Origin of the sequence: Enterobacter sp. I4, assembly GCF_022669095.1 — a bacterium.
In the GTDB taxonomy this organism is placed as follows: Bacteria; Pseudomonadota; Gammaproteobacteria; order Enterobacterales; family Enterobacteriaceae; genus Enterobacter; species Enterobacter pasteurii.
Genome location: NZ_JALBUO010000001.1, coordinates 1,148,004 through 1,261,214, shown reverse-complemented (window position 1 = coordinate 1,261,214; position 113,211 = coordinate 1,148,004). Strand labels below are relative to the sequence as shown.

110 protein-coding genes and 7 tRNA genes (2 of these 117 running past the window's edge) are annotated in these 113,211 nt (G+C 55.9%); 39 read left to right on the top strand and 78 right to left on the bottom strand.

What is annotated here, in order from left to right:
• From nuoL to lrhA, 12 genes are all read right to left on the bottom strand, one after another.
• Positions 1-1,406: the 5' portion of an NADH-quinone oxidoreductase subunit L gene (nuoL, locus tag MOQ06_RS05990; protein ID WP_148419918.1), read on the bottom strand. The gene continues 436 nt to the left of window position 1, outside the view; the window shows 1,406 of its 1,842 coding nt (coding positions 1-1,406); it begins with the start codon at positions 1,404-1,406; its stop codon lies off the left edge, out of view.
• Entirely contained in the window at positions 1,403-1,705 is a 303-nt protein-coding gene (gene nuoK, locus MOQ06_RS05985; protein WP_003861496.1) for an NADH-quinone oxidoreductase subunit NuoK, read from the bottom strand. Before nuoK ends, nuoL begins: the two co-directional genes overlap by 4 nt.
• Complete coding sequence (nuoJ, locus tag MOQ06_RS05980) at positions 1,702-2,256, bottom strand: NADH-quinone oxidoreductase subunit J (protein WP_148419920.1); 555 nt, start codon at positions 2,254-2,256, stop codon at positions 1,702-1,704. The genes nuoK and nuoJ overlap by 4 nt, the downstream gene beginning before the upstream one ends.
• A 10-nt stretch (positions 2,257-2,266) precedes the next feature.
• Complete coding sequence (gene nuoI, locus MOQ06_RS05975; RefSeq protein WP_003861491.1) at positions 2,267-2,809, bottom strand: NADH-quinone oxidoreductase subunit NuoI; 543 nt, start codon at positions 2,807-2,809, stop codon at positions 2,267-2,269.
• Positions 2,810-2,822: 13 nt separating this feature from the next.
• The gene (gene nuoH / locus MOQ06_RS05970; protein ID WP_003861490.1) at positions 2,823-3,800 is read right to left on the bottom strand and encodes an NADH-quinone oxidoreductase subunit NuoH; all 978 of its coding nucleotides are present in this window, start codon (positions 3,798-3,800) and stop codon (positions 2,823-2,825) included.
• A complete protein-coding gene (gene nuoG, locus MOQ06_RS05965) occupies positions 3,797-6,520 on the bottom strand; it encodes an NADH-quinone oxidoreductase subunit NuoG (protein WP_242171913.1) in 2,724 nt (907 codons plus the stop codon). Before nuoG ends, nuoH begins: the two co-directional genes overlap by 4 nt.
• Before the next feature lie 54 nt (positions 6,521-6,574).
• On the bottom strand, positions 6,575-7,912 hold the full coding sequence (gene nuoF, locus MOQ06_RS05960) for an NADH-quinone oxidoreductase subunit NuoF (RefSeq protein ID WP_242171909.1): 1,338 nt from the start codon (positions 7,910-7,912) through the stop codon (positions 6,575-6,577).
• A complete protein-coding gene (gene nuoE, locus MOQ06_RS05955) occupies positions 7,909-8,409 on the bottom strand; it encodes an NADH-quinone oxidoreductase subunit NuoE (RefSeq protein WP_006176513.1) in 501 nt (166 codons plus the stop codon). Before nuoE ends, nuoF begins: the two co-directional genes overlap by 4 nt.
• 2 nt (positions 8,410-8,411) lie before the next feature.
• A complete protein-coding gene (nuoC, locus tag MOQ06_RS05950; protein WP_148419923.1) occupies positions 8,412-10,214 on the bottom strand; it encodes an NADH-quinone oxidoreductase subunit C/D in 1,803 nt (600 codons plus the stop codon).
• 95 nt (positions 10,215-10,309) lie between these two features.
• The gene (nuoB, locus tag MOQ06_RS05945) at positions 10,310-10,978 is read right to left on the bottom strand and encodes an NADH-quinone oxidoreductase subunit NuoB (protein WP_242171907.1); all 669 of its coding nucleotides are present in this window, start codon (positions 10,976-10,978) and stop codon (positions 10,310-10,312) included.
• A gap of 15 nt (positions 10,979-10,993) precedes the next feature.
• Entirely contained in the window at positions 10,994-11,434 is a 441-nt protein-coding gene (gene nuoA / locus MOQ06_RS05940) for an NADH-quinone oxidoreductase subunit NuoA (protein ID WP_003861475.1), read from the bottom strand.
• Positions 11,435-12,064: 630 nt separating this feature from the next.
• Positions 12,065-13,003: a transcriptional regulator LrhA gene (gene lrhA, locus MOQ06_RS05935; protein ID WP_148419924.1), complete on the bottom strand. Its 939-nt coding sequence runs from the start codon at positions 13,001-13,003 to the stop codon at positions 12,065-12,067.
• Between the two features lie 938 nt (positions 13,004-13,941).
• Between lrhA and alaA the strand changes: the two genes are divergently transcribed.
• On the top strand, positions 13,942-15,156 hold the full coding sequence (gene alaA, locus MOQ06_RS05930; RefSeq protein ID WP_003861471.1) for an alanine transaminase AlaA: 1,215 nt from the start codon (positions 13,942-13,944) through the stop codon (positions 15,154-15,156).
• Positions 15,157-15,273: 117 nt separating this feature from the next.
• Positions 15,274-15,873 carry a 5'-deoxynucleotidase gene (gene yfbR / locus MOQ06_RS05925; protein WP_148419925.1) on the top strand — a complete coding sequence of 200 codons (600 nt, stop codon included), beginning with the start codon at positions 15,274-15,276 and terminating at the stop codon, positions 15,871-15,873.
• Positions 15,874-15,924: 51 nt separating this feature from the next.
• Here yfbR and MOQ06_RS05920 read toward each other — a convergent pair whose 3' ends face one another.
• The 4 genes from MOQ06_RS05920 to yfbV all read right to left on the bottom strand — a co-directional run bounded on the left by MOQ06_RS05920 (position 15,925) and on the right by yfbV (position 19,546).
• Positions 15,925-17,757, bottom strand: coding sequence for an SLC13 family permease (locus MOQ06_RS05920; protein ID WP_148419926.1), 1,833 nt, complete (start codon positions 17,755-17,757; stop codon positions 15,925-15,927).
• A gap of 75 nt (positions 17,758-17,832) precedes the next feature.
• Positions 17,833-18,492, bottom strand: a complete 660-nt coding sequence (locus MOQ06_RS05915) for a sugar phosphatase (protein WP_176609835.1) — start codon at positions 18,490-18,492, stop codon at positions 17,833-17,835.
• A gap of 11 nt (positions 18,493-18,503) precedes the next feature.
• Positions 18,504-18,998, bottom strand: coding sequence for a YfbU family protein (locus MOQ06_RS05910; RefSeq protein ID WP_148419928.1), 495 nt, complete (start codon positions 18,996-18,998; stop codon positions 18,504-18,506).
• Positions 18,999-19,090: 92 nt separating this feature from the next.
• Positions 19,091-19,546: a terminus macrodomain insulation protein YfbV gene (yfbV, locus tag MOQ06_RS05905; RefSeq protein ID WP_063853427.1), complete on the bottom strand. Its 456-nt coding sequence runs from the start codon at positions 19,544-19,546 to the stop codon at positions 19,091-19,093.
• A 337-nt stretch (positions 19,547-19,883) separates the two neighbouring features.
• On the opposite strand from yfbV, the gene ackA reads away from it, so the two are divergent.
• Entirely contained in the window at positions 19,884-21,086 is a 1,203-nt protein-coding gene (ackA, locus tag MOQ06_RS05900; protein ID WP_148419930.1) for an acetate kinase, read from the top strand.
• A gap of 75 nt (positions 21,087-21,161) precedes the next feature.
• A complete protein-coding gene (pta, locus tag MOQ06_RS05895) occupies positions 21,162-23,303 on the top strand; it encodes a phosphate acetyltransferase (protein WP_148419931.1) in 2,142 nt (713 codons plus the stop codon).
• Between the two features lie 43 nt (positions 23,304-23,346).
• Here pta and MOQ06_RS05890 read toward each other — a convergent pair whose 3' ends face one another.
• The 5 genes from MOQ06_RS05890 to MOQ06_RS05870 form a co-directional block, all read right to left on the bottom strand.
• Positions 23,347-24,300, bottom strand: a complete 954-nt coding sequence (locus MOQ06_RS05890; RefSeq protein ID WP_148419932.1) for a transketolase family protein — start codon at positions 24,298-24,300, stop codon at positions 23,347-23,349.
• Positions 24,293-25,123, bottom strand: coding sequence for a transketolase (locus MOQ06_RS05885; protein WP_176611188.1), 831 nt, complete (start codon positions 25,121-25,123; stop codon positions 24,293-24,295). Before MOQ06_RS05885 ends, MOQ06_RS05890 begins: the two co-directional genes overlap by 8 nt.
• Positions 25,123-26,511, bottom strand: a complete 1,389-nt coding sequence (locus MOQ06_RS05880) for a PTS ascorbate transporter subunit IIC (protein WP_242171902.1) — start codon at positions 26,509-26,511, stop codon at positions 25,123-25,125. Before MOQ06_RS05880 ends, MOQ06_RS05885 begins: the two co-directional genes overlap by 1 nt.
• Before the next feature lie 21 nt (positions 26,512-26,532).
• Complete coding sequence (locus MOQ06_RS05875) at positions 26,533-26,805, bottom strand: PTS sugar transporter subunit IIB (protein WP_003861447.1); 273 nt, start codon at positions 26,803-26,805, stop codon at positions 26,533-26,535.
• Positions 26,806-26,884: 79 nt separating this feature from the next.
• Positions 26,885-27,328, bottom strand: coding sequence for a PTS sugar transporter subunit IIA (locus MOQ06_RS05870; protein WP_242171895.1), 444 nt, complete (start codon positions 27,326-27,328; stop codon positions 26,885-26,887).
• Between the two features lie 236 nt (positions 27,329-27,564).
• Between MOQ06_RS05870 and MOQ06_RS05865 the strand changes: the two genes are divergently transcribed.
• The gene (locus MOQ06_RS05865) at positions 27,565-28,584 is read left to right on the top strand and encodes a LacI family DNA-binding transcriptional regulator (protein ID WP_148419935.1); all 1,020 of its coding nucleotides are present in this window, start codon (positions 27,565-27,567) and stop codon (positions 28,582-28,584) included.
• Between the two features lie 3 nt (positions 28,585-28,587).
• Here MOQ06_RS05865 and yfcD read toward each other — a convergent pair whose 3' ends face one another.
• From yfcD to yfcF, 3 genes are read right to left on the bottom strand one after another with little or no spacing between them, the layout of a single operon-like run.
• On the bottom strand, positions 28,588-29,154 hold the full coding sequence (gene yfcD / locus MOQ06_RS05860) for an NUDIX hydrolase YfcD (protein ID WP_003861439.1): 567 nt from the start codon (positions 29,152-29,154) through the stop codon (positions 28,588-28,590).
• Between the two features lie 55 nt (positions 29,155-29,209).
• Complete coding sequence (gene yfcE / locus MOQ06_RS05855) at positions 29,210-29,761, bottom strand: phosphodiesterase (RefSeq protein ID WP_242171894.1); 552 nt, start codon at positions 29,759-29,761, stop codon at positions 29,210-29,212.
• 56 nt (positions 29,762-29,817) lie between these two features.
• Complete coding sequence (gene yfcF / locus MOQ06_RS05850) at positions 29,818-30,462, bottom strand: glutathione transferase (RefSeq protein WP_148419938.1); 645 nt, start codon at positions 30,460-30,462, stop codon at positions 29,818-29,820.
• Positions 30,463-30,602: 140 nt separating this feature from the next.
• Here yfcF and yfcG point away from each other — a divergent pair, with 140 nt between their 5' ends.
• The 3 genes from yfcG (at position 30,603) to MOQ06_RS05835 (ending at position 32,583) form a co-directional block, all read left to right on the top strand.
• On the top strand, positions 30,603-31,232 hold the full coding sequence (yfcG, locus tag MOQ06_RS05845; protein WP_148419939.1) for a GSH-dependent disulfide bond oxidoreductase: 630 nt from the start codon (positions 30,603-30,605) through the stop codon (positions 31,230-31,232).
• 75 nt (positions 31,233-31,307) lie between these two features.
• Positions 31,308-31,676, top strand: coding sequence for a dihydroneopterin triphosphate 2'-epimerase (gene folX / locus MOQ06_RS05840; protein WP_148419940.1), 369 nt, complete (start codon positions 31,308-31,310; stop codon positions 31,674-31,676).
• Between the two features lie 13 nt (positions 31,677-31,689).
• Positions 31,690-32,583 (top strand): TIGR01777 family oxidoreductase, encoded by an 894-nt coding sequence (locus tag MOQ06_RS05835; protein ID WP_242171892.1) that lies wholly within the window; start codon positions 31,690-31,692, stop codon positions 32,581-32,583.
• Between the two features lie 38 nt (positions 32,584-32,621).
• Here MOQ06_RS05835 and MOQ06_RS05830 read toward each other — a convergent pair whose 3' ends face one another.
• Together MOQ06_RS05830 and MOQ06_RS05825 are read right to left on the bottom strand one after the other, a co-directional pair.
• Positions 32,622-34,148 carry a hypothetical protein gene (locus MOQ06_RS05830; RefSeq protein ID WP_242171888.1) on the bottom strand — a complete coding sequence of 509 codons (1,527 nt, stop codon included), beginning with the start codon at positions 34,146-34,148 and terminating at the stop codon, positions 32,622-32,624.
• 9 nt (positions 34,149-34,157) lie between these two features.
• A complete protein-coding gene (locus MOQ06_RS05825) occupies positions 34,158-34,406 on the bottom strand; it encodes a helix-turn-helix transcriptional regulator (RefSeq protein ID WP_063943396.1) in 249 nt (82 codons plus the stop codon).
• A 122-nt stretch (positions 34,407-34,528) separates the two neighbouring features.
• On the opposite strand from MOQ06_RS05825, the gene MOQ06_RS05820 reads away from it, so the two are divergent.
• On the top strand, positions 34,529-34,789 hold the full coding sequence (locus tag MOQ06_RS05820; protein ID WP_047363525.1) for a helix-turn-helix transcriptional regulator: 261 nt from the start codon (positions 34,529-34,531) through the stop codon (positions 34,787-34,789).
• A gap of 81 nt (positions 34,790-34,870) precedes the next feature.
• Positions 34,871-35,380, top strand: a complete 510-nt coding sequence (locus tag MOQ06_RS05815) for a GNAT family N-acetyltransferase (RefSeq protein ID WP_242171885.1) — start codon at positions 34,871-34,873, stop codon at positions 35,378-35,380.
• An 84-nt stretch (positions 35,381-35,464) separates the two neighbouring features.
• Here MOQ06_RS05815 and hisP read toward each other — a convergent pair whose 3' ends face one another.
• From hisP to pdxB, 15 genes are all read right to left on the bottom strand, one after another.
• Positions 35,465-36,238: a histidine ABC transporter ATP-binding protein HisP gene (gene hisP, locus MOQ06_RS05810; RefSeq protein ID WP_003861426.1), complete on the bottom strand. Its 774-nt coding sequence runs from the start codon at positions 36,236-36,238 to the stop codon at positions 35,465-35,467.
• Positions 36,239-36,247: 9 nt separating this feature from the next.
• Positions 36,248-36,961 (bottom strand): ABC transporter permease, encoded by a 714-nt coding sequence (locus tag MOQ06_RS05805; protein WP_003861424.1) that lies wholly within the window; start codon positions 36,959-36,961, stop codon positions 36,248-36,250.
• Positions 36,958-37,644 carry a histidine ABC transporter permease HisQ gene (locus tag MOQ06_RS05800; protein WP_148419944.1) on the bottom strand — a complete coding sequence of 229 codons (687 nt, stop codon included), beginning with the start codon at positions 37,642-37,644 and terminating at the stop codon, positions 36,958-36,960. Before MOQ06_RS05800 ends, MOQ06_RS05805 begins: the two co-directional genes overlap by 4 nt.
• A gap of 88 nt (positions 37,645-37,732) precedes the next feature.
• Complete coding sequence (gene hisJ / locus MOQ06_RS05795; protein WP_242171882.1) at positions 37,733-38,515, bottom strand: histidine ABC transporter substrate-binding protein HisJ; 783 nt, start codon at positions 38,513-38,515, stop codon at positions 37,733-37,735.
• A gap of 225 nt (positions 38,516-38,740) precedes the next feature.
• Positions 38,741-39,523 carry a lysine/arginine/ornithine ABC transporter substrate-binding protein ArgT gene (argT, locus tag MOQ06_RS05790; protein WP_148419946.1) on the bottom strand — a complete coding sequence of 261 codons (783 nt, stop codon included), beginning with the start codon at positions 39,521-39,523 and terminating at the stop codon, positions 38,741-38,743.
• Between the two features lie 290 nt (positions 39,524-39,813).
• The gene (locus MOQ06_RS05785; protein WP_148419947.1) at positions 39,814-40,383 is read right to left on the bottom strand and encodes a UbiX family flavin prenyltransferase; all 570 of its coding nucleotides are present in this window, start codon (positions 40,381-40,383) and stop codon (positions 39,814-39,816) included.
• Between the two features lie 89 nt (positions 40,384-40,472).
• Positions 40,473-41,990: an amidophosphoribosyltransferase gene (gene purF, locus MOQ06_RS05780; protein WP_148419948.1), complete on the bottom strand. Its 1,518-nt coding sequence runs from the start codon at positions 41,988-41,990 to the stop codon at positions 40,473-40,475.
• 33 nt (positions 41,991-42,023) lie between these two features.
• Positions 42,024-42,512, bottom strand: coding sequence for a colicin V production protein (gene cvpA / locus MOQ06_RS05775; RefSeq protein WP_045327894.1), 489 nt, complete (start codon positions 42,510-42,512; stop codon positions 42,024-42,026).
• Positions 42,513-42,765: 253 nt separating this feature from the next.
• The gene (dedD, locus tag MOQ06_RS05770; protein ID WP_148419949.1) at positions 42,766-43,461 is read right to left on the bottom strand and encodes a cell division protein DedD; all 696 of its coding nucleotides are present in this window, start codon (positions 43,459-43,461) and stop codon (positions 42,766-42,768) included.
• The gene (gene folC / locus MOQ06_RS05765; RefSeq protein ID WP_148419950.1) at positions 43,451-44,719 is read right to left on the bottom strand and encodes a bifunctional tetrahydrofolate synthase/dihydrofolate synthase; all 1,269 of its coding nucleotides are present in this window, start codon (positions 44,717-44,719) and stop codon (positions 43,451-43,453) included. The genes dedD and folC overlap by 11 nt, the downstream gene beginning before the upstream one ends.
• A 70-nt stretch (positions 44,720-44,789) precedes the next feature.
• A complete protein-coding gene (gene accD / locus MOQ06_RS05760; RefSeq protein WP_148419951.1) occupies positions 44,790-45,695 on the bottom strand; it encodes an acetyl-CoA carboxylase, carboxyltransferase subunit beta in 906 nt (301 codons plus the stop codon).
• Positions 45,696-45,849: 154 nt separating this feature from the next.
• On the bottom strand, positions 45,850-46,509 hold the full coding sequence (locus MOQ06_RS05755; RefSeq protein WP_148419952.1) for a DedA family protein: 660 nt from the start codon (positions 46,507-46,509) through the stop codon (positions 45,850-45,852).
• Between the two features lie 28 nt (positions 46,510-46,537).
• Positions 46,538-47,350: a tRNA pseudouridine(38-40) synthase TruA gene (gene truA / locus MOQ06_RS05750; protein WP_148419953.1), complete on the bottom strand. Its 813-nt coding sequence runs from the start codon at positions 47,348-47,350 to the stop codon at positions 46,538-46,540.
• Entirely contained in the window at positions 47,350-48,363 is a 1,014-nt protein-coding gene (locus MOQ06_RS05745; RefSeq protein WP_148419954.1) for an aspartate-semialdehyde dehydrogenase, read from the bottom strand. The genes truA and MOQ06_RS05745 overlap by 1 nt, the downstream gene beginning before the upstream one ends.
• 64 nt (positions 48,364-48,427) lie before the next feature.
• Positions 48,428-49,564, bottom strand: a complete 1,137-nt coding sequence (gene pdxB / locus MOQ06_RS05740) for a 4-phosphoerythronate dehydrogenase PdxB (RefSeq protein WP_242171880.1) — start codon at positions 49,562-49,564, stop codon at positions 48,428-48,430.
• Between the two features lie 111 nt (positions 49,565-49,675).
• Here pdxB and flk point away from each other — a divergent pair, with 111 nt between their 5' ends.
• Positions 49,676-50,680 carry a flagella biosynthesis regulator Flk gene (flk, locus tag MOQ06_RS05735; protein WP_148419956.1) on the top strand — a complete coding sequence of 335 codons (1,005 nt, stop codon included), beginning with the start codon at positions 49,676-49,678 and terminating at the stop codon, positions 50,678-50,680.
• A 40-nt stretch (positions 50,681-50,720) separates the two neighbouring features.
• Here flk and MOQ06_RS05730 read toward each other — a convergent pair whose 3' ends face one another.
• Both MOQ06_RS05730 and fabB read right to left on the bottom strand, forming a co-directional pair.
• Complete coding sequence (locus tag MOQ06_RS05730) at positions 50,721-51,899, bottom strand: MFS transporter (RefSeq protein WP_148419957.1); 1,179 nt, start codon at positions 51,897-51,899, stop codon at positions 50,721-50,723.
• Positions 51,900-51,966: 67 nt separating this feature from the next.
• Complete coding sequence (gene fabB / locus MOQ06_RS05725; RefSeq protein ID WP_176609827.1) at positions 51,967-53,184, bottom strand: beta-ketoacyl-ACP synthase I; 1,218 nt, start codon at positions 53,182-53,184, stop codon at positions 51,967-51,969.
• A gap of 158 nt (positions 53,185-53,342) precedes the next feature.
• Between fabB and mnmC the strand changes: the two genes are divergently transcribed.
• A complete protein-coding gene (mnmC, locus tag MOQ06_RS05720; RefSeq protein WP_242171876.1) occupies positions 53,343-55,340 on the top strand; it encodes a bifunctional tRNA (5-methylaminomethyl-2-thiouridine)(34)-methyltransferase MnmD/FAD-dependent 5-carboxymethylaminomethyl-2-thiouridine(34) oxidoreductase MnmC in 1,998 nt (665 codons plus the stop codon).
• Positions 55,341-55,823: 483 nt separating this feature from the next.
• On the opposite strand, the gene MOQ06_RS05715 is transcribed toward mnmC, so the two are convergent.
• From MOQ06_RS05715 to prmB, 6 genes are read right to left on the bottom strand one after another with little or no spacing between them, the layout of a single operon-like run.
• The gene (locus MOQ06_RS05715; protein WP_242171873.1) at positions 55,824-56,102 is read right to left on the bottom strand and encodes a YfcL family protein; all 279 of its coding nucleotides are present in this window, start codon (positions 56,100-56,102) and stop codon (positions 55,824-55,826) included.
• A 13-nt stretch (positions 56,103-56,115) separates the two neighbouring features.
• Positions 56,116-56,661 (bottom strand): elongation factor P hydroxylase, encoded by a 546-nt coding sequence (locus tag MOQ06_RS05710; RefSeq protein ID WP_148419961.1) that lies wholly within the window; start codon positions 56,659-56,661, stop codon positions 56,116-56,118.
• On the bottom strand, positions 56,661-57,470 hold the full coding sequence (locus MOQ06_RS05705) for a sulfite exporter TauE/SafE family protein (protein ID WP_148419962.1): 810 nt from the start codon (positions 57,468-57,470) through the stop codon (positions 56,661-56,663). Before MOQ06_RS05705 ends, MOQ06_RS05710 begins: the two co-directional genes overlap by 1 nt.
• Positions 57,470-58,294 carry a penicillin-insensitive murein endopeptidase gene (mepA, locus tag MOQ06_RS05700; RefSeq protein WP_176609823.1) on the bottom strand — a complete coding sequence of 275 codons (825 nt, stop codon included), beginning with the start codon at positions 58,292-58,294 and terminating at the stop codon, positions 57,470-57,472. Before mepA ends, MOQ06_RS05705 begins: the two co-directional genes overlap by 1 nt.
• A gap of 2 nt (positions 58,295-58,296) precedes the next feature.
• The gene (aroC, locus tag MOQ06_RS05695; protein ID WP_148419964.1) at positions 58,297-59,382 is read right to left on the bottom strand and encodes a chorismate synthase; all 1,086 of its coding nucleotides are present in this window, start codon (positions 59,380-59,382) and stop codon (positions 58,297-58,299) included.
• A 60-nt stretch (positions 59,383-59,442) separates the two neighbouring features.
• Entirely contained in the window at positions 59,443-60,375 is a 933-nt protein-coding gene (prmB, locus tag MOQ06_RS05690) for a 50S ribosomal protein L3 N(5)-glutamine methyltransferase (protein WP_148419965.1), read from the bottom strand.
• A gap of 145 nt (positions 60,376-60,520) precedes the next feature.
• On the opposite strand from prmB, the gene smrB reads away from it, so the two are divergent.
• Positions 60,521-61,072 (top strand): endonuclease SmrB, encoded by a 552-nt coding sequence (gene smrB / locus MOQ06_RS05685; RefSeq protein WP_148419966.1) that lies wholly within the window; start codon positions 60,521-60,523, stop codon positions 61,070-61,072.
• Positions 61,073-61,118: 46 nt separating this feature from the next.
• Here smrB and sixA read toward each other — a convergent pair whose 3' ends face one another.
• From sixA to MOQ06_RS05665, 4 genes are all read right to left on the bottom strand, one after another.
• Complete coding sequence (gene sixA, locus MOQ06_RS05680; RefSeq protein WP_148419967.1) at positions 61,119-61,604, bottom strand: phosphohistidine phosphatase SixA; 486 nt, start codon at positions 61,602-61,604, stop codon at positions 61,119-61,121.
• A gap of 209 nt (positions 61,605-61,813) precedes the next feature.
• Complete coding sequence (gene fadJ, locus MOQ06_RS05675; protein WP_242171870.1) at positions 61,814-63,961, bottom strand: fatty acid oxidation complex subunit alpha FadJ; 2,148 nt, start codon at positions 63,959-63,961, stop codon at positions 61,814-61,816.
• On the bottom strand, positions 63,961-65,271 hold the full coding sequence (gene fadI, locus MOQ06_RS05670) for an acetyl-CoA C-acyltransferase FadI (RefSeq protein WP_242171866.1): 1,311 nt from the start codon (positions 65,269-65,271) through the stop codon (positions 63,961-63,963). The genes fadJ and fadI overlap by 1 nt, the downstream gene beginning before the upstream one ends.
• 239 nt (positions 65,272-65,510) lie before the next feature.
• A complete protein-coding gene (locus MOQ06_RS05665) occupies positions 65,511-65,795 on the bottom strand; it encodes a YfcZ/YiiS family protein (RefSeq protein WP_028013973.1) in 285 nt (94 codons plus the stop codon).
• 372 nt (positions 65,796-66,167) lie between these two features.
• On the opposite strand from MOQ06_RS05665, the gene fadL reads away from it, so the two are divergent.
• Positions 66,168-67,451 carry a long-chain fatty acid transporter FadL gene (fadL, locus tag MOQ06_RS05660; protein WP_148419971.1) on the top strand — a complete coding sequence of 428 codons (1,284 nt, stop codon included), beginning with the start codon at positions 66,168-66,170 and terminating at the stop codon, positions 67,449-67,451.
• Positions 67,452-67,495: 44 nt separating this feature from the next.
• On the opposite strand, the gene mlaA is transcribed toward fadL, so the two are convergent.
• On the bottom strand, positions 67,496-68,248 hold the full coding sequence (mlaA, locus tag MOQ06_RS05655) for a phospholipid-binding lipoprotein MlaA (protein ID WP_242171864.1): 753 nt from the start codon (positions 68,246-68,248) through the stop codon (positions 67,496-67,498).
• A gap of 313 nt (positions 68,249-68,561) precedes the next feature.
• On the opposite strand from mlaA, the gene MOQ06_RS05650 reads away from it, so the two are divergent.
• Both MOQ06_RS05650 and MOQ06_RS05645 read left to right on the top strand, forming a co-directional pair.
• Positions 68,562-69,491: a formate/nitrite transporter family protein gene (locus MOQ06_RS05650; protein ID WP_242171861.1), complete on the top strand. Its 930-nt coding sequence runs from the start codon at positions 68,562-68,564 to the stop codon at positions 69,489-69,491.
• Positions 69,492-69,566: 75 nt separating this feature from the next.
• Positions 69,567-69,638 (top strand) — tRNA-Arg (locus tag MOQ06_RS05645).
• A gap of 13 nt (positions 69,639-69,651) precedes the next feature.
• Here MOQ06_RS05645 and MOQ06_RS05640 read toward each other — a convergent pair.
• Complete coding sequence (locus MOQ06_RS05640; protein ID WP_242171858.1) at positions 69,652-71,031, bottom strand: diguanylate cyclase; 1,380 nt, start codon at positions 71,029-71,031, stop codon at positions 69,652-69,654.
• 268 nt (positions 71,032-71,299) lie between these two features.
• Here MOQ06_RS05640 and lpxP point away from each other — a divergent pair, with 268 nt between their 5' ends.
• Positions 71,300-72,220 carry a kdo(2)-lipid IV(A) palmitoleoyltransferase gene (lpxP, locus tag MOQ06_RS05635; RefSeq protein ID WP_176611187.1) on the top strand — a complete coding sequence of 307 codons (921 nt, stop codon included), beginning with the start codon at positions 71,300-71,302 and terminating at the stop codon, positions 72,218-72,220.
• A gap of 359 nt (positions 72,221-72,579) precedes the next feature.
• Positions 72,580-72,651, top strand: coding sequence for a membrane protein YpdK (gene ypdK / locus MOQ06_RS22545; protein ID WP_099458937.1), 72 nt, complete (start codon positions 72,580-72,582; stop codon positions 72,649-72,651).
• A 55-nt stretch (positions 72,652-72,706) separates the two neighbouring features.
• Here the strand turns inward: ypdK and alaC are convergent, their stop codons facing one another.
• Entirely contained in the window at positions 72,707-73,942 is a 1,236-nt protein-coding gene (gene alaC / locus MOQ06_RS05625; RefSeq protein ID WP_148419977.1) for an alanine transaminase, read from the bottom strand.
• Between the two features lie 386 nt (positions 73,943-74,328).
• On the opposite strand from alaC, the gene MOQ06_RS05620 reads away from it, so the two are divergent.
• Positions 74,329-76,026, top strand: coding sequence for a sensor histidine kinase (locus tag MOQ06_RS05620; RefSeq protein WP_148419978.1), 1,698 nt, complete (start codon positions 74,329-74,331; stop codon positions 76,024-76,026).
• A gap of 13 nt (positions 76,027-76,039) precedes the next feature.
• A complete protein-coding gene (locus tag MOQ06_RS05615; protein WP_242171857.1) occupies positions 76,040-76,771 on the top strand; it encodes a LytTR family DNA-binding domain-containing protein in 732 nt (243 codons plus the stop codon).
• Positions 76,772-76,806: 35 nt separating this feature from the next.
• On the opposite strand, the gene glk is transcribed toward MOQ06_RS05615, so the two are convergent.
• Positions 76,807-77,772: a glucokinase gene (glk, locus tag MOQ06_RS05610; RefSeq protein ID WP_148419980.1), complete on the bottom strand. Its 966-nt coding sequence runs from the start codon at positions 77,770-77,772 to the stop codon at positions 76,807-76,809.
• A 205-nt stretch (positions 77,773-77,977) separates the two neighbouring features.
• Between glk and MOQ06_RS05605 the strand changes: the two genes are divergently transcribed.
• Entirely contained in the window at positions 77,978-79,213 is a 1,236-nt protein-coding gene (locus tag MOQ06_RS05605) for an ion channel protein (protein WP_193354524.1), read from the top strand.
• On the opposite strand, the gene ipdC is transcribed toward MOQ06_RS05605, so the two are convergent.
• A complete protein-coding gene (gene ipdC, locus MOQ06_RS05600) occupies positions 79,214-80,872 on the bottom strand; it encodes an indolepyruvate decarboxylase (protein WP_193354523.1) in 1,659 nt (552 codons plus the stop codon).
• Between the two features lie 185 nt (positions 80,873-81,057).
• Here ipdC and mgrA point away from each other — a divergent pair, with 185 nt between their 5' ends.
• On the top strand, positions 81,058-82,056 hold the full coding sequence (gene mgrA / locus MOQ06_RS05595; RefSeq protein ID WP_242171856.1) for an L-glyceraldehyde 3-phosphate reductase: 999 nt from the start codon (positions 81,058-81,060) through the stop codon (positions 82,054-82,056).
• 126 nt (positions 82,057-82,182) lie between these two features.
• Positions 82,183-82,524, top strand: a complete 342-nt coding sequence (locus MOQ06_RS05590) for a DUF2502 domain-containing protein (RefSeq protein WP_193354521.1) — start codon at positions 82,183-82,185, stop codon at positions 82,522-82,524.
• Between the two features lie 29 nt (positions 82,525-82,553).
• Here MOQ06_RS05590 and MOQ06_RS05585 read toward each other — a convergent pair whose 3' ends face one another.
• Positions 82,554-83,792 (bottom strand): Nramp family divalent metal transporter, encoded by a 1,239-nt coding sequence (locus tag MOQ06_RS05585; protein ID WP_148419985.1) that lies wholly within the window; start codon positions 83,790-83,792, stop codon positions 82,554-82,556.
• A 345-nt stretch (positions 83,793-84,137) separates the two neighbouring features.
• Between MOQ06_RS05585 and nupC the strand changes: the two genes are divergently transcribed.
• Entirely contained in the window at positions 84,138-85,325 is a 1,188-nt protein-coding gene (nupC, locus tag MOQ06_RS05580) for a nucleoside permease NupC (protein WP_148419986.1), read from the top strand.
• 45 nt (positions 85,326-85,370) lie between these two features.
• Here the strand turns inward: nupC and MOQ06_RS05575 are convergent, their stop codons facing one another.
• The 3 genes from MOQ06_RS05575 to MOQ06_RS05565 form a co-directional block, all read right to left on the bottom strand.
• Positions 85,371-87,560: an EAL domain-containing protein gene (locus MOQ06_RS05575; RefSeq protein WP_193354520.1), complete on the bottom strand. Its 2,190-nt coding sequence runs from the start codon at positions 87,558-87,560 to the stop codon at positions 85,371-85,373.
• Between the two features lie 211 nt (positions 87,561-87,771).
• Positions 87,772-87,847 (bottom strand) — tRNA-Ala (locus MOQ06_RS05570).
• A gap of 41 nt (positions 87,848-87,888) precedes the next feature.
• Positions 87,889-87,964 (bottom strand) — tRNA-Ala (locus tag MOQ06_RS05565).
• Positions 87,965-88,182: 218 nt separating this feature from the next.
• Between MOQ06_RS05565 and MOQ06_RS05560 the strand changes: the two genes are divergently transcribed.
• Entirely contained in the window at positions 88,183-88,545 is a 363-nt protein-coding gene (locus MOQ06_RS05560) for a YfeC-like transcriptional regulator (RefSeq protein WP_148419988.1), read from the top strand.
• A gap of 1 nt (position 88,546) precedes the next feature.
• On the top strand, positions 88,547-88,933 hold the full coding sequence (locus MOQ06_RS05555; RefSeq protein ID WP_242171853.1) for a YfeC-like transcriptional regulator: 387 nt from the start codon (positions 88,547-88,549) through the stop codon (positions 88,931-88,933).
• Between the two features lie 51 nt (positions 88,934-88,984).
• On the opposite strand, the gene gltX is transcribed toward MOQ06_RS05555, so the two are convergent.
• Entirely contained in the window at positions 88,985-90,400 is a 1,416-nt protein-coding gene (gltX, locus tag MOQ06_RS05550; protein WP_242171847.1) for a glutamate--tRNA ligase, read from the bottom strand.
• 258 nt (positions 90,401-90,658) lie between these two features.
• Here gltX and MOQ06_RS05545 point away from each other — a divergent pair.
• The 5 genes from MOQ06_RS05545 to MOQ06_RS05525 all read left to right on the top strand — a co-directional run bounded on the left by MOQ06_RS05545 (position 90,659) and on the right by MOQ06_RS05525 (position 91,503).
• Positions 90,659-90,734 (top strand) — tRNA-Val (locus MOQ06_RS05545).
• 41 nt (positions 90,735-90,775) lie between these two features.
• A tRNA-Val gene (locus MOQ06_RS05540) sits at positions 90,776-90,851 on the top strand.
• Positions 90,852-90,880: 29 nt separating this feature from the next.
• Positions 90,881-90,956 (top strand) — tRNA-Val (locus tag MOQ06_RS05535).
• A gap of 4 nt (positions 90,957-90,960) precedes the next feature.
• Positions 90,961-91,036 (top strand) — tRNA-Lys (locus tag MOQ06_RS05530).
• A gap of 122 nt (positions 91,037-91,158) precedes the next feature.
• Positions 91,159-91,503: a FlxA-like family protein gene (locus MOQ06_RS05525; RefSeq protein ID WP_176609810.1), complete on the top strand. Its 345-nt coding sequence runs from the start codon at positions 91,159-91,161 to the stop codon at positions 91,501-91,503.
• On the opposite strand, the gene MOQ06_RS05520 is transcribed toward MOQ06_RS05525, so the two are convergent.
• On the bottom strand, positions 91,494-92,435 hold the full coding sequence (locus tag MOQ06_RS05520; protein WP_148419991.1) for a LysR family transcriptional regulator: 942 nt from the start codon (positions 92,433-92,435) through the stop codon (positions 91,494-91,496). The genes MOQ06_RS05525 and MOQ06_RS05520 overlap by 10 nt on opposite strands.
• Before the next feature lie 89 nt (positions 92,436-92,524).
• Between MOQ06_RS05520 and MOQ06_RS05515 the strand changes: the two genes are divergently transcribed.
• On the top strand, positions 92,525-93,520 hold the full coding sequence (locus MOQ06_RS05515) for a bile acid:sodium symporter family protein (protein WP_193356696.1): 996 nt from the start codon (positions 92,525-92,527) through the stop codon (positions 93,518-93,520).
• On the opposite strand, the gene MOQ06_RS05510 is transcribed toward MOQ06_RS05515, so the two are convergent.
• From MOQ06_RS05510 to zipA, 3 genes are all read right to left on the bottom strand, one after another.
• Positions 93,517-93,732: a DUF3820 family protein gene (locus tag MOQ06_RS05510; RefSeq protein ID WP_242171842.1), complete on the bottom strand. Its 216-nt coding sequence runs from the start codon at positions 93,730-93,732 to the stop codon at positions 93,517-93,519. The genes MOQ06_RS05515 and MOQ06_RS05510 overlap by 4 nt on opposite strands.
• Before the next feature lies 1 nt (position 93,733).
• Entirely contained in the window at positions 93,734-95,749 is a 2,016-nt protein-coding gene (gene ligA, locus MOQ06_RS05505; RefSeq protein WP_242171839.1) for an NAD-dependent DNA ligase LigA, read from the bottom strand.
• Positions 95,750-95,817: 68 nt separating this feature from the next.
• Positions 95,818-96,771 carry a cell division protein ZipA gene (gene zipA, locus MOQ06_RS05500; protein WP_242171836.1) on the bottom strand — a complete coding sequence of 318 codons (954 nt, stop codon included), beginning with the start codon at positions 96,769-96,771 and terminating at the stop codon, positions 95,818-95,820.
• A gap of 229 nt (positions 96,772-97,000) precedes the next feature.
• On the opposite strand from zipA, the gene cysZ reads away from it, so the two are divergent.
• The 5 genes from cysZ to crr all read left to right on the top strand — a co-directional run bounded on the left by cysZ (position 97,001) and on the right by crr (position 101,792).
• On the top strand, positions 97,001-97,762 hold the full coding sequence (gene cysZ / locus MOQ06_RS05495) for a sulfate transporter CysZ (RefSeq protein ID WP_242171832.1): 762 nt from the start codon (positions 97,001-97,003) through the stop codon (positions 97,760-97,762).
• Positions 97,763-97,925: 163 nt separating this feature from the next.
• Positions 97,926-98,897 carry a cysteine synthase A gene (gene cysK, locus MOQ06_RS05490; RefSeq protein WP_006811453.1) on the top strand — a complete coding sequence of 324 codons (972 nt, stop codon included), beginning with the start codon at positions 97,926-97,928 and terminating at the stop codon, positions 98,895-98,897.
• 317 nt (positions 98,898-99,214) lie between these two features.
• Positions 99,215-99,472, top strand: a complete 258-nt coding sequence (gene ptsH, locus MOQ06_RS05485; protein ID WP_000487600.1) for a phosphocarrier protein Hpr — start codon at positions 99,215-99,217, stop codon at positions 99,470-99,472.
• 45 nt (positions 99,473-99,517) lie between these two features.
• Positions 99,518-101,245, top strand: a complete 1,728-nt coding sequence (gene ptsI / locus MOQ06_RS05480; protein WP_023314613.1) for a phosphoenolpyruvate-protein phosphotransferase PtsI — start codon at positions 99,518-99,520, stop codon at positions 101,243-101,245.
• A gap of 43 nt (positions 101,246-101,288) precedes the next feature.
• Complete coding sequence (gene crr, locus MOQ06_RS05475; protein WP_022648946.1) at positions 101,289-101,792, top strand: PTS glucose transporter subunit IIA; 504 nt, start codon at positions 101,289-101,291, stop codon at positions 101,790-101,792.
• 44 nt (positions 101,793-101,836) lie between these two features.
• Here the strand turns inward: crr and pdxK are convergent, their stop codons facing one another.
• The 10 genes from pdxK to MOQ06_RS05425 form a co-directional block, all read right to left on the bottom strand.
• The gene (gene pdxK / locus MOQ06_RS05470) at positions 101,837-102,673 is read right to left on the bottom strand and encodes a pyridoxine/pyridoxal/pyridoxamine kinase (protein ID WP_242171829.1); all 837 of its coding nucleotides are present in this window, start codon (positions 102,671-102,673) and stop codon (positions 101,837-101,839) included.
• Between the two features lie 5 nt (positions 102,674-102,678).
• Complete coding sequence (cysM, locus tag MOQ06_RS05465; protein WP_242171826.1) at positions 102,679-103,590, bottom strand: cysteine synthase CysM; 912 nt, start codon at positions 103,588-103,590, stop codon at positions 102,679-102,681.
• A 118-nt stretch (positions 103,591-103,708) separates the two neighbouring features.
• Positions 103,709-104,803, bottom strand: coding sequence for a sulfate/thiosulfate ABC transporter ATP-binding protein CysA (gene cysA / locus MOQ06_RS05460; RefSeq protein ID WP_193356700.1), 1,095 nt, complete (start codon positions 104,801-104,803; stop codon positions 103,709-103,711).
• Positions 104,793-105,668 (bottom strand): sulfate/thiosulfate ABC transporter permease CysW, encoded by an 876-nt coding sequence (gene cysW, locus MOQ06_RS05455; RefSeq protein WP_148419999.1) that lies wholly within the window; start codon positions 105,666-105,668, stop codon positions 104,793-104,795. The genes cysA and cysW overlap by 11 nt, the downstream gene beginning before the upstream one ends.
• Positions 105,668-106,501: a sulfate/thiosulfate ABC transporter permease CysT gene (gene cysT, locus MOQ06_RS05450; RefSeq protein WP_242171825.1), complete on the bottom strand. Its 834-nt coding sequence runs from the start codon at positions 106,499-106,501 to the stop codon at positions 105,668-105,670. The genes cysW and cysT overlap by 1 nt, the downstream gene beginning before the upstream one ends.
• Positions 106,501-107,514, bottom strand: a complete 1,014-nt coding sequence (locus MOQ06_RS05445; RefSeq protein WP_242171824.1) for a sulfate ABC transporter substrate-binding protein — start codon at positions 107,512-107,514, stop codon at positions 106,501-106,503. The genes cysT and MOQ06_RS05445 overlap by 1 nt, the downstream gene beginning before the upstream one ends.
• Before the next feature lie 161 nt (positions 107,515-107,675).
• A complete protein-coding gene (locus MOQ06_RS05440) occupies positions 107,676-108,575 on the bottom strand; it encodes a Dyp-type peroxidase (RefSeq protein WP_242171822.1) in 900 nt (299 codons plus the stop codon).
• 92 nt (positions 108,576-108,667) lie between these two features.
• Positions 108,668-109,243 (bottom strand): RpoE-regulated lipoprotein, encoded by a 576-nt coding sequence (locus tag MOQ06_RS05435; protein WP_148420002.1) that lies wholly within the window; start codon positions 109,241-109,243, stop codon positions 108,668-108,670.
• Positions 109,244-109,306: 63 nt separating this feature from the next.
• A complete protein-coding gene (locus MOQ06_RS05430; RefSeq protein WP_148420003.1) occupies positions 109,307-109,756 on the bottom strand; it encodes a DUF2919 domain-containing protein in 450 nt (149 codons plus the stop codon).
• On the bottom strand, positions 109,743-110,168 hold the full coding sequence (locus tag MOQ06_RS05425) for a GNAT family acetyltransferase (RefSeq protein ID WP_119937390.1): 426 nt from the start codon (positions 110,166-110,168) through the stop codon (positions 109,743-109,745). The genes MOQ06_RS05430 and MOQ06_RS05425 overlap by 14 nt, the downstream gene beginning before the upstream one ends.
• Before the next feature lie 211 nt (positions 110,169-110,379).
• Between MOQ06_RS05425 and amiA the strand changes: the two genes are divergently transcribed.
• Both amiA and hemF read left to right on the top strand, forming a co-directional pair.
• Complete coding sequence (gene amiA, locus MOQ06_RS05420) at positions 110,380-111,255, top strand: N-acetylmuramoyl-L-alanine amidase AmiA (RefSeq protein WP_242171819.1); 876 nt, start codon at positions 110,380-110,382, stop codon at positions 111,253-111,255.
• Entirely contained in the window at positions 111,255-112,154 is a 900-nt protein-coding gene (hemF, locus tag MOQ06_RS05415; RefSeq protein ID WP_242171816.1) for an oxygen-dependent coproporphyrinogen oxidase, read from the top strand. Before amiA ends, hemF begins: the two co-directional genes overlap by 1 nt.
• 114 nt (positions 112,155-112,268) lie before the next feature.
• Here the strand turns inward: hemF and maeB are convergent, their stop codons facing one another.
• Positions 112,269-113,211 carry the final stretch of an NADP-dependent oxaloacetate-decarboxylating malate dehydrogenase gene (gene maeB, locus MOQ06_RS05410; protein ID WP_242171813.1) on the bottom strand. 1,337 nt of this gene lie beyond the right edge of the window, so only the last 943 of its 2,280 coding nucleotides appear in the window; its start codon lies off the right edge, out of view; it ends in the stop codon at positions 112,269-112,271.

The window sequence follows — 113,211 nt, the reverse complement described above, 5'->3', positions numbered from 1 at the left end:
GCGCCAACGAAGGTGGACAGTACCAGCAGCACAATCAGCGGCAGGTGATGAGTAATCCCCTTCCCTGCGTGAGCGTGAATTTGTTCTTTACCGTGGAATACGATGAAAATCATACGGAAGGTATACAGGGAGGTCATGAACGCACCGACCAGACCCGCAACCATCAGATTGATATGACCATTCGCCATGGCACCCGCAAGGATTTCGTCCTTACTGAAGAAGCCCGCGGTAATCAGCGGCAGTGCCGCCAGCGCCGCGCCGCCCACCAGGAAGCAGACATAAACCAGCGGGATGGACTTACGCAGTCCGCCCATCCTGAAGATATTCTGCTCGTGGTGGCAGGCCAGGATCACCGAACCGGATGAGAGGAACAGCAGCGCTTTAAAGAACGCGTGCGTCATCAGGTGGAAAATGGCCGCGTCCCACGCCTGAACGCCCAGCGCCAGGAACATGTAGCCAATCTGGCTCATGGTGGAGTACGCGAGAACGCGCTTGATGTCGGTCTGGACCAGCGCGGCAAAGCCTGCCAGCACCAGCGTCACCGCACCAACGATACCCACCAGATGCAGAATCTCAGGCGTCATCAGGAACAGGCCATGGGTACGCGCAATCAGGTAAACACCGGCGGTCACCATGGTTGCGGCGTGGATCAGCGCAGAGACCGGGGTTGGACCCGCCATCGCGTCGGCCAGCCATGTCTGAAGCGGCAGCTGCGCGGATTTACCCACGGCACCACCCAGCAGCATCAGCGTCGCCCACCACAGCATGTTATTGCCTGCTTCGAAGTGCGCCGGCGCCAGTTCCACCATTTCGCGGAAGTTCAGCGTGCCCAGTTCGTTGTAGAGAATGAACAGCGCGAACGCGAGGAAGACGTCACCCACGCGGGTCACGACGAACGCTTTCATGGCCGCTGCGCCATTCTTCGGATCGGTGTAGTAGAAGCCGATCAGCAGGTAAGAGCACAGGCCCACGCCTTCCCAGCCCAGATACATCAGCAGCAGGTTATCGGCCAGGACCAGAACCACCATGCTGGCGATAAACAGGTTGGTGTAGGCGAAGAAGCGGGAGTATCCCTCTTCACCGCGCATATACCAGGAGGCGAACATGTGGATCAGGAAGCCCACGCCGGTGACCACGGAGAGCATGGTCAGAGACAGACCATCCAGCACCAGGTTAAAACCGATGTTAAAGTTACCGACCGACATCCAGTTCCACAGCGGCACGCTGAAGGCCTGACGCCCGTTGTTAAAGAAGTCGACACCCGCATATGCCGTCACCAGAGCAGCCAGGCCAACAGAGCCCATGCCGACGGTGGCAGACAGATTTTCAGACCAGCGGCCGCGCGAGAACGACAGCAGCAGGAAGCCAATTAGCGGAAAAATAATGGTTAAGGCAAGCATGTTCATCCACGCAACTCACTTACTGAATCGATGTTCAGGTTCTGGCGGCGACGATGGAGCTGCAGCAACAGCGCCAGGCCAATACTCGCTTCGGCAGCCGCGAGGCTGATGGCGAGAATGTACATCACCTGACCATCGGTCTGGCCCCAGTAGCTACCGGCGACCACAAAGGCCAGCGCGGAAGCGTTAATCATGATTTCCAGACCAATCAGCATAAACAGCAGATTGCGGCGGATAACCAGACCGGTTAAGCCCAGAACGAATAAAATCGCAGCGAGGATCAGTCCATGTGTTAAGGGGATCATGCGCGCTCCTCCGTTTTTCTTTTCGCGCGGTCGTCGGTGCGGTTGCTCAGCACCTCGCCAGAACGCTCTTCGCGTCCGACGTGGAAGGCGACAACCAGACCCGCCAGCAGCAGCATTGAAGCCAGTTCAACCGCCAGAACGTATGGGCCAAAGAGCGTGATACCGACCTCTTTAGCGCCGATCGGCGTACCGTCGATACCCTGGTCGTTGACGCCGAGAATGGCGTAAACAATCACCGCCAGCATGATGGCCGACAAAATTGCCGGGCCAATCCACACCTGCGGTTTTAACCACTGACGTTCCTGCTCAATTTCAGAGCCGCCCAGGTTCAGCATCATCACCACGAACACGAACAGCACCATAATGGCCCCGGCGTAGACGATGATTTCCAGCGCGCCCGCAAAGTGCGCGCCCAGCGCGAAGAACACCCCGGAAATGGCCAGCAGCGAGATGATTAAATACAGCAGCGCATGCACCGGATTGGTGTGCGTAATCACTCGTAGCGTAGCCAGGATGGCGATAAGGCCACAGATATAAAAAGCGAATTCCATTGCCCTCTCCTTACGGTAACAGGCTCTTGACGTCGATAGGCTTAGCTTCGTTCTCTGCTTCGCCCTTATCTTTGCCGTCGATTGCCATACCCGCCATCCGGTAGAAGTTATATTCCGGGTATTTGCCCGGACCGGAAATCAGCAGATCCTCTTTCTCGTACACCAGATCCTGACGCTTGTACTCACCCAGCTCGAAGTCTGGAGTCAGCTGAATCGCCGTGGTTGGGCACGCTTCTTCGCACAGGCCGCAGAAGATGCAGCGTGAGAAGTTGATGCGGAAGAACTCAGGATACCAGCGGCCGTCTACCGTCTCTGCTTTTTGCAGAGAGATACAGCCGACCGGGCACGCTACCGCACACAGGTTACAGGCAACGCAGCGCTCGGAACCGTCCGGGTCGCGCGTCAGCACGATACGGCCACGGTAGCGCGGCGGCAGATATACCGGCTCTTCCGGGTACATCCGGGTTTCGCGTTTGGCAAACGCGTGCAGGCCGATCATCCAGATACTGCGTACCTGGGTGCCGAAACCTACCAATAATTCTTTTAAGGTCATGGTCTATAGCCCCTTATGGCTGCTGCCAGAGAATGACAGCCGCCGTTACCAACAAGTTGACGAGCGTCAGCGGCAGGCACACTTTCCAGCCGAAGGACATTACCTGGTCATAACGCGGACGCGGTAACGCTGCGCGAATCAAAATGAACATCATCATGAAGAACGCGGTTTTCAGCGCGAACCAGATGAACGGCGGTAAGAACGGGCCATGCCAGCCACCAAAGAACAGCGTTACCATCAACGCGGAAATGGTGACGATACCGATGTACTCGCCCACGAAGAACAGACCGAACTTCATGCCGGAATATTCAATGTGGTAACCGTCGGCCAGTTCCTGTTCGGCTTCTGGCTGGTCAAACGGGTGACGGTGACACACCGCCACGCCCGCGATAGCAAAGGTAATAAACCCAAAGAACTGCGGGATAACGTTCCAGATGTCGGCCTGGTTGTTGACGATGTCGGTCATGTTAAATGAACCGGCCTGCGCCACCACGCCCATCAGGGAGAGCCCCAGGAACACCTCGTAGCTCAGGGTCTGCGCGGAAGCACGCATCGCACCCAGCAGCGAGTATTTGTTGTTACTGGACCAGCCTGCGAACAGCACCGCGTAAACCGCGAGGCCTGCCATCATCAGGAAGAACAGAATGCCGATGTTCAGGTCAGCCACCACCCAGGTCGGGCTGACCGGAACGATAGCAAACGCCAGCAGCAGCGAGGTGAAGGCGATCATCGGTGCCAGAGTAAAGATCACGCGATCCGAGAAGCGCGGAACCCAGTCCTCTTTAAAGAACATCTTGATCATGTCCGCGACCAGCTGGAGTGAACCACCCCAGCCCACGCGGTTCGGTCCGTAACGGTTCTGGAACAGACCGAGAAGACGACGTTCACCAAAGCTCATGAACGCACCGCAGGTGACCACCACCAGCAGAATCACAACCGCTTTCAGAATGCTCAGCAGGATGTCGATAAGATCCGGCGTTAACCAACTCATGCTTTTGCCTCCTGCAGGTTATCAAGGTGCGCACCCGCCAGGACCGGCGCGATGCCTGGCATACCCATCGGCAGACCAACCTGCCCTGCTGTCAGGCTTTCAGAGATAATCAGCGGCAGGCTGATTGTCTGGCCGTCATAGCTAAAGGCAACGTTCGCGCCCGCGTTAACGCCAAGCTTAGCGGCATCCGCCGGGTTGAGCTTGATGTACGGCTGCGGCATGCGCTGCTGGAATACCGGTGAACGCTGGGACATTTCGTCGCTACCAAACAGATGATAGTACGGCGCAATACGCCAGTGCCCTTCCTGCGCCTGGAAGCTCGCCGGAACGGTGGTGAAGAAGTCCAGACCGGTTTCGGAGGCTTCAATCAGACGCACGCCCGGATCGCCGTGGCGCAGGGAGCCGCCCACTTCAGCCTGGAACTTGTTCCATGCCTGCGGGGAGTTCCAGCCCGGCGCCCATGCAAACGGGATTTGCGAACGCGGCGCGGACGGCTGGTTGTTCCCTTCCATGGAGAAGGCGAACATGGTGTCTTTATCCTGCGGCTGGCGCGGTTCGTGCACGCTGATGTTGGCGCGCATTGCGGTACGGCCGCTGTAACGGTGCGGTTCACGCGCCAGCTTCTGGCCGCGAATGCGGAAGCTTGCTTCAGGCGCGGCATCTTTAATGCCCGCCAGCTGAGGCAGTTTTTCGACTACCGCATCGATAACGTGGTCGAGCTGCGTCCAGTCCACTTCACGGCTCTGCACGGTGCTGTGCAGGGAGTGCAGCCAGCGCCAGCTTTCCAGCATGATGGTGTTGCTGTCGTAGTACGCAGGGTCATAAACCTGGAAGAAACGCTGCGCGCGGCCTTCGTTGTTGATCACCGTACCGTCGCTTTCTGCGAAGCTTGCCGCAGAGAGCACCAGGTGCGCTTTGTCCATAATCGCCGTGCGCTGATGGTCAATTACCATCACCAGCGGCGCTTTGGAGAGCGCGGCGTCAACGCGTGCGGCAGACGCATGGCGATGCAGATCGTTTTCAAGCACCACAACGGCGTCAGCGGCACCGGATTCCAGTTCGCTTAACGCTTCTTCCAGCGAGCCGCCGCCAATCATGCCCAGACCGATGCTGTTCACGGCACGGGCAATCATGGTCACACCGACGTCCGCACCGCGGCCCTTCAGGGCTTTGGCAACGTTCGCTGCGGCCTGAATGATCTCGGCGCTTCCGGCGTTGGTCCCGGAGATAATCAGCGGCTTTTTCGCCCCCGCCAGCGCCTGAACAATCACGTCGACCTTGTTTTGCAGGTCGCGATCCAGCTCAACGGCCGGAGAGTTGCCGTCCAGCGCGTGGGCAATGGCAAAGCCAAGGCGCGCCTGATCTTCAACCGGCGCGCAGTAGGTCCACGCGGCGATGTCGTCCAGACGGGTGTTGTCGACGTTAGTCACAAACAGAGGATGCTTCGCGCGCTGGCCGATGTTCAGGATTGCCGCAATCTGCCAGTCAGCCACTTTCTGCGCCGCTGCCATTTCACGCGCTTTACCCTTCACCGCCTGGCGAACCGCCAGAGCCGCGCGAGCGCCGGTCTGAGTCAGGTCTTCACCCAGCACCAGAACCGCATCGTAGGATTCGATTTCGCGCAGCGCAGGAGTGTGAACGCCGCCTTCACGCAGCACCTTCAGCACCAGCTGGAGGCGCTCCTGTTCGCCCTGGGCTATACCGGTATAGAAGTTTTCCGCCCCAACCAGCTCGCGCAGCGCGAAGTTGCTTTCGATGCTGGCGCGCGGGGAGCCGATACCGATCACTTTCTTCGACTGGCGCAGAATATCCGCGGCGCCCTGCATCGCCTGCTCGGCGTTGAGGGTGATGACGTCGTCGCCACGGCGCTGAACCGGCTGACGCGGACGGTCCTTCAGGTTCACATAGCCATAGCCGAAACGACCGCGGTCGCACAGGAAGTAGTGGTTAACGGTACCGTTGTAGCGGTTTTCGATGCGACGCAGTTCGCCGTAGCGCTCGCCCGGGCTGGTGTTACAGCCCAGCGAACACTGCTGGCAGATGCTTGGCGCAAACTGCATGTCCCACTTACGGTTGTAGCGCTCGGAGTGCGTTTTATCCGTGAATACGCCGGTCGGACAGATTTCTACCAGGTTACCGGAGAATTCGCTCTCAAGCGTACCGTCTTCCGGACGGCCAAAGTAGACGTTGTCATGCGCGCCGTACACGCCCAGATCCTGACCGTCTGCGTAATCTTTGTAGTAACGCACGCAGCGGTAGCAGGCGATGCAGCGGTTCATTTCGTGAGAGATGAACGGCCCCAGATCCTGGTTACGGTGGGTACGCTTGGTAAAGCGATAGCGACGGAAGCTGTGACCGGTCATGACGGTCATATCCTGAAGGTGGCAGTTACCGCCCTCTTCGCAAACCGGACAGTCGTGCGGGTGGTTGGTCATCAGCCATTCCACCACGCTTTCGCGGAACTGTTTGGCTTCTTCGTCATCAATCGAAATAAAAGTGCCTTCGGCGGCTGGCGTCATACAGGACATCACCAGGCGACCACGCGTGTCTTCCGCGTTTTGATATTGCTTCACCGCACACTGGCGGCAAGCACCGACGCTGCCCAGCGCCGGATGCCAGCAAAAGTACGGAATATCGAGGCCAAGAGACAGACAAGCTTCCAGCAGGTTGTCCGCCCCGTTGACTTCGTATTCTTTGCCGTCTACATGAATCGTAGCCATTAGCATGCTTCCAGTTGTCTCGAATTGCTTCGAGCGTTAATCAAAATTCTGTTTTTACCAGCGCGCTTTCAGCAGGTTCGGCTGAATACCATTGATTGAATGGGTATTGCTGAACGGCTGCTTAATGCCTGCTTCGAATTCGTCGCGGAAATATTTAATCGCGCTCTGCAGCGGCTCGACGGCACCCGGTGCGTGGGCACAGAAGGTTTTGCCTGGGCCTAAGAATCGACACAGTTGCTCAAGCGTCTCGATATCGCCAGGCTGACCTTCGCCGCGTTCGATTGCACGTAGGATCTTCACGCTCCACGGCAGACCGTCACGGCACGGCGTACACCAGCCGCAGGACTCGCGGGCGAAGAACTCTTCCAGGTTACGCACCAGCGACACCATGCCGATCTCGTGGTCGACGGCCATCGCCAGCGCCGTACCCAGACGGCTGCCTGCTTTACCAATGCTTTCGAATTCCATCGGCAGGTCAAGGTGGGCTTCGGTCAGGAAGTCGGTCCCTGCCCCACCCGGCTGCCAGGCTTTGAATTTCAGACCATCGCGCATGCCGCCCGCGTAGTCTTCAAGAATTTCGCGTGCGGTGGTACCGAACGGCAGTTCCCAGACGCCAGGGTTTTTCACGCGACCAGAGAAGCCCATCAGCTTGGTGCCGGCATCTTTACTTGAAGAGATGCCCTGATACCACTCCACGCCGTTGGCGAGGATCGCCGGAACGTTGCACAGGGTTTCGACGTTGTTCACACAGGTCGGTTTACCCCACACGCCGGAGCTTGCCGGGAAAGGCGGCTTGGAGCGCGGGTTCGCACGACGGCCTTCCAGGGAGTTAATCAGCGCGGTTTCTTCACCGCAGATATAGCGCCCTGCGCCGGTGTGCACGAACAGCTCGAAGTCAAACCCGGTGCCCAGGATGTTTTTACCCAGCAGGCCGGCTTCGGTGGCTTCGGCAATCGCGCGACGCAGGTTTTCTGCCGCTTCGATGTACTCACCGCGCAGGAAGATGTAGCCACGGTACGCTTTCAGCGCGAACGCGGAGATCAGCATGCCTTCCACCAGCAGGTGCGGCAGCTGCTCCATCAGCAGACGGTCTTTATAGGTACCCGGCTCCATTTCATCGGCGTTACACAGCAGGTAACGGATGTTCATGGATTCATCTTTTGGCATCAGGCTCCACTTCAGACCGGTGGAGAAGCCCGCGCCGCCGCGGCCTTTCAGACCAGACTGTTTGACCGCGTTAACGATCTCGTCCGGCGCCATGCCGCCGAGGGCTTTACGCGCCCCGGCATAGCCGTTTTTGCTCTGGTATTCGTCGAGCCATACCGGCTGTTTGTCATCGCGCAGACGCCAGGTCAGCGGATGCGTCTCAGCAGTACGAATTACAGTTTTCATTTGTACTGCTCCAGCAGGTCAGGAATCGCTTCCGGCGTCAGATGGCTGTGAGTGTCCTCATCAATCATCATGGTCGGCCCCTTGTCGCAGTTACCCAGGCAGCAGGTTGGCAGCAGAGTAAAGCGACCATCGAACGTGGTCTGGCCCGGCTTGATATTGAGCTTCTTCTCAATCGCAGCCTGAATGCCCTGATAGCCGGTAATGTGGCAGACGACGCTGTCACAGTAGCGGATCACATGGCGGCCTACCGGCTGACGGAAGATCTGGCTGTAGAACGTGGCTACGCCTTCTACGTCACTCGCCGGAATACCCAGCACTTTTGCGATCTCGTAGATCGCCCCATCCGGCACCCAGCCACGCTGTTTCTGTACGATTTTCAGCGCTTCAATGGACGCCGCACGCGGGTCTTCGTAGTGGTGCATCTCGTGCTCAATGGCGGCACGCTCTGCTTCACTCAGCTCAAAAGCCTCGGTTTGTGGTTGTTGATTCTCGTGCATAATTAGCGGTCCACATCTGACATAACAAAATCGATACTACCCAGATACACAATCAGGTCAGAGACCAGGCTGCCGCGGATGGCAGACGGGATCTGCTGAAGGTGCGCAAAGCTCGGCGTACGCACGCGGGTACGGTAGCTCATGGTGCTGCCGTCGCTGGTCAGGTAGTAACTGTTAATACCCTTGGTCGCTTCAATCATCTGGAAGGATTCTTGCGCCGGCATGACCGGGCCCCAGGAAACCTGCAGGAAGTGGGTGATCAGGGTTTCGATATGTTGCAGCGTGCGCTCTTTCGGCGGCGGCGTCGTCAGCGGATGATCCGCCTTGAACGGGCCTTCCGGCATGTTGTTGAGGCACTGCTCGAGGATGCGCAGACTCTGGCGCAGCTCTTCCACTTTCAGCATCACGCGGGTGTAGCAGTCGGAAACGCCGCCGCCAACCGGGACTTCAAAGTCAAAGTTCTCGTAGCCAGAGTAAGGACGGGCTTTACGCACGTCGAAATCAATACCGGTCGCACGCAGGCCAGCACCTGTGGTCCCCCACTCCAGCGCCTCTTTCGCGCCGTAGGCAGCAACGCCCTGGGAACGGCCCTTCAGGATGGAGTTACGCAGCGCGGCTTTCTCGTAAGAGGCCAGACGCTTCGGCATCCAGTCGAGGAACTCACGCAGCAGACGGTCCCAGCCGCGCGGCAGGTCGTGTGCCACACCGCCGATACGGAACCAGGCCGGGTGCATACGGAAACCGGTAATCGCTTCCACCAGATCGTAAATTTTCTGACGATCGGTAAAGGCGAAGAAGACCGGGGTCATCGCGCCGACGTCCTGAATGAACGTGGAGATGTACAGCAGGTGGCTGTTAATACGGAACAGTTCAGACAGCATGACGCGAATCACGTTAACGCGATCCGGCACGGTGATGCCTGCGAGTTTCTCAACGGCCAGCACGTACGGCATTTCGTTTACGCAGCCGCCGAGGTACTCGATACGGTCGGTATACGGAATGTAGCTGTGCCAGGACTGACGCTCGCCCATCTTCTCGGCACCACGGTGGTGGTAGCCAATGTCAGGAACGCAGTCGACAATCTCTTCGCCGTCAAGCTGAAGAATAATACGGAACGCACCGTGCGCGGACGGGTGGTTTGGACCGAGGTTGAGGAACATGAAGTCCTCGTTTTCGGTACCGCGCTTCATGCCCCAGTCTTCCGGCTTGAAGGTCAGCGCTTCCATCTCCAGATCCTGCTTGGCTTTAGTCAGCTCAAACGGATCGAATTCGGTTGCACGTGCCGGATAGTCTTTACGCAGCGGGTGGCCGGTCCAGGTCTGCGGCATCATGATGCGCGTCAGATGGGGGTGGCCGTCAAAGGTCATGCCGAACATTTCCCAGGTTTCACGCTCGTACCAGTTGGCGTTCGGGAAAAGTTTGGTGATCGTCGGCAGATGCATGTCGTTTTCAGACAATGCCACCTTGAGCATGATATCCGTGTTGCGGTCTATTGAGATCAGGTGGTAGAAAACGGAAAAATCCGCAGCAGGGAGGCCCTGGCGGTGCGTTCTGAGACGTTCGTCCATGCCGTGTAAGTCAAACAGCATGACGTAAGGCTTTGGCAATTTCTTGAGGAAATCGACCACTTCCAGTAATTGCTCACGCTTCACCCAAACAACGGGTACCCCGGTGCGGGTGGCCTGAACAGTAAAGGCATCCGGCCCAAAACGGTTGCGCAGTTCGCCAATGACGGGGTCATCAAGATGATCCCGGGTCTGCCAGGCGGCTTCTTGCGCGGTTAAGTCGGTCATATTGTTCACCATTGCAAATGGTCCGTGGTGACTGTTAAGCCTGGCTTCGCGCTATTTGAGTAGTGATATGCGAAGGTGTTCTCCAGGCCCACAGGCGCAAATTAAATTTAGTCAGGCGTACGCAGGTTGGTGACGGCAATACGTTCACCACGTTTACGCTCGCGCTCAGACTGCATGTTCGCGCGATAGACACCCTGATCGCCAACAACCCATGAGAGCGGGCGGCGTTCTTTACCAATGGACTCCTGGAGCAGCATCAGCGCCTGCATATAGGCTTCCGGACGCGGCGGGCAGCCAGGAATGTAAACATCCACCGGAATGAACTTATCAACGCCCTGCACAACGGAATAAATGTCGTACATACCGCCCGAGTTTGCACATGCCCCCATGGAGATAACCCATTTTGGCTCCAGCATCTGGTCATACAGACGCTGAATAACAGGCGCCATCTTGGTAAAGCAGGTGCCGGCGACCACCATCAGGTCAGCCTGACGCGGGGAAGCACGCAGTACCTCGGCCCCAAAACGCGCAACGTCATGCACCGCAGTGAATGACGTCACCATTTCAACGTAGCAGCAAGAAAGGCCAAAGTTGTATGGCCAGATGGAGTTCTTACGACCCCAGTTGACCATGTCGTGCATGGCATGCTCGAGCTTGCCCATGTACACGCTTTTGTTGACTTCTTGCTCCAGGGGGTCGGTTACGATCTCCTGTTTTTGCAGTGGGTAACGGTCATTCTCACCGTTAGGATCTATGCGGGTGAGCGTATAATCCATCTTATTGCCTCGCTGTTACTGCTGACGATTAGAGATACTGTTTTCCGGGTTGATGTGTTCACGGCGTGAACGCACAGGTGTCCAGTCCAGCGCGCCAATACGCACCAGATAAACCAGACCGGCCAGTAACACTAAAATGAAAATTGCGGCCTCGACAAAGCCCACCCAACCACTTTCGCGAATCGAGGTAGACCACGCGAAGAGGTAAAGCGCTTCCACGTCGAAGATGACGAAGAACATGGCTACCAGGTAGAACTTGGCAGACAGGCGTAAGCGAGCGGTACCTACTGAATCAATACCTGATTCGAAAGGTGTGTTTTTGTGCCTTGCGCGGGCGCGACCGCCCAGGAACCAGCCGCCGACTAACATCAGGCAGCACAGGCCAATGGCTACAATAAGAAAGATTGCGAATGCCCAGTGATGAGCGATGACTTCTGTGGATGTTGACATACTCATTGCTTACTCATCAAAAGTGATACCGACGACACTGCTCTTGCTGGCAGATGGGCATCACATCGATTCATGGGGAGGAACAAATAACCTTACACTAACTGTCTGAAATGAGACATAGACAGCAAAATGATGGGGTTTTTTACTCCTTTCTATAACCTTTTGTCAACTTTAACAAAGGTTTCTTCACATTAAATTACATCGTGCGATTCTCATTAACAAAACATGCCCTTTAACCCTGGTGGCCAGGTGACTTTACGTCAAATGCATCTTGTTGAATCGTGTCCGTTTTGGAAGTAAAAAAAATAACCCTCCTATTTTGACAGGATTTGCCAACGATTCCTCCCCCCAAATAGGAGTATTTTCTTGATCTGAGACACGCTTTTGTTAATTCAATCAAAAAAACAGCAACATATTTCCTGTTTTTTTAACATCGGCGGGGGTTGAGGGAAGTTAGAACGGCCATCGTTTACATCTTAACCAAAAGCATATGCTGCGTTGATAAATAACGGGTATTTCACTTATCCACACTGCGCTAGCGGTTATGATTAGCAAAAAAAAACCACTCCATGAAAAAATCATGCGAGTGGCTCTTTTTTGCACTTACATTTTGTTACGAGAATTTTGAGGGAACGATCACTCAAAATCCCCTTCCACGATCAGGGGGTTCCCCCCTCCTTCGGGAGTAACATGCGCGTACTGCCACGGATTATGGTAGTTTTCCATCGCCTCGAACACCACTTTCGCCAGCTCGTTGTTGCTTGCGGCATTATGGCAAAGCAGGTACTCCGTATCCGGTAACGATGGCAGGCCATCGGATTTACCCAGAACGCGCAGATCCGGGCTCATCATCTCAACCGGACGGGCCGTTACGCCAAGTCCAGCCTTCACCGCGGCCCGCACGGCGGGAAGCGTGGATGCCACGTACGCCAGACGCCAGGGAATATTGGCTTCGTTAAGCGCGGCCAGCACCATATCGCGGAACGGGCTGGGATCGTCCAGCAGGACCAGGGGTATTGGCTCACCCTGTTGCAGTACATACTCCGCCGCACAGTACCAGTGCGTGGGAGAGGTACGCAGCGTCAGGCAGTCAAACTGACCGGGCCGATGCGTGGTGACCACCAGGTCAACCTCGTTCTCTTTCAGCATCTCAACGATAAAAGCATTACGTTTAACGCTAACGTCCAACGCAAGCTTCGGATAAACCGAGCTAATACGATTGAGAAGGAAAGGTAAAATGGTATCCGCTGATTCATCCGATGCCCCTAATGTTAACACTCCCTGAAGGTTGCTAAACATTAAAGACATACAAGCTTCATCATTAAAGCGCAGTATCTTTCTGGCATAACCCAGAAGCTGTATACCATGTTCCGTTAAAAGCTTATTACGCCCATGGCGCGCAAAAAGCTCTTTACCAACCAGTTGTTCCAGCCGCTGCATTTGCTGGCTCACGGCGGACTGGGTACGGCAAACTGCGGCAGCAGCTGCTGCAAAAGTGTTGAGATCGGCGACCGCAACAAACGTTCTCAGCAGATCGAGGTCGAGATTCATTATCGGACGATTTGCATTTATCATATCTTTTCACTTTCAGGTTGCTCGTACGGAGCTGCCCGGGTTTAAGCTGTGTGTAACAGTTAAGCAATTCCTTCTGAAGAGTTTCCCTCGCGTCCCGGCCCGGCAGACTGCCTGACAGATAGTTATTGTACTGCGGTATATCAACGGTCAGAAATCACGTTTCATGACGTTATTTTTATTCTCTTGCGCTCAGGATATTTCGCTGTCTGAAGGTAGATGTAAATTCCATATAGGGTAAGACAGGTTTTCTGCTATCTATATCGCAGCGTTGTCAGCGCAGCAAGATGTAACTCACCCAATTCAGCCAGAGATAACTTCAACAATAACAATCGATTAATATAGGAAAGCAGAATCCGATATACGTAACAGGCGTATCGCGCAACCGCTTTCCCGAAACACATCTTAACCCAAATCCACTATATTTATAAGTCTTATTGCAATATTACAGATTTACCGCCACCGATAAGCCGCTAAACTCTTTTTATTAAAATTAACGAAAGTTGCATTTTCGTCGTTAATAATAAATAAAGTTTAATTTAGATTCAGTTCAATCATTAATATCGCTTAACATTAATTTCACATGAGTAACTTCTAACCTGGCTTTGCTAATAAGGCAATGCGTATCTTAGCATTCAGGTTTTACGAAAGGTCACACCCGGCGACTAACGCCTCCTCGCCAATCGTCTTTTAATTTACGTCAGCACAATATTCACATTTATTTTAAATTTTCAGCATAAAAATCCTAACATTTGCCTGTATGGCGATAAATTCAGGAACCCGATCGGTCCGCATTCAGCTTAAGAGATCGCAACGGCTCCGTCCTGTCGTACAAAATCTTCTTCTGTGCGCCCTTCAAAACGAAGCGCGGTGGGAGTACATTGTTCCGTGCTAGCTTCCACGGCAGGAAGTAGCAACAATAGCGAAAAGGTTAAAGGTTCATGTCCCCTATCGAAAAATCCAGCAAGCTCGACAACGTCTGTTACGACATCCGTGGCCCGGTTCTTAAAGAGGCTAAACGTCTCGAAGAGGAAGGCAATAAGGTTCTGAAACTCAACATCGGCAACCCCGCGCCATTTGGTTTTGAAGCGCCGGATGAGATCCTGGTGGATGTGATCCGCAACCTGCCAACTGCCCAGGGTTACTGCGATTCAAAAGGGCTTTACTCCGCCCGTAAAGCCATCATGCAGCACTATCAGGCACGCGGTATGCGCGACGTTACCGTGGAAGATATCTACATTGGCAACGGCGTGTCGGAGCTGATCGTTCAGGCGATGCAGGCGCTGCTGAACAGCGGTGACGAAATGCTGGTTCCCGCGCCGGATTACCCGCTGTGGACGGCTGCGGTGTCGCTGTCCAGCGGTAAGGCGGTCCACTACCTGTGCGACGAATCCTCTGACTGGTTCCCGGATCTGGATGATATTCGCGCCAAAATTACGCCACGCACCCGCGGTATCGTCATCATTAACCCGAATAACCCGACGGGCGCCGTCTACTCAAAAGAGTTGCTGATGGAGATCGTGGAGATCGCCCGCCAGCACAACCTGATCATCTTTGCCGACGAGATTTACGACAAGATCCTGTACGACGCGGCGCAGCACCACTCTATCGCCGCGCTGGCCCCCGACCTGCTGACCGTCACCTTTAACGGCCTGTCGAAAACCTACCGCGTGGCCGGTTTCCGTCAGGGCTGGATGGTGCTGAACGGTCCGAAGAAACATGCGAAGGGCTATATAGAAGGGCTGGAGATGCTGGCATCCATGCGTCTTTGCGCCAACGTACCGGCGCAGCATGCGATCCAGACGGCGCTCGGTGGCTATCAGAGCATCAGCGAGTTCATCGTGCCTGGCGGCCGTCTGTATGAACAGCGCAACCGCGCGTGGGAACTAATCAACGATATCCCGGGCGTCTCCTGCGTGAAGCCAAACGGCGCGCTGTATATGTTCCCGAAAATTGACGCAAAGCGCTTCAACATTCACGACGATCAGAAAATGGTGCTCGACTTCCTGCTACAGGAAAAAGTGCTGCTGGTGCAGGGAACGGCGTTTAACTGGCCGTGGCCGGACCACGTGCGTATCGTGACGCTGCCGCGCGAAGACGATCTCGAAATGGCCATCAGCCGCTTCGGACGCTTCCTGTCCGGGTATCATCAGTAAACTTTCCCGCCTGCCGGGTGGCACTTCACCTGCCCGGCTTTCAGCATCCGCTAATTTGCATCTTCCCTCCCCTCCCCGCACAATGAAGTCTGTCGCTGTTAAGACGTAAGGTAACCTATGAGTCAGAGTCATTTTTTTGCCCACCTCTCCCGCCTGAAGCTCATCAACCGCTGGCCGCTGATGCGCAACGTGCGCACGGAAAACGTGTCAGAGCACAGTTTGCAGGTTGCCATGGTCGCTCACGCGCTGGCCGCCATTAAGAACCGCAAATTCAACGGGCAGGTGAATGCCGAGCGTATCGCCCTACTGGCGATGTATCACGATGCTTCGGAAGTGCTGACCGGGGATCTGCCAACGCCGGTGAAGTATTTCAACTCGCAGATTGCGCAGGAATATAAGGCCATCGAGAAGATTGCGCAGCAGAAGCTGATTGAAATGGTGCCCGAGGAGCTGCGTGATATCTTCGAGCCGCTTATCGACGAACATCAGTATACGGAAGAAGAAAAGTCCCTGGTGAAACAGGCCGATGCGCTGTGCGCGTACCTGAAATGTCTGGAAGAGCTATCCGCGGGGAATAACGAGTTCCTGCTGGCGAAAACGCGGCTGGAAAAAACCCTGGCATCCCGCCGCAGCGAGGAGATGGACTACTTTATGCAGGTATTTGTGCCGAGCTTCCATCTGTCGCTGGATGAGATTAGCCAGGACTCCCCGCTATGACGTTTGCCGGGTGGCAGAATCGCCAGCCCGGCCTGAAGCGCGTGCCCCTGCTTAAAACGGGAATAAGACCGGAATTAACACCACGCACACCAGCATCACCAGCACGGTGAACGGCACGCCAATTTTCACGAAGTCGCTGAATTTATAGTTCCCCGGCCCCAGCACCAGCGTATTGACCGGCGAAGAGACCGGCGTCATAAACGCCGCGGACGCCGCCATCGCAACCATCATCGCAAACGGATACGGCGAAACGCCCATCGATTTCGCCATCGCCAGCGCAATAGGTGCCATCAGCACGGCGGTGGCGGTGTTGGAGATAAACAGTCCGATGGAGGCGCACATGACAAACAGGCAGACCATCATCAGATAGGGGCCATAACCGCCGCCCGCGTCCATTAAGCCTTTAACGATCAAATCTACCCCGCCGGTTTTCTGTAGCGCCAGGGCAAAAGGCATCATCCCGACAATAAGAATGATGCTCGGCCAGTGAATCGCCTTGTAAGCGCTTTCGGCATCGATACAGCGAAATTTGCCCATTAGCAGGCAGGCAATTATCGCCGCTATGGGATTAGGTATCTCGTCCGTCAGCATCAGGGAGACCATCAGCACCAGGCAGAATATCGCGTGGGGTGCCTGGCTGTGCGCCGGGGACGCGTCGCTCTCCTCAATCGGCATATTCAGCACCACAAAATCGCGGCCTTTCTGCCCGAGCTGGCTAATCAGTTTCCAGTTGCCGACCACCAGGAAGATATCCCCCAGCAGGAGTGGCTCATCCACTACCGCTCCTTCAAGGGCCACGCCATCGCGCTTCAGGCCCACCACGTTCAGGCCATAGCGGGTGCGAAAGCCGATTTCGCGCACCGTTTTACCCAACAGCTCCGATTCCGGGATCAGTGACACCTCGGCCATGCCGACATCCAGCGCCTGGTCAGAAAAATATTCGCCGCGCAGCACCATCGGCTCCAGCAGCTGTTCGCTACAGAATTCACGCAGGTCCACGTCCGCCGTGGACATATCAATCAGCAGGACATCGCGCGCCCGGAATTCGGATACCCCGTTCACGTTGACAATCACCCGACGAAAGCGACGCCAGCGCTCCACGCCGATCACGTTTGCGCCGTAGCGTTCGCGCAGCCGGAGATCGTCCAGCCGCTGCCCCACCATGGGCGAACCCGGTCGGATGGCCAGACGCCGGGCGCGACCGGTCAGGCGGTACTCTTTAATCAAATCGCGAAAGGAGCGCCGCTTCCAGCCCTCTCTGGCGTTATCCTGCTTCTCCCCTTTCAGGGCAAAACGGGTGAGCAGCATATAGATAATGCCCATCACCAGCACGACCAGCCCGATCGGCGTAACGCTGAAAAAGCTAAACCCCTCAAGCCCCTCACGGATCAGTTCGCTGTTTACGACCAGGTTCGGCGGCGTCGCCACCAGCGTCATCATGCCGCTGATAAGCCCGGCAAAGCTTAGCGGCATCATCAGGCGCGACGGGGAGATCTGCATTCGCATGCAGACGCTCAGCACCACCGGAATAAAGATAGCGACGACGCCCGTTGAGCTCATAAACGCGCCCAGCCCGGCCACCGTCAGCATCAGGTAAATCAGCATTTTGGTTTCGCTGCTGCCCGCCACCTTGACCAGCCACGCGCCCATCATCGTCGCCACGCCGGTGCGTACCAGCCCGTCGCCGATGATAAACAAGGCGGCAATCAAAATAACGTTGGGATCGCTAAACCCGGAAAAGGCTTCCGGCAGCGAGAGCGTACCGCTCAGCACGAAGGCGACAATCACGAACAGGGCGATGGCATCCATGCGCACCTTGCCCGTGGCAAAAAGAATGATGGCGATTAACAGCAGGCTCAGGACCCAAATCAGTTCACCGTTCACAACATGTCCTTGTCAGTGGAGGAGAAGCAATTTTGCCATAAAAAAGCCCCAGCAGCGTGGGGCTATATCATGGGATTACATTTTTAGCGAGACGGTTACAATGCCGTCCGGCGTCTTCGAGACGTCGATGGCAGTCAGCGTGTTGAGCACAAAGTCTGCCTCATCCAGCCGGGGCGATCCCGCCGGAACGTTAACGGCGATGACGTGGCTTCCGGCGTTCAGCCCGGCCAGCACGCCAGCCGCCGCATCTTCCACAACCACGCACTCCGCAGGCGCAAGGCCAAGCAGCTCGGCGCCGAGCAGAAACGCATCCGGTTCCGGCTTGCCGCGCTTCACGCGTTCAGCGGTAATGAACACGTCCGGCGTCGGTAAACCTGCCGCCTTGTGGCGGGCGTGAGCGACGGGAACCGAGCCGGAGGTGACGATAGCCCAGGGGATCTGCGCTTCATTCAGATGCTCAAGCAATTCGCGCGCGCCGGGCAGCGCGGTGATGCCGTCGGTATCGGTGGCCTCAATCTGCTCAAGATAGGTAAACTCCGCCTGGATCTCTTCCTCAGAACGTCCCGCCAGGAAGTGCCGCAATGAGGTAATGGCCTGTTTGCCATGGATGAAATTCAGTACGTCCTGATGGTCGATGCCGTGCCGGTCGGCCCAGTGGCACCACGAGCGTTCAACCACCGGCAGCGAATCCACCAGCGTACCGTCCAGATCAAACAGAAAACCTTTACACTGCACACGCACCTCCGTCAGGCATTAATGATTTGTTGAATTTCGTTGCTGCTTAAGTGGTACTGACGCGGGCAGGCATGCCACGCGCTCAGCATACGCTGATATTTGTCCCACATTGGGGTCTGGGCGTTAAAGCCGTGCGTGCCCGCGTCAAAGTGGGTGTAGCGTCCTTCGGTGTTCACCATAAAGCGCACATAGCTCAGATAGCGCGCTTCCGTCGCCGCATCAAAGCCCAGGAACGTCACCCGGCGCTCGTCAATGGCCTGCTGGTCTTTAAGGTTGGTCCAGGACACATGCAGCGCATGGTACATCTCCATGATGTCGATAACGATGCGGCAGGTTTCCTCTTTCAGCTCGCCAAACTCGCGATCCAGTTCGCGCATCTGCAAACCAAAACCACGTTCGACGATGGTCTGCAGGCGGCTGTAGCGCGCAGCGTTATCGGGATCAAGCATAGTCATCATCTTGTACTGGTTAGACAAAATCAGACGTTGAGCATGGGTCATTTCCATCTTTCGACTCCTGTAGCGCATTGCACTGTAAAAAAAAGACACGGTAACGGTGTGTTACTGTGCCTTCTTTTGGTCGTCGTTTCGATGATCAATCACAAGTCATCGAGGAATGTTTTATCAAGTTGTTTAAACGCTCGCTTGAGCGTATCTGCCAGCGCCTGATAGTCCGGCTTGCCTTCCACCGGCGCCAGCGCCTGGCCGGCTTCCTCCAGTTTTCCACGCACTTCATAAAACCAGTGTAAAATAGAAGGCGGAAGCGGCGTAATGGAGCGTTTACCTAACCACCACAGCCCCTGCATCGGCAGGCTTAAGGCAAAGAGCGCAGTCGCAACGGCCGGGCCAAGCTGTCCACCCAGCGCAATTTGCCAGCACAGGGTAAAGACGGCGATCGGGGGCATAAAGCGGATCGCGTAGCGCGTGGCGCGAATGGTGCGGTTTTCAATGAACATGGGCGCGAGGCGCTTTTCCATCGGCCATGTCTTTGCATAATGCTGTCCCCGACGAAACAGGCTAAAAAAGTTAACGGACGGGATTTCAGGTGTCGACATGGCTGTACCTCAACTTCACATATAAAAATTAAAATTTTCGTGCAAAACCACAACAGGCTATGACAACGTTCAAAATATTTTGTCATCGCTACCCCGTATCGGGTATCCTGTGCCAGCCTGATAGGGCCGTAGACGAGAAGCGTTAACTCGTCAAATTATCGCATATTATGCCATTGTCTGAAAAATGTTCAAAATGGCTTAAAATCATAGGTATTTCTTCCATCCTGCCAGAATGTTCGTTTGGCATGATGTTAATCATAAATGTCTGGGTCAGCATGCGTTACGCTTTTAGACTCATTGACGTTTTTTTAGCCACGTATCAATTATAGGTACTTCCATGTCGAGTAAGTTAGTACTGGTTCTGAACTGCGGTAGCTCTTCACTGAAATTCGCCATCATCGATGCGCTCAACGGTGACGAGTACCTCTCTGGTTTGGCCGAATGTTTCCATCTGCCTGAAGCACGTATCAAGTGGAAAATGGACGGCAGCAAACAAGAAGCGGCTTTAGGTGCAGGCGCCGCTCACAGTGAAGCGCTGAACTTTATCGTTAACACTATTCTGGCACAAAAACCAGAACTGTCTGCTCAGCTGACTGCAATTGGTCACCGTATCGTCCACGGCGGCGAAAAATACACCAGTTCCGTGGTGATTGACGACTCTGTGATCCAGGGCATCAAAGACTCTGCGTCTTTCGCACCGCTGCATAACCCGGCTCACCTGATCGGTATCGCTGAAGCACTGAAATCCTTCCCGAATCTGAAAGACAAAAACGTGGCCGTGTTCGATACCGCGTTCCATCAGACCATGCCGGAAGAGTCTTACCTCTATGCCCTGCCATACAGCCTGTACAAAGAGCACGGCGTCCGTCGTTACGGCGCACACGGCACCAGCCACTTCTATGTGACTCAGGAAGCCGCAAAAGTGCTGAACAAGCCGGTTGAAGAAGTGAACATCATCACCTGCCACCTGGGCAACGGTGGTTCTGTTTCTGCTATCCGCAACGGTAAATGTGTTGATACCTCCATGGGTCTGACCCCGCTGGAAGGTCTGGTGATGGGTACCCGTTCCGGTGACATCGACCCGGCGATCATCTTCCACCTGCACGACACCCTGGGCATGAGCGTTGACGACATCAACAAAATGCTGACCAAAGAGTCTGGCCTGCTGGGTCTGACCGAAGTCACCAGCGACTGCCGTTACGTTGAAGATAACTACGAAACCAAAGCAGACGCTAAGCGTGCAATGGACGTTTACTGCCACCGTCTGGCGAAGTACATCGGTTCTTACACCGCGCTGATGGAAGGCCGCCTTGACGCAGTTATCTTCACCGGTGGTATCGGTGAGAACGCGGCAATGGTTCGCGAACTGTCCCTGGGCAAACTGGGCGTTCTGGGCTTCGAGGTTGATCACGAGCGTAACCTGGCTGCCCGCTTCGGCAAGTCTGGCTTCATCAACAAAGAAGGCACCCGCCCGGCTATCGTTATCCCAACTAACGAAGAGCTGGTCATCGCGCAAGACGCGTGCCGTCTGACCGCCTGATTCCACACCGCCAGCAATGCTGGCGGTGCTGTTTTGTAGCCCGCCCAACGCGGCGGTAACGAAAGAGGATAAACCGTGTCCCGTACAATTATGCTGATCCCTACCGGAACCAGCGTCGGCCTGACCAGCGTCAGCCTCGGCGTGATCCGTGCTATGGAACGCAAAGGCGTTCGTCTGAGCGTCTTTAAGCCAATCGCCCAGCCTCGCGCCGGTGGCGATGCGCCAGACCAGACCACCACCATCGTTCGCAAAAATTCCAATCTGCCGGCGGCTGAACCGCTGAAGATGAGCCACGTTGAGTCTCTGCTCTCCAGCAACCAGAAAGACGTGCTGATGGAAGAGATCATCGCCAACTATCACGCTAACGCGCAGGACGCTGAAGTGGTGCTGGTTGAAGGCCTGGTCCCGACCCGTAAACACCAGTTTGCCCAGTCCCTGAACTTTGAAATCGCGAAAACCCTGAACGCAGAGATCGTTTTCGTGATGTCTCAGGGCACCGATACCCCGGAGCAGCTGAAAGAGCGTATCGAACTGACGCGCAGCAGCTTTGGCGGTGCGAAAAACACCAGCATCACCGGCGTTATCGTTAACAAACTGAACGCACCGGTTGATGAACAGGGCCGTACGCGTCCTGACCTGTCCGAAATCTTCGATGACTCTTCTAAAGCGAAAGTCATCAAAGTGGACCCGGCTAAACTTCAGGATTCCAGCCCGCTGCCCGTTCTGGGCGCGGTGCCGTGGAGCTTCGATCTGATTGCCACCCGTGCAATCGATATGGCGCGCCACCTGAACGCTACCGTGATCAACGAAGGCGACATCAATACCCGCCGCGTGAAGTCCGTGACCTTCTGCGCGCGCAGCATTCCACACATGCTGGAGCACTTCCGCGCTGGTTCTCTGCTGGTGACCTCCGCAGACCGCCCGGACGTGCTGGTTGCAGCCTGCCTGGCCGCGATGAACGGCGTGGAAATCGGTGCAATCCTGCTGACCGGCGCGTATGAGATGGACCCACGCGTAAGCAAGCTGTGCGAACGCGCGTTCGCCACTGGCCTGCCGGTGTTCATGGTGAACACCAACACCTGGCAGACCTCCCTGAGCCTGCAGAGCTTCAACCTGGAAGTACCGGTTGATGACCACGAGCGTATCGAGAAGGTTCAGGAATACGTTGCTGGCTATATCAACGCAGACTGGATCGAATCCCTGACCGCGACCTCCGAGCGCAGCCGCCGTCTTTCTCCTCCAGCCTTCCGTTACCAGCTGACCGAGCTGGCGCGTAAAGCGGGCAAACGCGTTGTTCTGCCAGAAGGCGACGAACCACGCACCGTTAAGGCGGCCGCTATCTGTGCAGAGCGCGGCATCGCGACCTGCGTGCTGCTGGGTAACCCGGATGAGATTAACCGCGTTGCGGCGTCCCAGGGCGTTGAGCTGGGCGCAGGCATCGAAATCGTCGATCCAGAAGTGGTTCGCGAAAGCTACGTTGCCCGTCTGGTTGAGCTGCGTAAGAACAAAGGCATGACCGAAGCCGTTGCGCGCGAGCAGCTGGAAGACAACGTGGTGCTGGGTACGCTGATGCTGGAGCAGGATGAAGTTGACGGCCTGGTTTCCGGTGCGGTACACACCACCGCGAACACCATCCGTCCGCCGCTGCAGCTGATTAAAACGGCACCGGGCAGCTCTCTGGTTTCCTCCGTGTTCTTCATGCTGCTGCCTGAACAGGTTTACGTTTACGGCGACTGCGCGATCAACCCGGATCCAACCGCAGAGCAGCTGGCAGAAATCGCAATCCAGTCTGCGGACTCCGCAACGGCATTCGGTATCGAACCGCGCGTGGCAATGCTCTCCTACTCTACCGGCACCTCTGGTGCAGGTAGCGACGTAGAGAAAGTCCGTGAAGCAACCCGCATTGCGCAGGAAAAACGTCCGGATCTGATGATCGACGGCCCGCTCCAGTACGATGCTGCCGTTATGGCTGACGTGGCGAAATCCAAAGCGCCAAACTCGCCGGTTGCAGGTCGCGCTACCGTGTTCATCTTCCCGGATCTGAACACCGGTAACACCACCTATAAAGCGGTACAGCGTTCAGCAGACCTGATCTCCATCGGGCCAATGCTGCAGGGCATGCGCAAGCCTGTGAACGACCTCTCCCGCGGCGCGCTGGTTGACGATATCGTCTACACCATCGCGCTGACGGCGATCCAGTCTTCACAGCAGCAGTAATGCTTTAACTGCATTAAAAAGGCGACCCGACGGTCGCCTTTTTTTACAGCAGCTCTCTCGCCGCCGACACAATATCGTGTGCCGTCAGGCCATACTCCTTCTGAAGAAAGTCCTGCGTCCCCACCTGGCCATAGCGTTCCTTAACGCCAACGCGACGCATCGGCACCGGGCAGGTTTCCACCAGCACTTCCGCCACCGCCGAGCCCAGCCCGTTATGGATGCTGTGGTTTTCGCAGGTCACAATACGCCCGGTTTTTTCGGCATAGTTTTTCACCAGCATCCTGTCGATGGGCTTCAGGGTAAACATATCGATAACCGCCGCGCTTACGCCCTCCTGCTCTAGCTGACGCGCTGCCTCCAGCGCTTCCGCCACCATGATGCCATTGGCAATCAGGGTGATGTCACTCCCTTCACGCAGCACGTTGCCTTTGCCAATGGTGAACGTTGAGCCCGGCGCATACACGCTCGGCGCCTGCTTGCGTATCGTGCGCACCCAGTAGAAGCCTTCCAGGTCCATCAGTTGACGCAGCACGTCTTCGAACATCACCGCGTCGGTCACTTCCAGCACCACCGAGTGCGCCAGGCCGCGCACAATGCCCATATCCTCAAACGACATATGCGTGCCGCCGTTGTGACAGGCCGTTACCCCCGCGTCCGAGGCAATCACCTTCACGTTGTTGCGCTGGTAGTCAAGGGACATAAACAGCTGGTCGAAGCAGCGGCGGCTGGCAAAGGCGGTGAAGGTGTGCACGAAGGGCTTACGTCCGGTAAGCGACAGCCCCGCCGCCGTTCCAATCACGTTAGCCTCCATAATGCCGCAGTTGATAACGTGCTGCGGATAATCGCGCGCCACGCCATCCATCGCCATCGAACTCATCAGATCCGCTTCGAGGGCAATAATCTCGCTCCCGGCCTCAATCTGTTTTGCCACAAAGCCCGCGTAGACCTTACGCATCTCAACGGCATCTTTCTGTTGTGGCGGTGCAAGCTTAATCATGTGAAGCCTCCAGTTGGCGAATCGTCTCGTTGAGGGCCGCTTTGCTCTCCGGGGTTAACCGCAGATGGTGCGAGTTGCCGAGCTGTTCCAGGTACGGCACCCCCTGCCCTTTGATGCTGTCGAGGATCACTACCCGCGGGCGCGCATCGGCCCTGGGCATCGGCGACGTTACCTCCAGCAGCGCCGGAATGTCGTCCCCCTTCACCGTCACCGCGTCAAAGCCAAAGGCGCGGAACTTCTCTTCCAGGTCGAACGCGCAGACGATCTCGTCCAGCTCGCCGTCGAGCTGCTGTTTGTTCCAGTCCACGAACACGGTCAGGTTATTCAGGCGATGGTGGGCAATAAACTGGAACGCTTCCCAGCACTGCCCCTCGTTCAGCTCCCCGTCGCCAACGATGCAGAACACCCGGTTTGGCCTTCCTGCCAGCCTGTGCGACAGCGCCATGCCGCCGGCGATAGAGATCCCCTGCCCAAGCGAACCGGTGGTGGCGTCCACGCCGCGGGTTTTCAGGCGGTCCGGGTGGCTGGGAAGACGCGTTCCGTTCTGATTCAGCGTGCTCAGCTCTTCAATCGGGAAGTAGCCTTTAATCGCCAGCGTGCTGTAGAGCGCCGGGCCCGCATGGCCTTTCGACAGCACAAAGTAGTCCCGCTCAGGCCAGTCCGGATCGGCCGGGTCAATCTTCATTACCGCGCCGTACAGCACCGCCAGCGTTTCGACGACCGACATGCTGCCGCCGTAGTGGCCAAAACCCAGCTGCGTCAGGGATTTCAGCGTCTCAAGGCGGATCTGACGCGCCAGTTCGGTTATTTCATTCTCATTCATCATTTGGCTCCGGTATTTTCCTGCGCGTCACCGCCCGCAGGTTTGTTTTTAGCGAATACGTTGTAGGCCACCAGCAGCGCGAACAACGCAACAACCAGCCCGGTGATGGCAAGCGGCGACAGGAAGCGCGCCAGGTTGCCCAGCACAATCCCGACCGCGCCAAAATCGGCATCCGAGAAGGTGGTATTGGCAAAGCCAATCGCGCCCAGCACCGGCAGCAGCAGAACCGGCAGGAAGGTGATCAGCAGGCCGTTGGCAAACGCGCCAATCATCGCTCCGCGACGTCCGCCGGTGGCGTTACCAAACACGCCTGCGGTCGCGCCGGTGAAGAAGTGCGGAACAACGCCCGGCAGGATCAGCACCCAGTTAAGCTGCCCGCAGATGACCAGCCCCACAATCCCGCCCAGGAAGCTGAACAGGAACCCAATCAGCACCGCATTTGGCGCGTAGGGATAGACAACCGGGCAGTCCAGCGCGGGACGCGCGTTGGGGACCAGTTTTTCAGAGAAGCCGGTAAAGGCCGGGACGATTTCCGCCAGAATCAGGCGCACGCCCTGGAGGATGATGAAAACGCCCGCCGCAAAGGTGATTGCCATGATGATGGCGTACACCAGGTAGTTCTGGCCGCCGCTGAAGGTCGCTTCCACATACTCGCGCCCGGCGCTCACCGCCATGATCAGATAGATAATCATCATGGTGAGGGAGATGGAGATCGAGCTGTCGCGCAGGAAGCTGAGGTTTTTCGGCAGGTTCATCTCTTCGGTGGAGCGCGAGCCTTTGCCGACCTTGCCGCCGATCCAGCCGGACAGCACGTAGCCCAGCGTACCGAAGTGACCGAAGGCGATCTCATCGTTGCCGGTGATGCGTTTCATATAGCGCTGCGCAATTGCCGGGAAGAAGGCCATGATCAGGCCGAGGATCAGCGAGCCGGTGAAGACCAGCCCTACCCCCTCAAAGCCCGCCACCGTCAGGATCACGCCAATCATGCACGCCATGTAGAAGGTGTGGTGTCCGGTCAGGAAGATGTACTTCAGGCAGGTAAAGCGCGCGACGATAATATTCGCCACCATCCCGAAGGCCATAATGAGCGCGGTGGAGGCACCGTATTTTTCCAGGGCAATCGATACAATCGCTTCATTGTTTGGAATAATGCCCTGGATATTAAAGGCGTGCTCAAACATGCCGCCAAGGGGATTTAATGAACCTACCAGCACCGTGGCGCCGCCGCCCAGCACAATAAAGCCGAGGATCGTTTTAATTGTGCCTTTTACGACATCTGAAAACGCTTTTTTCTGCGCAACCAGACCAATTAAGGCAATTAACCCCACCAGCACCGAAGGGACCTTTAAAATATCAACAACGAAATTCAGCGTTTCAAGGATAAACATATCCACCTCGCCTTATCAGGATTATTGTCTTTCGAACCAGGCGCGCAGCTGCGCTTCGAGTTCGTTGATATCGATGATGTTGTTGATCACCACCAGCTGGCTTTCCGGCACGCTGGCGCTGGCTGCAATGTCTTTCGCCATTACAAACAGATCGGCCGCACCCGGCGTGGCGGAGGAGAGATCGGAGTGTTCAACCTCGGCCTCTATTTCCAGCTTTTTGAGCACTTTTTTAATATTCATTTCGACCATAAAACTGCTGCCCAGGCCGGAGCCGCAAATAGCCATAATTTTCATTTTTAACCCCTTTTTTGAGTAGAGCACGCCCCATCACGCTGATGCGTAATGTTGAGATAAATCGGATGAAATAATTAAATCAGAAGCGGTCGATAATGGCTTTTATCTCCTCCAGGGTATTTGCCTGATGCAATTTCGCCATATCCGCGTCGCTGGAAAAGAGTTCTGCGAGCGCGGAGATTGTTTCGATATGGCTGTGTTTGTCCGGCGCCGCCAGCATAATAATCACATCGACGGGGTCAAACTCACCGGCGCCAAACGAAACGCCCTGCTTCAGCTTTAATAATGAGAGGCCGAGACCTTTCGCCCCTTCTTCCGGGCGCGCATGCGGCATTGCGAGCCCTGGCGCCAGCACGTAGTAAGGCCCTAGCGTGTGGTGCTGCGCAACGATGGCAGTAACGTATTCCGGCGAAATAACCTGCATTTCCAGCAGCGGTTTCGCACAAATCTCCAGCGCCTGCGGCCAGTTATCGACGCTATCCTGTAGCGTAATGGTTGTATCATATATCCATTTTTTGAGCATTTTTCACTCCCGCGTAACGCCTGACATGGTCGAACTTTATTCAACCCGTCAGCCAATGACTGCGATCGGGATCACAAAGATAGCGCTACCAAGAACTAACATGCAGAAGTGTGATAGCGCTATCAAATTATCCGCACGGTATGAAATCACAGCAAAAAAAGGGATTTAAGGCGTATACTGCCAGTCACGTAAAATGAAGGATGAAATTCAATCGCGTCCTGTCAGCAGGAAGATGTATGTCTTTAACCCGAAAACGGCGCAGCACCGGAAAAGTAACCCTCGCAGATGTCGCGCAGCTTGCCGGCGTCGGCACAATGACCGTCTCACGCGCGCTCCGCACGCCCGAACAGGTTTCCGATAAACTGCGTGAAAAAATTGAAGCTGCGGTGCAGGAGCTGGGATATATGCCCAACCTGGCCGCCAGCGCACTGGCATCGGCGTCATCGTGGACGATTGCGATGGTCGTTCCCAACCTTTCCGAAGCCGGGTGTTCAGAGATGTTTGCCGGGCTTCAGCAGGTGCTTCAGCCCGCCGGTTACCAGATCATGCTGGCGGAGTCTCAGCATCGAGTCGAACAGGAAGAGAAACTGCTTGAAACGCTGCTGGCGTCGAATATCGCCGCCGCGATTTTGCTCAGCGTCGAGCACTCCGACACGGTCCGCCACTGGCTGAAAAATGCCTCCATTCCGGTGATGGAAATGGGGGCGATGCGTGCCGATCCGATTGATATGAACATCGGTATTGATAACGTCGCCGCCATGCAGGAGCTCACGGAAATGGTCATTAAGCGCGGCTACCAGAACATTGGCCTGCTGTGCGCCAACCAGGAGCAGTGGATTTTCCAGCAGCATTTGCAGGGCTGGTACAAGGCGATGCTGCGCCACCACCTGTCGCCGAACCGGGTAATTAACGCCGCCATGCCGCCGAACTTCTCGACCGGCGCGGCGCAGCTGCCTGAATTTCTGCTGGCGTGGCCGGAGCTGGATGCGCTGGTGTGCGTTTCTGACGAGCTGGCCTGCGGCGCGCTGTACGAGTGCCAGCGACGACGCATCAAAGTGCCGGACGATCTGGCGGTGGTTGGCTTTGGCGATAGCGACGTCAGCCGGGTCTGCCAGCCGCCGCTGACGACGATGGCGGTTCCGCATCGTAAGATTGGGATTGAGGCCGGAAAAGCGCTTCTGGAGCGCCTGAATGACGGAGGCTGGCGCGATCGTAAGCCCATCGCGTCCAGCCTGTGCCTGCGGGAAAGCTGTTGAGGCTTACTCCGCTTCTTCCTCTTTTTCCGCTTTGTTTTCCGGCTTAGCGGATTCGTTTTTGGCGTTGCGGGTCATCCACAGCGCCAGCGCTTTTAAGGAGTCCGGCGTGAACTCATCGCAGCGGGCGGTGATCTCTTCCGGCGTCATCCAGCTAACTTCGCTAACTTCCTCTTCCTGCAGGGCGAAAGGCCCGTGGGAAACGCAGCTAAACAGACCGCCCCAGACGCGGCAATGTTCGTCTTCAAAATAGAACTGCCCGTGCTCGGCAAACGGCACGCCGGCAATACCTAACTCTTCTTCCGCTTCACGACGTGCGGAATCCAGCAGAACTTCATCGGCCTGGACGACGCCGCCCGCGGTGGCATCCAGCATGCCTGGAAGAAAATCTTTGGTGTCCGTGCGGCGCTGGACCAGGATCTTGCCCATTCCGTCATGAACAACGATGTACGTAGCGCGGTGACGCAGACGCTCCGCACGCATTTGTTCGCGGCTGGCCTGCGCGATCACTTCATTTTCTTCGCTGACAATGTCAACCCACTCAGTACTTGCCAAATGATTCTGCTCCACCATCGGGAAACCTTCTCGTCTAAGCGCTCTTACGGCGCGTTTGCAGTTGTGGTGTAACTTACGGATTAATCGCTATCTGCGCAATAACTTGCTGATCATTAAGTGCGATAACGCTTAATGTCCCGTCTTCAAACATGCCGTAGCTTGCCGGGTTGCCGCCTTTAGGAATGCTGACAGAGCCGGGATTAAAGTGATAAATCGCCCCGCGTTTTTCCGCTACCGGAATATGAGTATGACCGTAAACCAGGACATCGCCAGCCGCGAGCGGCGGGAGATTATCCGGGCCGAACAGGTGCCCATGCGTCAGGAACAGACGGCAGTTTTCCAGCAGCACCTGTTGCCAGGGGGCGGTGATGGGAAATTGCAGCAGCATCTGATCCACTTCGCTGTCGCAGTTGCCGCGCACGGCAATAATACGGGAGGCGTAGTGATTCAGTTTTTCCGCCACCTGGGCGGGCGCATAGCCTTCCGGCAGCGCGTTGCGTGGGCCGTGGTTTAACACGTCGCCCAGGATCGCCAGCCATTGCGCCCCGCTCTGGTCAAACAGAGAAAGCACGCGCTCGGTCGCGGGCAGCGATCCATGAATATCCGATGCAAACATCAGCTTCATCAGTTACTCCTCGGAAATACAGACTGCCCATATCATACCTGAAGCGCCCGGGCTTATCAGCCTGCACGCTTAGCAGAGAGTGCCAGATAGCGCTGCACCGACGCGCGTTGCCACTGAAACGCGGCATAATCCACCAGCAGCTGCGGGACCGCATCTCCGTTAAGGATCAGGCGGTTCAGCATCAGCGCAAGGTCGGTATCGGCAATACACCACTCGCCAAACAGATTCGGGTTACCGTGGGCGAGCAGTGATGAAGCGGTATCAATCAGCTTCTGAGCGCTGGCTATCCCCTCCTCGCTGAGGGCTGGCTTTTTGACCCCTGCAAACACCACATCCGTCGATCGCTCCGTGCGAATCGGCACCAGATCGCTTCGCAGCCACGCCTGAATCTGCCGGGCACGGGCGCGCTTTTGCAGATCGTGAGGATAAATGCGCTCCCACTCCGGTGGCGCAAAGCGGTCTTCAAGGTACTCGTCAATTGCCGAGGATTCACTTAATTCAAAGCCGTCAATCTCCAGCACGGGCACCCGGCGAGTGAGAGCGTAACCCTGCCACTGAGGCTTCAGATGTTCGCCACTGTCCAGATCGACGGTTTTCAGACTAAAGGAAAGCCCCTTTTCAGCCAGCGCAACGTAAACGCTCAAAACATAAGGAGAAAAGAAGTTCGCATCGGACCACAACGTTATTACAGGCTGGCTCATAACATCCTCATCGGCTGATCGGTTTTCACTCAAGATATAATCTCCTTGCCTCGCTGTCACTTGATGAAAACTCACGATTTACAACAAGCACCTATACTGTTTTTTCATGGCAACACTATTCGCACCGACAGGAGTTGAGAATGATAGATCTTTATTATGCCCCTACCCCGAATGGTCATAAGATCACCCTCTTTCTCGAAGAAGCCGAACTGGACTACCGAATCATTCGCGTTGATATCAGCAAAGGCGATCAGTTCCGCCCCGTTTTTCTGGCCATCTCGCCCAACAATAAAATTCCGGCCATCATTGATAACCTGCCTTCAGACGGCGGAAAACCGCTAAGCCTGTTTGAATCCGGGGAGATACTGCTTTATCTGGCGGAGAAAACCGGCAAGCTTCTGAGCGGGGAGCTGCGCGAACGTCATCACACGCTGCAATGGTTATTCTGGCAGTCGAGCGGCCTGGGGCCGATGCTGGGGCAGAACCACCATTTCACCGCCTATGCGCCGCAAACTATCCCTTATGCCATTGAGCGATATCAGGTCGAAACGCAGCGCCTGTACGGCGTCCTCAACCGGCGGCTGGAAACGTCACCGTGGCTCGGTGGCGATCACTATAGCATCGCAGATATCGCCTGCTGGCCGTGGGTCAATACCCATGAACGCCACCGGATTGACCTGGCCACCTATCCGGCGGTGAACAACTGGTTTGAGCGCATTCGAACCCGTCCGGCCACCGAACGCGCCATGCAAAAAATCCATCAGATTTGAGCCTGCGCCCCGTTGGGTGCAGGTGTTGTCCTCATGTATGATGAGGCGATAATACTGACACGGAGAAGACCTGCAATGTCCCAGCATGACGCTGTTATTCGTATAAAAAATTTACGCCTGCGCACGTTCATTGGCATCAAAGAGGAAGAGATCGCTAATCGCCAGGATATCGTGGTGAATGTCGCGATCCATTACCCGGCGGACAAGGCGCGCGCCAGCGAAGACATCAATGACGCGCTGAACTATCGCACGATCACCAAAAGCATCATCCAGTACGTCGAGAACAACCGTTTCGCGCTGCTGGAAAAATTAACTCAGGATGTGCTCGACATCGCACGCGAACACCACTGGGTCACTTATGCTGAAGTAGAGATCGATAAACTTCACGCCCTGCGCTACGCCGACTCCGTCTCCATGACGTTAAGCTGGCGGCGCCAGGCGTAAACCTGGAGGTTGTATGAAGATTCTGCTCACCGGCGGTACGGGCCTGATTGGTCGCCATCTCATTCCGCGCCTTCAGGCGCTGCAGCACGACATCACCGTGGTCACGCGCAGCCCGGAGAAAGCCCGTCAGGTGCTTGGTGGCGGGGTGGCGTTCTGGAAAGGCATGGCGGAACGGCAGGATCTGAACGGCTTTGATGCCGTCATCAACCTCGCAGGCGAACCCATCGCCGATAAGCGCTGGACCGAAGAGCAAAAACAGCGCTTATGCAGCAGCCGCTGGAACATAACCGGGAAGCTGGTTGAGCTGATTCGCAACAGCGAAACGCCGCCGTCGGTGCTGATTTCCGGCTCTGCCACGGGATACTACGGCGATCTCGGGGAAGTGGTGGTGACTGAGGAAGAGCCTCCGCATAACGAGTTTACCCACAAGCTCTGCGCCCAGTGGGAGCGCATCGCCTGCGGTGCGCAGAGCGATAATACCCGCGTCTGCCTGCTGCGCACCGGCGTGGTGCTCGCCCCGAAGGGCGGTATTCTCGGCAAAATGCTGCCGCCGTTTAAAATGGGGCTTGGCGGGCCCATCGGCAACGGTCGTCAGTACCTGGCGTGGATCCACATCGACGATATGGTTAACGGCATTATCTGGCTGCTGGATAACGACCTGCGCGGGCCGTTTAACATGGTATCACCGTATCCGGTACGTAATGAACAGTTTGCGCACGCGCTGGGCCATGCCCTGCACCGCCCGGCGGTACTGCGCGTGCCCGCGACGGCGATTCGGCTGTTGATGGGTGAGTCGTCGGTGCTGGTGCTGGGCGGCCAGCGCGCGCTGCCGAAACGGCTGGAAGCGGCGGGGTTTGCGTTCCGCTGGTATGATCTGGAAGATGCGCTGGGGGATGTGGTGAGTTAAAAATCGTGCGTTTGTTCACTAGTACAAACGCACGGATATCATTCTGGTAATATGTATTTTTCTATATATGAGAAGTTTTCACAGGCTAATAGTTGAACTTCAACTTCGTCTCCATACTTTATATTATTGATATCTTTATTAAAGATATAACTTACGTTTAAATATTCCTGTCTAACGCGATATAATTCGATTTCACGACTAAACACGGAAATTTTCTCAGACTCAACAGATTCCATCGCAAAATGACTTGATTTATTTTTCTCACCTTTAAACAGATTTACATTTTCCTCACATGCAATTAATGTAAATTTTGGAAGAGAATTAAATCCTGTAGTATCCAGTGCGATTTCCTCTCTGAGCCGAGAGATAGCTTTCCGTAGTTGCCTATGCTCATCAGAAGTAAATGTTATTTGAGGAGAAAACTCAAGAGAGATATTTAACAGATGAGATAAAGTCCTAGCTCTGTCAGTATAACTCAAAAGAGTCGCTACCTTTTTATAATATTCATTATTAAGTTTATTATTGCATAAACCAGAGATAAATTCGTCGCCATTGAACTCCAGACTAAATTCAATATCCCAGCCTTCACACACCCTATCATATAGGGATTTAATTTTATTAAAAAAAGGAAGATTAAGAATATCTAACCCGGACCATTTGTCAAAATCGACATGCATATTAAATTTTGTTTTGTTGCCTTTGCAAGGAAATATTGCTCTAATATTCAACAAATTCGAGAAGCATTCACCAGAAAAAGTGAATGCCTTTAACCCATGGAATAGTTTCCCATGCACTTCGACTAAAGCTTCACTAACCAGACTGATACTGTCAGTCAAAGATATTATCATTACAACATCAATATCTTGACTCGATATAGTTAACACCCCACTATCTTTTGTTATTGTTTCAATTAATGATGAACCTGAGGTACTGACATCGCTCATATCGATTGAAAATGAAGCTCCTTTGCTTAAAAGCTCTTGATATTTCCTTTTGTAGTTTTTAAAGTTATTAACAGTTACTTTTAAAGGCACATTTTCTTTGGCGCATATAGAAAATTTTGTTAACCCATCTTCAAAACTGGACGTTACATTAAATCTTGGATCGAGTGCCTCTAAAGATTTTTCAGAAGCATTATGTGCATTTTTAATTGTCTGTGAAATGTAACTTTTAGGATAGCCATTCAACGCCATAGCCAGCATATCACTTGCACATTGCTCACTAAGCACTTTTTTGCCAACAGCGTTCCTTGCATCCTCTTCAGACAAACGTTTCCATTCATTCAAAAGATTGATTGTGTAAAAGTTCACGTCATTATCAATCATTTTTGAACATGTTTGACATAACCATATCCCATTCTGATATGATCTTCTTTCTTCAGGAGTCATAGTTGCATCATATCTTGGCCCTAGAGGAGCAGCAGCACGAATATGAGCAGCAACTCCTGTATTTAATCCAGCCCCATTAGTCACAACACGACATTGCGGATTTGAGCATTTATAACCAGAGCGCTCTTTTAAAAGCCTGATTACAGGTTTCAGAAAGTCGTCTCTTCTTTTTTCCATTAGAAGCACCTAATTATATTTATAATAATTAAATATATATTCAGCCAAATCATCCTCAACCGTATAAAAATAACAAGCAGGGATATTTAATACTTCCGCCAATTTACACGCCAGCGCAAAGTCAGGCGTGTGGATCCCCTTCTCATACTGGTTCATGCGTGCGCTTGCCGTCGCCTCATCAATGCCCGCGAGGATCCCAAGTTTCTGCTGTGATAGTCCGGCTTTCAGTCGAGCTGCTTTAAGTCGATGGGGAAGCATGATGACTCTTCAAAATCTGGAAGTAGAGTCATGATTCTGGTATCCCGTTATTGAAAATGCACTAAGTATTACTTAGTATTCATATCTACAATTTGAACAAAATCATATATAAAGGAAAATGTATGAACAGAGATCAGGATATGCACCCAGCGGATATTATCGCCATGCTCCATAAGCGTAAGCTGTCACTTGCAGCTCTTTCACGCCAGGCAGGTTTAAGTTCTTCTACGCTTGCAAACGCGCTCTCCAGGCCGTGGCCCAAGGGGGAACAGATCATCGCGGAGGCGCTAGAAAGAGATGCGGCATCTATCTGGCCCAGTCGCTATTACGATCAATATGGCAACTATGTCGATCGTTCGAAGCTCATGAGAACCAAACGCTAGCCCATCACAAAAATCCATTCTGTTCGCCAGTTCCATTCCGGTGTTAAGGTAATAAGCCTGATCCATCGGAATGGCGTAACAATGGCAACCATCACCACTCCCCGGCTTCATCTCACCCCTTTCGAACCCTCTGACTGGGCGTTCTTCCGCTCACTGCGTGAAGATCCCACCGTCATGCGCTACATGGCTGCTATCACGCCGGAAAAAGAGACGCGCCGAGTATTTGCCGCACGCCTGATGGCGGAGCATGTCTTCGTGATCCGTCTGCATAATGACGATACGCCGCTCGGGGATATCGGGCTGCAAATCAGCGCGGCGAACCGTGAAGAGGCGGATATTGGCTATACCGTAGTGCCTGCCGCGCAGGGAAAAGGTATTGCCAGCGAGGCGCTGCGCGCGGTATGTGATTACGCCTTTAACGCGATCGGCGTGAAGGCGATTAATGCGTATGTACTGGCGGATAACGGCGGTTCGGTACGCGTGCTGGAGAAAGCCGGTTTTGTGCGCACGCAGGTGCTGGAGAAGGCATACGAGATTAACGGGGTGCGGTATGATGACTGGGTGTATCGGCTGGAGCGTGGTGCGCCCTGAATGCGTGGCGGCCTACGGTTTTTGTCGGCCCGGTAAGCGAAGCGCCACCGGGCGATTAAACTGCACCGCCGTCTGATGCCCTCTTTATTTAAGAGATCCCTTCAGGAACTGCTGCAAGCGCGGGCTTTGCGGGTTCGCCAGCACCTCATCAGGATGCCCCTGCTCCTCAATCTTGCCCTGATGCAGAAAGATAACGTGGTTAGAAACGTTACGGGCGAAGCCCATCTCATGCGTCACCACCACCATCGTTTTGCCCTCTTCAGCCAGCTTCTGCATGATGCGCAGCACCTCGCCAACAAGTTCCGGGTCCAGCGCGGAGGTCGGTTCGTCAAACAGCAGAACTTCCGGCTCCATCGCCAGCGCGCGGGCAATGGAGACGCGCTGCTGCTGACCACCTGACAGGTGCACCGGGTACTTGATCTGCTGACGCTCGTCGATACCCACTTTCGCCAGGTATTTCACCGCACGCTCGCGGGCCTCCTGCTTGCTTAAGCCGAGCACCTGAACCGGCGCTTCCATCACGTTCTCCAGCACCGTCATGTGGCTCCAGAGGTTGAAGTGCTGGAACACCATCGTCAGGCGCGTACGCAGCAGGCGCAGCTGGTTTTTATCCGCCACTTTAAGCTGGCCGTCTTTATCACGGACCATATTAATGTTCTGTCCGCTCACCACAATCGAACCTTCGCTCGGTTTTTCGAGGAAGTTGATGCAGCGCAGGAAGGTACTTTTACCCGAACCTGATGAACCGATAATACTGATCACGTCGCCCGCGTTAGCTTCCAGCGACACCCCTTTCAGCACTTCATGTTCGCCGTAGCGCTTGTGCAAATCAATTACGTTTAATTTGTTCTCAGCCATCATAAATTCTCAGTGCGTCGACGGTTTTATATGCTGCAACCAGCGTTTTTCAGCCTTACGGAACAGGCTGATCAGGACGTAAGAAATGATCAAATAGAGCACCGCCGCAATGCCAAACGCGGTAAACGGCTGGTAGGTCGCGGAGTTAATATCGCGGGCGATTTTTAACAGATCCGGTACCGTGGCGGTAAACGCCAGTGCCGTCGAATGCAGCATCAAAATCACCTCGTTGCTGTATGCCGGCAGCGCGATTCGCAGCGCCGAAGGCAGAATAATGCAGCGGTAAAGCTTCACGGAGGAGAAACCGTACGCGCGCGCCGCCTCGATCTCACCGTGCGGCACGGAACGGATGGCCCCGGCGAAGATCTCGGTGGTATAGGCGCAGGTGTTGAGCGTTAACGCCAGCACCGTACAGTTCAGACCGCTGCGGAAGAACGCGTTCAGCATCTCGGTGCCTTTCACGATCTCCAGCGTGTACATTCCCGAATAGAACACCAGCAGCTGCACGTACAGCGGCGTGCCGCGAAACACGTAGGTAAACAGCCAGATCGGGAACTGGATAAATTTATTGTTCGACACGCGGCCAATGGCCAAAAACACCGCCAGAATGCCGCCCATTACTACCGAGGAAATCAGCAGCCACAGCGTGATCGCCACGCCCGTGAAGCGGTAGCCGTCCGTCCACAGCAGGGATTTCCAGTACTCCTGAATAATCTCAATCACAGGTCAGCCCTCTTCACACCCACGGAGTAGCGACGTTCGAGCAGAAGCAGCACACCATTGGAGACGGTTGTAAAGACCAGATAAATCACGCCGCAGACCACCGCAAAGTAGAACGGTTCCCAGGTGCTCTTACCCGCCAGCTGCGTGGCCTTCACCACATCTTCCAGACCCAGCAGGGAGACCAGCGCCGTCGCCTTGAGAATAACCTGCCAGTTGTTACCGATGCCCGGCAGCGCGTAGCGCATCATGGCCGGGAACATGATCCGACGGAACGTTTGTGAAGAGGTAAAACCGTAGGCGGTCGCCGCTTCAATGTGCCCTTTCGGGACGGCCATGTACGCGCCGCGGAAGGTTTCAGTGAAGTATGCGCCGTAGATAAAGCCCAGGGTAATGATGCCGGCCACCATCGGATCGATATCGATCTGATCCATGCCGACGGCATCCGTCACGCCGTTAAGCGCAATTTGCAGCCCGTAAAAGATCAGCAGCATCAGCACCAGGTCAGGAACGCCGCGAATCAGCGTGGTATAGCCTTCAAATATCAGCGCCAGCGGTCTGTTGGCCGATAACTTTGCCCCCGCGCCCGCCAGGCCTATCAGCACCGCCAGCACCACGGAGCTGATAGCCAGCTCAAGGGTGACAAGCGCGCCCTGTAAAATAACGCCAGAAAATCCGTACAGCATACCGCCTGCCCTGTCGTCTCGTGAGTGGTGGAACCGTGTCTTTTCCCCTCCCGCAGCGGGAGGGGCCGCACGTTATCAGACGGGGCGATTAGCCGCCGTAAACATTAAAATCGAAGTACTTTTTCGCCAGCTTGTCGTAGGTGCCGTCCGCGCGCATCTCGGCAAACGCTTTGTTCAGGGCTTCACGCAGTTCATTGTCTTCTTTACGCAGGCCCATACCGGTGCCGACGCCGAACAGTTTTTCATCCTTAATGGACGGACCGCCGAACTTGTAACCTTTACCCACCGGCTGTTTCAGGAAGCCTTCGCTCGCCGCGACTTCGTCCTGGAACGCCGCATCGATACGGCCTGCCGTCAGGTCAGCGTAGATATTTTCCTGGCCCTGATAGGAGACGATTTCGATCCCTTTCGGCGCCCAGTGCTCATTGCCGTAGGTTTCCTGGGTGGTGCCCTGCAGTACGCCCACGCGTTTGCCCTTCAGCGAGTCGATAGATGGCTGAATGTCGGAAGATTTCGCCACAACCAGACGTGAATCGGCCGCATAGAGTTTGTCGGTGAAGGCAATCTCCTGCTGGCGTTTTTCCGTAATAGAGAGGGAGGACATGATCACGTCGATTTTTTTCGCTTTCAGAGACGGGATCAGCGCGTCAAGCGGGTTTTCAACGTAGGTACATTGCGCTTTAATGCGTTTGCACAGCTCGTTAGCCAGATCGATGTCAAAACCGACCAGTTCACCCTTCGCATTCTTGGATTCGAAAGGCGCATAGGTGGGGTCAGTACCAATACGAATTTTCTGCGGGATTGCTGCGAATGCCGCGGTGGCGCTGGAAAAGGCCAGTACCAGAGAAAGTGACAACACCAGTTTTTTCATATCTGTCCTCAACAAACTGTCTTAATACGAGATTTTTACGACCACGGGGTGACGTTAATGTGCCATTAATCCCCTCATTCAGGCAAAGATTAATGCCGCCGGGCGGGAATTTTTGCATTTTAAATGCTTAACTATGCACGAAGCGATCCAATACGGTGCACCAGCTGCACCATATTGGATCATCAGCACCCGCAATGCACCAAAACAGAGCATTGCCGTCGGGCGTTAGTCACCGTAGACGTTAAAATCGAAATATTTCTTCGCCAGTTTGTCGTAGGTTCCGTCTTTACGCAGCTCGGAGAAAGCTTTGTCGAAGGCGGCTTTCAGCTCGGTATCATCTTTACGCAGGCCAATACCTGTGCCATCACCAAAGTATTTTTTATCCTTCACGGACGGGCCGGCAAAGGCGTACTCTTTCCCCGCAGGCTGCTTCAGGAAGCCTTCGCTTGCGGCAACCTCATCCTGGAACGCCGCGTCCAGACGGCCCGCCGCCAGGTCAGAGTAGATCAGATCCTGGTTCTGATAGGCGACCACATCAACGCCCTTCTCGCGCCAGTTGGCATTTGCGTAGCCTTCCTGAGTCGACCCCTGAAGCACGCCAACATGCTTGCCTTTCAGGGAGTCGATGGTCGGCTGGATCGGTGAGCCTTTCGCGGCAATCAGACGTGAATCGGCCGCGTAGAGCTTATCGGAGAAGGCGATCTCCTGCTGACGTTTTTCCGTGATGGAGAGTGAAGAGATAATCGCATCAATTTTCTTGGCTTTCAGCGATGGGATCAGCGCGTCAAAGTCACTGCCCACCCACGTGCATTTCACTTCCATGCGCTTGCACATCTCATTTCCCAGGTCGATATCAAACCCAACGAAATCGCCTTTCGCATCCTTCGAAGAGAATGGCGCGTAGGTTGCGTCCGTACCGATACGAACCGTCTGTGGAAGCGCTGCATAGCTACCTGCTGCCGCACTCAAGCCCACGAGCAAAGACAGAGCCAGAACCGTCTTCTTCATACATTTACCCTCAAGAACCGTGATTTTATTATGGTTTGCGTTGTGTGTTGTGTTGCAGGCTGCTCTTGCAGGTCTTATGCCACATTGCCGTCGGGCTAAAACTACGACGTTAAATATGTTAATAAAACGTTGCGATACTGCCTTAATGGTGAAAGATAGCAGGTCTGCCGAACGAACCGGAAAGAGAAAAAGGGAAAAAGCGAATTAAATGTCGAGGATATGATCGCGGTTGCAGTTTTGCCCTGTAACAGGGCAAAACAACTTTTCATGCACCCTGTCGGTGCATTCCTTCACGCCCCGTGCCAGCGGGTAAAGAGATCTTCCGGCAGGTCGATATCGAACTGATCCAGCACGCGATTAACGGTCTGATTAATGACGTCATCCAGCGTTTGCGGGCGATGGTAGAACGCCGGGACCGGCGGCATAATCACGGCGCCCAGTTCGGCCGCCTGCGTCATCAGGCGCAGATGCCCCAGGTGCAGCGGGGTTTCCCGCACGCAAAGAACCAGAGGGCGACGCTCCTTCAGCACCACGTCTGCCGCGCGCGTCACCAGCGTGTCGGTATAGCTGTTCACAATCCCGGAAAGGGTTTTAATGGAACAGGGCAAAATGACCATACCTGCGGTTTTAAACGAGCCCGAAGAGATGCTGGCAGCGATATCGCGCGCATCGTGGACAACGTCAGCCAGGGCCTGAACGTCGCGCAGCGAAAGGTCGGTTTCAAGAGAGAGGGTCTGGCGCGCCGCCTGGCTCATCACCAGATGGGTTTCCACGTCGGCAACGTCACGCAGCACCTGTAACAGCCGGACGCCATAAATGGCGCCGCTGGCACCGCTGATCCCTACAATGAGTCGTTTCATGATTTTCGCCCTTGCTGATTTCAGGGCAGACTGTGCAGGATTTTACGGGGAGTTGCAAGTGAGGGCGAACGCCCTCACCTGCGTTAGCATCAACCTTCGTTGTGCATCTCTAAGCTTTCGAGATCGTTTTGCAGCTGGACGGCTTTCGCGTCGTCGTTACGCAGCGAATCCAGGTAATCGAGATACTGCTGGTCAACGTCTTTGGTCACGTAGATCCCGTTAAACACGGAGCATTCGAACTGCTGAATATCCGGGTTCTCGGCGCGCACCGCGTCGATAAGATCGTTCAGATCCTGGAAAATCAGGCCGTCGGCCCCGATGATCTGACGAATTTCGTCCACTTCGCGGCCGTGAGCAATCAGCTCGGTGGCGGTAGGCATATCGATGCCGTACACGTTCGGGAAGCGGATTTCCGGTGCCGCAGAGGCGAGATACACCTTCTTCGCCCCGGCCTCACGCGCCATCTCGATAATCTGCTCGGACGTAGTGCCACGCACGATGGAGTCATCCACCAGCAGCACGTTCTTATCGCGGAACTCGGCACGGTTGGCGTTCAGCTTGCGGCGCACGGATTTACGGCGCAGCTGCTGGCCCGGCATGATAAAGGTGCGGCCAACGTAGCGGTTCTTCACAAAGCCCTGACGGTACGGCTTGTCCAGAATGCGGGCGATCTCCAGCGCGATGTCGCAGGAGGTTTCCGGGATAGGAATGACGACGTCGATATCGAGATCGTCCCACTCGCGGGCAATCTTCTCACCCAGCTTCGTGCCCATGTTCACGCGGGCGCTGTAAACGGAGATCTTGTCGATGAACGAGTCAGGACGCGCGAAGTAAACGTATTCAAACAGGCACGGGTTGCTGACCGGGCTGTCGGCGCACTGGCGTGTGAACAGCTGGCCCTTCTCGGTGATGTAAACCGCTTCGCCCGGCGCAACGTCACGCAGAAATTCGAAGCCCAGCGTATCCAGCGCCACGCTTTCGGAGGCAACCATGTACTCGGTACGGCCATCGCCGAGCTCGCGCTTGCCGAGCACCAGCGGGCGAATCCCGTTTGGATCGCGGAAGGCCACCATGCCGTGGCCGATAATCATCGCCACGCAGGCGTACGCGCCGCGGATCAGGCGGTTAGTCGCAGCAACGGCGGCAAAGATGTTATCGGCTTCCAGCGGATAGTGACGGAAGTTATCCAGCTCGCTGGCAAAGATATTGAGCAGGATCTCAGAATCAGACGTGGTGTTAATGTGGCGACGTTTCTCTTCAAACAGCTTTTTACGCAGCTCGTGAGCGTTGGTCAGGTTGCCGTTGTGGGCAAGCGTGATGCCATACGGGGAGTTAACGTAAAAAGGCTGAGCCTCGGAGGCGCTGGAACTGCCAGCAGTAGGATAACGAACGTGACCGATCCCCATATTACCTTGCAGACGCTGCATATGGCGGGCTTCAAACACATCGTTTACCAGGCCGTTCGCCTTGCGTAAACGGAAGCAGTTGTTTGCATCAATGGTGATGATACCCGCAGCATCCTGCCCACGGTGCTGAAGCACCGTTAACGCGTCATAAATCGACTGGTTTACCGGCATGAAACCGGCGATACCGACAATACCGCACATTCGTCTTTTCCTCGTTAAGCCACATCTCAGAGCTTACGCCCTGGGCAAGAAACTCGACGAGCTTTGCAGATAGTCAAAGAACCATCTGATGATGAAGCTGAACTCCGGAATAAGCTGCGACTTCTGCCAGTCTTCGCTTTTGGAGAACCCGGTAAAGGTATCCAGGAAGAACAGGATCGCGGCCACAATCAGCACGCCTCGCAATGCGCCAAAACAGATGCCGAGCACCCTGTCCGTTCCGGACAGACCGGTTTTCTCGACCAGCTGACCTATCACGAAATTAACAATAGCGCCGACAATCAGCGTCGCGATAAACAGCACCGCGATGGCGATTCCGTTTCGGACCAGTTCATCTTCAAAGCCCGTGAACCAGACAGACAGGTAAGTGTAGTAATGACTGGCAACAAAGAAAGCACAACCCCAGGTTACCAGCGATAACGCTTCACGAACAAAGCCACGGATCAGGCTAACCAGACAGGAAAAACCAATCACCGCAATGATGGCGTAATCAATCCAGACCATATATGTCCCACGATTTAACGCCCTGTCATCCAGTTCGGGGCGCATTCTAACAGAAAAAGAAAACGTTTGCGTAGGGATTTCCTTCCCGCGCGTAAATAAAAAAGGCGCTGAAAAAATGTTCAACGCCCCTCCGCCTGACGTCTCTGTGGACGTCTGCTTTATCCCCCTCACCCTAGCCCTCTCCCCAAAGGGGAGAGGGAATTATTTGCACCCTCTCCCCTTTGGGGAGAGGGCCGGGGTGAGGGAAACCTTATCAGTTCGCGCTGTAGTTCATCACCACACCGCTCAGCCCGGAGATCTGCTTCAGTTCGCCAAGCGATCCTTTCAGCTTATCTTTGGACGCATCCGGCCCCACGAGGATGCGGGTAATTTTACCCTGCACCGGCGTGGTTGGTGAAGTATAAACGCGGTATCCCGCGCCGCGCAGCTTACTCACGATCTCATTGACCTTGTCGGCATTCTTCAACGCACCCAGCTGTACCACGTAGGCTTTACCCGTCGGGGCTGCCTCCTGCTGGGCCTGTTTTGCCGGTGGCGGCGCTTCTGATGCCGCAGCCAGCTGTTCGGCCGCTTTATCACGCTGCGGTTTAGGCTGCGTTTTCTCTACCGGCTTCGGTTTTTCAACCGGCTTAGGCTGCTCTGCCGGTATGGGATCGATTTCAACGTTATTGTTCGCAGCCAGACGCGACGGGTCAAGGGATGGCGCTGCGGCATCGCCTGCACGCACCTCTTCCGCTGCGCCTTCAGGCGGCTGGGCAGGCAGCGCCTGCGTTGCCGCTGGCAGCATGTCGGGCTCGTCGCGGTCGCCCGGTTTAGGTACTAGCGGAATGGCCGCAAATTCATCCTGGTAATGCTTTTTCTGCCCGTCGAGCAGCCCGGGTAGAATAATCACCCCGAGCGCGACCAGCACAATGGTTCCTGTTAAACGGTTCTGAAACTTACTCGCCACCGGTTCTCCCCGCCTCCATCACTTCCATGACATGTGCCACCGTGTGGAACGATCCACACACCAGCACGGTATCTTCTGGTTTAGCCTCCGCCATCGCGGCGCGCCAGGCCGAAACCACACTGCTGTAGATTTCGCCTTTGCCGAGATGTTCCATCAACTGTTCGGCAGTCGCACCACGCGGCCCTTCCAGAGGTGCACAATACCAGCTATCGACCACACTCTCCATGCAGGCCAGCGTACCGCCGATATCTTTATCATGAAGCATACCGATAACCGCCAGCACGCGCCCGGTTTTTGGTAAGGATTTGAGACGGCCTGCGAGGTACGCCGCGGCATGCGGGTTATGCGCAACATCCAGAATCAGACGCGGTGACTCACTCACAATCTGAAAACGCCCCGGCAGCAGCGCGTTGCTGATGCCGTCACGGATCGCCTGCTCGCTCACCGTTAACCCGCTGGCACGCAGTGCCGCCAGCGCGGTCGCCGCGTTGGGCTGCGGTACCTGCGGCAGCGGCAGGTTATCCAGCACGCCCCGTGCATCGCTAAAGCGCCAGCTTTGGTCCTGAACCTCATAGTGCCAGTCCACGCCACGACGCAGCAGCTGAGCGCCCTTCTCTCTCGCCACGTCAGCGATAGTGTGGGGCATGTCCGGCTCGCCGACCACGGCAGGCTTATTCGCCCGGAAAATACCGGCCTTTTCACGTCCGATGCTTTCACGGTCGGGGCCCAGCCAGTCGGTGTGGTCCAGCGCGATGCTGGTGACGACGGCAACATCCGCATCCACCATATTGGTGGCATCCAGACGCCCGCCCAGCCCGACTTCCAGAATTACCACGTCCAGCTGCGCCTGCTTAAACAGCCACAGCGCCGACAGGGTACCGTACTCAAAATAGGTTAATGAGGTATCCCCGCGCGCGGCTTCGATAGCGGCAAACGACGCCGTATGGGCCGATTCCGCAAGCTCGGCGTTCTGCACCCGCACGCGCTCGGTATAGCGCACCAGATGCGGAGAGCTGTATACGCCAACCCTGTAACCCGCCGCCATCAGGACAGATTCCAGGGTGCGGCAGGTGGTCCCTTTACCGTTAGTGCCGGCAACGGTAAACACGAAAGGCGCGGGTTTCTGCACGTCGAGACGCGCGGCAACCTGGCTTACGCGCTCAAGGCCCATGTCGATGGTTTTACTGTGCAGGTTTTCCAGATAAGAAAGCCACGCGGCCAGGGGCGACGTGGCTTGAGGAATGCGTTTATTTTCCATGATGCCCGGTTGTCATAAGCGGTTTAGAAAGCAAAAGGGCAGCGCCAACCGGCCCTGCCCTTTTCAGTTATCAGGCCTCGGGTTCCTGATCCGGTACCACCACGCCCTCGCGCGGCTCGTCCGGGCTCGGCGACGGCAGATTCATCAGCTTCGCCAGGACGCTTGCCAGTTTAAGGCGCATTTCCGGGCGGCGGACGATCATGTCGATAGCGCCTTTCTCAATGAGGAACTCACTGCGCTGGAAGCCCGGCGGCAGTTTCTCACGTACGGTCTGCTCGATAACGCGTGGACCGGCGAAGCCAATCAGCGCTTTTGGCTCAGCGATGTTCAGGTCGCCCAGCATCGCGAAGCTTGCAGAGACGCCACCCATGGTTGGGTCGGTCAGTACGGAGATGTACGGCAGACCGCGCTCCTGCATTTTCGCCAGCGCAGCAGAGGTTTTTGCCATCTGCATCAGGGACATCAGCGCTTCCTGCATACGCGCACCGCCGGAGGCGGAGAAGCAGATCAGCGGACAGTTGTCTTCCAGCGCCTGCTCAACGGCACGCACGAAGCGCGCACCCACCACGGAGCCCATAGAGCCGCCCATGAAGGAGAACTCGAACGCGGCGGCAACAACCGGCATGTCATGCAGGGTGCCTTTCATGACGATCAGCGCGTCTTTCTCGCCGGTCTCTTTCTGTGCAGAGGCCAGACGATCTTTGTATTTTTTGGAGTCGCGGAACTTGAGCACGTCTTTTGGCTCCAGTTCGCTGCCCAGTTCTACCAGAGAACCTTCGTCCAGCAGGCTATGCAGGCGGTTGCGCGCCGACATACGCATGTGGTGGTCACACTTCGGACACACCTCAAGATTGCGTTCCAGCTCTGCACGATACAGAACCTGGCCGCAGCTATCACACTTCGTCCATACCCCTTCAGGAATGCTCGCTTTACGCGTCGGGGTAATGTTGCTTTTAATTCGTTCAATCCAGCTCATTGATAACCTTTCTGCCTGAACCTGGTCGTATGCCAGTTTTGCTGTAAGAGGCGAATAATGCCATTTTTGCCTCCAACAGACCATGAATGTTGCACATTAAAACATAACAGCCCGAAACTTTGGATAAAAAAGTGGTCGAACCGCCAGCGTGCACTTACTTCGCCTGCTTTGCCGCCGCGCGTCGGTGACGAATGATTTCGATAACGCCCGGCAGTACGGAAAGCACAATAATCGCTACAATCAGTAACTTAAGGTTTTCCTGAACTACAGGCAGATCGCCAAACAGGTAGCCCGCATAGGTAAAGAGCAGCACCCACAGCAGCGCGCCCACCACGTTGTACATTGCAAAATGACGATAGGACATGTGGCCCATTCCCGCCACAAACGGGGCAAACGTGCGGACGATAGGCACAAAGCGGGCAAGAATAATGGTCTTACCGCCGTGGCGCTCATAAAAGGCGTGGGTCTTGTCTAAATAGCTGCGGCGGAAAATCTTCGAGTCCGGGTTACTGAATAACCGTTCCCCAAATACCCGTCCAATGGTGTAGTTGACCGCATCGCCAATAATCGCCGCAACGATCATCAGCGCGACCATCAGATGAACGTTCAGGTCATTGGTTGGCAGCGCGGATAACGCGCCTGCCACGAACAGCAGTGAATCGCCCGGCAGGAATGGCGTGACGACCAGACCGGTTTCACAGAACAGAATGAGGAACAGAATGGCGTAAACCCAGACGCCATACTGCGCGACCAGCTCCGCCAGGTGAACATCAATATGCAGGATGAAATCAATCAGAAAACGTATTACGTCCATATTGTCTAAGCCTTAATTGCACCTTTGTTTAGTCCGCTAAAAACAGCGGGCCCATTGGCGGTTTTGGCAGGTCAAACCGGTCCGGATAATCCACCGAAACCAGATACAGCCCTTCCGCTTTCGCCGTTGCTGCCGCAAGCGTTCTGTCCTTCGCTGCCAGCAGTTCTGCAATCCAGCTCTCCGGCTGGTGTCCGGCGCCCACTTCCATCAGGCTGCCTACAATATTCCGCACCATATGATGTACAAAGGCATTGGCTTTGATATCTACCACCACATACGCGCCATAACGACTGACGCTAATATGCATAACGTTACGCCACGGCGTACGGGACTGACACTGCACCGCACGGAACGACGTAAAGTCATTTTCACCAATCAGACACTGCGCCGCACGCTGCATACGTTCTGCATCGAGCGGTTCATAAAAATGCGTCACGCCCTGGCTTAGCACCGCCGGGCGCAGGCGCTGGTTGTAGATGACGTAACGGTAGCGCCGCGCCGTCGCGCTGAAACGCGCGTGAAAATCATCCGGCACAGCTTTAACCCAACGCACCGCGATGTCACCAGGTAAATTCGCATTTACGCCCAGCGTCCAGGCCGCGTCTTTGCGCACGGCGGTAGTTTCGAAGTGCACCACCTGTCCCGTGCCGTGAACGCCCGCATCGGTGCGGCCCGCGCAGAAGACGCTTATCGGTTCATTCGCCACCTGAGAGAGCGCTTTCTCCAGCTTTTCCTGGACGCTGCGCACCTCATTCTGACGCTGCCAGCCATAATATTTACTGCCGTCGTACTCGATGCCGAGGGCAATTCTGTGGACCGGCTTTTGTTCCACTTCTGACATCAGTACAGGTACTCCTGTACCAGCTTCTCGGCAATTTTGACCGCCATCAGCGCGCCGCCGAAGCGAACGTTGTCCGCCACGGACCAGAACTGCACCTGCTCCGGCATGCCGTAGTCGTTGCGAACGCAGCCCACGGAGAGGTGCGCGCTGCCGGTTGCGTCGCCCACCTGCGTCGGGAACTCGCCTTCTTCGGAAAGCACGATGTCCTCGGCACGGCCAAACGCGTCTCTCGCCTCTTCGGCCGCCAGCGGACGCAGGGCTTCAAACCCGACCATCTGCGCATGACCGTAAAAGACCGGCGACTGCACGACGTTTACGGAGATCGTCAGCCCGTCATCCTGCATAATTTTGCGCGCTTCGTCGACGATGCGGCGCTCTTCACGCACCGAACCTTCACGATCCGGCAGCAGCGGGAGCATGTTGAACGCCAGCTGGCGGCCAAAGAAATCGTCTTCGTCGATCGGGATACCGTTCAGCAGCTTCGCGCTCTGCCCTGCCAGCGCATCGACCGCTTTTTTGCCGCTGGCGGAGGCGGACAGCAGGCTGGTCACGGAAATACGCGACAGGCCACCGTCGTCGATAAGCGGCTTCAGCGCGGTCAGCAGCTGGCTGGTGAGGCTGTCTGGTACCGCAATGATGTTACGGTTACGGTAGTCAGCCAGCACGAACGGGTTAACGTCCGGTACCACCAGCGGCACGTCCGGCTCCAGGGAGAACAGGCCGCTCAGGTCAATAACCAGACATCCGGCGTTGGTGGCTTCTTCAATATAAGACGCCGTAGCTTCTGCACCTGCGGCAAAAAATGCCAGCTGAGCCTGCGTCCAGTCGAACGCGGCGGCATCCTGCACCGTCACGGTTTTGCCGCCGAAGCGCAGATGTTCACCCGCGCTGTCGGTACGCGCCAGCGCAAAAATGTCGCCCACCGGGAACTGACGCTCAGCAAGGGTTTCGAGCAGGGCTTCGCCCACGGCGCCAGTGGCGCCCAAAATGGCAATGTTCCAGCCTTCAGACATGGTGGTTTACTCCAGAAATAAAAAAGCGTCCCTGCCGGAGCCTCCGGCAGGGAGCAGAAAGACATTAACGTGCCGGATGGTGAACGGCGTTAAATCCCAGCTTGTGCAGCAGCGTCGCCGCTGAGGCGTCGTCGCACATCACATACAGGGAAGACCACTCGCGGCGCTCGAGATAATTCTTGCGCAGCTTGTCAAACTCACCCGGAATACCCGCCACTTTACGCAGCAGCGCGTCATCGCGGCGCACATCATACACCAAATGCACGAGCCTTTTCAGCGTTGCCTCATCCAGCGGCCCATGAAGGGTGAGCCGGCCGAACTCGGGCGCGGGAAGTAACGTGTCCAGCGCCACCTGCTGCGGATGGCCGATAAAGGCACTGTAGGCCTCAAATACCTGAGTCGTGCCGCGCGCTTTGCCTTCGAGGGTGTAACCCGCAATATGCGCGGTGCCCACGTCCACCTTATCCAGCAGCGCGACGTTGAGATCCGGCTCGGGCTCCCAGACGTCCAGCACGACGCTAAGATCCTGACCTTCGTCAAGGCATTTCAGCAGCGCCGCGTTATCCACCACCGGCCCACGGCAGGCATTTATCAGAATTGTGCCAGCCTTCAGGCGACGGAGCAGCGTTTCGTCGGCCAGATGCAGAGACCTGTAAGGCCCCTCTTTAAAGAGCGGCGTGTGGAAGGTAATAACGTCGCACTCGTCAACCAGCTCATCCAGCGTACGGAAATCACCTTCATCGCCGTTATCCTTGCGCGGCGGATCGCACAATACCGTGCGAATGCCCCACGCTTCCAGGCGCTTTTGCAGGCGTCCGCCCACGTTGCCCACGCCCACGATGCCTACGGTGCGGTCCTTCAGCGCAAACCCGTCGCGCTCGGCCAGCATCAGCAATGAGGAAAAGACGTATTCCACGACGGCGATCGCGTTACAGCCTGGCGCCGCTGAAAAACCGATCCCCGCCTGCTTAAGCCACTGGTCATCCACATGATCGGTCCCGGCCGTTGCCGTCCCGACAAATTTAATCCCTTTGCCGCAGAGCAGTGCCTCATTTACTTTGGTCACCGAGCGCACCATCAGGGCGTCTGCATCGTCCAGTTCGCTTACCGGAATCGGGCGACCAGGGACAGCCTTAACCTCACCCAGGCGGCTGAACAGCTCGCGGGCGTAAGGCATATTTTCATCAACGAGGATTTTCACGTCTGAGTACCTGTTTGAGAGGAAGTAAACCTGCCAAGTGTGCCATAATCTCGCCGCCGGGCATATATTTCTGCCCGGTTACGCAGAGTTTGACTTTAAGGATTTTTGACGATGCAGCCCATTTCAGGTACGCCTCCGCGCCCTCCGGGTGAAGGCCCCGTAACGCCCAACACGCCAGGCGACCAGCCGCTCTCCACGCAACAGCGCACCGTACTGGAGCGTCTGATCACGCGCCTTATCGCGTTGACCTCGCAGCAAAACGCTGAGGTATGGGCAGGCGTTAAGCACGATTTGGGCGTCAGAAACGATGCGCCGCTACAGTCGCGCCATTTCCCTGCCGCTGAGCAAAACCTGAATCAGCGTCTCACCAGCGCGCAGCAGCAGCATACGACCCGCCAGACTGTCTCGCAGCTGACCGAGCTGTTGGGCCAGGGGAACAATCGCCAGGCGGTGAGTGATTTTATCCGTCAACAGTACGGCCATACCGCGCTGAGCCAGCTTTCGCCGGAACAGCTTAAAACTGTGCTGACCCTGCTGCAAAGTAATCAGCTCTCTATCCCGCAGCCGCAACAGCGCCAGCCTACAGAACGGCCAATGCAGCCTGCGGAACATAACACGCTCAAGCAGATGGTCACTAAGCTGGCTGCGGCCACCGGCGAGCCGACAAAGCTTATCTGGCAGTCGATGCTGGAACTTTCCGGCGTGAAAGCGGGCGAGACGATCCCGGCAAAACAGTTTACCCATCTGGTCACCTGGCTCCAGGCGCGGCAGACGCTCAGCGCCCAGAGCGCCCCGACGCTGCATACGGTGCAGGCGTCGCTTAAGCAGCCTCTTGAGCCGCAGGAGTTTGCAGCGGTTCGGGACTACGCTCAGCAGGCCTGGCAGGCCACCCCGCAAACGGTGCTGACAACCGCGCAGGTGCAGGATTTACTGAATCAGATCTTTATCCGCCGCGCCGAGCGTGAAGGTGGCGTGCCGGAGGTGCGGGATATTCAGCCTGTCTACAGCCCGCTGTTTGCGCCGGTGGTCGACACGTTTAAAACGCTTTCAGCCCGACCGGGACTAATGTTTGTCGCGTTGATGATTGCGCTGGCGATTTTCTGGCTGGTTGCCTGACGCTTAGCCGGGCAAGGCGTAGCCGCCACCCGGCAACACGTTAGCCCTTTCGAAACGCCACCAGCGTCACCACAATCCCCACCACCGCGGACACCGCACCGGCGAGAAATACGGAAGGGTAGCCAAACGAGGTTGCAAGCAGCCCCGCCAGCGGTCCGGCGATCCCATAAGAGATGTCCTGAAACGCCGCGTAGCCCCCCAGCGCAGTGCCGCGAACCTGCGGCGCGACGCGCTTCACCACTTCGACGCCCAGCGCCGGGAAGATCAGCGAACAGCCGCAGCCGGTTAACGCCGCCCCCAGTAACGCAACGAACGCGCCGGGCGCCTGCCAGAGCAGCAGCAGGCCAATGGCCTCGATCGCCAAAGACGCCACGGCGACCTTCACACCGCCAAAGCGATCCGGCATCCAGCCAAACAGCACGCGCATCAGCACAAACGCGCCACCAAAAGCCGTCAGCGTAAAGCCCGCCATCGCCCAGCCGCGGCTCATGAAATAGAGGGAGACGAAGGTACCGATAACCGCAAAGCCCACTCCCTGAAGCGCCAGCCCCAGACCCGGCTGCCAGATTTGCCCCACCACGCTCCACAGCGAAGGACGCTCGCCTTTATGGGCTGGCACCTTGCGCACCGAACCGTTAAATGCCCACGCCAGCAGCGGCAATACCATAGTGGTTGCTGCCAGCGCCGCAAAACCAAACTGGCTGTGGATCAGCAGCCCCAACGGCGCGCCTGCCGCCAGTGCGCCGTAAATCGCCATCCCGTTCCACGACATCACCTTGCCCGACTGCGCAGGGCCAACCAGCCCCATTCCCCAGGTCAGGGTACCGGTCAGCAGCTGGCTTTCGCCGAAGCCGAGGATCAGGCGTCCCGCCACCAGCAGGGCGAACTTATACGCGGCGTCTACCGGCAGGAGTGCCGCCAGCAGCCACGCTCCCCCGGCCAGTCCGCAGGCCAGCATGCCCTGCAACGCCGAGCGTTTTGCGCCGTGCTGGTCCGCCAGTCGTCCGGCGTAGCCCCGGGTTAATACCGTGGCTAAAAACTGAATGCCCACCGCAATGCCGACCATGGTGTTGCCGTAGCCCAGCTCGTGATGTACGAAAAGTGGGATAACAGGCAGCGGCAGGCCAACGGTCATGTAGGTCAGAAATACCGCAAAGGCGATGCGGAAAAGGGAAAGGTTCCCGGAAGGGGTACGCTTCTCAGGGATAACGGCCTTCATGCATAACTCCGTGTTCAGGCATAAAAAAGGGAGCCGCGCGGCTCCCTTCTACTATACCTTCAAACGCTTACGCTTTCAGCTTGCGCATCACCAGCGTGGCGTTGGTACCGCCAAAACCGAAGCTGTTGGACATAACGGTCGTCAGCTCACGTTCGGTGGTTTCGGTCACGATGTTCAGGCCAGCCGCCTGTTCGTCCATCTCTTCGATGTTGATGCTTGGGGCGATAAAGCCGTTTTCCAGCATCAGCAGAGAGTAGATTGCTTCCTGCACGCCTGCCGCACCCAGAGAGTGACCGGTCATGGCTTTGGTTGCAGAGATAGCCGGGCTGTTGTCGCCGAACACTTCGCGGATCGCGCCCAGCTCTTTCACGTCGCCTACCGGAGTAGAAGTCCCGTGGGAGTTCAGGTAGTCGATTGGGGTATCAACGCCGTGCATCGCCATCTTCATGCAGCGCACCGCGCCTTCGCCGGACGGGGCAACCATGTCGGCACCGTCAGACGTTGCGCCGTAGCCAACGATCTCAGCGTAGATATGAGCACCGCGTGCCAGCGCGTGTTCCAGCTCTTCAACCACAACCATACCGCCACCGCCTGCGATAACAAAACCGTCGCGGTGCGCATCATAGGTACGGGAAGCCTTAGCCGGGGTTTCGTTATATTTGGTGGACAGTGCGCCCATCGCGTCGAATTCGCAGGCCATTTCCCAGCCCAGCTCTTCGCCGCCGCCAGCAAATACGATGTCCTGCTTGCCCAGCTGGATCTGCTCTACCGCATTACCGATGCAGTGCGCGGAGGTCGCGCATGCAGAGCTGATGGAGTAGTTCACACCGTGGATTTTGAACGGCGTTGCCAGGCACGCGGAAACCGCAGAACCCATCGCTTTGGTCACAACGTAGGGACCTACCGCTTTCAGGCCGCGCGGGCTACGCATGGCGTCAGCACCGAATACCTGTGCTTTAGAGGAACCGCCGGAGCCTGCAATGAGGCCAACGCGTGGGTTGTTCTGGTAGGCGTCTTCGCTCAGACCAGAATCCTTGATCGCTTCCTGCATGGAAAGATAGGCGTAGATAGAGGCATCGTTCATGAAACGAACCACTTTACGGTCAATTAAACCGGTGGTGTCCAGTTTAACGTTACCCCATACGTGGCTACGCATTCCAGAATCTTTAAACTCTTCAGAGAAAGTGATCCCGGAGCGTCCTTCACGCAGAGATGCCAGGACTTCCTGCTGGTTATTACCGATGCTGGAAACGATGCCCAGGCCAGTAATCACTGCACGTTTCATTCAATACCTCTGTAAGTCGCACTATAAAAAGTTTCGAGTCGCACAATAGCGTACACTTGTACGCCGAACAAGTCCGATCAGCGATTTTCTGTGGAAATTTGCACCGATGGGCCCACATCGCTAAGATCGTGCCACTGCCTGTCGGACGAGTAACTTACGTGAAACAAAACGCCATACAACCTGCCAACCTCGAATTCAACGCTGAGGGTACACCTGTTTCCCGAGATTTTGATGACGTCTACTTTTCTAATGATAACGGACTGGAAGAGACGCGCTATGTTTTCCTCGACGGAAATCATCTCAGCACCCGTTTTCCCGAGCATCCGCGCAGTCTGTTTGTCGTGGCGGAGAGCGGTTTCGGAACCGGGCTGAATTTTCTGACCCTCTGGCAGGCGTTCGACCAGTTTCGCGCTGCACACCCCGAGGCTACGCTACAAAGATTACATTTCATCAGTTTCGAAAAATTTCCGCTCACCGCGCACGATCTGCGGCTTGCCCATCAGCGCTGGCCGGAGCTTGCCCGCTGGGCGGAGCAGCTTCAGGCTCAGTGGCCACCGGCTATCGGCGGCTGTCATCGTCTGATTCTGGACGACGGGCGCGTCACGCTCGACCTGTGGCTGGGCGACATTAACGACCTGACCGATAAGCTCGATGACGCGATGAATCAGAAGGTTGATGCCTGGTTCCTGGACGGCTTCGCGCCCGCTAAAAACCCGGACATGTGGAGCCAGCATCTGTTCAGCGCCATGGCGCGGCTGGCCCGTCCCGGCGCGACGCTTGCCACCTTCACCTCGGCGGGCTTTGTCCGCCGTGGGTTACAGGAGGCGGGTTTTACCATGCGCAAAACCAAAGGCTTTGGCCGCAAACGCGACATGCTGGTTGGAGTGATGGAACAGGAACTGGCGCTCCCCGCCAAAACCCCCTGGTTCGCGCGTCGCGCCAGCACCTCGCGTGAGGTCGCAATCGTGGGCGGCGGCATTGCCAGCGCCCTGCTCTCGCTGGCGCTGCTGAACCGTGGCTGGCAGGTGACGCTCTACTGCGCTGACGAGGCGCCGGCAAACGGCGCCTCGGGCAACCGTCAGGGAGCGCTCTACCCGCTGCTGAGCGCCCACGATCCCGCGCTGTTCCAGTTTTTCCCGGCAGCGTTCACTTTTGCCCGTCGTCTTTATGATAGCCTGCCGGTCGCGTTCGACCACGACTGGTGCGGCGTGACGCAGCTCGGCTGGGATGAGAAGAGCCAGCAAAAAATCACGCAAATGCTGTCGCTGGGTTTACCGGAGGCTATCGCCCAGGCGGTGACTGCGCAGCAGGTTTTAGAAACCGCTGGGGTCGACGCCGGCTGCGGCGGCATTCAGTACCCGCTCGGCGGCTGGCTGTGCCCGGCCGGGCTGACTTCTGCGGCGATTGCCCTCGGCCAGTCGCGCGGGCTGACGGTGCGCTATGCCCACAAGGTTGAATCGCTCAGTCGTGCAGAACGCTGGGTTCTGCATTTTGCTGATGGAAAAGAGGCAGAGCATGCCAGCGTTGTGCTGGCAAACGGGTACTGCATCAGCCAGTTTGTTCAGACGGAAAAGCTGCCTGTCTACCCCGTCGGCGGCCAGGTGAGCCATATCCCTTCCACGCCCGCGCTGAACGAACTGCGCCAGGTACTGTGCTACGACGGCTATCTGACGCCACAAAACCCGTCAAACGGCCATCACTGCATCGGCGCCAGCTACCATCGCGGTGAAGCGGTTATGCAATACAGCGACGCGGATCAGCAGCAGAATCGCCAGCGCCTGATTGACTGTTTCCCTGATGCCGAATGGGCAAAAGAGGTTGACGTGAGCAAAGGTGAAGCCCGCTGCGGCGTGCGTTGCGCCACTCGCGATCACCTGCCGATGGCGGGAAGCGTGCCGGACTACGAGGCCACGCTTGAGGTATATCACAACCTCGCTGAAAGCCGGGAAAGCGCGGTGAGTGCGCCGGTTTATCCGGAGCTATACATGCTGGGTGGGTTAGGCTCGCGCGGGTTGTGCACCGCGCCGCTGCTGGCTGAAGTGTTAGCCGCACAAATGAGCGACGAGCCCCTTCCGCTGGACAGCGTGACGCTTGCGGGGCTGAACCCCAACCGGTTATGGGTAAGGAAATTACTGAAGGGGAAGTTGGTTAAGTAGGATCAGGTCTTGTGCCCTCTCCCACAGGGCTGAGGGATCCCCAGTAATTTTTTTACCGAAAGCGACGAATGTTGTTTCAGGAAAATAAATGAATTACAGCGACGCCCTGGTCCGGCTGTAAATCGCTGAGGCGTTTCCTGCAGGCCGGGGCGAGGCGCAGGGATGCGCCGAGAGGGCGGCTTTACAGGGACGTTACATCCGCCCGTCCCCGATAAGCCGGAAGGAATAAGCCGAAGGCACCGCGAAGCGGCGATTTACCGCCGGGAGCCCGGGTCGCCAGGGTGGTGGCGAGTGAGCCACCCTGGCACGTTCACCGGTCATGTCGTTACAGAGTAGCAAGGAACATAACGTGAACGGAATGACCACCAGAGCCGTATGTTCCCCCTCACCCTGGCCCTCTCCCCGGAGGGGCGAGGGGATTGCTCAGTGCTCGCATTAACTTGTGGGGATCCCTCAGCCCTGAGGGAGAGGGTGGTGAAACACTTACTTCGCGTTCGCCTGCTGGAACAAACTGTCCCACATACCCAGCACCAGCGACTGGTCGCGCGGGGAGAGTTCTCCGGCCAGAATGGCTTTTTCCAGGCTGCGGGTCACTTCATCATGCACCGCCGCGGCAGAGTGATCGTCCCCTGCCTCCAGCGCGGCAACCGCCAGCGTCAGGTGTCCACGCAGATAACCGCTGGCGAACAGCTCATCATCACTGGCGTGTTCCACCATGTCATCAATTAACGCCAGAATGCGTGATTCAAATTCTGCGATCATCTTCTTTCCTCTGTTAAAGATCTTCCGGCCACGGGAAGCATTCCGCCGTTATTTCCGGCGTGTGGTAATAATTCTGTAAAGCCTCGATCAGGCGTGCCGGACGTTCCGGGATGCCTTTCTCAAGATATTCCATCACCTGCGCGTGTACGCGGCGCTGGAAAACGATGCGATCGGGCTCGAAGTCGCCCTCAAGGTTGTCACAGCTCACGTTGAACGGGAAACCCGCCGCCACGCAGAACAGCCATTCCAGCGCCTGCGGCTTCACTTCCACATCTTCAAACCGGCCCTGGGTAGCGGCATCGCGCCCGTCCGGGCAATACCAGTAACCGAAGTCCACCAGCTCGCGACGCGCTTTTCCCGCGATGCACCAGTGTGAAATCTCGTGCAAACCGCTGGCGTAAAAGCCGTGCGCGAACACGATGCGGTTGTAAGGAACCTCGGCATCTGCTGGAAGATAGATCGGTTCGTCGTCGCCTTTAATCAGACGGGTATTAAAATCATCAGCAAAACAGCCGTTAAAGATCTCAATCAGCTGCTCGTATTTATGCGTACTGTTCATTAGTGCATCCCCAACCAGGTGAGGATCTCCTGTCCATGGCTGTCATAAAGAAGTTTGGCGCTCATCACCGCCGAGACGACAACAATCATCGGGCGGATCAGCTTTTGCCCTTTGCTTAAAACCAGACGCGAGCCGACGCGCGCGCCCAGAAACTGTCCTGCCATCATTACAAAGCCGGTTGCCCAGATAACTTTGCCGCCAATGATGAACAGCAGCAGGCCGCCAACGTTGGAGGTCGCATTAAGGACCTTGGCATGGGCGGTGGATTTAGCGAGGTTAAACCCGGCCAGCGTCACGAACGCCAGCGCGTAAAACGAGCCGGCACCCGGCCCAAAGAAACCATCGTAAAAACCGACGCAGCCACCGGCAATCAGCGCAAACGGCAGGCCGTGCAGCCTCCGCGCACGGTCTTCTTCACCAAGCTTTGGCATCAGTAAGAAGTAAAGGCCGATACAGATAACCAGAATCGGCAGGATCTGGCGCAGAATGTCGGACTGCACGTGCTGAACCAGCAGCGCGCCCGCCGTCGAGCCGATAAAGGTCATCAGGATATTGAGCTTCTGATCGGCGAGATTCACCACCTTGCGGCGAACAAAATAGAGCGAGGAGGAGAGCGAGCCGCCGCACGCCTGGAGTTTGTTGGTGGCGAGCGCCTGAGCTGGACTCATGCCTGCCGCCAGCAGCGCCGGAACGGTGAGCAACCCGCCGCCGCCCGCCAGGGCATCAATGAATCCGGCCAGCATCGCAACAAAAAACAGTACCGCCAGCAGCAGCGGCGACACCATAAACAGATCGACGAAAGTATCCATTAAAGTACGTGCTCATCCAGTAGCGCCTGGCAGGAAGGCGGCAACGGAGGCGGTGTCTTCTTCTCAGGCTTAGAGGTTCCAGGCTTGGCCGGCTCAAACCAGCTTTGCAGTTCGTAGCCACAGCCATCGCCAGGCGGCGGCAGCGGCTGATCTTCACATTCAAGGCTGTTCGCCGGGCAGCGCAGACGAACGTGCATATGTGCCCGGTGCTGGAACCACGGTCGTACTTTACGCAGCCAGTCGCGATCGGTTCCCGCATCCAGACAGAGCTGCTGCTTGATAGCCGGATTAACGAAGATCCGCGTGACGTCGTTATCTTCCGCCGCCAGCTTGATCATGCTGGAGATCTCCGGCGACCAGCGCGAAGCAACGACCCGTTTCCCGTCGGCCGACACCAGATCCAGCGCCTGCGGCTTCAGCAGCTGCGCTGAGCTCCAGCGCGCTTTCGGCAGCTGCAGGAAGATATCCACATCCAGTCCGGTCTGGTGGCTGGCGTGTCCGCCGTTAAAGCGACCCCCTGCGGGCATCCCCATATCGCCAATCAGCATCGTACCCAGCCCCAGGTTATGCACCTGGTTCCCCAGACGCTGAATAAACAGCACCAGATCGGGATGGCCGAAATAACGGCGCTGATCGGTACGCATCACCTGATACGTATCCGACTGGAGCGGCAGCGCCTGCGCGCCCACGATACAGCCGTTAGAGAAGGCGCCGATGGACTGCGCGCTTCCCGCCACCGGATGGGTGATTTTTTGCCACGGCGTGGCGGCCAGGCTGGCGCCACTGGCAAGCAGTGCCAGCAGCGCGATTGCGGTTTTTTTCATAGTTACCAGCGTGGAATGGTGGTCGTCACATCCGCATTCTGCGCGCGCTGGCGCAGGAAGTGATCCATCAGCACGATCGCCAGCATCGCCTCTGCGATCGGCACTGCGCGGATCCCCACGCACGGATCGTGACGCCCTTTAGTGATCATCTCAACTTCGTCGCCAGCGCGGTTAATCGTGTGCCCTGGCACCGTAATGCTGGAGGTTGGCTTCAGCGCAATGTTGGCAACTATCTGCTGCCCGCTGCTGATCCCGCCGAGAATACCGCCCGCATGGTTACTCTGGAAACCGTCTCTGGTGATTTCGTCCCGGTTCTGGCTGCCGCGAAGCTGAACCACGTCAAATCCGTCGCCGATTTCCACGCCCTTCACCGCGTTGATGCTCATCAGCGCGTGGGCGATATCGGCATCGAGGCGGTCGAATACCGGTTCGCCCCAGCCTGCCGGCACGCCGTCAGCTACCACGGTAACCTTCGCGCCAATTGAGTCGCCCTCTTTTTTCAGGCCGCGCATCAGTTCGTCCAGCGCGTCCAGCTTGTCGGCATCGGCGCAGAAGAACGGGTTAAGCTCGACCTGATCCCAGTCCTTGATCGCCAGCGGAATGTCGCCCATCTGGGTCAGACAGCCGCGGATCGCGATGCCAAACTTCTGCTGAAGGTATTTTTTGGCAATCGCCCCTGCCGCCACGCGCATCGCGGTTTCACGCGCCGATGAGCGGCCGCCGCCGCGATAGTCGCGGAATCCGTATTTTTGCTCGTAGGTGTAGTCGGCGTGGCCCGGACGGAAGACGTCTTTGATCGCGCCGTAGTCCTGAGAGCGCTGATCGGTATTTTCAATCAGCAGGCCAATGCTGGTGCCGGTGGTGCGGCCTTCGAAAACGCCGGAGAGAATTTTAACCTGGTCCGGCTCGCGACGCTGCGTGGTGTAGCGAGAGGTGCCCGGACGACGACGATCGAGGTCGTGCTGTAGATCGGCTTCGGTCAGTTCGATGCCTGGCGGGACGCCATCAACGATACAACCCAGTGCCAGCCCGTGCGACTCCCCAAAGGTGGTCACGCGGAATACCTGTCCAATACTGTTTCCTGCCATCACGGCTCCGATGTTGTTGTTTGTGTTTGAGCGTTGTGAAACGGGCCGAAGCCCGCTGGATTAGTCTTTGTAAATGCTGAAGTATTCGCGAGCGTCGAGGAGCTGCGCTTTGGTCAGCATAAAGACGCCGTCACCGCCGTTGTCGAACTCAAGCCAGGTGAACGGCACATCCGGGTACTGCTCTATCAGATGTACCATGCTGTTGCCTACTTCACAAATCAGAACGCCGTGGTCGGTCAGGTAATCCGGCGCGCAGGCCAGAATGCGGCGGGTCAGCTTCAGGCCGTCAGTGCCTGACGCCAGGCCCAGCTCCGGCTCGTGGCGATACTCGTTCGGCAGATCGGACATGTCTTCCGCATCCACGTACGGCGGATTGGTAACGATCAGATCGTATTGTAGCGTTGGCAGGTCGCGGAACAGGTCAGAGCGGATTGGCGTAACGTGGTGGATCAGCCCGTGCTCTTCAATATTGTGTTCGGTGACGGCCAGCGCGTCGGTGGAGATATCCACGGCGTCCACTTCCGCTTCAGGGAAGGCGTACGCGCAGGCAATCGCGATGCAGCCGCTGCCGGTGCACATATCGAGAATGTGCTGCGGCTGACGATCGATCAGGCCGTCAAAGTGGTTGTTAATCAGCTCGCCAATCGGCGAGCGCGGCACCAGCACGCGTTCGTCCACGTAGAACTCGTGGCCGCAGAACCAGGCTTTGTTGGTCAGGTAAGCCACCGGAATGCGCTCGTTCACGCGGCGGATCACGCGCTCTACGATGCGGTGTTTTTCGCTGGAGGTCAGACGCGCGGTGCGCATGTCTTCCGGAATATCCAGCGGCAGGTAGAGCGACGGCAGCACCAGCTGAACGGCCTCATCCCACGGGTTGTCGGTACCGTGACCGTACCAGATATTGGCGGCGCTGAAGCGGCTAACCGACCAGCGCAACATGTCCTGTATGGTATGCAGCTCGTTTACTGCTTCATCGACAAAAATTTTATCCACTCTTTCCTCCAGGGCATGCTCGCATAATTTTCGGCGGCTAGTTTGCCATGAAGACGGCGATAAATCAGCAATGACGCGTGCCGCTTGAGGTTAAAAAATGCATTTAGTCGGGTACACTATCGGAAATACGAGATGAGAATGACGAATGAAAAAGAAAACATCGCTCAGCGAGGAGGATCAGGCTCTCTTCCGACAGCTTATGACCGGGACGCGCCAGATCAGACAGGACACCATTGTTCATCGCCCGCAGCGTAAAAAAATCAGCGAAGTACCGGTCAAACGGCTGCTCCAGGAGCAGGCCGATAATAGTCACTATTTTTCAGATGAATTTCAGCCGCTGCTGAATACCCAGGGTGCGGTGAAATACGTGCGCGAAGACGTCAGCCATTTTGAGCTGAAAAAATTACGTCGGGGAGATTATTCGCCGGAGCTGTTTCTCGATTTGCATGGTTTGACCCAGATGCAGGCGAAACAGGAGCTGGGGGCGTTGATAGCAGCGTGTCGTCGCGAACATGTTTTTTGTGCCTGCGTGATGCACGGTCACGGTAAGCATATCCTCAAACAACAGACGCCGCTGTGGCTGGCTCAGCATCCGCACGTAATGGCTTTTCATCAGGCACCAAAAGAGTACGGCGGAGATGCCGCATTGCTGGTATTGATTGAAGTTGAGGAGTGGCAGCCGCCAGAATTACCCTGACAGGATGGCGGGAGGCACGCTGCACCCCGCCATATCGCACGTCACGTCAGATTGCTTTTGCCATCTTCAGATTGCACGGACTCATTTGCCAGTTGAAGACCCCTTTGCCGGTGTCGTCGAGGGTGACGTTGGCAATGGCGGACGTCGTGAACATCGGTGGCGTTTCGCCCGGGCACAGCTCAGATACCAGATAGCCGACCAGCGGCAGGTGGGAAATGACCAGTGCGGATGCGACGCCTTCGTTGCATAACGCCTGAAGGTAAGCGCTGACAAGGCCAACATCGCCACACGGCGTGAGTTCAGGGAGAACATCCACGCTGGACGGCAGGTTCATACACTCCCCCACCACATCCAGCGTCTGTTCTGCCCGCAGGTACGGACTCACCAGAACGCGTTCAATGTCCACTTTTTGACCTTTAAGCCATGTCGCCATCTGACGGGATTCGTCGCAGCCACAGACGGTTAAAGGACGTACTGAGTCACTGGCGGCATCGAGTGCCGCGTCGCCGTGACGCATGATAAAAACTTGCATATTGCACCGCTTTTGTTAACCAGAATCACCGGCGTTAACTACCCGCGATAAATGCTCTGAGGTAGAAAACCCGATGGCCGGGCATTGTGCCTGATCCATTCGGTGAATGAAACGCTGTTTTTTACCTCAATGGCGTAAGTATAGTCAATCTCTGTTTACAATTTCGCCAGAACAGGCCCCCTCACCGGAGGATTTACCCTTCTTTGACTTCAGTTTACGAAATCAGTTTCCCTTGCGGGCCAGAAGGTCTGGCCCCGTTCCGCCATCTGCAATAATTCGTCACAAGGTGTAAACCGCGGACCATACTGCGAGGCCAGACGTTGCAGGATCGCAACCACTTCACCCGCCCCGAGGGTATCCATATACCGGAACGGGCCGCCAAGAAACGGCGGGAAACCAATGCCAAAGACGGCACCGATGTCGCCATCGCGCGCGCCTTTAATAACCTTCTCACCAAAGCAGCGTGCCGCTTCATTGAGCATCATCATCACGCAGCGTTCAGCACACTGAACCGCCGACAGTTTTCCCTGCCCCGCGGCAGGTATAAGCCCATAAACCGAAGGGTCGACCTGTTTCTTGCTTTTACGCCCTTTCGCGCCGTAAAGATAGAAACCGCGTTCATTTTTTCTGCCTTTGCGATCGTCCTTCAAAATTGCAGAAACAACGTTTGCAGGCGGCGAAAAACGATCGCCGTAAGCGGCTTCCAGCACGGGGATAATTTTAGTGCCGGTATCAATGCCTACCTCATCCAAAAGCTGGACAGGGCCTACGGGGAAACCAAACTTTACTAAGGCCTCATCAACGTGCTCAATTTTCTCGCCTTCCGTCAGGAGCCGCATCGCTTCGTTGATGTACGGCGCCAGTATGCGGTTGACGTAGAAACCGGCTTTGTCCGCTACCACGATGGGGGTTTTCCCCTGTTTTTTCGCCAGCTTCACCACAGTGGCAATAGTTTGCGGACGGGTTGTGGCGTGAGGGATAACCTCTACCAGCGGCATTTTTTCGACCGGACTAAAATAGTGCAGCCCTATCACCTGCTCCGGACGCGCGGCTTTCGCTGCGATATCGCCAATCGGCAGCGAGGAGGTATTTGAAGCGAAAATGGTGTGCGGCGCGCAGTGCTCCTCAACCTCCGCCACCATCTGCTGCTTAAGCGCCAGATCTTCGAAAACGGCTTCAATCACAACGTCGCGATGCGTAAACCCGCTGTAGTCCGTGGTGCCGGAGATCGTCGCGAGCGTTTTATCGCGCTCGCTGGCTTTGATATGTCGGCGTTTAACCTTTCGATCGAGGTTCTGCCAGCTGTACTGCAGCGCGTGGTTGATGCCCTTAGGGTTGATGTCTTTGATACGTACGGGCAATTTGCCTTTGCTGGCGGTGACAAACGCGATGCCGCCGCCCATCAGCCCACCGCCCAGTACGCCAACGGCGCGCAGCGGAGCAGGCTCAGCGTCGCTGCCCGGATCTTTTTTCACGTCAGTACTGGCGAAGAAAATGCTTCGCAGCGCCTGCGACTGCGGCGTCATCGCCAGCTCGCCAAAGGCTTTCGCTTCGGCGGCATAGCCGCTGCTGCTGCCCTGCGACAGCCCGGTTTCAATCACGTCCAGAATGCGCTTCGTGGCCGGGTAGTTACCTTTGGTTTTTTGCCCGGTTTTTTTACCCACCATATTAAACAACAGCGTGCGCCCCAGCGGGCCGGCAAGGACGCGCTCGCGCACCGGCAGCGGACGTTTTGCCTGACGGCCTTTAAGCGCCCGCTCGACGGCGGCATCGAGCAGGATGGCGTGCGGAACGACCTCGTCAACCAGCCCCGCCTTTAACGCCTGACGGGCGCGCAGCTGTTTTCCGGTTAAGATCATCTCCAGCGCCGTGCTGACGCCCACCAGACGCGGCAGGCGCTGCGTTCCACCGGAACCGGGCAGGAGTCCAAGCTGCACCTCCGGCAGGCCCAGCACGGTTTTCGCATCGTCGGTACAGATGCGGCTGTGGCAGGCCAGCGCCAGTTCAAGCCCGCCGCCCAGGCAGGCGCCGTGAATTGCGGCGACTACGGGTATCGACAGCGCATGGATTTCCGCCATTACCTGCTGGCCCTGGCGCGCCAGATCCTCTGCTTCCTGCGCGCTTCTGGCGCGGGCAATCATGTTGATATCGGCCCCGGCAATGAAGTTATCCGGCTTTGCCGAAATAAACACCAGCCCGCGAATCGCCTTGTTTTCACGAATTTGTCTGAGCATGTCGCGCACCTGAACGCCAAACTCGGCCTTCAGGGTATTCATCTTTTCGTCGGGCACGTCAATGGTGATAACGGCCACGTTATCGAGGCGAACGGTCAGGTTAAATGCAGATGTCGTTTCCATTATTCAGCCTCCAGAACCATTGCTGCGCCCAGGCCGCCCGCCGCACAGGCGGTGACGAGACCAAAGCCGCCGCCCCGGCGGCGTAGCTCATGTAACGTCTGGGTTATCATTCTCGCCCCCGTCGCCGCAAACGGATGGCCGTAAGCGATGGAGCCACCCAGCACGTTGAATTTGCTCTGATCCACTTCGCCTGTGGCATGCGCGCGGCCCAGCACGTCGCGGGCAAAGCGCTCGCTCGCCATAAGCTGAACGTTTGCCAGCGTTTGCGCGGCAAAGGCTTCGTGCATATCAATTAACGTGAGATCGGAGAGCGTCAGCCCCGCGCGCTCCAGCGCCAGCGGCGTGGACCAGGCGGGCCCTAACAGCATGTCCTGCCAGACATCGATAGCGGTGAAGGCATAGCTGCGCAAATAGCCCAGCGGCGTTATGCCCACCTCTTTGGCCCGGGACTCCGTCATCAGGATCACGGCGGCAGCACCGTCCGTCAGCGGCGTACTGTTAGCCGCGGTTACCGTTCCGTGTTTACGGTCAAAGGCCGGGCGCAGCTTCGCATAGTCCGCCAGCGTCGAGGTGCCGCGAATATTGTTATCTTCCGAAAGCGGCTCACGATAGGGCGGGACATAGGCGGTCATCACTTCGCCGGTGAGTTTGCCTTCCGACCAGGCCTTTGCGGCAAGCTGATGGGAACGGTGCGCCAGCGCATCCTGCTGCTCACGCGTGATGCCGTAGGTTTTCGCCATCTGCTCGGCGGTGTCGCCCATGCGCAGGCCGGTGGAGTATTCGGCGACGGCGGGTGGAACAGGCAGCAGATCGCGCAGGCGCAAACGCGAGAAAAGCTTCAGCTTCTGCCCGGTGGTGCGGGCTTTATTGGCATCAACGAGAATGCGGGCCAGCTTTTTGCTGACGCCGATGGGCAGCACGGATGAGGAGTCTGCGCCTCCGGCGATCCCGGCGCGAATGGTGCCCGCCATCAGGCTTTCCGCCACGTTCGCCACCGCCTGGAAACTGGTGGCACAGGCACGGCTGACGCTGTAGGCGTCGGTGTGCACGTTCATGCCCGTTCCCAGAACGATTTCACGCGCGATATTTGGCGCCTCCGGCATCTGCACGACCTGACCAAAAACCAGTTGCTCTATGATTTCAGGCGGAATGTCGCTGCGAGCCAGCATCTCCCCCACCACCATTTTTCCCAGATCGACAGCCGGTATTCCGTGGAATGCGGTTGCCTGACGCGCAAACGGCGTACGCAGCCCGCTGACGATGGCAATGCGGTCACCGTGTCGGGTGATAAGCGGTAATGCCTGACTCATAACACTCCCCTGTAAAAAAAATTTGCGCACGCACAAAGTGGTCTGACCTGATAATAGTCTTAACTATTTTTTTACATTGAGCCAATCGGGGAAGCGAAAAATTGCGAGCTAAGGCACAGAGAAGAAAAAGAAAATGCGCCGAGGTAAAAGCAAAACGGTAACCCATAGGTTACCGTTTTTAGTGTTTGCACCCTCTCCCGTGGGAGAGGGCTGGGGGTGAGGGCATCAGGCCGCGGAGATTAACGCAGCCCTAACTGGAAAATCAGCGTTTCTGCTTCACAGGCGAAGACAAAGTCGATATCCAGCTTCACGCCGCCGTCCACTTCCGTGAAGGTGGATTTGATTTCGCACGGATCGGATTCTACGTCGCGCGCGCGCTTGCTCAGCGCAGCCAGCGTCTCTTCTGCTTCAGCGCGGTTAGTGAATACACGGCTGTAAGAGGCGGTGCAATCGGTGTTGTCCATGATGGTGCCAACATCCATACAGCAGCAAACCGGGGTTTCATCAGCACTGCATTTACTCATAGCTCAATTTCCTCTGTATTCGCGCAGCGCGCGAGATAAACACGATGCGACTATTTTACGCCCCCTCGCGTGCCCCCTCCAGCCGTTAATGGCGCAAAATCGGATAAGTGAGCAATATCACACTAAAAAATGATCTAAAACAAAATTCACCTTTTCAGATGATTCGCACTGGTCACAATTTTGCCAACCAGATCTCGTTTCAAGAAACATCTCTGAAAATATTAATAAACAAACTTGCAACATCCCAGCTGGTCAGACCTATACTCTCGCCACTGGTCTGATTTGTAAGTCATACCTCAGACCCTACACTTCGCGCTCCTGTTACGGTATGTAACAATTATTGAATAAAAATAACTCAATGAGGTTATGGTCATGAGCCAGAAAACCCTGTTCAAACAAACTGCTTTAGCAGTTGCAGTGGCAATCGTCTCAACGTCCGCCTGGTCAGCGGGCTTCCAGTTAAACGAATTTTCTTCCTCTGGCCTTGGCCGTGCGTATTCCGGGGAAGGTGCGATTGCCGATGACGCAGGCAACGCGAGCCGTAACCCGGCGCTGATCATGATGTTCGATCGCCCTACCTTCTCTGCTGGTGCGGTTTACATCGATCCTGATGTCAACATTTCCGGCAAATCTCGCTTCACCGGTGCAGACCTGAAGGCGGATAACATTGCGCCGACGGCGTGGGTGCCTAACCTGCACTTTGTTGCCCCTATTAACGAGCAGTTTGGTTGGGGGGCTTCCGTTACCTCTAACTATGGCCTGGCGACGGAATTCAATAACGACTATCCGGCCGGGGAATACGGTGGTAAAACCGATCTGACCACCCTGAACCTCAACCTGAGCGGCGCTTATCGTCTGAACGAAAGCTGGAGCTTCGGTCTGGGCTTTAATGCCGTTTATGCTGATGCAAAAATTGAGCGTTACACCGGCGAGCAAACCGCCGCGCTGCCGAAAAACAGCAATAAAATTGCCAGCCTGAAAGGCGATGAATGGGGTTACGGCTGGAACGCCGGGATCCTGTACGAGCTGGACAAGAACAACCGCTGGGGTCTGACCTATCGCTCAGAAGTGAAGATTGATTTCGATGGCGATTACAAAAGCGGCATCCTGAGCCCTGTTAACGGCCTGGTTCCGGGTGCGGGCACCACCATTCCATGGGGTACATCTAACCAGACCGTACCGGGTTCACTGTCGCTGCATCTGCCAGAAATGTGGGAAGTCTCCGGCTATAACCGCGTCGCGCCACAGTGGGCGATCCACTATAGCCTGGCTTACACCAGCTGGAGTCAGTTCCAGGAGCTGAAAGCCACCGGCACCAACGGTCAGACGCTGTTCTATAAGGACGAAAGCTTCCACGACGCATACCGTCTGGCGCTGGGTACAACCTACTATATGGATGACAACTGGACGTTCCGTACCGGTATCGCGTTTGATGACAGCCCGGTTCCGGCGGATAAACGCTCCATCTCCATTCCTGATCAGGACCGTTTCTGGCTTAGTGCGGGTGCAACCTATGCGTTTAACGAGAATGCCTCCATCGACGCTGGCGTCTCTTATATGCACGGTCAGAAAGTGACGTTCCAGGAAGGCCCTTACGAGTTTACCTCTGAAGGTAAAGCGTGGCTGTTCGGTACCAACTTCAACTACGCGTTCTAATCGCGCAGGCATCAAAAAAGGTGAGCATCGCTCACCTTTTTTATTTATTCCGAATCGATATCTTTTAATTCATTCTCGATGGCTTTCGCGTTCGGATTATCTTCCGGCTTCAGCTTGCCGCCGTTGGCAATAAAGTCGTGGTTCTGGAAGTAGGCCTCACGCACCATAATGTACGGATCTGACGACTGACGCAGCAGACCATCAGAGTCCAGCAGCTGCGCACGTGTTTCAATGCCTTCCACCGTCCATTTACCAATCGACAGCGGCCAGGTGAGCCATGACAGCACCGGATACAGCGTATCCACCATGTCGCCGCCATCATCACGCACGGTGAAGCTGCCGTAGAATGGCAGATGCACATACGGACCATAACCCACGCCATAATGCCCCAGCGTACTGCCGAAACGGTGCGGCTGCTCGCGCTGCAGTTTCGGGTTCGCCATGCCGGCGACATCAATTAAGCCGCCCATCCCCAGCAGGGAGTTCAGGAAGAATCGGGTGAAATGCACCATTCCCTGATACGGGTCGCCCTGGAGGAAGTAGTTCACCATCACCGCAGGCTCTTCCAGGTTGCTGGTGAAGTTGCTCAGGCCGTTACGCGCTGGCTGCGGAACGTAGTCACGCCACGCCACGGCAACCGGTCGAACCAGGTACGGATCCAGCACATTGTAGTTAAAGCTGTACATTGAACGGTTAAATCCTTCGAGAGGATCGGAGCGTCCCGTTTGCTCGCCAGAGCTGGCGCAGCCCACAAGCATTGTGATGCCCAGCGCAAGCGCCGACAGCCGAAGTTTCATAAATTTCTCCCTGTTCAGTATGGCTATCGTTGAATGCCATCCGAGACGGAGCATCTTACGCTCCGCCGAAACGTGCAAGTGATTGTAACAGCACGCTTACCGATGTCTACGAGGACAATGACGACCCGCTCTCGTCATCACGCTAATTTCAGCATAGCCTGGCTTTCAGAATTCGTTTCGCCGGCAATTTTATATTGGCTTTGAAAGGGATGTCTCACCTTTATTGCCATTTTCAGCAATTTAAGAGCTTCCCCACGGGCAGCGCGCTAAAAGCCGCTACGCTTAAATGAGCGATAACCCCGAAGGAGCAGTTATGAAAGACATTAACGAAGAAAAAATTGGCGAGAATAATGAAGAACCTGAGATTGAGAGCGAGGAGAAAGACCGGGGAGAAGAGATAGAGGTCGATGAGGACCGCCTACCGTCGCGCGCCATGGCCATTCATGAGCATATTCGCCAGGACGGCGAAAAAGAGATGGAGCGCGACGCGATGGCCCTGCTGTGGTCGGCCATAGCCGCCGGCCTGTCGATGGGCGCATCGCTGCTTGCCAAAGGGATATTTCACGTGCAGCTGGAAGGCGTACCGGGCGGGTTTCTGCTGGAAAACTTAGGCTACACGTTCGGCTTTATTATCGTCATTATGGCGCGGCAGCAGCTTTTCACCGAGAACACCGTCACCGCCGTATTGCCGGTGATGCAAAATCCTACCCTCGGGAATTTTGGCCTGCTGATGCGCCTGTGGAGCGTCGTGCTGCTGGGTAACCTCATCGGTACAGGCGTAGCCGCCTGGGCCTTCGAATATATGCCAATATTTGATGAACCTACCCGCGACGCCTTCGTGAAGATCGGTATGGACGTTATGAAAAACACGCCGGTGGAAATGTTCTCTAACGCCATCATTTCCGGCTGGATCATCGCCACCATGGTATGGATGTTCCCGTCAGCGGGCAGCGCGAAGATTGTGGTGATTATCCTGATGACCTGGCTAATCGCCCTCGCCGATACCACGCACATTGTGGTCGGAACCGTTGAGATCCTTTATCTGGTCTTTAACGGCACCCTGCACTGGAGCGATTTCTTCTGGCCGTTTGCGATCCCCACCCTTGCGGGCAACATTTGTGGCGGAACCTTTATCTTCGCGCTGCTGAGCCATGCGCAAATCCGTAACGATATGTCCAACAAGCGTAAGGCAGAGCTAAAAGCACAGGAAAAAAAGGCGCAATCCACTAAAAAATCGGGCTAAACGGTGACTCTTTGACCAGTCAGGCGGCAAGGCGCTTAACGAAAAGTGTAAATAACGCTATACTCTTGCCGCTTCGTCCCCTTAGTTAAATGGATATAACGAGCCCCTCCTAAGGGCTAGTTGCAGGTTCGATTCCTGCAGGGGACACTTCCGATTTCCCTTATGCCTCCTTCCACAGCTCCACGCAATTGCGGCCACGACGTTTCGCGCCGTACAGCGCTTCATCCGCTGCCTGAATCAACCGCTCGTAGTCAGGATGCCCGTTAAACATCGCCGCCCCTATCGAAAGAGAGAGCGGGATAATATCGCCGGCCGGAGAGTTAACCTTGATTTTTTCCACCCGTTTGCGAATCCGCTCGGCAATTCGCAGCGTGTCTGCCTCTGAGATTTCCGTTAGCACAATCAGAAACTCATCTCCGCCGTAGCGAAAAACGTAATCGCAGGTCCGCACGTTGTCATAAAACGCGCCGGCGACCTTACGCAGGATCTCATCTCCCGTGTTGTGCCCCCAGGTATCGTTAATTTGCTTAAATTTATCAACGTCAATAAGCAGCGTAGAAAGCCTGGTTCCGGCCCGGCTGGCGTGCAGAATTTCGCGTTTGAATATGGTTGGCAGGAAACGGCGGTTCAGCAGCCGGGTCAATACATCCACTCCGACCTCGTGACGTGAGACCTCGTCAAACAGCTCCCGCAGCAGCGTAATGATTTGGGAGAGCGAGTTTCGCATTTGGTGCAGGAATTTATCCCGGTGCACGTTATCGTTCAGGCCCTGCTCCGATTGACGGATGCGCTCGAAGGTTTCGTCAAACTCCTGAATCAGACGCGAAATATGGCCGGCCTCAGCGATCCCGCTGAAATAGTGGCGTCCCTTATGGCTAAACCACAGCCCAAACTCAGACTGGCCCAGCGGCAGGCTGTTGCCGATGCTGGAATTAAGCGTGATTTTATACAGAAGCACCATTTCCCATGTCAGCAGCGCCGCGGTCTGCCTCTCCTTCTCCTCTTCGGCATTCTCCATTAAGGAAAAGATTCGGTAGTTTTCGTCCTCTTTCGCCGCATTGTTTTCGCTAAACACGTACGCCCGTGACATCACTTCCATAGCCAGGTCGATGCTGTTTATCGCGTAATGATAAATATGGAGCTTTACCTCAGACGAATGAGGGCTGGTGGTGATGATGGGCAACAGCAGCTTTTTCAGAACGCGAAACCCCATTTCGACCAAATCAACCGAAATGCCGATACGGGCATGAACGTCCGCGGCGCGCTGCTGGGCCCGGATCTGTTCTTCAACCTGGCCGGCCTCGCAGGAAAGTACGTCGGTAAGCCAGCGACGCAGCGCCTCCTGAAGCTGCCTTTCCACCTGCTCGGTAGTCAGAAATTCAGCGACGGAGGGATCGGCCAGAACAATACGATAGAATTCATCGATCAGCGCCGTGGCATTATTTCCGGCAAGCTCGGCTGCAAGCCGGTGCACTTCGGGATCGGTTTCATTAATCAGCTTTACCCACTCTTGTTTTACCGTTTGCAGGTAGGTTTCCATGGTCAGCTCCTTCAGGAGACACGCGGGAATGCAGATTTAACAATAGCAAAATCAACCCACTCCGCAATTGTCGCTTTTTTAAACAAAAAGGAGTGATAGCTCATATCGTATAACGGTGCTACATTATGCCGCCCACCCAAGTCAGCAATGGCCAGGCAACGTCGTAAAGAACGGTAAAGCCTGCAACCATGACCTCGTCCTACGGTCTTAATGGCACGTGGTATCGCGAAGTCTGCGCTACCTTCACAGGCTTTATAAAGGTTCCACTATTTTGTCTCAATCCAAATTTCAGCGGGCGTTTCTGCACCCGCGCTACTGGTTTACATGGTTCGGTCTTGGCGTGCTTTGGCTGCTGGTGCAACTTCCCTACCCCGTGATTCGTTTCCTGGGCTCGAAGCTGGGTAGCGCATCGCGCCATTTCCTGAAGCGTCGCGAATCCATTGCCCGTAAAAATCTCGAACTCTGCTTTCCGCATTACAACGCGCAGCAGCGTGAAAAGCTGATTGCTGAAAACTTTAAATCTATCGGTATGGCGCTGCTCGAAACCGGCATGGCCTGGTTCTGGTCAGACGAGCGCGTGCGTAAATGGTTTGACGTTGAAGGTCTGGATAACCTGAAGCGCGCCCAGCTGCAAAACCGCGGCGTGATGGTTGTCGGCGTGCATTTTATGTCCCTTGAGCTGGGTGGCCGCGTTATGGGCCTTTGCCAGCCGATGATGGCTACCTATCGTCCGCATAACAGCGCGCTGATGGAGTGGGTACAAACGCGCGGTCGCATGCGTTCGAATAAAGCCATGATCAGCCGAAACAACCTGCGCGGCATGGTCGGTGCCCTGAAGAAAGGCGAAGCCGTCTGGTTTGCACCGGACCAGGACTACGGTCCTAAAGGCAGCAGCTTTGCCCCCTTCTTTGCGGTGAAAAATGTCGCCACGACGAACGGTACCTTTGTGATTTCACGTCTTTCAGGCGCCGCGATGTTAACGGTGACCATGGTCAGGAAAGCGGATAAATCAGGCTACCGCCTGCACATCTCTCCTGAAATGGCCGACTATCCTGAAAACGAAGGCGAAGCTGCCTCCTTTATCAACAAGGTGATTGAGTTCGAGATTATGCGCGCGCCTGAGCAGTATCTGTGGATGCACCGCCGCTTTAAAACCCGCCCTCTGGGCGAAGCCTCCCTCTACGTCTAAGCCTTTCTGAAGGTTAGTTTCGCTAAGAAACTAACCTTTTCAATCACCTGTAATCACATTGCGTGACGGCTTATTCGAGCCGTCGCTCAATACACTTTTATTGCGTGATGAAATCAAACTGTCGCCGTTCCACGACACCTGTAAGTATAGGAAATTATTTAAAAAAATGACTCTTGTCACCCCTGAAATTTAGGCGTACATTAGCGCCGTCTGGCGACAGGAAAGCACAGAATTCTGAGCTGAAGTTAGCGGCGTAACGGGAAAATTCTTATTTACCCCTGCGCGCGATTTCAACTCTCTATACTCAGTTGGACTCTGTTTTTTTAATGCGTACCGGTAGATACGCGGAGCGATGAAACGTGAAATATTTCTTTATGGGCATTTCGGTTATTGTTTTAGTTTGGGCCGGGACGTTTGCTCTGATGATCTAGTTAAGAAAATGCAGTCAAAAAAACAGGCGCCAGCGGCGCCTGTTTTTTTTGTCGGTTACGACTCGGGTTGTTCCGCCACGCTCTTCGTCGCAAGCAGGCCGTCGGCACGGAACATGCTTTTTATTCCCCGCACGGCCTGACGAATACGGTCGCTGTTTTCGATAAGCGCAAACCGAACGTGCGTGTCACCGTAGTCACCAAAGCCGATGCCCGGCGAGACGCACACCTTTGCATCCTGAAGCAATTTTTTAGCAAATTCCAGCGAGCCCATCGCCGCATACGGCTCGGGAATTTTCGCCCAGACGTACATCGACGCTTTTGGCATTTCCACCATCCAGCCGGCCTCATGAAGCCCTTTGACCAGCACGTCACGGCGGCGCTTGTACTGGGCGGCGATGTCGTGCACGCACTGCTGATCGCCCTCCAGCGCCGCGATGGCCGCGACCTGCAGCGGCGTAAAGGTACCATAGTCGTGGTAACTTTTAATCCGCGCCAGGGCGCTCACCAGCGTCTTGTTCCCGACCATAAAACCAATACGCCAGCCCGCCATGTTGTAACTTTTCGACAGCGTAAAGAACTCAACCGCCACGTCACGGGCGCCGGGCACCTGCATAATTGACGGGGCTTTCCAGCCGTCATAGACGATATCGGCGTAGGCCAGATCGTGTACTACCAGCACGTCATAACGCTTCGCCAGGGCCACCACTTTCTCAAAGAATTCCAGTTCGACACACTGTGCCGTTGGGTTTGACGGGAAGCCGAGGATCATCATCTTCGGCTTCGGGTAGCTTTCGCGAATGGCACGTTCCAGCTCGTTAAAGAAGTCGACGCCTTCCACCAGCGGTACCGAACGAACCTGCGCGCCGGCAATCACCGCACCGTAAATATGAATCGGGTAGCTCGGGTTTGGCACCAGTACAGTATCGCCATGATCGAGGGTCGCCAGCATCAGGTGCGCCAGCCCCTCTTTCGAGCCGATGGTCACGATCGCTTCGCTTTCGGGATCGATATCGACCTGATAGCGATCCTGATACCAGCGTGAGATCGCCCGGCGCAACCGGGGAATACCCCGCGACGTCGAGTAGCCGTGCGTATCAGGCCGTTGGGCAACCGTGCAGAGTTTTTCCACAATGTGGGGAGGCGTAGGGCCGTCAGGATTACCCATGCTGAAATCAATAATGTCTTCGCCGCGCCGACGCGCAGCCATTTTCAGTTCAGCAGTGATGTTAAAAACATAAGGGGGGAGACGATCGATACGCGTAAAACGGCGTTCAGGACTGAATTCAGCCATAGGTTCCTCAGAGTCACGTTAGCGCCCGGACCGTCCGAGCGACGCTGCCACCAGCGTGGCATGCCTAGAAAATAACCTGAAGAAAAAGATGCTGTCGAGGGGCAATCGACAAAAAAACATTTTGCACTAAAACGGGAATCACATCGCAGTGAAAAGCGGAACCATTATCGCGAGCGGCCAGTTTTTACCGCTACGATTTAACAGGTTGTTATCAGTATCTTTACCTGGCATTTTCCGACAAACGGAAACGCAGCGTCTTTCAGTCAAAAGCGAACAATCCCCTTTGAGAATTATGGTTTTTCCCCATTTGATAAATCTGACGGATAACTGGCGATCGGACGCGAGGTTTTTTATCATAGCTTTTTCCCGTTTCCCCAGGCCTGACCGTGCACGAAATCTTCAATATGCTCCTGGCGGTGTTTGACCGCGCGGCGTTAATGCTGATCTGTCTGTTTTTTCTTATACGCATTCGCCTGTTCCGCGAGCTTTTGCATAAATCTGCCCACTCACCAAAAGAGCTCCTGGCCGTCACGTTCATCTTTTCGCTGCTTGCCCTGTTCAGTACCTGGTCCGGCGTGCCGGTAGAAGGCTCGCTGGTCAACGTGCGCATCATCGCCGTGATGTCAGGCGGGATCCTCTTTGGCCCCTGGGTCGGGATTATTACGGGCATTATCGCCGGTACCCATCGTTACCTGATTGATATTGGCGGCGTAACGGCAATCCCCTGTTTTATCACCAGCATTATCGCCGGGGTGCTCTCCGGCTGGATTAACCGCAAATTCCCGAAAAAACAGCACTGGCGGGCGGGGATTATCGCCGGGATGATCTGCGAAACGCTGACCATGATTCTGGTTGTCGCCTGGGCACCAACCGTTGCGCTGGGGCTTGATATCGTCTCGAAGATCGGCATTCCGATGATCCTCGGCAGCGTCTGTATCGGTTTTATCGTGCTGCTGGTGCAGAGCGTGGAAGGGGAAAAGGAGGCCAGCGCCGCACGTCAGGCCAAGCTGGCGCTGGATATTGCCAACAAAACGCTGCCGCTTTTCCGTCACGTTAACGCCGAATCGTTGCGCCAGGTGTGCGAGATCATCCGTCGGGATATTCACGCCGATGCGGTTGCCATCACCAATATCAATCACGTGCTGGCTTACGTGGGCGTGGGTGAACATAACTATCGCGACAATGACGACACCATCAGCCCCACCACCAGACAGGCGATTAACTACGGTAAAATCATCATTAAAAACAATGATGAAGCCCACCGAACGCCAGAGATCCACTCGATGCTGGTAATCCCCCTGTGGGAAAAGGGCGTGGTGACGGGGACGCTGAAAATTTACTACTGCCATGCGCACCAAATTACCTCCTCGCTTCAGGAGATGGCGATTGGCCTGTCGCAGATCATCTCCACCCAGCTTGAGGTTTCCCGCGCCGAGCAGCTGCGCGAGATGGCAAATAAGGCAGAGCTGCGTGCGCTGCAAAGTAAAATCAATCCCCATTTCCTGTTCAACGCCCTGAATGCTATCTCCTCCTCCATCCGACTTAATCCGGACACCGCACGCCAGCTGATTTTCAATCTGTCACGCTATCTGCGCTACAACATTGAGCTGAAAGACGACGAGCAGATCGACATCAAAAAAGAGCTATATCAAATCAAGGATTACATCGCCATTGAGCAGGCGCGCTTTGGCGATAAGCTCACCGTCATTTACGATATTGATGAAGAGGTCAACTGCGTGATCCCAAGCCTGCTGATCCAGCCGCTGGTGGAAAATGCCATTGTTCACGGCATTCAGCCGTGTAAAGGCAAGGGCGTAGTAACGATTAGCGTGACGGAAAGCGGCAACCGCGTGCGTATTGCCGTCCGCGATACCGGACACGGCATTGATCCAAAAGTGATTGAGCGCGTTGAATCTAACGAAATGCCGGGCAATAAAATTGGGCTGCTGAACGTGCATCACCGGGTCAAGCTACTGTTCGGCGACGGGCTGCACATTCACCGCCTTGAGCCGGGCACCGAAATCGCCTTTTATGTTCCAAATGAACGAACCCCCGTTCATGCCCCCATATCCTTGTTGCCGTAAGCCGGAGTAACGCATGAAAGTAATCATCGTAGAAGATGAATTTCTGGCTCAACAGGAGCTGAGCTGGCTGATTAAAACCCACAGCCAGATGGAGATTGTCGGCTGTTTTGACGACGGTCTGGACGTGCTGAAATTTTTGCAGCATAACCGGGTCGACGCCATTTTTCTCGATATCAATATTCCCTCGCTGGACGGCGTCCTGCTGGCGCAAAATATCAATCAGTTCGCCCACAAGCCGTTTATCGTGTTTGTCACTGCCTGGAAAGAGCATGCGGTGGAGGCCTTCGAGCTGGAGGCGTTTGACTACATTCTCAAGCCGTACCAGGAGTCGCGGATTATCAGCATGCTGCATAAGCTGGAGGCGGCATGGCAGCAGCAGGCGCAGCCCGCAGGCAACAGCCCGGCAGCGCGGGAAAACGACACCATTAATCTGGTGAAGGACGAGCGGATTATCGTCACGCCGATCGACGATATTTACTATGCCGAAGCGCATGAAAAAATGACGTTTGTTTATACGCGGCGTGAATCCTACGTGATGGCAATGAACATTACCGAATTCTGCAACAAACTGCCGGCCGCCCACTTCTTCCGCTGCCACCGTTCGTTCTGCGTGAACCTGAACAAGATCCGCGAAATCGAACCCTGGTTTAATAACACCTACATTTTGCGGCTTAAGGATCTGGATTTTCAGGTGCCGGTAAGCCGCAGCAGGGTTAAAGCGTTCCGCCAGCTCATGCACCTGTAGAATGTTCCCTCTCCCGCAGGAGAGGGAGACGGTTGTCAGAGGATCTGACCGAGCACCTGACGCAGATGCGCACCGGCGCCAAGCAGGCCTGGATTATCGTGAACAATCAGGTATACGGGGATGTCCTGCACGTAGCTTTTAAAGCGTCCTTTGTCTTCGAAGCCGCCGCGGAAACCGGAGGCGGTAAAGAAGTCGAGGAAGCGCGGCACAATCCCGCCCGCAATATAGACGCCGCCAAAGGTGCCGAGATTCAGCGCCAGGTTGCCGCCGAAGCGTCCCATGATTACGCAGAACAGCGACAGCGCACGTCGGCAGTCGATACAGCTGTCTGCCAGCGCGCGCTCGGTTACATCTTTCGGCCGCAGATTTTCCGGCAGACGGCCGTCTGATTTCACAATTGCGCGATACAGGTTCACCAGCCCCGGCCCGGACAGCACGCGCTCGGCCGACACGTGGCCAATCTCCGCGCGCAGCTCCTCAAGAATGATCCCCTCTTCTTCGCTGTTCGGCGCAAAATCCACGTGACCGCCCTCGCCCGGCAGGCTCACCCAGCGCTTGTCGACGTGGACCAGGTGCGCTACCCCGAGGCCCGTGCCAGCGCCATAAACGGCAATCGGCTTGCCTTCCACCGGTGTGGTGCCGCCGAACTGGATCAGATGCTCGGGCTTAAGCATCGGAATAGCCATGGAGACCGCGGTAAAGTCGTTAATAATTTCAAGGTGAGAGAAACCGAGGTTTTTCTGCATTTCGGCAATGGAGAATGCCCACGTGTGGTTGGTCATCGCCACCCAGTCGCCGGTGATCGGGCAGGCAATGGCGATACAGCCGTCTTCCACGTTAACGTGATGCTCTTCCAGATAGACGCGAACCACCGCTTCCAGGCTTGGGAAATCCAGCCCTGAATAGGTTTTCGCCTGGGAAATTTCACCGCTATTCACATCACACAGGGCAAGGCGCGCGTTGGTGCCGCCTACATCACCTACCAAAGCATACTTTGTCATTCTTCTACTGCTCCGCTAAAGTCAGAATAAATCTTTGGGACACTGTAAATTCAAGGCGTGATAACAACAACGACCAGAAGGTGACTGCCCATGGATTATCGATCTTCGTCACATAATAACTTTACCGTTTCAGCACCTTTTGCACTATTACCACAATGCTGATTGTGCAAAGTAACGTTAAGCCGTTTTGTACAAGGAAATCATCATGCTCCATCCGCGAGCCAGAACCATGCTGTTATTGGCTATCCCGGCGCTGATTATTGGCGTAGCGTCGAGCCTGGTGCTCATTGTCGTCATGAAAGTGGCGTCGGTGCTGCAAACGATATTATGGACAGCGCTTCCGGTAAAACTCGGCATCAGCATTGACTCGCCGGGATGGATCGTGATGATGCTGACCCTGACCGGGATAGCCGTGGGTCTGGTTATCCGCTACAGCCCGGGTCATGCCGGTCCCGATCCGGCACTGGAGCCGTTGATTGGCGAGCCGATTGCTCCCTCTGCGCTGCCGGGGCTCATTATCGCGCTGATTCTCGGCCTTGCGGGTGGCGTCAGCCTCGGCCCCGAGCATCCCATTATGGCGGTTAACATCGCGCTGGCGGTTTTTCTGGGAGCGCGTATCTTCCCGCGCGTCGGCGCGCTGGACTGGACGATCCTCGCCTCCGCCGGGACCATCGGAGCGCTGTTCGGCACCCCCGTCGCGGCTGCGCTCATCTTTTCTCAAACCCTCAGCAGTAACCAGGACGTGCCGCTGTGGGATAAACTTTTTGCGCCGCTGATGGCGGCGGCGGCGGGGGCACTTACCACCAGCCTGTTTTTCAATCCCCACTTTTCCCTCCCCATCCCCCACTACGGCCAGATGCAAATAGCCGATATTCTCAGCGGTGCCGTCGTCGTTGCGATAGCGATCGCGCTGGGGATGGTCGCGGTGTGGTGCCTTCCGCGCCTGCATCGTCTGATGCACAGGCTGAAGCATCCGGTGCTGATTCTGGGCACGGGTGGCTTTATTCTGGGCGCATTAGGCGCGATCGGCGGGCCGGTAACCCTGTTCAAGGGCCTGGACGAGATGCAGCAGCTGGCGTTCAGCCAGGTCTTCAGCGTTTCAGATTATCTGCTGTTTGCGCTGGTGAAGCTGGCGGCGCTGGTGGTGGCCGCGGCGTGCGGCTTCCGCGGGGGGCGTATCTTCCCGGCGGTGTTTGTTGGCGTCGCGCTGGGGCTTATGCTGCATGAGCATGTTGACGCTGTTCCTGCGGCGATTACCGTCTCCTGCTCCATCCTGGGGCTGGTACTGGTGGTGACGCGCGATGCCTGGCTGAGCCTGTTTATGGCGGCCGTGGTCGTTCCGGATACCACGCTTCTGCCGCTGCTCTGCATCGTGATGTTGCCCGCCTGGCTCCTGCTGGCGGGCAAACCGATAATGATGGGATGGCGAAACGACGGATAATCAGGCGTTATTACGCGCCTCCAGCGCTTTCGTAAGCGCGCTCAGCAGCGGTGGGATATCGGCTTTCGGCAGCATTACCTCTATCAGCGAAAGCCGCTCATGGTGCGCCACTTTATCCAGCACCTCCGCCAGCTCCTCCGCTTCGCTGACGCGCCAGCACTCGGCCTCGGGCGCCAGGCTCAGCGCCTGCGGGATCTGCGTCCAGTTCCAGAGGGCGATATCGTTATACCGCTGCTCTGGCCCGTGGATGGCCCTCTCAACCGTGTAGCCTTCGTTGTTCAGTACCAGAATAATCGGGCGCTGCTTGTCGCGTAACATGGACCCCAGCTCCTGAATGGTCAGCTGCGCGGCGCCGTCCCCCGTCAGGACGATTACGCGTCGGTCCGGGCACGCCGTTTGCGCGCCAAAGGCCGCTGCCAGCGTGTAGCCAATCGATCCCCAGAGCGGCTGGACGATGAAGTTCACGTCTGCCGGTAGCCGCAGATCGATAGCGCCAAAAGCGGACGTGCCTTGATCGGCCAGAATGATGTCGCCGGGGCGAATAAATGTCTGCAGCGTGCGCCAGAAGCTCTCCTGGGTGAGCGAGCCTTCGACGGTCGGGAAGGAATAGCCGCTGGGATCCGATGGCGCTCGCATATCGCTAACGTGCGCTTTACACAGCGCCGTGAGCGTTTCAATGGCCTGGCGCATCGGGATGCCCGTAAACCAGACGTCACCCACGCGAGCAGCATGGGGCTGAACCTCTATCGTCTGGGCGGAAGTCAGCTGGTGGGTAAACCCGGCAGTGAGCGTATCGGTAAAGCGCGTACCAATGCACAGCACCGTATCGGCCCCCTCAATCGCCATCTTGACCGAATCGGCACTGGCCGATCCGCTATAGGTGCCGTAGAAACCGCTCTGTCGTTCGTCAAAAATTCCCTTGCCCATAAGCATGGTCGCGTGCGCCATCGGCACCTCGCTGACCCATTTCTGAAGGGCAGCCCGCAGCCCATGGCGGAGCACCAGGAAATCCGCCAGCAGCGCCGTGCGTTTACTCATGGACAGGCGTTTTTCGGCAGCTTCACGGAATGCCTGCAGGCAGGCAGCATCGGCCGGAGCGGGGTCCATCGTGAGAGCGCTTACAGGCGGAGTGGCGGCTTTTTTGGCAACATCGGCAGGCAGCATCAGATAGCCCGGACGACGCTCCCTCAGCATGGTGGTGAGCACCCGGTCAATTTCATAGCAGGCGTTTTGTTCCGTCAGCACCGCCTGCGCAACCGTAATCGGCTCGCTCATGTGGTAGAAGTGGCGGAACTCACCATCGCCCAGCGTATGGTGGAGTAACTCACCGCGCTGCTGGGACGCCATGCCCGGTGCCCCCACAATATGGAGCACAGGAACGTGTTCAGCAAAACTGCCCGCCACCCCGTTCATGGCGCTTAATTCCCCAACGCCGAATGTCGTCAGGAGCGCGGCAAAGCCCTTGCAGCGGGCATAGCCGTCCGCGGCATAAGACGCGTTCAGCTCGTTGGCACAGCCCACCCAGCAGATGTCCGGGCTGTCTATCACATGGTCGAGAAACTGCAGGTTATAGTCGCCCGGCACGCCAAACAGATGATCGGCACCACAATCTGTAAGACGGTCCAGCAGGTAATCGGCGACGCAATATGGGGTACGCATATACAGGTGTCCTTCTGACGTTGACCTCCCTCTGAGTATTAAATAAGCGTGAAGCGTGTCCAGAATTGGCGACAAACAGGTTATGGAAAGAATGCTTTACGAAAAAAGCTCGGCTATTCTCATTTTCTTCAGGTTAGTGTAAACGCATACACTGACTTTTCTTACCTTCGCCAGAGGACATGACTATGGGCTATCAGCCTGACAAAAATCGTTACCAGACAATGCAGTACCGCCGCTGCGGGCAGAGCGGACTCAGGCTACCCGCCATCTCGCTGGGGCTCTGGCATAATTTTGGCGACGCGACGCTACTCGAAAACAGCCGTCAACTTTTACAGCGCGCCTTTGATTTAGGTATTACGCATTTTGACCTTGCCAATAACTACGGCCCGCCTCCCGGCTCAGCCGAACGTAACTTCGGGCGCATCCTGCAGGAGGATTTCCTGCCCTGGCGCGATGAGCTCATCATCTCCACCAAAGCGGGCTACACCATGTGGGATGGGCCCTACGGCGACTGGGGTTCGCGTAAATATCTGATCTCCAGCCTGGATCAGAGCCTCAAACGCATGGGACTCGAGTATGTGGATATTTTCTATCACCACCGTCCCGATCCGGAAACGCCGCTCGGTGAAACGATGAAAGCGCTTGACCATCTGGTGCGCCAGGGCAAAGCGCTGTACATCGGCCTGTCCAACTACCCGGCAGAGCTGGCGCGACAGGCGATTGAAATACTGGAGGATCTGGGCACGCCCTGTCTTATCCACCAGCCGAAGTACTCCATGTTCGAACGCGCTCCGGAAGCGGGTTTGCTCCAGGTGTTGCAGCAGAAAGGGGTGGGTTGTATTCCTTTCTCTCCCCTGGCGGGCGGACAGCTGACCGATCGCTATCTCCACGGTATACCCGCAGATTCCCGCGCAGCCAGCGGCAGTAAGTTTCTTAACCCAGAGCAGATCACCGAAGAGAAACGGGAAAAGGTTCAACAGCTTAACGCTCTGGCCGAAAGCCGCGGGCAGAAGCTGTCGCAGATGGCCCTGGCGTGGATCCTGCGCCATGAAGCCGTTACCTCAGTGCTGATTGGTGCAAGTAAGACCGCACAAATCGATGATGCGGTCGGCATGCTGGAGAATTTGCATTTCTCTGCGGACGAGTTAATTGCGATCGACAACATACTCAGTAGCACAACATAAAATCATCTTTAACAAAAAGTGCTCTCACCTGTGATTTCGGAGTTGAGGCGATGATAAGGGGCTTTACCACCCCTTAATATTGCGTTAACAGGCCGGACAACGGCCCCGATCGTGAAGGAGAAAAGTATGTTCAGGTCACTGATTCTTGCAGCGGTATTACTGGCTTCGGCCCCGCTGGTCGCCACTGCGGGCGAAATCACCCTGTTGCCATCCGTAAAATTACAAATTGGCGATCGTGATGACTACGGCAGATACTGGGACGGTGGCTACTGGCGCGACCGTGACTACTGGCATCGTCATTATGAATGGCGTAAAAACCGCTGGTGGAAACACGACAACGGCTATCACCGCGGCTGGGATAAACGCAAAGCCTATGAACGCGGCTACCGTGAAGGCTGGCGCGACCGCGATGACCGCCACGGCGGCAGGGGTCACGGGAGAGGCCGCGGACACGGCCATCACCATTAATTCTGAAAGGAGCCTTGCGGCTCCTTTTTTTATAGCCCTGCGATTGTGCCGACCAGCAGCCACAGGTTTAGCGCCACGACCACCAGCACGATGGCCCATCCGGTGCGTTTCACCAGCGCCGTATTGACCAGCTCGCCCATCAGCGTTTTGTCACTGGTAAAGATCAGCAGCGGCACCAGCGCAAGCGCAATTCCGAAACTCAGCAATACCTGGCTCATCACCAGAATGCGGGTTGGATCCAGCCCCATCAGAATGACAATAAAAGAAGGCAGCATAGTTACCGAGCGACGCACCCACAGCGGAATATGGAAACGGACGAACCCCTGCATAACCACCTGGCCTGCCAGCGTGCCTACAACCGTCGAAGAGAGACCGGCGGCAACGAGGCTCAAGCCAAAAATTGTGGCAGCGGCATGGCTCAGCAACGGCTCCAGCGTCAGATAGGCCTGATCGAGATCGGCGACACCGGTATGTCCGTTAAAGTGGAAGGCGGCAGCGGCGGTCGCCATCATTGCCAGATTCACAAATCCGGCGATGGTCATCGCGATAGCCACGTCCCATTTCGACGCGGAGTAACGCTCCTTACTCGTCCCACCATGCAGGTTCTGGGTCAGGGAAGAGTGGAGATAAATAACGTGCGGCATGATGGTTGCCCCCAGCACCCCGGCCGCCAGAAATACGGCTTCGGACGTAGGTAGCGAAGGGATTACCATTCCCTTCGTCAGCTGCGCCAGGTTCGGCTGAGAGAATACCAGCTCAACGATATAGGCGGCAGCGACAAACAGCAGCAGGCCGCCGATAACTTTCTCCAGGGGCTTCTGTCCCCGCCGCTGAAGCATCAGTATAAGGAACGTGGCGATACCCGTCAGCACAGCCCCCTGCAGCAGGGAGACGCCGAGGATGAGCTTGAACCCGATCGCCGCCCCGATAAACTCGGCGAGATCGGTGGCCATGGCGATAATTTCCGCCTGAACCCAGTAAAACCATACCGCCGGTCGCGGATAGTGGTCGCGGATTTGCTCCGCCAGGTTTTTTCCGGTGGCAATGCCGAGTTTGGCCGAGAGCATCTGAATCAGCATTGCCATCAGATTAGCCCACACCACCACCCACAGCAGCTTATAGCCGAAACTGGCTCCGGCCTGAATATTGGTCGCAAAATTACCCGGATCGATGTAGCCAATAGCGGCAATGAATGCAGGTCCCATTAATGCGAACCGCAACTTGCGTGCCGCCCTGCCGCTGCTACGCTCTACGCGACTGTTAGTCATTTCTGCCTCTGGAAATATAGCCTTTGCTATGTTTTATGCTATCAAAATGAGAATGATTATCAAGATCATTTAAAGTGGTTAACATGATTTCTCTGATAGCCGGGAACGATAGACAGGCAGGTGGAGCGATATCACAGAATGTGAAAATGCACGAACATTTGTGAAGCGTAGCACACAAACTTAACTTTTCACTCATTTACCTAACATAACAAAAATGTATTGTTGATCACTATTTTTGAGACTCGTCACAGGATGTAACTATAGTGTGGCCTTGATCTCGTTTTCTTTGTGCTTGTTACATAGAATGTGCACGGAAATTAAACCTGCCTCATATTTGGAGCAAATATGGACCGCGTCCTTCATTTTGTCCTGGCACTCGTTGTCGTTACTGCACTTGCATTGCTGGTCAGCACAGACCGCAAAAAAATTCGTATTCGCTATGTTGTCCAGCTGCTGGTCATTGAAGTTTTACTTGCGTGGTTCTTCCTGAACTCCAATGTAGGCCTCGGCTTCGTGAAAGGCTTCTCCGAAATGTTCGAAAAACTGCTCGGATTTGCCAACGAAGGGACAAACTTCGTCTTTGGCAGCATGAACGATCAGGGTCTGGCCTTCTTCTTCCTGAAGGTTCTCTGCCCTATCGTCTTCATCTCCGCCCTGATCGGGATCCTGCAGCACATCCGCGTTCTGCCCGTGGTTATCCGTGCGATTGGTTTCCTGTTGTCCAAAGTCAACGGCATGGGCAAGCTGGAATCGTTCAACGCCGTCAGCTCGCTGATCCTGGGCCAGTCTGAAAACTTTATCGCGTATAAAGATATCCTCGGCAAGATGTCCCGCAACCGCATGTACACCATGGCGGCGACCGCAATGTCTACCGTTTCCATGTCTATCGTGGGCGCGTATATGACCATGCTGGAGCCAAAATACGTGGTTGCGGCGCTGGTTCTGAACATGTTCAGCACCTTTATCGTTCTGTCGATCATCAACCCATACCGCGTGGACGCCAGCGAAGAGAACATCCAGATGTCCAACCTGCATGAAGGACAGAGCTTCTTCGAAATGCTGGGTGAATACATTCTGGCTGGTTTCAAGGTCGCGATTATCGTTGCCGCGATGCTGATTGGTTTCATCGCGCTGATTGCAGCGCTGAACGCCCTGTTTGCGGCCGTTCTGGGGATCTCCTTCCAGGGTATCCTGGGCTACATCTTCTATCCGGTCGCCTGGGTAATGGGTGTGCCGGCGCACGAGGCGCTGCAGGTGGGAAGTATCATGGCAACCAAGCTGGTTTCCAATGAATTCGTGGCGATGATGGATCTCCAGAAGATTGCCAGCACGCTGTCTCCACGTGCGGAAGGCATTCTGTCCGTGTTCCTGGTCTCCTTCGCGAACTTCTCTTCTATCGGTATCATCGCTGGCGCGATTAAAGGCCTGAACGAAGAGCAAGGTAACGTGGTTTCTCGCTTCGGCCTGAAGCTGGTTTACGGTTCAACGCTGGTGAGCGTACTGTCTGCCTCTATTGCAGCTCTGGTTCTGTAATACTGACCGCTTAACGAAAACCGGGAGCTTTCGCTCCCGGTTTTTTTATGTCTCCAGCGCCGTGAGCGGCACAGGCTTGCCGATTAAGTACCCCTGCATGTAATCCACGCCAAGGCCCAGTAGCGCCTCACGCTGTTCCGGCGACTCTACATATTCAGCCACCACGCAAAGGGATTTTGTTTTTGCCAGATTGCAAATGGACTGCACGATCATCGCATCCATGCTGTCGGTACAGATATCTTTCACAAAGCAGCCATCAATCTTGATGATATCGGCCTCCAGCCGCTTCAGGCGCTCAAAATTGGCATATCCGGTACCGAAGTCATCAATGGCGATACGAAAGCCGTAATCCCGCAGCAGCTGAATATTTTTCATGCTGCTGCCCGAGTCGGAAAACGCCTGCTCCTCGGTAATCTCGATAACGATATCCTGCGGCGCGACGGCATAGCGTTCGAAAAGCGCGATAATCTCTGCTGCACTCTCATTTTGCATTAACGTCAGCGGCATCAGATTAACGGAAAAACGCGTTCCGGCCTCGCTGGACGGGTGATCGCGCAGCCAGACCAGCAGCTTTTCCACCACGTTGAGGTCGAACCGGTGGCTCAGGTTAAACTGCGCAATCAGCGGGATAAAACGGTCCGGGGTGACGATCTCGCCCTCACTTTCCAGGCGAGAAAGAATTTCGAAGTAGCCTTCCCCGCGCGCGTTCTGAATGGGCTGGGCGTACAGGTGAATCCCGCCGATATCCAGGGCGCGTTTGATACGGGCCAGCATCAGCACCCTGTCCGTTGTCTGCCCGGAGACATCGTCCAGGCTGTTCGTTAACGCCAGCACATTATGCCCGGCACAAGACTGCTCGGAGAGCCAGCTCAGCTGTCCCAGCGTGTGGTGCAGGCTTTCACCATCCGGCACTTCTCCCCAGGATGCGCCAAACTCAATGTCCAGCTCCGTCTTGTTCCAGATAATCTTACGGCTGTTCAGATGGTCAACCATGTATTGCAGCCGCTCGGCGGTGCCCGGCCCCAGCAATACCAGAACCAGCTCGCTTCCAGGCAAATGGAAGAGCTTCTCGTCTTTTTGCAAAAGCGGTTGCAGCGACGTGGCAATCATCTTTTTACAGTGCACGCGCATAAGAATGCCGTAGTAGCGGCTCAGGAACTCGAGGTTATCCAGGCGCAGACAACACACCCTGGCGTCTGGATGTGTTTGCAGGAACGCTTCCAGCGCGCGGACGTTGGGCAAACCGGTGAGCGGATCGGTAAGTGCCCTGTCCTGCCAGCCCTGCTTTAGCCACTCGCTTTTCTGGTAAATCCGCGACATAAAAAGCAGGCAAATGGCGAATGAGATCAGAACAGACAGGATAAAGGAGAGCGAGTGACCCGACTCAACGCCGTTGAGGAAATTATAATTATAGGTCAATAGCATGAGCGCCGACGCTGCCCACAGCAGCGAGATGGGAGCATAGCTCAGGCGACCAATACCAAGCGTGAAAAGAATGAAAACTAAAGGCATCAAATAGCCTGCAATAATCTGCGATTCAAAAGGCGCACACAAAATTGCAATGAGGGAGACTAAAAGCATTAGCCACACTACTGTAAATACGGCTTTTCTGTCTGCGAACAGAGGCTTAACGCTGCGTCGCCAGAACGTGCGGGCATAACGGGGATTAATAATCATTCTTAATGGATAATAGAACATCATGGTAAAAATCAGCGCGGCGCAAATCAGGCTCTGAATATCGATAACATTATAAATTGCGGAGCCTTCGCCGAAATAAGAGGAGATTGTCACCGGAAAATCAAATAAATAGCCAGCCAGATACATTGATAATTTGATACCGACAGGTACCATAAAACCGAGCCAGAATATATGAATACCAACAGACTTATTTGGCATGCTGTACCGCCAGCGCTTGCCCAGCAGCAGGCGGATTACGCCGCATGCCGCAAAAACCGCGAACGTCTGACAAAATAATAGCGCGGCAGATTGTAGCGGTGCTAAATCAAGATTATATATGTTAGTAAAACTAAAACCAAACAGCAGCGGAATGACTGCCCGTCGCCCGAATAACAGCACGATGGCGAGCATGGCGCTCAGCGGCAACCATGCTAAATAAACATCATTTTCGTTTACAATGGCGCGCGGAGAAACATAACGGGAAAGGGGTATCACAAACAGGCATAGCGCCAGGGCAATGATAAATATCTTTACATTATTGTATATTTTTCTATTCATTAATTAAGAAAATCTATTTTACCATCGTCTTATTGACCGCATGGATAATAGGTTTATTAATTGCACGAATCAAGTTCAAGTCTAATTATGGACATGTTTATTGATTTGGATTGAGGTGAGGTATAGAAAACGACGTAATCGGCAACAAAACCAGTAAAAATATTTTACAACATATAAAAAAACCCCCGTCTTGCGACGAGGGTTTAAATTTTGGTGGAGCTAAGCGGGATCGAACCGCTGACCTCTTGCATGCCATGCAAGCGCTCTCCCAGCTGAGCTATAGCCCCACATGTTACTTTACCGACCGCACTCTGTTGGGTTCAGAGTTTGGTGGAGCTAAGCGGGATCGAACCGCTGACCTCCTGCATGCCATGCAGGCGCTCTCCCAGCTGAGCTATAGCCCCATCGTAAAGCTGTCATGTTGACGGGCGGCATAATATGAATTCCGCCGCAGAGTGTCAACGGCAAATTCAGTCTCTGCCTTTCAATCGCCGAAAAATCATGCAAATAAACCACTTTGCGAGCCTGCTCGCAGTCAGGAGTTAAGCCTGTCACGTTTTCACGTAAAACGGTGCTATAAAATGAACCACTAAATTAACCCCACAGATATTCAGGAAATTGCATGATCAAGGAACGAATGACGCCAGAAGAGTTAGCCTTGCTGACTGGCTATAGCCGACAGACCATCAATAAATGGGTACGTAAAGAGGGTTGGATTACTTCGCCAAAGCCAGGCGTTCAGGGCGGCAAGGCGCGTCTGGTACACGTCAATGATAAGGTGCGCGACTTTATTCGCAGCGCGCGCCGGGCAACAGAGACGCCGGACATGCCGGAAAATGCTTACCACGACGGTTCGCTTCATGCCCTGCTTCTGACGCTGGCGAATGAAATGACGCCGGATGAGCAAAAGCAGTTAACCTCTCTGTTACTGCGGGAAGGGATTACCGGATTATTGCAACGTTTAGGGATTCGCGAACAGAGCTGATATGAAAAGATTACGCAGCAAAATGACCACGGAAGAACTGGCGGACAGTCTGGGCGTAGCCCGACAAACCGTTAATCGCTGGATACGACAAAAAGGCTGGAAAACAGAGGGCATTAACGGTGTAAAGGGTGGAAGAGCAAGGGTGGTCTGTATCGATGCTCACGTAAAAGAGCATATCATCAGCCTTCCTGCCATTCGTAACCGACGCGCCATATACCAGCTGGCGGAAAGTCCTTCCCCGTATGGCGTGGCGACCTCAGCGAGCCTGCTTCCGCAAATCATCGACTCGCTGGAAAACATGACGACTGCCGAACAGGAACGTTTACGCACGTTGCTCGCCCGCGAAGGCTTGCAGGGTTTTCTTACACGTCTCGGTATTGCTGAATAGCAGACATAAAAAACGGCAGGTCACCCTGCCGTTTATCGTCACACGCAAGTATTACTGCTGGCTTTCACGCTCGGCAATAAAACCCAGCGCCTTGTTGATACGCGCAATGCTGCGTGATTTACCGATCGCATGAACGGTCACGTCCAGCGCCGGAGACTGGCCTGCCCCCGTCACCGCAACGCGCAGCGGCATGCCAACTTTACCCATGCCGATTTCCAGCTCATCAGCGGTAGCCTGAATCGCGTGGTGAACATTTTCAGCAGTCCACTCGGTAATGGCTTCCAGTTTGTCGCGCACCACTTCCAGCGGCTGGCGCGCAACCGGACGCAGATGCTTCTTCGCCGCGTCGGCGTCGAACTCGTCAAACTCTTCATAGAAGTAGCGGCAGCTCTGGGCAATCTCTTTCAGCGTTTTACAACGCTCGCCGAGCAGTTTTACCAGATCCGCCAGCTCGGGGCCGGTACGGGTATCGATATTTGCCTGCTCAATATGCCACTGCAGGTACGTCGCCACATATTCTGGCTGCATGGTATTGATGTAGTGGTGGTTCAGCCACAGCAGCTTGTCAGTGTTGAACGCACTGGCAGATTTGCTCACCGAGTTCAGAGAGAACAGCTCGATCATCTCTTCGCGGCTGAAGATCTCCTGATCGCCGTGAGCCCAGCCCAGACGCACCAGATAGTTCAGCAGCGCTTCCGGCAGATAGCCGTCATCACGGTACTGCATCACGCTCACCGCACCATGACGCTTGGACAGTTTTTTACCGTCGTCACCGTTGATCATTGATACGTGCGCATACACCGGCACTGGCGCGTTAAGCGCTTTGAGAATGTTGATCTGACGAGGCGTGTTATTGATATGGTCTTCCCCACGGATCACATGGGTGATCTCCATATCCCAGTCGTCCACCACCACGCAGAAGTTATAGGTAGGAGAACCATCGGTACGACGGATAATCAGGTCGTCCAGTTCCTGGTTGCTGAATTCGATCGGGCCACGGATCTGGTCATCAAAAATAACGGAGCCGTCCTGCGGGTTAGCAAAACGCACCACGCACGGTTCGTCAGCGGCATGTTCGCTGTGGTCATGACGGCAGCGGCCGTCATAGCGTGGTTTTTCACCGTTTGCCATCTGCTCTTCGCGCAGCGCATCCAGGCGCTCTTTGGAGCAGTAACACTTATAGGCGGTACCCGCGACCAGCATCTCGTCAATCACGGCGTTATAGCGGTCAAAACGTTTGGTCTGGAAGTAAGGGCCTTCATCCCACTGCAGATTCAGCCAGTTCATCCCATCCATAATGGCTTCAATTGCTTCCGGCGTTGAGCGCTCAAGATCGGTGTCTTCAATACGCAGCACAAACTCACCTTTGTTGTGACGTGCGAAAAGCCAGGAATAGAGAGCAGTACGTGCACCACCGACGTGCAGATAGCCTGTCGGGCTCGGCGCGAAGCGAGTTTTGATTTTCATGAAATGGCCTTACGTTATAAAGATGCCGGTAATCGGCAAATCCTGGGGAGAAAACAATGGGCAATATTCTATCACTGTGGGCCGATTCCTCAATGTCGATCACTTTATCCGGCCCGAGATTGCTGTTTTTGTTTAGAAATCATGCGCCGCAGTCGGTTTTGCGATCGTTTTGACTAATTTTACGACGAACGAATAAAAACTTTAGAAAATGCGTTGACTCATTTTCAACTCTCCCTATAATGCGACTCCACACAGCGGGGGTGATTAGCTCAGTTGGTAGAGCATCTCCTTTACACGGAGGGGGTCGGCGGTTCGAGCCCGTCATCACCCACCATCTACTTCGGTAGGCTCGCAGTGTAGATAAGAATTGAGATTGGGCGATTAGCTCAGTTGGTAGAGCATCTCCTTTACACGGAGGGGGTCGGCGGTTCGAGCCCGTCATCGCCCACCATTCTCACCTTATCGCAGTAGTTCCGAAATGGGCGATTAGCTCAGTTGGTAGAGCATCTCCTTTACACGGAGGGGGTCGGCGGTTCGAGCCCGTCATCGCCCACCATTTCGGGTCGTTAGCTCAGTTGGTAGAGCAGTTGACTTTTAATCAATTGGTCGCAGGTTCGAATCCTGCACGACCCACCAATGTAAAAAAGCGCCCTAAAGGCGCTTTTTTGCTATCTGCGATACAGCACCTTCTGCTGCAGTTTTTCTCAAGCTCCCCGCCGCCGTGCCGATACCTCTTATTTATGGCAAGAGGAATAAAGATGACCACCATTCATGCATCAACGCCATCCGTTCAGAGCCAAAGCACCGGCAGCAGCGGAAATGTGAGCGGCAACGATATCTCCGCACAAATCATGCGGATCACGAAGCAGATCACAAAGCTTACTCAACAGTTAAAAGAGCTTGCCGATAGCTCCGCCAGCGCAGAAGAAAAGAAAAAGCAGCAGGAGCTGATCCAGACGCAAATCAAAATGCTACAGGCGCAGCTGGCACAGTTGCAGCGCCAGCAGGCCGAAGAAGCGCAGAAAAAGCAGGAGCAAATGCTGGGTAAAGCCGAAGGGGTTAATCACCCTTCCGACGATCGTCAGATTGATGTCTATATCTGACAATCAGAAACGCTAAACAGCGGGTCGCGCGTGCGGGCCTGGGTTAATTTCTGAGACTGTATGCGCACCACTTCCCAGATAGCCTGCGCCGCTCCCGAGAGCGAGCGATTTTTACGGCGTACCAGCATCAGCTGACGCTCGATAGCTGGGGTAAAACGCTTAACAACCAGGCGGCTTCCCTGCGGCAGGGGCAGCGCCAGCGCCGGCAATACGCTGATACCGATTCCCGCTTCTACCATGGGGAATAACGTTGCGGGGTGGCCGATCTCCTGAACGATAGTAGCCTGAACGCCTTGCGCCGCCAGGGCTGCGTCAATCAGCGGGCGACTTCCCGACGCGTAATCCTGCAAAACCAGATTCGCCCCCTGGAGCGACTGCCAGCCCACCTGCGGTAACAATGCCAGCGGATCGTCGTCGCGACACAGCAGCAGGAAAGGTTCAGACAGGACAACCTCCGAAACCAGATCGCTCACCGGGCCGGGGTCAATAACGATGCCAAAATCCACCTCGCCCTGGCGGATGCTCTCCAGCACCCACTGCTGCGGCCTGTCGTGCAAAACAAAATCGATATCCGGGTAGCGCAGGTTGCCTTCAGCGATGCACTGGGGGATAAGGTGCGCGGAGATCGTCTGGCTCGCCGCCACTCTCACGGTGCCGGAAAGCTGTTGCCCGAGCCGGCCCACATCCCTCAGCGTGCTGTTCAGTTCATCCAGCAGCCTCTCCAGACGCGCGGCCAGCTGCTGTCCTGCTTCGGTGAGCACCACTTCCCGCGTCGTGCGGTCAAGGAGCTTTACGCCGGTCTGGGTTTCCAGCTCCTTAACGCTATGGCTGACCGCCGACTGGCTGAGGCCGATCATCTCCCCTGCCCGGCTAAAGCTGCGGGCCTGCGCGACGGTAACAAAAACGCGAAGCTGACGTAGTGAATAATTCATCTGATTAATTCATGAATGGATGCAATAAATCAATTTTATTTCTCAAAGGGAAGAAAGCACAATAGCGATATCTGATTTCAGGAGTGATTATGAAACTTTTTCGTATCCTTGATCCGTTTACGCTGACCCTTATTGCCGTCGTCCTGCTGGCCTCCTTCTTCCCGGCGCGCGGCGGTTTCGTTCCAGTTATTGAAGGGCTGACCACGGCCGCCATCGCGCTGCTGTTCTTTATGCACGGCGCCAAGCTCTCCCGGGAAGCGATTATTGCAGGCGGCAGCCACTGGCGGCTGCATCTCTGGGTAATGTGCAGCACCTTTATCCTCTTCCCGGTGCTGGGGGTGTTGTTTGCCTGGTGGGCACCGGTGAACGTCGATCCGGCGCTTTATACCGGTTTCCTCTATCTGTGTATTTTGCCGGCCACCGTACAGTCCGCCATCGCTTTTACCTCACTGGCGGGCGGCAACGTCGCGGCGGCGGTCTGCTCCGCTTCCGCTTCCAGCCTGCTGGGGATCTTTGTGTCCCCGCTGCTGGTTGGTCTGCTGATGAATATGCACGGCGCGGAGGGTAACCTGGAGCAGGTGGGTAAAATTTGCCTGCAGCTGCTGCTGCCGTTTGTGCTTGGGCACCTGTCCCGCCCCTGGATCGGCGCGTTCGTGGCTAAACGCAAAAAATGGATCGCGAAAACGGATCAGAGCTCGATTCTGCTCGTGGTTTACACCGCCTTTAGCGAAGCCGTTGTCAACGGCATCTGGCACAAGGTGGGGGCCGGTTCGCTGCTGTTTATTGTTGTGGTCAGTATCGTTCTGCTGGCGATCGTCATCGCGGTTAACGTCTTCGTGGCCCGCAAATGCGGCTTCAGTAAAGCCGATGAAATCACCATCGTGTTTTGCGGCTCGAAAAAGAGCCTGGCCAACGGGATCCCGATGGCCAATATTTTGTTCCCGACCTCTGTCATTGGGATGATGGTGCTGCCACTGATGATTTTCCACCAGATCCAGCTGATGGTCTGTGCGGTACTGGCGCGCCGTTACAAGGCGCAGACGGAAAAACTGGCGCAGGAAGAGACCCGCGCCGCAAAGGCTTAAGGACGCTTCAGGGGCTGAACCAGATGGGTCAGCCCCTCGGTTTTAACCAGTAACGTGACGGCCATCAGCTCGCCCAGACGCCCGGCGGGAAACTCGTCCTTACGGGCAAACCACAGCAGATACTCCTCCGGCAAATCAATGAGCCTGCGGCCCTTATATTTACCGAACGGCATCTCCGTATTGGCGATCTCAACGAGCTGCTCTTTTTCCACGTTATTCTCCTAACAGACGCATCATTTCCGCTTCGTCGATCACGTCAATGCCGAGCTCCTGCGCTTTGGCGAGCTTGGAGCCGGCCGCTTCCCCGGCAATTACCAGATCGGTTTTCTTCGACACGCTGCCCGCCACTTTTGCCCCCAGCGCCACCAGACGCGCCTTCGCATCATCGCGCGAGAGCTGGCTCAGGCTACCGGTCAGGACCACCGTTTTACCCGCGAACGGGCTGTCGATCTCTTCTGCATTAACCACTACCGGCGCGGGCCAGTGAATGCCCTGCTCCAGCAATTTGCCGATCACCTCGCGGTTACTCTCTTCGGCGAAGAAGTTAAAGACGTGGGTTGCAACCACAATGCCCACATCCGGGACTTTCTGTAACTCTTCTATGCTGGCTTTCTCCAGCGCGTCCAGCGTGCCGAAATAGGCCGCCAGGCCTGCCGCCGTCGCCTCCCCCACTTCACGAATGCCGAGCGCGTAAAGGAAACGGGCAAAGGTTGTATTTTTTGCCGCTTCCAGCGCATTGACCACGTTTTGGGCAGATTTTGGCCCCATCCGGTCAAGGCCGGTCAGCTTACCTGCCGTCAGCGTAAAGAGGTCTGCTGGCGTATGGACGTACTCTTTTTCAACGAGCTGATCGATAATCTTGTCACCCATTCCGTCGACGTCCATCGCCCGGCGGGAGACAAAGTGCTTGAGCGACTCCTTACGCTGTGCCCCGCAGATTAACCCGCCCGTACAGCGCGTTACCGCTTCACCCTCCACGCGCTCTACGTCCGAACCGCATACCGGGCAGTGGGCCGGAAACTCAATGGCGCGGGTATCGGCGGGACGCTCTGATTCCACAACGTTAACCACCTGCGGTATCACATCCCCCGCGCGGCGAATAACCACTTTGTCGCCAATGCGCAGGCCCAGACGCGCGATTTCATCGGCGTTGTGCAGCGTGGCGTTACTGACCAGCACGCCAGCCACCTGTACCGGCTCCAGACGCGCTACCGGCGTAATCGCTCCCGTACGGCCAACCTGGAACTCCACGTCGCGAACGACGGTCATCTGCTCCTGGGCCGGGAATTTAAAGGCCACCGCCCAGCGAGGCGCGCGAGCCACGTAGCCCAGCTGCTCCTGCAATGCCAGGGAGTTAACCTTGATCACCACGCCGTCAATATCAAACCCGAGAGCAGGACGATCTTCTTCTACCTTGTGATAGAACGCCAGCACCGCCTCAGGGGAGTCGCAAAGCTGCACGCGGTTGCTTACCGGCAAGCCCCACTCTTTGAACTGGAGTAAACGTCCCAGGTGGGTATCAGGCAGTTCTCCGCCTTCCAGGATCCCGACGCCGTAGCAGAAGAAAGTAAGCGGTCGCTTCGCGGTGATGCGCGGATCGAGCTGACGCAGAGAGCCTGCCGCCGCGTTACGCGGGTTCGCAAATACTTTTCCGCCGGTGCGGCGCGCTTCTTCGTTGATCTTCTCGAAGCCCGCCTGCGGAAGGAACACCTCCCCGCGTACTTCCAGCCGCGCGGGAATGTTATCGCCGCGCAGCTTCAGCGGGATCGCACGGATGGTGCGCACGTTGGTGGTGATATCTTCCCCGGTGGTGCCATCGCCGCGGGTCGCGGCACGCACCATTACGCCGTTTTCATAAAGAATACTGACGGCCAGACCGTCCAGCTTCAGCTCGCAGCACCAGCTCAGGTTGTCGACACTCTTCAGGCGATCCTGCACGCGCTTGTTGAAAGCCAGAAAACTCTCTTCATCAAACACGTTATCCAGCGACAGCATCGGCACCTCGTGGCGCACCTGGCTGAATGCGCCAAGCGGTTCCGCGCCGACGCGCTGCGTCGGGGAGTCGGGCGTAATCAGCTCCGGATGGCGGGCTTCCAGCTCGCGCAGCTCGCGCATCAGGCGGTCATATTCCGCATCCGGCACTTCCGGGGCGTCCATAACATGATAGAGATATTCATGATGGCGAAGCGTGGTTCGCAGTTCAGTAAGTTGTTGTTCGATTGAGTCCATATCGCACCATCAATGAGAAAAACCCCCGACAGGCGGGGGTTGAGGAGGAGTTGAAGTAAACGCGACGATTACGCGTTAGCTTCCTTAACTTCGCGGATGCGGTCCTGATATTCGCGCAGCTTCTGCGGCGTCATCATTCGACGCTGGTCGTCGAGCACCACACCGCCCACTTCGTCGGCAATGTGCTGAGCGGACTGGAGCATCAGCTTAAAGTTTTGCAGTTCGTCACCGTAGGACGGCACCTGCATAAAGATGGTTACGCCCGGCGTGACGAAATCACCGGTCATTTCCGGGTCAAACGTTCCTGGATTCACCATATTGGCCAGGCTAAACAGTGCCGGACCGCTGCCGTCAGGACTCAAATGACGATGGAAAATATTCATATCGCCAAATTTGAAGCCCGCCTGTTGAATGCTGTTAAGCAGCACATCGCCGTTCAGATGGGTGCCATGATGGGCGGCCACGTTCATGACGATCACCGCTTCTTTACGCTGCGGCTTTTCAACAACCGGTTCTGGCTCTGCGACCGGCTCAGGCTCTACGCGCGGAGCAGGTGCGGGCTGTGGCGCAGGCTGCACGGGTTCAGGCTGCGGCGGCTGCACCGGCTGCGGCTGCTGAACTGGCGGCGCAGGTTGTGGCGCGGGCTGCTGCTGCACAGGCTGCGGAGGCGCCTGACGCACAGGCTCTTCCACCGGCTGCGGCGCTGGCTGGCGCGGCTGGGCAGAGGCGTACGGCGGTTGATACTGGTGCTGCGGAGCGCGGGGGGCTTCATGCTCCCCATGAACCGCGCCGGGCGCACTATTGACCCGATGAACACGAACTTCACCCACGCCGTCATCGTCCAGCCCGTCGATGTCGTCTTCCACGTCATCGTCATCACGACTGGACTTCATGCGCTTCAGTGGACGATCGCGAAACATTGAGGAACGCTCTTTACGGCTGGTCCAGAAACCATGTACCAGTAAAGCGATTATGGCGATCGCGCCAACAATGATTAATATCAGACGCAAATCCTGCATCATTATATTCTCTGTTGTTCTAACACCTTGCCACCACGGCAAACATTTACTCACTAAGAGTATTTGCCGTTTACGTCAAGTGCAAGTGTGTGCAGAGCATTCACAGCATAAAGATGAACTAAATCGTGCTTTTTGCTGGTTTTTCGAACATTTCCGAACTGGTCATTGTCCCGTAACTGGATAATATAGGCGGGCAATTCCACTGGTTGTGTAAAAAGGAGTACAGCCTGGTATGGTTTCAACATCTTCTTCTGCCCCACGCAGCGGGGTCTGGTATTTTTCTCAGGGCTGGAAACTGGTCTCCCTGCCGGGCATTCGGCGCTTCGTGATCTTGCCGTTGCTGATCAACATTATTTTGATGGGCGGCGCCTTCTGGTGGCTGTTCACCAGGCTGGAAAGCTGGATCCCGTCCCTTATGAGCTATGTGCCGGACTGGTTACAGTGGCTTAACTACCTGCTCTGGCCAATTGCGGTTATTTCCGTGCTGCTGGTCTTCGGCTATTTCTTCTCGACGATTGCGAACTGGATAGCCGCGCCGTTCAACGGCCTGCTGGCCGAACAGCTGGAAGCGCGCCTTACCGGTGCAACGCCACCCGACACGGGCGTACTGGGGATCATGAAAGACATCCCCCGCATTATGAAGCGCGAATGGCAAAAGTTTGCCTGGTACCTGCCGCGCGCGGTCGTGCTGCTTATCCTTTATTTTGTGCCCGGCATCGGCCAGACGGTCGCGCCCGTGCTGTGGTTCCTGTTCAGCGCCTGGATGCTTGCCATCCAGTACTGTGACTACCCGTTTGATAACCATAAGGTGCCGTTTAAGGAAATGCGCACAGCTCTGCGCAGCCGGAAGGTTGCTAATATGCAGTTCGGCGCGCTCACCAGCCTGTTCACCATGATTCCTTTCCTCAACTTGTTCATCATGCCGGTTGCGGTATGCGGTGCTACGGCGATGTGGGTTGACTGCTATCGTGCAAAGCACGCGTTATGGAAATAATGCAAAAATGTGTAAACAAGGGGTAGCTTATGCTATCCCTTATTCCATACTGATCCCCATTATTTCCTTGCAGCATATAGATATGCGATTTCCTTACTTCCCCATACCTGTTCAACAGGTATGCTGGGTCGGTATCCCAATTTCATACAGTTAAGGACAGGCCATGAGTAAGATTTATGAAGACAACTCGCTGACTATCGGTCATACGCCCCTGGTTCGACTGAACCGTATCGGTAATGGACGCATTCTGGCGAAGGTCGAATCACGTAACCCGAGCTTCAGCGTTAAGTGCCGTATCGGTGCGAATATGATTTGGGATGCTGAAAAACGTGGCGTGCTGAAGCCGGGCGTTGAGCTGGTTGAACCAACCAGCGGCAATACCGGGATCGCGCTGGCCTATGTTGCGGCGGCGCGCGGCTATAAGCTGACGCTGACCATGCCTGAAACCATGAGCATTGAACGCCGTAAGCTGCTGAAGGCGCTGGGAGCAAATCTGGTCCTGACCGAAGGCGCGAAGGGCATGAAGGGCGCGATTCAGAAAGCGGAAGAGATCGTCGCCAGCGATCCGGCAAAATATCTGCTGCTTCAGCAGTTCAGCAACCCGGCTAACCCGGAAATCCACGAGAAAACCACGGGCCCGGAAATCTGGGAAGATACCGACGGCCAGGTCGATGTGTTTATCTCCGGCGTCGGCACCGGCGGCACCCTGACCGGCGTGTCTCGCTATATTAAAGGCACGAAGGGTAAAAAAGATCTGATTACCGTTGCCGTTGAGCCAACCGATTCTCCGGTTATAGCGCAGGCGCTGGCGGGTGAAGAGATCAAACCTGGCCCGCACAAAATTCAGGGTATCGGCGCGGGCTTTATTCCAGGCAACCTGGATCTGAAGCTGATTGATAAAGTCGTGGCCATTACCAATGAAGAAGCTATCTCCACGGCGCGTCGCCTGATGGACGAAGAGGGTATTCTGGCAGGCATCTCTTCCGGTGCGGCAGTTGCGGCAGCCCTTAAGCTGCTGGAAGATGAAACCTTTACCAACAAGAATATTGTGGTTATCCTACCGTCTTCGGGTGAGCGTTACTTGAGCACCGCACTGTTTGCCGATCTCTTCACAGAGAAAGAGCTGCAACAGTGATGCCAGTATGTTAAAAACGCGTAAAAAAGCACCTTTTCAGGTGCTTTTTTGTGGCCTGCTTCAAACTTTTACCCCTCCTGGCATTGCTTCACCCCGTTGGGTCTGGTATTTAAACCAGCAATTATTTTGATGCGCGAAATTAATCAGTGAAGGAAATAGCGCTGCTGAATCGATTTTATGATTTGGTTCAAGTCTTGCTTTCACTGCATAATGTTTAATGACGATTGAAACGTCAGCGCTAACTATACAGGCTAAAGTTAAGTCGCCAGGCTAGACTTTAGTTCCACAACACTAAACCTATAAGTTGGGGAAATACAATGTTCCAGCAAGAAGTTACCATTACCGCTCCGAACGGTCTGCACACCCGCCCTGCTGCTCAGTTTGTTAAAGAAGCGAAAGGCTTCACTTCTGAAATCACTGTGACTTCTAACGGCAAAAGCGCTAGCGCGAAAAGCCTGTTCAAACTGCAAACTCTGGGTCTGACTCAGGGTACCGTTGTGACCATCTCCGCAGAAGGTGAAGATGAGCAGAAAGCAGTTGAGCATCTGGTTAAGCTGATGGCTGAGCTCGAGTAAGTTTACCGGGTTCTTTTCAATATCAGTCACAAGTAAGGTAGGGTTATGATTTCAGGCATTTTAGCATCCCCGGGTATCGCTTTCGGCAAAGCACTGCTGCTGAAAGAAGACGAAATCGTCATTGACCGGAAAAAAATTTCTGCCGACAAGGTTGATCAGGAAGTTGAACGTTTTCTGAGCGGTCGTGCCAAGGCATCTGCGCAACTGGAAGCGATCAAAACTAAAGCTGGCGAAACTTTCGGTGAAGAAAAAGAAGCCATCTTCGAAGGGCACATTATGCTGCTCGAAGATGAGGAGCTGGAGCAGGAAATCATAGCCCTGATTAAAGATAAAGGCATGACGGCCGACGCGGCTGCGCATGAAGTTATCGAAGGTCAGGCATCTGCCCTGGAAGAGCTGGACGATGAATACCTGAAAGAGCGTGCGGCTGACGTACGTGACATCGGTAAGCGCCTGCTGCGCAACATCCTGGGTCTGGCCATCATCGATCTGAGCGCGATTCAGGACGAAGTGATCCTGGTTGCCGCTGACCTGACCCCGTCTGAAACCGCACAGCTGAACCTGAACAAGGTGCTGGGTTTCATTACTGACGCAGGTGGACGTACCTCCCACACCTCAATCATGGCGCGTTCTCTGGAGCTGCCAGCCATCGTGGGTACCGGTAGCGTCACCTCTCAGGTTAAAAACGACGACTATCTGATTCTGGATGCCGTAAACAACGTGGTTTACGTCAACCCAACTAACGATGTGATCGAGCAACTGCGTGCCGTTCAGGAGCAGGTTGCTACCGAGAAAGCAGAACTCGCTAAACTGAAAGACCTGCCAGCCATCACGCTGGACGGCCATCAGGTTGAAGTTTGTGCCAACATCGGTACCGTACGCGACGTTGATGGCGCTGAGCGCAACGGTGCGGAAGGTGTAGGTCTGTATCGTACTGAATTCCTGTTCATGGACCGCGACGCCCTGCCAACTGAAGAAGAGCAGTTTGCAGCGTACAAAGCTGTTGCTGAAGCCTGCGGCTCTCAGGCAGTTATCGTCCGTACCATGGACATCGGCGGCGACAAAGAGCTGCCGTACATGAATTTCCCGAAAGAAGAGAACCCGTTCCTGGGCTGGCGTGCCGTGCGTATCGCTATGGATCGCAAAGAGATCCTGCGTGATCAGGTTCGCGCTATCCTGCGTGCCTCCGCTTTCGGTAAGCTGCGCATCATGTTCCCGATGATCATCTCTGTTGAAGAAGTGCGTGCACTGAAAAAAGAGATCGAAATCTACAAGCAGGAACTGCGTGACGAAGGTAAAGCGTTTGACGAGTCAATCGAGATCGGCGTGATGGTGGAAACACCGGCAGCCGCGACCATTGCGCGTCATTTAGCCAAAGAAGTTGATTTCTTTAGTATCGGTACCAATGATTTAACGCAGTACACCCTGGCAGTTGACCGTGGTAATGATATGATTTCACATCTCTACCAGCCAATGTCACCGTCTGTACTGAATTTGATCAAGCAAGTTATTGATGCTTCTCATGCAGAAGGTAAATGGACTGGCATGTGTGGTGAGCTTGCAGGCGACGAACGTGCTACACTTCTGTTGCTGGGTATGGGTCTGGACGAATTCTCTATGAGCGCCATTTCCATCCCGCGCATCAAGAAGATTATCCGTAACACGAACTTCGAAGATGCGAAGGTATTAGCAGAGCAGGCTCTTGCTCAACCGACAACGGACGAGTTAATGACGCTGGTTAACAAGTTCATTGAAGAAAAAACAATCTGCTAATCCACGAGATGCGGCCCAAATTACTGCTTAGGAGATAAGTCTAATGGGTTTATTTAGTAAACTGTTCGGTGACAAAAGCAATAGCGACTCCGGAACTATTGAGATTGTTGCTCCGCTCTCCGGCGAGATCGTCAACATCGAAGACGTGCCGGATGTAGTGTTTGCTGAGAAAATCGTTGGTGATGGCATTGCTATCAAACCAACTGGCAACAAAATGGTTGCTCCAGTTGACGGCACCATTGGTAAGATTTTTGAAACCAACCATGCGTTCTCTATCGAGTCCGATAGCGGTATCGAACTGTTCGTTCACTTCGGTATCGACACCGTTGAACTGAAAGGCGAAGGCTTCAAACGTATCGCGGAAGAAGGCCAGCGTGTTAAGGTTGGCGACCCGGTGATTGAATTCGATCTGCCTCTGCTGGAAGAAAAAGCGAAGTCTACCCTGACTCCGGTTGTTATTTCCAACATGGACGAAATCAAAGAGCTGATCAAACTGTCCGGCAGCGTCACCGTGGGTGAAACCCCGGTTATCCGCATCAAGAAGTAATTCTTACCGCACAGAAAAATGGCGCCTTCGGGCGCCATTTTTGTTTATGCGGGCAGGATCAGCTCATCATAGCCTTTCGACTGCGTGTAAATCATGACGTCAGTCACCCGATCGCCTGCCATGCGGATGGCGTCAGCAACGGTTTTTCCCCCCACGATACCGCTCACCAGTTCTGAACAGAACAGATCGCCGGTTCCCTTGAGATCCGTCTCGACGCGCGGGTGCGCGCTTACGGTAACGCCCGCTTTGCTCACCAGCACGACGTGAATATTCTGCGGATCGTCGGCCACGGGCGCGCTGGTGATCGCCACCCACTTCAGCGTATCAGACAGCAGCCCCTGCGCGGCGGCAATGGCGCTCTCCGGCGTGCGGCACGGCTTTCCGCTTAACACTTCCAGCTCAAACACGTTGGGCGTAATGCCCTGCGCCAGCGGCAGCAGATGCTCCCGATAGGCCTCAGGAATATCGGGTTTCACGTACATGCCGCTGTCGATATCGCCGATCACCGGATCGACCAGCACCAGCAGTTCCGGATGCTGCACTTTGATCGCCTTCAGCCACTGAGCCAGCAGAACGATCTGGCTGGCGCTGCCCATATAGCCGGTGGTCACCGCCTTAAGCTCGCGCAGGATTTCGCGCTCTTCCAGCGCCTTAAGGTAGCCGCTGAACCACTCATCCGGGATCACGCCGCCGTAGAAGGTGTCATAGTGCGGCGTATTGCTGAACAGCACCGTCGGCACGGCGGTCACGTTAAGCCGGTGGGTACGAATATTCGGTACCGCAATGCTGTTACCCACGCTGCCGTACACCACCTGAGACTGTACGGCGACAATATCGGTTTGCTGCGCCCGGGTTTTATCCCGGAATAAAATCATCTCCATGACGCTTAAATCCCCGACCCCTGCGAATAACTCTCTTCACCAAAGACGCCGGTAGACAGGTAACGATCGCCGCGATCGCAAATAATCGCCACGACAACCGCCCCCGGCGTGGACTCTGCCACCCGGATCGCGCCCGCTACGGCACCGCCAGAGCTGACGCCGCAGAAGATTCCTTCACGCACGGCCAGCTCACGCATGGTATTCTCCGCCTCGCGCTGGTGAATATCCAGCACCTGGTCCACCAGCTGCGCGTTAAAGATGCCCGGCATATACTCCTCAGGCCAGCGGCGAATTCCTGGAATGCTGCTCCCCTCCTCCGGCTGCAGGCCGACAATCGTCACCGGGCTTGCCTGCTCGCGCAGAAAACGCGACACGCCGGTGATGGTGCCCGTGGTGCCCATGCTGGAGACAAAGTGGGTAATGCGCCCGTCGGTTTGCTGCCAGATTTCCGGGCCGGTAGTGGTGTAGTGCGCGTACGGGTTGTCCGGGTTATTGAACTGGTCGAGCAGCTTGCCTTCCCCGCGCTCGGCCATCGCCAGCGCCAGGTCGCGCGCCCCTTCCATCCCCTGCTCTTTGGTCACCAGAATCAGCTCGGCCCCGTAGGCGCGCATGGCCGCACGGCGCTCCTGGCTCATGTTGTCAGGCATCAGCAGCTTCATGCGGTAGCCTTTCAGGGCGGCAATCATCGCCAGCGCGATCCCAGTGTTCCCGCTGGTGGCTTCAATTAACACGTCGCCGGGCTTTATCTCGCCGCGCTTTTCGGCCTGGACAATCATCGACAGCGCCGCGCGGTCTTTTACCGAGCCTGCGGGATTATTGCCTTCGAGTTTGACCCAGATTTCGCTGCCGTTGTCCGGCCCCATGCGCTGAAGCTTGACCAGAGGAGTGTTGCCGATGGTGTGTTCGAGTGTATTCACGATTTTTACTCAATAAAAAAGCCGGGTGACGCGTAGCGATCCCGGCCTACAAGACGCAGTGATAACTGTACGCCCGGCAGGCGCGGTGCCACCGGGCGATAAACATCCTACTAACCTATCAGGCTGACTCCGCCAGAGCAATATCCTCGCGCGTCTCGATGCGCTCGCTGCCGTGATAAATGCGCGCGTGCTGCAGCCCCACAAACAGGCGTTCACCGCGGTGCGGCGGCTCGTCGTCGCGCATAACAACGGTCAGCGGCTCGGTGTACCAGCCCAGGGGCTGTACCACCAGCTGGGTGTAGTGGCCTTTAGGGCTAGCCTCCAGCACCTGCACCGGCAGCGGGGAATCCAGGCTGGTGCGGCGGCTGACGTCCACTTCCCACGGGCGCAGGAACAGATCGACCGGCCCCTGATGCGCGGAGGTGTAGCCCAGCGGCCAGCGATGCGCGCCGACGTGGAACTGGCCGCCGCGGATGGTGCCCTTCAGGCGGTTTACTTCGCCCATAAACTCCAGCACAAAGCGGGTCGCCGGTTCACGCCAGAGCTGTTCCGGCTCGTCAACCTGCTCGATGTTGCCCTGACTCATCACCACCACGCGGTCGGCCACTTCCATCGCCTCCTCCTGATCGTGGGTCACGAAGACGCTGGTGAACTGGAGCTCCTCGTGCAGCTGGCGCAGCCAGCGGCGCAGCTCTTTGCGCACCTGCGCATCCAGCGCGCCGAACGGTTCATCCAGCAGCAGGATTTGCGGCTCAACGGCTAACGCGCGCGCCAGCGCCACGCGCTGTTTCTGCCCGCCGGAAAGCTGCGCCGGGAAGCGATCGGCCAGATGAGCAAGCTGCACCATCTCCAGCAGTTTGGTCACTTTCGCTTTGATGGCTGCGGCATTCGGACGCTCGCGACGCGGGAGCACCGTCAGGCCAAAGGCGATGTTATCGAAAACCGTCATGTGGCGGAACAGGGCGTAATGCTGGAACACAAAGCCCACCTTGCGGTCGCGGGCATGCAGACGGCTCACGTCGGTGCCGTGGAAGCGGATATGACCGCTGCTCTGGTGCTCAAGGCCGGCGATAATACGCAGCAGCGTGGTTTTACCGGATCCCGACGGCCCCAGCAGCGCCACCATTTGTCCGGAAGGGATATCCAGCGAGATATCGTTCAGCACCTGGGTGCGACCAAAAGACTTCTTAATATTGGCAATCTCAATGCTCATGATTTCCCTCCTGATGCTGACGTTTTTCCTGATTCTCTAAACGCCACTGCACCACACTCTTCAAAAACAGGGTCAAAATCGCCATCAGCGTCAGCAACGCTGCGGCAGTAAAGGAACCGACGGAGTTGTAGTCCTGTTCCAGTAGTTCAATCTGTAACGGCAGCGACAGCGTTTCGCCGCGAATCGAGCCGGATACCACCGACACCGCACCAAATTCGCCAATCGCGCGGGCGTTGGTCAGCACCACGCCGTAAAGCAGCGCCCAGCGGATATTCGGCAGCGTCACGCGGCGGAACATCTGCCAGCCGGAAGCGCCTAACAGAACGGCCGCTTCATCCTCGTTGCTGCCCTGGCTTAGCATCACCGGCACCAGCTCGCGCACCACGAACGGGCAGGTCACAAAGACCGTCACCAGCACCATGCCCGGCCAGGCGAACATGATCTGCAGGTCGTGCTCATCAAGCCACCCGCCCAGCGGGCCGTTGGAGCCGTAGAAGAGCAGATAAACCAGGCCCGCCACCACCGGCGAAACCGCAAACGGGATATCCAGCAGGGTCAGCAGCAGCTGACGCCCCGGGAAGTTAAAGCGCGTCACCAGCCAGGCGAGCAATACGCCAAACACCAGATTCACCGGAACGGTGATGAGGGCAATCATTACCGTCAGCCAGATGGCGTGCAGCATGTCTGGATCGGCCAGGTTTTGCAGCGCGGGCATGATCCCCTTGCTGAAGGCCTGAACGAAGATGTATACCATTGGCACAACGAGGATGAAGGCGGAAACCAGCACGCCGGTACCAATCAGAAACCATTTGCCCCAGTTGATGCGGGGCGCGTCATAACGCTTCAATTGCGTAACTTCCGCCATCAGTGACCTACCACACGTCGACCAAAGCGACTTTGCAGAGTGTTAATCGAGAACAGCAGCAGCAGCGACGCGGCAAGGATCACCGAGGCGATCGCGCTCGCGGCCGGATAATCAAACTCCTGCAAACGCACAAAAATCATCAGCGAGGTGACTTCGGTTTTCCACGCGATGTTCCCGGCGATAAAAATAACCGCGCCAAATTCACCGAGGCTGCGGGTAAAGGAGAGCGCCACGCCCGCCAGCAGGGCCGGCGAAAGTTCCGGCAGCACCACCTTGCGAAAACTCTGCCAGCGCGTGGCGCCCAGCGTTTCTGCGGCCTCTTCATATTCGGGGCCCAGCTCTTCCAGCACCGGCTGCACGGTACGCACCACGAACGGGATGCTGGTAAAGGCCATCGCCATCGCGATGCCTAGCCAGGTGTACGTGACTTTGATATCGAACTTTGCCAGCCATTCGCCGTAAAAGCCGTTCACGGAAAACAGCGACGCCAGCGTTAAACCGGCCACCGCCGTCGGCAGCGCAAAAGGCAGATCCATCAGCGCATCGAGCAGCGTGCGGCCCGGAAAGCGGTAGCGGGTTAAGATCCACGCCATCAGCAGGCCAAACACGCCGTTAAATATTGAGGCCACAAACGCGGACAGCAGCGTGACCTTATAGGCGGCCACCACCTGCGGGTTAGTGACCACTTCCCAGTACTGGGACCAGCTCATTTCAGAGAGCTGCACCACCAGCGCGCTGAGCGGCAACAGCAAAATCAGACAGACGAACAGCAGGCTGGTCCCGAGGCTTAAGGTAAAGCCCGGCAGCACGCGTCTGGAGGAGACTGCAAACATTACTTACGCCCCGCCGCCAGCAATTTGTCTAACTCACCGCCGCTGGCAAAATGCGTTTTCATCACCTCAGGCCAGGCGCCGAAGTGGTCTTCCACGCGGAACAGCTCGGTCTGCGGGAATTTGTCTTTCAGCTTGTTCATGACTTCGGGATTGTTCACGCGGTAGTAATAGTCGGTGATCACCGTCTGGGCCTGCGGGCTGTACAGATAGTTAAGGTAGGCTCTTGCCGCTTTCTCGGTGCCGTTGGCCTTGACGTTTTTATCCACCCACGCCACCGGGAACTCGGCCAGAATGTTGGTTTTCGGGATCACGACCTCGAATCCCTGCGCTTCATACTGCTTGCGGATATTGTTCACTTCGGATTCAAAGCTGATCAGCACGTCACCCAGCCCGCGCTCGGCGAAGGTGGTGGTCGCGCCGCGACCGCCGGTATCAAAGACTTCGACATTCTTCAGGAACCGGGTCATGAACTGTTCGGTTTTCGCCTTATCGTTACCGTCAGCTTTGTCCGCCGCGCCCCACGCCGCCAGATAGGTATAGCGCGCGTTACCGGAGGTTTTCGGATTCGGGAAAATCAGTTTTACGTCAGAACGCACCAGGTCGTTCCAGTCGTGGATATTCTTAGGATTGCCCTTTCGCACCAGGAAGCCCATGGTGGAGTAGAACGGCGAGCTGTTGTTAGGCAGGCGGCTCTGCCAGTCCGCCGGGATCAGCTTGCCCCTGTCGTGCAGGATCTGTACGTCAGTGACCTGATTGTAGGTCACCACATCCGCCTTCAGCCCCTGCAAAATCGCCAGCGCCTGCTTGGATGAACCGGCATGGGACTGCTTGATGGTCAGCCTGTCGCCGTTATTCTCTTTCGCCCACTGCTGCTCAAAGGCGGGGTTAAGGGCGGCAAACAGCTCGCGCGAGACATCATATGAACTGTTCAGCAATTCGGTTGCCTGCGCCTGCGCCACCAGCAGTAAACCTGCCAGCGCCAGCGATCCTTTTTTCAGTACAGTAACGGCCATTGCGCACCCTTATAAATGTGATGACTATCTTATAGTCATAATATTTATAACGAGGACCAAAGGAGTAACGGTTTTATATACCGTTTGGTGATTTAGAAGCAGAAAAGGGAATAAGGGTGCGGCCTGATGCCCTCTCCCCCAGGGGAGAGGACGAAAGGTGATTACAGCGCCAGCAGACGCTCAACGGACGGCGCGAAGTAGTAGCCGCCGGTTACCGGCTTCGTGAAGCGCAGCATAGCGTCGCGCTTGCCGTCGGTGTCGCCAAACATGCTCAGCAGCTGCTGCTCAATGTTGTAGAGGCGCGCGCAGTAGGCGCAGAAGTACAGGCCGTGCGTGCCGCTCGCGGTGCCGTACGGCAGGCTCTGGCGGACAATCTTCAGCCCTTTGCCGTCTTCCTTAAGGTCAACGCGGGTCAGGTGGGACGTCACCGGACGGGCCTCGCCGTCGATCTCTTCGTTGGCGTCTTTGGTGCGGCCAATCATCATCTCCTGGTCATGCACGCTCATGCGGTTAAGCTGCCTGAGGTTGTGCTCCCAGCGCTGGACGAACACGTAGCTGCCGCCCGCGTCCACGCCATCCTTAATGACCGCCACGTCGCGACGAACCTCTTCCCCGGCCGGGTTTTCGGTGCCGTCAACGAAGCCGCTCAGATCGCGCTCTTCCACCCAGCGGAATCCGTGCACTTCTTCCTGCACGTCGATGCTGTCGCCGAACGCCTCAACCGCCGCCTGCGCTACCGAGAAATTCACGTCGTGACGCAGGGAGAGAATATGGATGAGCACGTCGTACTGGGTGGCAGGTGCAAGGCCTTTGCCATAAGGAACGAAGTCTTTCAGCTCTTCTGCACCTTGCCCGCCGCTCAGCTGGCGCCAGACGTTGTGGCCAAAGGCAACCACCGCCCCCAGATGGGCATCCGGAAATTTGGCCTGGAAGGTTGCCAGCTTATCCACGAAAACTTTACTGGCCGCACGCAGGGCATCCACATCCCCTTTAACATTGGCTTCAATCCAAATCGCCGCGCGGCAATGTTCTGGCAAAATGCCGCTCTGAACCTGAGACATCGCTCCTCCTGAAATAAAGATGCCACGTCAGCGTGGCATTGATGGCGGCTATTATACCCGGATTTCAGCGAGGCGGCTTGCTCAGGCGCAAATTACTGCTTCCAGATAATCTTGCTCACTTTCCAGTTTTTCAGGGTGTCGTCAGACGGCATTAACCCTTCAGGGCCGTTCCAGGTGCCGGTGAACAGATAGCTGATGTGCTGGCTGCCTTCGGCTTTACACTCGACCGCCACGCTGTCTTCTGACGGCGCGCTGGCGCAGTTGCCAAAGGCTTTCTGATAGAGATCGCTAAACGGCGTTCCCACCTTCACGCCGCCCGAGGCTGGAATATCTTCATCCATGACCGCAATGCGGTTTACCGTGCCTTTGTCGCCGTTGATGACCAGCGCCACCCTGTCGCCCTTCAACGCTTCGAAATAGCGCACGATGTTGCCGTTCTCGGTTTTCATGCCGCTGCGCAGGCGATAATCGCTGCCGATAGCATCCTGAATGGCATCCTGATCCAGCGCCGTTGAGGCGGTAATTTTGCCTACGCCCTGCTCGGTCACTTCCGTCGAGGAGCCGAACCAGTTCCACGGATAGGCCGCAGACCAGTTGATGGATGAGAGCGTGGAACAGCCGGTTAACGCCAGCGGGAGAGCGCATAAAAGTAAACGCAGCGATTTCATTGAGACGTCCTTACGTAGTAAATCAACGCTTGTTGGAGTACGACATCGGCAAAAAGTGCCGTGCTAATCTGGCTGTTGCGTAAAACAGGCGCGCAGGCGGGGGTGCGTGAGCAGCCACAGCAGCGCAACGATATCCGCCACCACCAGCGCAATCCCGATACCGGAGAGCGGCTCGCCGTACAGCCACAGCACGGGCTGCCAGAACAGGAGCGCAACCTGCGCCAAGATCAGCAGCCAGCGAAGCGCGCGCCAGAAGCGCGGGATTTTCTGGCGCCGACCGCTGCACAGAAACGCCAGCACCGCCGGGACGCCGGGCAGCAACCCCAGCCAGAAAGCCTGGCGATCGGGATAAAAAAGATTCAGTAACGTATCGCCCTGCCCGCGCGACGCGCCAGCCATCACGAACAAAAACCAGGTTCTGGCCTGCAACAGCAACACGCACCAGAACAGAAAAGGCAGACGCAGACGACCCTGAGCATCATAGTCGTCGGGGTGGAACTCAGTACTCTTCATCTTCGATCAGGCGTTTACCCAGCGTCAGCACATCAGAGTGCTCGTAGCCCAGGCGTTCATACATGCCCAGCACCACGTCGTTATCTTCCCGAACCATAATCTGAATTTTCGGGCAACCGCGGGCAATCAGCTTCTTCTCCAGACGGTTGAGCAGCGCGTTAGCAATGCCGCGCGCGCGATATTCCGGGTGCACGCCGAGATAATAGGCCGACCCGCGATGGCCGTCGTAACCGCCCATCACCGTTCCCACCACTTCGCCATTCACTTCGGCGACCAGAAACAGGCTGACGTCATGATTCAGCTTGCGTTCGATATCCATTTCCGGATCGTTCCACGGACGCAGCAGATCGCAGCGCTCCCAAAGGGTGATCACCTCTTCGAAATCTTCCTGGCGAAAAACGCGTATCTCCATGGTATTAACCGCCTTTTCGGGTTTAAAAACAGTGATTATGGCGTGAACAGGGCATTTAGCCAATAACCGGGGAAAAACTCGCCTGAATTTGGCATAATGTCACTTTGTCACGTATTGAAATGAAAAGTAAAACAATTCTCAATAAGGACTGTCGTAACGGGAAACACGATACGATATAACACCAGGACCTCATTTTTAGTATTCAGGCCGCATGAGCACATTCAAACCATTAAAAGCACTCACATCGCGTCGTCAGGTTCTCAAAGCGGGGCTGGCGGCCTTAACGTTAACCGGCATCGCTAAGCAGGCTCAGGCAAAAGAGGAGAGCACGCTTAAAACCAGCAACGGACACAGCAAACCTAAAGCCAAAAAAGCCGGCGCAAAGCGTCTGGTCATGCTCGATCCGGGCCACGGCGGGATCGACACCGGCGCCATTGGCAGAAACGGTTCGAAAGAAAAACACGTCGTGCTGGCAATTGCAAAAAATGTGCGCTCAATTTTACGCAGCAACGGCATTGACGCCCGCCTGACGCGCACTGGCGACACGTTTATCCCGCTGTACGATCGCGTGGAGATTGCCCATAAGCACGGTGCCGATCTGTTTATGTCCATTCACGCGGATGGTTTCACCAACCCGTCCGCCGCGGGCGCCTCGGTGTTCGCCCTCTCCAACCGTGGCGCCAGTAGCGCCATGGCGAAGTACCTCTCGGACCGCGAAAACCGCGCGGATGAGGTCGCCGGGAAAAAAGCGACCGACAAAGATCATCTGCTGCAGCAGGTGCTGTTTGACCTCGTTCAGACCGACACCATCAAAAACAGCCTGACGCTCGGCTCGCATATCCTCAAACGGATTAAGCCGGTGCACCGCCTGCACAGTAAAAGCACCGAGCAGGCCGCGTTTGTGGTGCTGAAGTCACCGTCAATTCCGTCCGTGCTGGTTGAAACCTCGTTCATAACCAACCCGGAAGAAGAACGCCTGCTCGGCACTAAGGCGTTTCGTCAGAAAATCGCTAACGCCATCGCCTCAGGGGTAATCAGTTATTTCAACTGGTTCGATAACCAAAAAGCGCACTCCAGGAAACGTTGATGAAACCGAATGCACAGCTGGTCAAAACCTTCCTGATGCAGCTACAGGACGAGATTTGCCGAAAACTGGCCGCCGCAGACGGCGGTGAGTTTCAGGAGGACACCTGGCAGCGCGAAGCTGGCGGCGGCGGGCGCAGTCGCGTGCTGCGCAACGGCGGTGTTTTTGAGCAGGCGGGGGTGAATTTTTCCCACGTTCACGGGGACGCCATGCCAGCCTCCGCCACGGCGCACCGTCCTGAACTGGCGGGCCGCAGCTTCGAGGCGATGGGCGTCTCGCTGGTGGTGCATCCGCATAACCCGTTTGTGCCGACCAGCCACGCCAACGTGCGTTTTTTCATTGCGGAAAAACCGGGGGCCGATCCGGTCTGGTGGTTTGGCGGCGGCTTTGATATGACCCCCTACTACGGCTTTGAAGAGGATGCCGTGCACTGGCACACCACCGCGCGCGACCTCTGCCTGCCGTTTGGCGAAGACGTTTACCCGAAATACAAAAAGTGGTGCGATGACTACTTCTATCTGAAGCACCGCGACGAGCAGCGCGGCATCGGCGGACTGTTCTTTGACGATCTGAACACGCCTGATTTTGATACCGCGTTCAGCTTTACGCGCACGGTGGGCGAGTGCTATACCGACGCTTATTTGCCCATTGTTGAACGGCGCAGAAACGCCGACTACGGCGTGCGCGAACGCGAGTTCCAGCTTTACCGTCGCGGGCGCTACGTGGAGTTCAACCTGGTGTGGGATCGCGGGACGCTGTTTGGCCTGCAGACCGGCGGGCGCACGGAGTCGATCCTGATGTCGATGCCGCCGCTGGTGCGCTGGGAGTACTGCTACGAGCCAAAAGAAGGCAGCCCGGAGGCTGCCCTGAGTGAGTTTATTAAGGTTCGGGACTGGGTTTAACCCTTACCCCTCACCCCGGCCCTCTCCCCAAAGGGGCGAGGGTGAAAAGACGGCTCAGAGCAGTCCCCTCTCCCCTAGGGGGAGAGGGTTAGGGTGAGGGGCGAGGTCAATAAATCACAGCGGCTGCGTCTGCGCCTCAACCACCGCCAGCGCCACCATGTTCACGATGCGGCGCACGGATGCGATCGGCGTTAACACATGGACGGGCTTCGATACCCCCATCAGCACAGGTCCAACGGTCACCCCTTCAGAGCTTGAGACGCGCAGCAGGTTATAGCTGATACGCGCCGCCTCCACGTTCGGCATAATCAGCACGTTCGCCGAGCCTTTCAGCGGGCTGTCAGGCATGCGTTCATTACGAATACTCTCCACCAGCGCGGCGTCGCCGTGCATCTCGCCGTCGATCATCAGCTCCGGCGCGCGCTCGCGCACCAGCTCCAGCGTCTGGCGCATTTTGCAGGCCGCCGCGGACTTAGATGACCCAAAGTTAGAGTGCGACAGCAGCGCCACTTTCGGCTCAATCCCGAAGCGACGCACGGTTTCTGCCGCCATCACGGTGATTTCCGCCAGCTCGTCCGGGGTAGGATCGTCGTTGACGTAGGTATCGGCGATAAAGGTGTTACCGCTCGGCAGCAGCAGCGCGTTCATCGCCCCGGCCGTATGGACACCCTCGCGATAGCCGAAGATCTCCTGCACCACGCTGAAGTGTTCGTGGTACTCACCGATGGTGCCGCAGATGAGCGCATCCGCCTCACCGCGATGAACCATAATCGCGCCGATCACCGTGGTGTTGCTGATCACCGCACGCTGCGCCTGCTCCTGGGTGATGCCGCGACGCTTCATGATCGCATAGTATTCGTTCCAGTACTCCTTGAAGCGCGGATCGGATTCGTTATTAACGATCTCAAAATCCACGCCCGGCTTAATTTGCAGGCCCAGCTTCTGAATGCGCATCTCGATCACGCTCGGGCGACCGATCAGGATCGGTTTCGCCAGTCCCAGGGTAATCAGCTCCTGCGTCGCGTGCAGAACGCGCGCCTCCTCCCCTTCCGCCAGC

Excerpts from the sequence above, each read along its gene's own strand:
- nuoK (WP_003861496.1), bottom strand. The coding sequence starts at position 1,705 with ATGATCCCCTTAACACATGGACTGATCCTCGCTGCGATTTTATTCGTT.
- nuoJ (WP_148419920.1), bottom strand. The coding sequence starts at position 2,256 with ATGGAATTCGCTTTTTATATCTGTGGCCTTATCGCCATCCTGGCTACG.
- nuoI (WP_003861491.1), bottom strand. The coding sequence starts at position 2,809 with ATGACCTTAAAAGAATTATTGGTAGGTTTCGGCACCCAGGTACGCAGT.
- nuoH (WP_003861490.1), bottom strand. The coding sequence starts at position 3,800 with ATGAGTTGGTTAACGCCGGATCTTATCGACATCCTGCTGAGCATTCTG.
- nuoG (WP_242171913.1), bottom strand. The coding sequence starts at position 6,520 with ATGGCTACGATTCATGTAGACGGCAAAGAATACGAAGTCAACGGGGCG.
- nuoF (WP_242171909.1), bottom strand. The coding sequence starts at position 7,912 with ATGAAAACTGTAATTCGTACTGCTGAGACGCATCCGCTGACCTGGCGT.
- nuoE (WP_006176513.1), bottom strand. The coding sequence starts at position 8,409 with ATGCACGAGAATCAACAACCACAAACCGAGGCTTTTGAGCTGAGTGAA.
- nuoC (WP_148419923.1), bottom strand. The coding sequence starts at position 10,214 with ATGGTGAACAATATGACCGACTTAACCGCGCAAGAAGCCGCCTGGCAG.
- nuoB (WP_242171907.1), bottom strand. The coding sequence starts at position 10,978 with ATGGATTATACGCTCACCCGCATAGATCCTAACGGTGAGAATGACCGT.
- nuoA (WP_003861475.1), bottom strand. The coding sequence starts at position 11,434 with ATGAGTATGTCAACATCCACAGAAGTCATCGCTCATCACTGGGCATTC.
- lrhA (WP_148419924.1), bottom strand. The coding sequence starts at position 13,003 with ATGATAAATGCAAATCGTCCGATAATGAATCTCGACCTCGATCTGCTG.
- alaA (WP_003861471.1), top strand. The coding sequence starts at position 13,942 with ATGTCCCCTATCGAAAAATCCAGCAAGCTCGACAACGTCTGTTACGAC.
- yfbR (WP_148419925.1), top strand. The coding sequence starts at position 15,274 with ATGAGTCAGAGTCATTTTTTTGCCCACCTCTCCCGCCTGAAGCTCATC.
- MOQ06_RS05910 (WP_148419928.1), bottom strand. The coding sequence starts at position 18,998 with ATGGAAATGACCCATGCTCAACGTCTGATTTTGTCTAACCAGTACAAG.
- yfbV (WP_063853427.1), bottom strand. The coding sequence starts at position 19,546 with ATGTCGACACCTGAAATCCCGTCCGTTAACTTTTTTAGCCTGTTTCGT.
- ackA (WP_148419930.1), top strand. The coding sequence starts at position 19,884 with ATGTCGAGTAAGTTAGTACTGGTTCTGAACTGCGGTAGCTCTTCACTG.
- MOQ06_RS05890 (WP_148419932.1), bottom strand. The coding sequence starts at position 24,300 with ATGATTAAGCTTGCACCGCCACAACAGAAAGATGCCGTTGAGATGCGT.
- MOQ06_RS05885 (WP_176611188.1), bottom strand. The coding sequence starts at position 25,123 with ATGAATGAGAATGAAATAACCGAACTGGCGCGTCAGATCCGCCTTGAG.
- MOQ06_RS05880 (WP_242171902.1), bottom strand. The coding sequence starts at position 26,511 with ATGTTTATCCTTGAAACGCTGAATTTCGTTGTTGATATTTTAAAGGTC.
- MOQ06_RS05875 (WP_003861447.1), bottom strand. The coding sequence starts at position 26,805 with ATGAAAATTATGGCTATTTGCGGCTCCGGCCTGGGCAGCAGTTTTATG.
- MOQ06_RS05870 (WP_242171895.1), bottom strand. The coding sequence starts at position 27,328 with ATGCTCAAAAAATGGATATATGATACAACCATTACGCTACAGGATAGC.
- MOQ06_RS05865 (WP_148419935.1), top strand. The coding sequence starts at position 27,565 with ATGTCTTTAACCCGAAAACGGCGCAGCACCGGAAAAGTAACCCTCGCA.
- yfcD (WP_003861439.1), bottom strand. The coding sequence starts at position 29,154 with ATGGTGGAGCAGAATCATTTGGCAAGTACTGAGTGGGTTGACATTGTC.
- yfcE (WP_242171894.1), bottom strand. The coding sequence starts at position 29,761 with ATGAAGCTGATGTTTGCATCGGATATTCATGGATCGCTGCCCGCGACC.
- yfcF (WP_148419938.1), bottom strand. The coding sequence starts at position 30,462 with ATGAGCCAGCCTGTAATAACGTTGTGGTCCGATGCGAACTTCTTTTCT.
- yfcG (WP_148419939.1), top strand. The coding sequence starts at position 30,603 with ATGATAGATCTTTATTATGCCCCTACCCCGAATGGTCATAAGATCACC.
- folX (WP_148419940.1), top strand. The coding sequence starts at position 31,308 with ATGTCCCAGCATGACGCTGTTATTCGTATAAAAAATTTACGCCTGCGC.
- MOQ06_RS05835 (WP_242171892.1), top strand. The coding sequence starts at position 31,690 with ATGAAGATTCTGCTCACCGGCGGTACGGGCCTGATTGGTCGCCATCTC.
- MOQ06_RS05830 (WP_242171888.1), bottom strand. The coding sequence starts at position 34,148 with ATGGAAAAAAGAAGAGACGACTTTCTGAAACCTGTAATCAGGCTTTTA.
- MOQ06_RS05825 (WP_063943396.1), bottom strand. The coding sequence starts at position 34,406 with ATGCTTCCCCATCGACTTAAAGCAGCTCGACTGAAAGCCGGACTATCA.
- MOQ06_RS05820 (WP_047363525.1), top strand. The coding sequence starts at position 34,529 with ATGAACAGAGATCAGGATATGCACCCAGCGGATATTATCGCCATGCTC.
- MOQ06_RS05815 (WP_242171885.1), top strand. The coding sequence starts at position 34,871 with ATGGCAACCATCACCACTCCCCGGCTTCATCTCACCCCTTTCGAACCC.
- hisP (WP_003861426.1), bottom strand. The coding sequence starts at position 36,238 with ATGGCTGAGAACAAATTAAACGTAATTGATTTGCACAAGCGCTACGGC.
- MOQ06_RS05800 (WP_148419944.1), bottom strand. The coding sequence starts at position 37,644 with ATGCTGTACGGATTTTCTGGCGTTATTTTACAGGGCGCGCTTGTCACC.
- hisJ (WP_242171882.1), bottom strand. The coding sequence starts at position 38,515 with ATGAAAAAACTGGTGTTGTCACTTTCTCTGGTACTGGCCTTTTCCAGC.
- argT (WP_148419946.1), bottom strand. The coding sequence starts at position 39,523 with ATGAAGAAGACGGTTCTGGCTCTGTCTTTGCTCGTGGGCTTGAGTGCG.
- MOQ06_RS05785 (WP_148419947.1), bottom strand. The coding sequence starts at position 40,383 with ATGAAACGACTCATTGTAGGGATCAGCGGTGCCAGCGGCGCCATTTAT.
- purF (WP_148419948.1), bottom strand. The coding sequence starts at position 41,990 with ATGTGCGGTATTGTCGGTATCGCCGGTTTCATGCCGGTAAACCAGTCG.
- cvpA (WP_045327894.1), bottom strand. The coding sequence starts at position 42,512 with ATGGTCTGGATTGATTACGCCATCATTGCGGTGATTGGTTTTTCCTGT.
- folC (WP_148419950.1), bottom strand. The coding sequence starts at position 44,719 with ATGGAAAATAAACGCATTCCTCAAGCCACGTCGCCCCTGGCCGCGTGG.
- accD (WP_148419951.1), bottom strand. The coding sequence starts at position 45,695 with ATGAGCTGGATTGAACGAATTAAAAGCAACATTACCCCGACGCGTAAA.
- MOQ06_RS05755 (WP_148419952.1), bottom strand. The coding sequence starts at position 46,509 with ATGGACGTAATACGTTTTCTGATTGATTTCATCCTGCATATTGATGTT.
- truA (WP_148419953.1), bottom strand. The coding sequence starts at position 47,350 with ATGTCAGAAGTGGAACAAAAGCCGGTCCACAGAATTGCCCTCGGCATC.
- MOQ06_RS05745 (WP_148419954.1), bottom strand. The coding sequence starts at position 48,363 with ATGTCTGAAGGCTGGAACATTGCCATTTTGGGCGCCACTGGCGCCGTG.
- flk (WP_148419956.1), top strand. The coding sequence starts at position 49,676 with ATGCAGCCCATTTCAGGTACGCCTCCGCGCCCTCCGGGTGAAGGCCCC.
- MOQ06_RS05730 (WP_148419957.1), bottom strand. The coding sequence starts at position 51,899 with ATGAAGGCCGTTATCCCTGAGAAGCGTACCCCTTCCGGGAACCTTTCC.
- fabB (WP_176609827.1), bottom strand. The coding sequence starts at position 53,184 with ATGAAACGTGCAGTGATTACTGGCCTGGGCATCGTTTCCAGCATCGGT.
- MOQ06_RS05715 (WP_242171873.1), bottom strand. The coding sequence starts at position 56,102 with ATGATCGCAGAATTTGAATCACGCATTCTGGCGTTAATTGATGACATG.
- MOQ06_RS05710 (WP_148419961.1), bottom strand. The coding sequence starts at position 56,661 with ATGAACAGTACGCATAAATACGAGCAGCTGATTGAGATCTTTAACGGC.
- MOQ06_RS05705 (WP_148419962.1), bottom strand. The coding sequence starts at position 57,470 with ATGGATACTTTCGTCGATCTGTTTATGGTGTCGCCGCTGCTGCTGGCG.
- mepA (WP_176609823.1), bottom strand. The coding sequence starts at position 58,294 with ATGAAAAAAACCGCAATCGCGCTGCTGGCACTGCTTGCCAGTGGCGCC.
- aroC (WP_148419964.1), bottom strand. The coding sequence starts at position 59,382 with ATGGCAGGAAACAGTATTGGACAGGTATTCCGCGTGACCACCTTTGGG.
- smrB (WP_148419966.1), top strand. The coding sequence starts at position 60,521 with ATGAAAAAGAAAACATCGCTCAGCGAGGAGGATCAGGCTCTCTTCCGA.
- sixA (WP_148419967.1), bottom strand. The coding sequence starts at position 61,604 with ATGCAAGTTTTTATCATGCGTCACGGCGACGCGGCACTCGATGCCGCC.
- fadJ (WP_242171870.1), bottom strand. The coding sequence starts at position 63,961 with ATGGAAACGACATCTGCATTTAACCTGACCGTTCGCCTCGATAACGTG.
- fadI (WP_242171866.1), bottom strand. The coding sequence starts at position 65,271 with ATGAGTCAGGCATTACCGCTTATCACCCGACACGGTGACCGCATTGCC.
- MOQ06_RS05665 (WP_028013973.1), bottom strand. The coding sequence starts at position 65,795 with ATGAGTAAATGCAGTGCTGATGAAACCCCGGTTTGCTGCTGTATGGAT.
- fadL (WP_148419971.1), top strand. The coding sequence starts at position 66,168 with ATGAGCCAGAAAACCCTGTTCAAACAAACTGCTTTAGCAGTTGCAGTG.
- mlaA (WP_242171864.1), bottom strand. The coding sequence starts at position 68,248 with ATGAAACTTCGGCTGTCGGCGCTTGCGCTGGGCATCACAATGCTTGTG.
- MOQ06_RS05650 (WP_242171861.1), top strand. The coding sequence starts at position 68,562 with ATGAAAGACATTAACGAAGAAAAAATTGGCGAGAATAATGAAGAACCT.
- MOQ06_RS05640 (WP_242171858.1), bottom strand. The coding sequence starts at position 71,031 with ATGGAAACCTACCTGCAAACGGTAAAACAAGAGTGGGTAAAGCTGATT.
- alaC (WP_148419977.1), bottom strand. The coding sequence starts at position 73,942 with ATGGCTGAATTCAGTCCTGAACGCCGTTTTACGCGTATCGATCGTCTC.
- MOQ06_RS05615 (WP_242171857.1), top strand. The coding sequence starts at position 76,040 with ATGAAAGTAATCATCGTAGAAGATGAATTTCTGGCTCAACAGGAGCTG.
- glk (WP_148419980.1), bottom strand. The coding sequence starts at position 77,772 with ATGACAAAGTATGCTTTGGTAGGTGATGTAGGCGGCACCAACGCGCGC.
- MOQ06_RS05605 (WP_193354524.1), top strand. The coding sequence starts at position 77,978 with ATGCTCCATCCGCGAGCCAGAACCATGCTGTTATTGGCTATCCCGGCG.
- ipdC (WP_193354523.1), bottom strand. The coding sequence starts at position 80,872 with ATGCGTACCCCATATTGCGTCGCCGATTACCTGCTGGACCGTCTTACA.
- mgrA (WP_242171856.1), top strand. The coding sequence starts at position 81,058 with ATGGGCTATCAGCCTGACAAAAATCGTTACCAGACAATGCAGTACCGC.
- MOQ06_RS05590 (WP_193354521.1), top strand. The coding sequence starts at position 82,183 with ATGTTCAGGTCACTGATTCTTGCAGCGGTATTACTGGCTTCGGCCCCG.
- MOQ06_RS05585 (WP_148419985.1), bottom strand. The coding sequence starts at position 83,792 with ATGACTAACAGTCGCGTAGAGCGTAGCAGCGGCAGGGCGGCACGCAAG.
- nupC (WP_148419986.1), top strand. The coding sequence starts at position 84,138 with ATGGACCGCGTCCTTCATTTTGTCCTGGCACTCGTTGTCGTTACTGCA.
- MOQ06_RS05575 (WP_193354520.1), bottom strand. The coding sequence starts at position 87,560 with ATGAATAGAAAAATATACAATAATGTAAAGATATTTATCATTGCCCTG.
- MOQ06_RS05560 (WP_148419988.1), top strand. The coding sequence starts at position 88,183 with ATGATCAAGGAACGAATGACGCCAGAAGAGTTAGCCTTGCTGACTGGC.
- MOQ06_RS05555 (WP_242171853.1), top strand. The coding sequence starts at position 88,547 with ATGAAAAGATTACGCAGCAAAATGACCACGGAAGAACTGGCGGACAGT.
- gltX (WP_242171847.1), bottom strand. The coding sequence starts at position 90,400 with ATGAAAATCAAAACTCGCTTCGCGCCGAGCCCGACAGGCTATCTGCAC.
- MOQ06_RS05525 (WP_176609810.1), top strand. The coding sequence starts at position 91,159 with ATGACCACCATTCATGCATCAACGCCATCCGTTCAGAGCCAAAGCACC.
- MOQ06_RS05520 (WP_148419991.1), bottom strand. The coding sequence starts at position 92,435 with ATGAATTATTCACTACGTCAGCTTCGCGTTTTTGTTACCGTCGCGCAG.
- MOQ06_RS05515 (WP_193356696.1), top strand. The coding sequence starts at position 92,525 with ATGAAACTTTTTCGTATCCTTGATCCGTTTACGCTGACCCTTATTGCC.
- ligA (WP_242171839.1), bottom strand. The coding sequence starts at position 95,749 with ATGGACTCAATCGAACAACAACTTACTGAACTGCGAACCACGCTTCGC.
- zipA (WP_242171836.1), bottom strand. The coding sequence starts at position 96,771 with ATGATGCAGGATTTGCGTCTGATATTAATCATTGTTGGCGCGATCGCC.
- cysZ (WP_242171832.1), top strand. The coding sequence starts at position 97,001 with ATGGTTTCAACATCTTCTTCTGCCCCACGCAGCGGGGTCTGGTATTTT.
- cysK (WP_006811453.1), top strand. The coding sequence starts at position 97,926 with ATGAGTAAGATTTATGAAGACAACTCGCTGACTATCGGTCATACGCCC.
- ptsH (WP_000487600.1), top strand. The coding sequence starts at position 99,215 with ATGTTCCAGCAAGAAGTTACCATTACCGCTCCGAACGGTCTGCACACC.
- ptsI (WP_023314613.1), top strand. The coding sequence starts at position 99,518 with ATGATTTCAGGCATTTTAGCATCCCCGGGTATCGCTTTCGGCAAAGCA.
- crr (WP_022648946.1), top strand. The coding sequence starts at position 101,289 with ATGGGTTTATTTAGTAAACTGTTCGGTGACAAAAGCAATAGCGACTCC.
- pdxK (WP_242171829.1), bottom strand. The coding sequence starts at position 102,673 with ATGGAGATGATTTTATTCCGGGATAAAACCCGGGCGCAGCAAACCGAT.
- cysA (WP_193356700.1), bottom strand. The coding sequence starts at position 104,803 with ATGAGCATTGAGATTGCCAATATTAAGAAGTCTTTTGGTCGCACCCAG.
- cysW (WP_148419999.1), bottom strand. The coding sequence starts at position 105,668 with ATGGCGGAAGTTACGCAATTGAAGCGTTATGACGCGCCCCGCATCAAC.
- cysT (WP_242171825.1), bottom strand. The coding sequence starts at position 106,501 with ATGTTTGCAGTCTCCTCCAGACGCGTGCTGCCGGGCTTTACCTTAAGC.
- MOQ06_RS05445 (WP_242171824.1), bottom strand. The coding sequence starts at position 107,514 with ATGGCCGTTACTGTACTGAAAAAAGGATCGCTGGCGCTGGCAGGTTTA.
- MOQ06_RS05440 (WP_242171822.1), bottom strand. The coding sequence starts at position 108,575 with ATGTCTCAGGTTCAGAGCGGCATTTTGCCAGAACATTGCCGCGCGGCG.
- MOQ06_RS05435 (WP_148420002.1), bottom strand. The coding sequence starts at position 109,243 with ATGAAATCGCTGCGTTTACTTTTATGCGCTCTCCCGCTGGCGTTAACC.
- MOQ06_RS05430 (WP_148420003.1), bottom strand. The coding sequence starts at position 109,756 with ATGAAGAGTACTGAGTTCCACCCCGACGACTATGATGCTCAGGGTCGT.
- MOQ06_RS05425 (WP_119937390.1), bottom strand. The coding sequence starts at position 110,168 with ATGGAGATACGCGTTTTTCGCCAGGAAGATTTCGAAGAGGTGATCACC.
- amiA (WP_242171819.1), top strand. The coding sequence starts at position 110,380 with ATGAGCACATTCAAACCATTAAAAGCACTCACATCGCGTCGTCAGGTT.
- hemF (WP_242171816.1), top strand. The coding sequence starts at position 111,255 with ATGAAACCGAATGCACAGCTGGTCAAAACCTTCCTGATGCAGCTACAG.